A 115343-nucleotide genomic window follows, 5' to 3' on the forward strand; every position below is an offset into this window, starting at 1 on the left:
TTATTTTTTGTCTTTCTACTTAAAATTCGAATCGCATTACGAATTTCTTCGTCACGTCCAATGACTGGATCCATATTACCTTGACGTACTTCCTCTACTAAATCACGACCATATTTCTCTAACGCCTCATAATTAACTTCAGGGTTTTGTGATGTCACATGATTTCCTCCTCTTATTTTTTTAATTATTTCCGTTATTACTTCTTTTTTATTGCCGACAAATTGTGCTGTCGTTGTATCTATGTCTATTGCTGATAATATTAAGTGTTCCATTGATATAAATTCATCTTCATATGATTTCATATAATCTTCAGCTTTAGTAAATAATTCATTTGCTTTTGCACTGATATACTGCCCGTATTGAACGTTGTCACCTTGAACAGTTGGATATTGCTTTAATTTATTATTATAAGTTGTTAATAATTCGTTTGTATCAATATTGGCACGTTCAAGTACACTATTAAATAAACTTTCATCTTCATTTAATGCAGCGGCTAATATTGCTTCGATTTCTATATTTTGATTTTCATATGTTTTAGCTAATTCCATTGCCTTTTGTAAGGCTGATTGAACTTTATAGGTCATTTGATTAATATCCAATATGATTCACCTCACCATTGAGTGTTTGATCAAACCAAAGTTAATTTGACTTTGACTTTCTTTGACCTTAATTTAATTATAGTCCCTCTTTCATGATTTATCAACCATTATGATTTATTTTAATTATAATTTTTTAAGCGCCTATAGAAAATAATACGCTCAAAATAAATTGCTCAATGCAACGTTTATCGCTTGCATCCCAAATATTAATTAGAATTATGTCATTATCCTTTTAACATTACTTTATACATATTTGTTATATTACCAATACTTATTTGTTTAAACTTATCGTAGCAAGTTATAACACTGTCATTAATAAATGATCTATTTAAAAAACTATCTATCGATTCAGCAAATCTACGCTCACATCAGCAACTTATTGTAATTATATTCAACTTATATCGAACTTTGACGCCACAAAAAATAATGGTAATCCTTGTTAGATATTTAACAAAGAATTACCATCATTTAATAGATATTATTGAGTTATTTGTTTCGTAATCTCATCTGATAAGGCTCTGACTCCTGATGGTTGTAAATGAATGCCATCAGACGCAAAGTATTCAGTATGTCCTTTCGAACGTTTATACCAATCAACAACCTTCACATTTTTATGTTCTTTTGCTGCGTCTGCAATCAATTTATTTACATGTGATTCATAACCTCTCGGAACACGTGTATTGACAAGATAAATATCTGCTTTATCAAATTGACTTATTAATTCATTTAATTGTGCTTTAGAAAAGTCACCATTAGTTCCTAATTCTAATACAACTTTATTACCAGCTTTATTGTAACTTTCATATTTTTGTTGTATCAATGGCGTTGCTTCGTATAAATTACGACCAACTTTACCATCAATTTCTGCATTTGGTACACGCTCTGTAAAATACTCTCCGATATCTACCATAACAGAATCACCAATAAGCAATGGCTTGATATCTTTATAGACTTTGTTAGATGTACTATCTTCTTTATGTTTCGCATCATCTTTACTGTTATTTGCTGCTTTACTTTTGCCGTCCTTTTTTTGTGAAGAAAAGCTTGTTGGTTTGTGTTGTTGTTGATCCTTCCCTAATTGATCAAATGCACCTGCAAATATAAACACTGTCGGTACTAAAATAATAGATAATGCGACTGTCCTAACAAAGGACACACGTTTAAATCGATTGAGTGAGAATGCTTTAAAGCTATATTTTCTAAATGGTGTCTCGATGTATCTATATGATAATTCTGCCAAGATTAATGTAGTTATGATATCCAATACATACACATAAATTGGTATTTGCCCTTCCACGTAATAGGAATGGATAAAGCTTATTACCGGAAAATGCCATAAATATAAACTATAAGAACGTTTGCCAATATATACAAATAGCGGATTACCAATTACCTTTGCAAAATATGCTGATGGGTGGACAACACTCAATATCACAAAAAGAGTCAACACTGATATAACATAGAATCCACCGTTGTAAATCCAATCACTATTGTCATCAACAAAAATAAATAACATGATAATAACCACTGTACTGACAATTCCTAATCCATCAATTGTATGTGACAAGATACGAGGTGGATTAGCTTTCAATTTAAATGGTGGCCATAAAAATGCGAGTAGGACACCAAGCAACATCGTTTGTAGTCTAGTATCAGTACCGAAGTATACTCTAGAATGTTCCATATGAGGTTCAGAAATTAATACCATTAACAACAATGAAACTAATGAAACAATCCAAAAAATCAAGGTAATATTTCTATATTTCTTAACTGTTAATAGTAATGTAATCAGGACTATTGGAAAAATTATGTAAAACTGTTCTTCTATCGCTAGTGACCACAAATGTTTTAATGGCATAAATGCAAACTGTTCAAAGTAGTTTACATCAGTCATAATATACCACCAATTGGATACATAAAATATTGCTGCAAATGCATCATGCTTAATATTTACGATTTGATCTGGTTTTAAAATCAGTGTCATCATAGATACTACGCCTACCAACACAAAAACGGCAGGTATGAGTCGTTTCATTCTACGTAACCAGAATTGCTTTAAATTGATACTTCCAGTTTCTTCAAACTCTTTCAGTAATAGACTAGTAATTAAATAACCAGAAATAACAAAGAAAGTATCTACACCTAAAAAACCACCCGTTAGCCACTGTTTATTAAGATGGTAAATAATAATTGCTAAGACCGCAATCGCTCTTAAACCATCAAGGCCAGGCATATAACGTGTATGACGGTGTTTGTTCATTCCCAAATTTGAATCTCTATTCATTTAAAATCAAACCTTCATACTCAAATTTTAAATCTATTTATGCATATTTCATCCATTTTACTAAGTTATTGTAATACTTTTGTAATGTAACTGCAATTAATTTAATAATTTTGCACGATAATAATATTTAATATTTTTGTAGTTATAGATTATAATTCGCATTTTAAATAAACTCAACCATTTTCATTCTTTCACTGAACAGTGGCAAATCGTAACTATATTCACTACGAAATATACTTAACCCAAACTACTCAACCTACTAAATAGAATAAAAAAAGACCAACTAACACACCTTTAAAAATCTAAGATGTGTTAACTAGTCTCAAACAAGATATTTATTCACTTCTTTATTAGCCAATGCCTAACGCAATTTTAGCGTAGCGAGACATCATATCTTTGTCCCATGGTGGACTCCAAACAATATTAACCTCTGTATCTGAAATCTCAGGTATTTCAGCTAATACCATTTTAACTTGGTTCATAATTTGCGGTCCTAGAGGACATCCCATTGAAGTCAATGTCATTTCAACCGTACATAAACCGTCATCATCCACGTCGACATTATATACTAAACCTAAGTTTACAATATCAATTCCTAACTCAGGGTCAATTACCATTTCGAGTGCATTAAGTATGCTATCCTTTAATCCTTCATCCATTCGTCTCACCTCTTCGTTATTAATGATATTAACAATATATCAAATATCTTACAAAACGCCAATAAAATGCTATGATATTCATACACTATTATTATAACTTAAGGAGATTTTAATGAAACCTTTTTTAATATGTTTAGACTTAGATGGCACATTGTTAAATGATGATAAAGAAATTTCACCTTATACAAAGGAAGTACTAAAAACATTACAAGCACAAGGACATAAGCTTATGATAGCTACCGGTCGTCCATATAGAGCTAGTCAAATTTATTATCATGAACTTAATATGGATACACCTGTCGTTAATTTTAATGGTGCTTTCGTCCATCACCCTAAAGATAATAACTTTAAAACAGTACACGAGGTATTAGATTTGGACTTGTCTAAGAGCATTATCCAATCTCTTAATGACTATGGTGTATCTAATATTATTGCAGAAGTTAAAGATCATGTATTTATTAATAACTTTGATCAAAAATTATTCGATGGCTTCTCAATGGGAACACCAAAGGTAGAAACAGGCGATTTACTAACAGCATTAACTGAATCACCTACATCAATACTTGTGGAAGCAGAAGAAGTAATGATCCCACGTGTTAAACAAATGTTAACAAGATTCTATGCAGAGAATATCGAGCACCGTCGTTGGGGATCACCGTTCCCAGTTATTGAAATTGTCAAACAAGGTATCAGCAAGGCAAAAGGTATTGACTATGTAAAACATCATCTAGACATAGATCGTAATCAAATTATTGCCTTTGGCGATGAAGATAATGATTTAGAAATGATTAAATATGCGAAATATGGCATTGCAATGGACAATGGCCTTGATGAATTAAAGCATGTTGCCAATGAAGTTACTTATTCTAACAATGAAGATGGCATCGGTAGATACCTTAATACATTCTTTGAATTAAATATTCCATACGAAGCAACAATTAAATCTAAAATATAATGCATTATTTTTGCTTAAAGGAGGTTGTTGACTGTGTCTAAAATAGTCGTTGTAGGTGCTGTAGCTGGAGGCGCGACGGTCGCAAGTCAAATAAGAAGATTAGATAAAGAAAGTGAAATCATTGTCTTTGAAAAAGATAGAGACATGAGTTTCGCTAATTGCGCATTGCCGTATTATATTGGTAATGTTGTCACTTCAAGAGATCTCGTTTTAGAAGCAACACCTGAACAATTTTATGATAGTAAGCAAATCACGGTAAAACCTTATCACGAAGTCACTGCAGTAGATACAGCTGAAAATAAAGTCATTGTTTACGATAAAAAGGCTGAACAATCCTATACAGTTGAATATGATAAGCTCGTATTAAGTCCTGGTTGCAGTGCTAATCATCTCAAATTAAATAGTCCAATTGCCTTTACTTTACGTAATATGGAGGATACTGATGCTATTTACCAATTTATTGAACATCATCAAGTACAAAATGCATTAGTTATTGGTGCTGGTTACATCAGTCTAGAAGTACTAGATAATTTATACGAACGCAATATTCAACCGATGTTAATTCATCGTTCTGAACATATCAATAAATTAATGGATTCCGACATGAATGAACCGATTATTGAAGAAATGGATAAACGCGGTATTCCATACCGTTTAAATGAAGAAGTCGTAAAAGTCGAAGGTAACGAAGTACATTTTAAATCAGGTGTTGTAAAAACGTTTGATTTAATTATTGAAGGTGTTGGCGTTAAGCCAAATTCAGCATTTTTACAATCATCTTCAATTCACTTAGATGAACATGGTTACATTCCAGTTAATAATAAATTCGAAACTAATATTCCTAACGTTTATGCTTTGGGTGATATTATTACTTCACATTATCGCCATGTGGACTTGCCTGCACATGTGCCTTTAGCATGGGGAGCACATCGAGCTGCAAGTATCATTGCCGAACAACTAGCCGGTAATAAGCAGATACAATTCAAAGGCTATTTAGGTTCAAATATTGTTAAATTTTTTGACTATACCTTTGCAAGTGTTGGTGTTTCACCATCTGAATTAACTCACTTTAATTATAAAATGGTAGAAGTTAATCAAAATGACCATGCCGGTTACTATCCTAATAACCATAAATTACATTTACGTGTTTACTTTGATAGTAATACTCGACAAATATTGAGAGCTGCTGCAGTAGGTAAAAGTGGCGTAGACAAACGAATCGATGTCTTGTCTATGGCAATGATGCATCAGTCTACTATCGATGATTTAACAGATTTTGAAGTGGCATATGCCCCACCATATAGTAGACCGAAAGATATTATCAATATGATTGGTTATAAAGCACGTAATCTATAATTTATTGTTCGTCATTTGTACTTAAATCACTCGTAGTATGGTTCAACTACCACATCATTTTTATACAACCTTGGACCTTAAGAAAAAATGAATAAGTCATACTAAAAAAGTACTCATCCTATTCGATTATTTTAGCAAATCCGTTCAACGACAGTCAGTGTAACTGTGACGTATTGGATTGCTCATAATCAATGGATAAGTACTTTTTTTAGGTTATGTTAAATCAATTGCATTAAGTTACTTTACTAATAATGCGATTAGTTTAAAGTCCAAACATTTTAGTTATAGGACCTTGAGGTAAAATAACTCCAATCACCATAGTAATAATGATTAATACAATCGTTGTCCACATCATACCATGACTTGGTTGTCCTTTTTTCCTTTTGGCAATTGTTACTTCCATTAGTGCCACAACAGCAACACCACATAACATTTTTAAAGTAAGTAACATATGGCCACCTGCGTTGTCTGCACCAAATGCTTGAATCCAAATCCAAAATCCTGAAATTAAAACAAATACCATAATTAATCTCAAGAACATATGAATTGGTTTAAAATAAGGCGTTGGACCTTGCTTCTCTGAAAAATTAAAATATGCTGCAAAAAACAAGATAATAGCAAGTACCCATGATGTAATATGAATATGTAACATAAAATCCCCCCACATGTGATTTAATTTGATTCATATCATGCAACAGTGAATTTTTTTATATTAAAAAATCACTGCATCAATTTGTTCAGTAAACAAAAATATGCTATCTATATCATACGCAATACAGATGTATATTTCAAAAGGTAATTTCGTTGTACAATAATTTTAAAAATAAACATTACAACATTCACTATCAACACAAGAAAAATAACAGCACTTAAGTGCTAATCAATTTAATAATAATAGAAAAATCGATGATTTCTACTATTTCACAGTAAAAATCATCGATTTTATTTTAGTCTGAAAGACTAATCTCCAGACTCTATTTTTCTGGAATTTATATCTAAAGTGCTTACTAAATTATTTAGCGATAAAGTTCGTTAATGTACCAATATTATCGATTGTAACTTTGACTTCATCCCCTGGTTGTAAGAATTGTGGCGGATTCATACCTGCACCAACACCAGCTGGCGTACCAGTTGCAATAATATCCCCTGGGTGTAATGCCACGTATTTTGAAATTTCTTCGATAAGTTCGTCTATTTTAAGAATCATTTGGCCCGTATTACCATCTTGACGAATTTCATTGTTTACTTTAGTCACAATATTCACGTCTTCAGGTGTTGGCAATTCATCTTTCGTAACAATGTATGGTCCAATTGGGCAACCACCTGTTAAACTCTTAGATAGGAATGCTTGGTCTTGCGCGTTTTGCGCTTTACGATCTGTAATATCATTGATAATTGTATAACCATATACATAATCTAATGCTAAACCTTTAGGTATCTTTTCACCTGATTTACCAATAACGATACCAAGTTCACCTTCGTAATCTAGTTGATCTGTAATGTCTTGGTGATTTGGTATTGTGCTGTTATCTCCTGTCAATGACGATGCCGCTTTTGTAAATACATATAAACGCTGTACTTCATGGTTTAATTCATTAGCATGTGCTTGATAATTGCGACCAAATGCAATGACATTGTTCGTTGGTGTAACTGGTGGCAAGAACTCTATATCTGAAAATTTAACTTTATATGCATCACCATTTCCACTGTCTTCCGCAGCCACAACAGCTTTACGTACTTGTTCTTGGAAATCTACGACTTGGTTTTGTTGCAAGCCATTTAATAATGTTTTAGGATGAAACTCTCCTTCAGCAAAATCAGCAAAGACTTTCTTTAAATCCCATGCCGCTTCTTCACGCTTTACTTTCACACCATAAGATGTCTGTTCATTATGTCTGAATGATAGGAATTTCATTCAATATCAGCTCCTCATCTTTATCTTATTACATATTATAACTATATTTACCTCTTAATAACAAATAAATACCCAGTTCTTGTAAAAAAAATCAGTACGCTTACATTTATGCAACTTTACTTTAAATATGTTACCTTTCGCCATAACCATTCGATTGGGCCCTGCTTATACTGCTTAAGGTAGAAATAGCACACAATAAGTTGTATCGCATAAACAACGACAACTATGAGATAGGACTGATAAAGTGCTAATTTATTAAATAATCCCAGACCAAATCCCATATAAATTAAAGTAAAGATAATACTTTGACTTAAATATACCGACAGACTGAGTCTGCCCGGATATTTAAAGACACTTAAAATTTGTGCTGAGCGGCCATATTGACATAGTACAATAAAGAATAAGATATAACCGGCTGCTACGATAGGTCCACCAACCATAGAACTTACATTGATTAGCGCATTATTCCCATAGTCGATTGCATGTGGTAACTTAATTAAATAACCACAAACAACCAAGATACTTGCTCTGTAAATCATTTTTGCTTTATTTTGTCTTACTTTAGCTATTAAATCCAACTTTTGTGCTGCAATACCCAATAAAATATACGGTAAAAACTCAAAGTAAGATGAAGTGGTAACCACATCTAATATACGGAAAATATATTCTTTAATATTAATACCTAAAAATGCAGAATAACCACCACTTTGGCGTATATTTATTAATTGTCCTAATGTCTTACCAGTAAAATTAGTTACACCATAAGGATCTGTAAACCAAGTTATTAATGAAAATGGAATAACCAATAAGATGACCTTTAAGCTAAATAGAATAATAGCTAACTTAACCAATTTTCTTGGACGCCATTTTATGAATAATACAGCTATCATTCCAGTAAATGCATATCCAAATAATATGTCACCTGAAAATATAAACAAACCATGAACTAAACCTAATATAAGTAAAAATGACAAACGCCGATAAATAAATGGGTAATATCTTAAATCTTTTGTTTCACTATTGGCATACATTATTGCTAAACCATAACCAAATAAAAATGTAAAAATAGGATAAAACGAGCTGATTACAACTAAGGTAATCAATCTCAAAATCCATTCATCTAGGCCTTTATTAATGATATCTGGTAAAAAGGCTTGTTCATAAGGTAAGCTAAAACTTAAAATATTCATCAATATAATACCTAATAAACTAAAGCCTCTGAGAGCATCTAATTCAAATAATCTTTTACGTGATGACAATTTCATAAGCTCCTTTAAGTTATTATCATTAGTCGATTGAAAGCTGACCAAATTTGAAGAAATATAGGTAGCCTTTTACATTAGTATTCAATATTGTTTCCAAAGTATTTCGATAATACGTCATTTGTACTTTATAACGAGACTTTAATTGTTCACCAATTTCCTCATCTGACATACTACGTCGTCTATTAAACGCATCAGTCTTGTAATCCACGAAATAATATTGACCATCCTTTTCAAAAATCAAATCAATCATCCCTTGGATAATCGATGCATCCTCATCTCTTATTTGTTCATGGTCAACCTCGCGTTGATTAACTACAAATGGTAATTCTCTATATATGGCATCACTATTTGTTATCATGCGATATAAATCACTGTTGATAAAGTGCAAAATGTCAGCCATTTGAATATCTTTTTTTGCATCTTCAGGAATGATATTTTTAGCAATCAAACTATCGATATAGTCATTTAATGCTGTTTCATCTAGGCCTTCTTGTTGAAATGGAAGATGTTGCATCACTGTATGCATTAAGGTACCAATTTCATTTGCTTTACGCTTTTTATTTTGACTTAAAAATGCTGGACGTTCATATGATAATGAGCCTATCTTATATTGTCTCACTCGATCATAATTGGTATCTGTTTGTTCTGTTTCTAATTGACGTTTCAATTCAGATACAGATTGCTTAGATGGTTTATGCACTGCATGTGGGTGTGCATATTCATATGTCATTTGATGTCTTATTTGATCTTGTAAACCAGTATAATCATTGTTCATTTGATAAATATCAGTAACCGTTCGCTGTTCAGCAACATCTTCAACAATTTCAGATGCAATATCTTCATAGAATTCCGTATTTAATTGGACATACGGTTTCATAGCCTCATCCACATCATCAATATTCGCCTCAAAGCGTAAATCTTTTGGTAATGATGTAGATTGATATTTTGCTAAAATTGGATAAATTAAATCAAGTGGTTTTTGTGCAGTAAGTCTATAACTAACAGGTAGATGACTGCCAGAAACAGAAACTTCTTCGTATTTCGTAATTTCCTTTTCATCCTTTACGCGACCGATTAAATATAGTTGTTCTTTAGCCCGTGTTAAAGCAACGTAAATCAAACGCATTTCTTCTGATATTAATTCCTTTTCAGCAATGGCCTTATATGTCACTGAAGATAAAGATGGGTACGCAATGTGTTGTTGCACATCATAATAACTCATCCCCAAGCCATAGCTTTGATTTAAAATCGTAGCCTTCTGTAAATCCTTTCGCGTGAATTTTCGTGATAATCCGGAATAAATAACAAATGGAAATTCTAAACCTTTACTACTATGAATCGTCATCATTCTAACTACGTCATCATTAGGTCCGATGACGTTTTCCTCACCAAAGTCTTTTCCTCTGTCGATCAATTCATCAATAAAGCGAATGAATTGGTATAAGCCTCGAAAACTTGAATTTTCAAATTCTACTGCTTTATTAAATAAACCATGTAAATTCGCTCTTCTACCTTTACCACCAATCATTCCACTAAAATACTGAATAACATAGTGGTCATTATAAAATTTATCAATTAATTGATATACGGGATGGTGTTGACTATAGTTTTGGTACATTGCTAAATCTGCTAAAAATGCATTTAGCTTGTCTACTAATTTACTATCCGCATGCTCACTATTAAGATATTGTTGTATAGATTGATAAAAATAGTCATCGTTCGGACTTTCAATACGAATATTGGCTAATTCATCTTCAGTAAATTGATATATGACTGACCGCATTAAACCAACCAAATAGATATCCTGTAATGGATTGTCTACAGTTCTTAAAAATGACAAAATGAGTTGGACTTCAGATTGTTCGAAATAACCTTCCTTACTGTTTACATGGAATGGGATATTGTGATCTTTAAATGCTTGTTGAATTTTTCGTGCTTGTCCATAAGATCGTTCTAAAATAACAATATCTTTATAATTTGGCTTGCGATAACGTCCAGTTTTTATATCATATATCTCTTGTTCAGTCATTATATTTTCAACTTGTTGCACAATATATTCCGCTTCTTGTTCAGCTGCACTTAAATCTGAATCTTTATCTTCAATTAACATATTCATTTGTATATGATGTGAAGTCTCATCAAATGGTGCTCCATAATAAAGTTGTGCAGCATCATCATAAACGATTTCCCCTACTGCTTCATCCATCATATGTTTGAATAAATAATTCGTCGTTGTTAGCACTTCTTTACGAGAACGGAAATTTTGAGATAAATCTATGCGCAAACCATATTCTGAACCATCAACCGTAAAGCGATTGTATTTATCGATAAATAGACTTGGATCTGCCTGTCTAAATTTGTAGATCGATTGCTTTACATCACCAACCATAAATAAATTCCCATCTGCTTCATTGCCACGTTTGATACAAGAAATAATTTTTTCTTGTACTCGGTTCGTATCTTGATATTCATCCACCAATATTTCCTCAAATTGTTGGCGATACATTTCCGCTATTTCAGAAGGCGTGCCATCTTCAGTTAACAATATTTTCAATGCAAAATGTTCATAATCAGAGAAATCAAGTAAATTTCTACTACGCTTTTTCGCATTAAATTGCTCGATAACATCTGCGGTCACTTCTGCTAAATAAGCCACTCTTGGCGCTAATTGTTGCATATCATACATTAACTCATCTGCAGTTCTCGTATAGTAGTCTAATTTCACCTTAGAAACTAATTCTTTATAATGATCATAATGCTTCTTACCGTCGTCATAAGCATCTAACATCATTTCATTTGCTTCTTTAATTTTCTTTGTTTTCGAAGGGAAACGTGGCTCAAATTGATGGTTACTGATTACTTCTGTATTTAATAAGCCGCCTTCTATCGCTGCAGACATAAATTTACGTTCTCTCTCAATAATATCAACTTGTTTATCCACTTCCTCTAACATTGAAAATAGATCATAACTTTTATTTAGCGCTTCTAATGCTGATTTCATAAATATCATTGCCACATGGTTTAAAAGTTCTAATAACTTTTCTTGTTCATTCTTATTCTCGTATGGTTCAGATAAATTTTGCAACCACTCAAAAGGATTGGGGTTAGCTACACTAAAAAAGTACATATCTTTAATTGTTTGGCGCAATTGATCATCATTTCTGTCGGAAGATAATTGTTCAGTTAAATCAACAAAACTAGGATTCAACACATCATAATGTTGCTCTAGCACTTCATCAATCGTTTGCTCTAATAATAAAATGTTTTCTGCTTCACTACTTGTTCTGAAGTTTGGATCAATATCAAGTACATCATAATGATTTTGAATTAATTTCAGACAAAAACTATGTAGTGTTGAAATTTGAGCTTGATGAATTTTAATTCGTTGGTTTTTTAAATGACTATTATTCGGATCCTCAAGCGATGCTTCTTGGATACGTTGATCCACACGTTGCTTCATTTCTCTTGCACTGGCATTTGTAAATGTCACAACTAATAATTTATCAACATCTATATTGTCATTTAATATTCGCTGTATGATACGTTCTACTAACACTGCAGTCTTTCCAGATCCTGCAGCCGCAGCAATCAAAATATCTTGACCTTTGGCATAGATACTTTTCCATTGATTATCAGTCCAACGCGTATACGCTGGTTTTACTGGGATTGGATTCATTCAAACTCACCTTCTTCTAGTTCAACATTTTGCACTTCTTCTAATGGATTTATCGTTTCATCAACAGTTCTATACCGTTTACTATCAATCATGCCATCCACATGACACACAGACTTATAATTACAGAAGTCACAAGGTAATGTTTGATTATACTTAAGTGGCGCTACTTCGGTATGACCGTCCATGATGTCAGTTGCTGTTTTAATAAAATTAGCTTTGTTATGCTTGATTAACTTATAAATTGTATCGGAATCCGCTACTTTACTACCGCTTCTAAATCCGCCATCCTTTTTCATTGCAACAGGAATAATATCAGAAGTATAGTTTGGTTCCATTCGATTATCGAATGCTTCTATTACAGAAGTGTCGTTATTAACTAAACCACTTAATTTAAATGAGTTGATAAACTTTTCATTACGTTTATCTTCATCTAATTCATTCCATGCTAATTGGAGACGTGGTTCATGCACGTGGAAATATAATAATCCCCCTGGTTGTGTCAGCGGATTTAAACCTAAGCGTTGCTTATTTTGTAATACAATATCCATATAGGTCATCATTTGCATTTGCATGCCATAGTATACTTTCGTCAAATCCAAAGTACCACTATACTTAGACGACTTATAATCAATAATGTTTACAAAACTTTCATTATCGTGATTATACGTATCAATACGATCAATTTGCCCACGAATATTGATTGGAATGCCTTGCTCCGTAATTAAAGGCGTCGCTTGTAAATCTTCCGGATTTCTAGGATTCTTTCTAAAGCTCGCTTCAAACCTTTGGGGCTTAAATTCACTGTAACTACCTTGATATTTAAGTGCAGTTAATGTTGTTTCAACAATAGCGCCTATTCTTTGTGATAGATAACGATAATATGCGGTTGAATTTAAAAGATTGAACTGTACCTCAGGCAGTATTTCAGTCAAAGCATCATGTGTTAACTTTCTAATTTGAGTTAAATTTAAATTCTTAAAGTCACCATTAATTTTCTCAGATATGAGCTTTAATACTTGATGGAAAATATCACCTAAATCAAAGTTTTCTAATTTGTATTTTGTACGTTCATTTAATCTTAAACCATGTGATGTGAAGTGTTTAAATGGACATGCTTGATAACCTTCAAATCTAGATACACTTGCATTAATTTGCTTTCCATACAAAGCTTTAGCTTGTTGCTGATTGAGTTGCACCGTTTCATTATCAAAGGTGAGCGCCGAAACTAAGTAGGCTAGTCCATCATTGAGTCGTTCATCATCCCTCATAACTTGATATGTATCTAACCAAGTATCAGCGACAATTTCATCATCTAGCCAAGCCTTTAATGATTCAAACAAGGCAATTTTAGTTTGATGTGGATGTTCCATCAATGTTAACGGTTGTGCTTGATGCATGTGATGAATATTTGTCACTTCTAAATTATGATATAACTCCATGATTTGATCGATAAACGGGCTTCGTTCCTTTTGATCTCCATTTGCTCCCATCAAGGCATAAGAAAATGTAATTTTTGCTCTACTTCTCGTCATAGCAATATAACAAACAAATGCTTCATCCATTTGTAAAATGTCAGCTGTAGGACTTAATTCTAGATTAGACTGTGCTTGAAAGTACTTCTTCTCATCATCAGTTATCAGACTTGATGATGCAACAGTTTGTGGCATCGTCCCATCATTTACACCGACCATATAGACATGTGCTTTATTATCTACTTTTGCTAAGTCCATTGTTCCTATACTAACTTGATCAATCGTTTGAGGTATCATCACAAACTCCAATTGATCTAAACCGACATCCAATAATTCTAAAAAGCGTGATTGTGTCAACGTATTATCACCAAATACTGTGACTAAATCGTCTAACGTCTGAATCAATCCATTCCATAGTTGATCAATTTCTTCTGCCTTTCTATGTTCCTCGTTCGCGTCAAACTGATCTCTCTCAGTCATTAAATCACTCGGTAAATCAAATGCTTCCATTGCTTCATAAAATGCAGTTGCAAACTCTAGCGCTGTATTCGCCTGGCTTAAACGTTGCTCAAACAATAGAATTTTATCCATTACATAAGATTTTAATTGAATCACACGTTCAAATGTCTCTCGTTCACTATCAGTCAATGGTTGACGTTTCAATCCCATTTTCCTAAATTGTTCAACTTGGAAATAACTATCATCCATCCAACGTTTTCCATAAATTCCTCGTTCAAGTACGAAATTTTCCAATATATCAATAAGATAACTGCTATCTTTATATTGCTTTGTTAATACATTAGTTTTTAGCAAACGCATAATCGGCTCAAAATTCCAATTCGTTTGAATGACTTCAATGAGTGAACGAATCATTTCCATAATTGGGTGATGCGTCATTGACGGTTTAATATCAATATTAAATGGAATATCAAATTGCGGTAGAATAGATTCCAATAAATAAGCATAACTATCATCTCTATAAAGTATGGCTATATCTTGAAAGCGAAGTCCTTCTTCTCTAGTTTCCTTTAATATGCTTCTTGCAATTTCATTAATTTCTTCTCGCATCATTGACGCTTCTAATATTTCAACATTATCCGCTACATCTTTAGGTTCGAATTGCAAAGCATTAAAATGGTGCTCTAAATGCGCTAAGTCTTCATTTTGAAAACGATGTTGTTGCGTGAAACGTTGAATATTTAAAGGGATATTAAGTTCGTTTGCTATATCTTCAAGATGCGTCAAGGATTCCGATGACTTTCTAAATAAACTAAATGGATCTTTATCACCATCAGTTGTTAATAATACGGTTACCTTTTTAGCATGCTTAACTAACCCTTTAATAATTTGATATTCTAAAGTGGAAAAGTTATGGAACCCATCTATGTATATTTCAGTACGTTTCAACCTTTCAGACTGGTCCATCAATGTTATAAATCGATTTAAACAGTCCTCAGTTGAGACAAATTCACCGCTAATTCTATCTTCTAAATGTTTATAGATTAACGCAATATCTTCTAATTTATGTCGCGTTCGTGTTTGTAATGTATTTTCTGAGATGTATGTTTCAAGTTGTTCAGGTGAGACGCTATATTTTTTAAAGTCTTGAATTTGTTCATATAACTTTTCACTAAAGCCATAGTACTTAACTTGTGAACGATATAATTTCAATTCTGACTGATGCTGTTGAATAATGTCATAAATCATCATTTCAGTACCAGTTTTTGTTAATTGTTGTTCCATTAGTCCCCCAACTTCTTGGAACACACGATAACTTAATCTTTCAAAGTGCAATACTTCAGTTCTCAAACTACCATTAAGTTCAGGGTCATTGACAAAGGCTTGTTCAAGTTGGAAGGTATTTTGTGTTGGTGCAATTAATACAATTGGATCACCTAGTGGACGTTCTTTCATCTCTTGGCGAATTTCTTCTAACATTTTATATGATTTTCCCGTTCCCGCTCTTCCAATAAAGGCATTAAATTCCATGACATATCCCACTCCTTTGACCATATTTTAACATATAATATATTGTGTATCGTTTATCTTTTTAATAATTACTCCAATTGCTATAACGTTTAATTTGAAGCTATAACTTAATGATCATTATCTATAGAACAAAGTTCATTATATGATCAGTCATTCAACAATCATAATTTAACTTACTAATTTAAACTTCAAAGTCACTCTCAATTAAATATTGAATGAAAGGACAAGCATTTGCTAGGTACTTGTATGTAACAGTTTGATTATCAATGTGTAGCATAACAGTGTCTTGAATTATAAAGTTAGCAACATATGACAATCACTTTTACATTTGTAAAGATAGAAAAAGACAATTTCTATCTAAATTCAATAGAAATTGCCTCTTCACATTATTTATCATAATTTGTATCTGGATCAAATCCAAATTTCATTTCATTTAATGGCCAGAAACTAAATGAAACCTTTCCTACCACTTGGTCTTTATCAATTAAACCAAATGAACGACTATCTTTACTTACTTCTCTGTTATCACCTAAGACAAGTAATTTATCTTTTGGAATGGTATTTTTCTGGTTAACTTGATTTAAATCTTTAGTTTTAAATGAACCTGTAATGTAGTTATATTGCTTATGCTTTTCATTGTAGTCTAAATATGGTTCATCCACTTTTTTACCATTTACGTATAATTTATCTTTCTTATACTCAACGTTATCACCAGCTGTACCAATTACACGTTTTACATAATCACTATCTTTTGTTGCATGGAATACAACGACATTACCTTTTTTAATATCGCCAAACTTATATCCGAATAAGTTTACTACGACACGCTCACCATCTTTAAGCGTCGGGTCCATAGAATCACCCTTAACAGTATATGGTTTCGCAACAAAGTTCATGATAAGCAATACTAATGCTACTGCAACGACAATCGATACGAACCATTCCATTATCTCTTTTCTCAATGTTTACACCTCATCCATTTAGTTAAAATCTACTGTGAATTTATTAAAAGGATAAAACCTCAAACTCACATTTCCAATAATATCTTTGCTTGATATCAAGCCATATGTTCGTGAATCTTGTTTATCTGTTCTTTGATCATTTAGGACAAAGTACGCATTCGGCGGTACAATATCACCTTCTGAATGTTTTATATGCCTTAATGATAAGGATTCTATCTGCTGGCCTTTACTATAAGATTCATTTACTTTTCTATCATCTCTATATAACGTTTCATTTTTATAAGCAATGGATTGACCAGGCTTTCCAATAATTCTACTTATTTCTATATGATTTCCGTTACGATACATAATAATATCATTATTTTCTAATAAATTAAAAGTGCTTTTAATCTTATTAACAATAATTCTATCACCTTTGTTTAAATTCGGAGACATCCGATTATCCTTTACAACAAAGCCTGTAACAAGTAACGCTTGGATTAATATTACAATCATAATCGCAATGATAATTAAAATCAAATGTTTTAGTATCCGTTGCATGTTGTCACTCCTCTGACGAATGCATAAAATGTTTCTCAATACGATGACCTATAAACCACATCAGTACAATGATTAAGATTACAATAATTAATCTAAATGGATTCGTAAACAGTGTGGTAATATCGCTACCTAACCACCCAATAAGTCCTATCATGATTAACTTAGATGCAAATAACACGTATAAATACACATGTGCTTTTATATGCGACAAGCTAGCAACAATATTGACAAGCGCACTCGGCGTAAATGGGAAGCATAATAATATAAATATGGGTATCACACCATGTCTATCTATAAAATGAATTAAACGCTGTACCGATTTACGATTTTGTATTTTTTGCATATATTTTGTATGTGTTAACCTTCTGAATATTAAAAAGACAATATAACTCCCAATCACAGTACCTAACCAAGCTAATAATGTACCAATTAATAATCCATAAGCATTTACATTCACAATTACAAACACGATAATCGGTAAAATTGGTATAAATGCTTCTATAAAAGGCAATAAAAATCCGACAATATAACCTAAATCCCCAAATAGATCAAACCAATGTTGGACTTGCTCTTGTGTCATGACCACCATTCCCTAAAGTTTACTGTACTTAATAATTATAAGTTTATATGCTGTTTTTTAAAACAATTATGTCCCCTTTTTACAATAAATCAGTCTCAAGTACTATAAATTTTTTAATATTATAAAAGCTAGAATCATTCATAATGTGTAACACACGATTTATAATCTCTCGAATAATGATTTTGGCAAAAAAAGGCAATTTCTATCTAACGTAAATAGAAATTGCCTGTCTTATAATTTAAAGTTATTTAATTTTCTATAAGATATTGATTCACCAAACAGTATTCTACTATTATAGGCGTTCTTCTAATTCTTTTTTCTTATCTTCAAAACCTGGTTTACCTAATAACGCAAACATGTTTTGTTTATAAGCTTCAACACCAGGTTGGTTAAATGGATTAACGCCTAATTGATATCCACTCATTGCACAAGCTAATTCAAAGAAGTAAACAACATAGCCGAAAGTTTCTTCGTCTAGACGTGGAATATTAACAACTACATTTGGAACACCACCGTCAGTATGAGCTAATAATGTACCTTCGAATGCTTTCGTATTAACTTCGTCGATTGTTTTACCAGCTAAATAGTTTAAACCATCTAAGTCATCTGGATCCGCTTCGATTGTAATGTTGTGTTTTGGATTATTTACTTTAACTACAGTTTCAAATAAGAAACGACGTCCTTCTTGTACATATTGACCTAATGAGTGTAAGTCTGTTGTATAGTTAGCGCTTGAAGGATAAATACCTTTGAAATCTTTACCTTCAGATTCACCAAATAATTGTTTCCACCACTCATTGAAATATTGCATTGATGGTTCATAGTTAATTAACATTTCTGTGTCATAACCTTTGGCATATAGAATATTTCTAATTGTTGCATATTGGTATGCAATGTTATCTTCTAAATTATCTGAAGATAATTCTTCTCTTGCTTTAGCAGCACCATTCATCATTGCTTCAATATCAATTCCTGCAGCTGCAATTGGTAATAAACCTACAGCAGTTAATACAGAATAGCGGCCACCTACATCATCTGGAACGACAAATGTTTCATAACCTTCATTTGTAGCAAGTTGTTTTAGGGCACCCTTTTCTTTATCAGTTGTTGCAAAAATACGTTGCTTCGCTTCTTCTTTACCATATTTGTCTTCTAACAACTGTTTAAATAATCTAAATGCTACTGCTGGTTCAGTAGTAGTACCAGACTTAGAAATTACGTTTACTGAATAGTCCTTTCCATCTAAATAATCAATTAATTCTTGAGTATAAGATGAAGATAAGTGATTACCTACGAATACGATTTCAGGATAATCATTATTATTTCTGAAAGATGATGTTAGCATTTCAATCGCAGCACGTGCACCTAAATAAGATCCACCAATTCCGATTACTACTAATACATCTGAGTTTGCTTTAACACGTTTTGAAGCTTCTAAAATTCGTGAGAATTCCTCTTTATCATAATTAACAGGTAGGTCAATCCAACCTAAGAAATCACTGCCAGCACCTGTACCTTCATGTATTGTTTTATGAATTGTTTTAACAATATCTTTTTGTTGTTCTAATTCATGCTCGCCAAAAAATTCTAAAGTCTTGCCATAATCTAATTGAATATGAGTCATTTATTTTGCCTCCAGTGTTTTTGATTTCAAAATCATTTTACTAAGTTTATTTTTACTATTCAAACAACTAGCCTATTTATTGCGATAATTGTGACAATTAATTCATCTATGCAATAATTCCCATATCATTATATTCATATTTATATACATTTACAATTATATCTATAAAAAGCGATATACTTTATTATTAAAGGACATATGATATAAAAGCTTCTACTCACAATTTTCATAAAAATGTATATTTATGTATAAAAGTGGTTTTATTTTCATTATCTTTCTGTTATACTGATTTTATCAAATAAACAAAGTTAAAAAATAATTAGCAAATTTTAAACCGAGGTGGAAATAATGAAGGAAAAAATAGTATTAGCATATTCAGGTGGATTAGATACAAGTGTTGCAGTGAAATGGTTAATCGACAAAGGTTATGATGTTGTAGCATGTTGTTTAGATGTTGGTGAAGGGAAAGATTTAGAATTAGTACACCAAAAAGCATTAGACATGGGTGCAATCGAATGTCATATCATTGATGCAACTGAAGAGTTTAGTGAAGATTTCGTTTCATATGCAATCAAAGGTAATTTAATGTATGAAGGCACTTACCCTCTTGTGTCAGCATTATCAAGACCTTTAATTTCAAAAAAATTAGTTGAAATCGCAGATAAAACAAATGCTGTAGGTATTGCACATGGTTGTACTGGTAAAGGTAATGACCAAGTACGTTTCGAAGTGGCAATCAAAGCATTAGATCCTGAATTAAAAGTATTTGCTCCAGTTAGAGAATGGGCATGGAGTCGTGAAGAAGAAATTGATTACGCTATTAAACATAACATTCCAGTACCTATTCAACATGACTCTCCATATTCAATTGACCAAAATTTATGGGGTAGAAGTAACGAATGCGGCATTTTAGAAGATCCTTATGCTGCGCCTCCAAAGGATGCATATGATTTAACTCAAGAATTAGAAGATGCACCAGATGAAGCGGATGAAATTGTCTTAACTTTTGAACAAGGTATCCCTACTGCGTTAGACGGCAAATCTTATAAATTAAGTGAATTAATTTTATATTTAAATAAATTAGCTGGTAAGCATGGAATCGGCAGAATCGACCATGTCGAAAATAGATTAGTGGGTATTAAATCAAGAGAAGTATATGAAACACCAGCTGCAGAAGTTATTGTTAATGCACATAAATCATTAGAAACGATTACATTGACGAAAGATGTTGCTCATTTTAAACCAATTATTGAAAAGCAATTTGCAGAACAAATTTATAACGGCTTATGGTTCTCACCTTTAACTGACAGTTTAAAATTATTTGTCGACAGTACACAAAAGTATGTTTCTGGTGAAGTACGTGTCAAATTATATAAAGGTAATGCAATTGTAAATGGTAGAAAATCACCTCATACTTTATACAATGAAAAATTAGCGACGTATACTAAGGAAGATGCATTCAACCAAGAATCAGCAGTCGGCTTTATCGATATCTTTGGCTTACCTACACAAGTAAATTCAATGTTACATGGTGGTTATCATGATGAGCAATAAAGCTTGGGGTGGTAGATTTAGTGAACAACCGGAAGCATGGGTCGATGAATTCAATGCTTCCATCCACTTCGATAAAGCATTAATTGAATACGATGTGCAAGGAAGTATTGCTCATGCCACTATGTTAGCAAATCAAGGTATTATTTCTAATTCGGATTGTGAGCAAATCAAACAAGGATTAAACGATATACTCGCTGATTATAAACAAAATAAATTAGATTTAGATGTTTCATTAGAAGACATTCACCTTAATATTGAACATGAACTCATCAAACGTATTGGTGACGCTGGTGGTAGATTGCATACTGGTCGTAGTAGAAATGATCAAGTTGCGACGGATATGCACTTGTATACGAAATCAGAAGTAACTGAACTAATCGCTTTAATTGAATCATTTCAAGCAACCATCGTTTCTGTAGCAGAGGATAATGTTGATACAATCATGCCAGGTTATACACACTTACAAAGAGCACAACCTATCTCATTTGCGCATCACATCTTAACTTATTATTGGATGTTAGAGCGTGATAAATCACGTTTCCAAGATAGTATTAAACGTATTGATATTTCACCATTAGGCGCAGCAGCTTTAAGTGGTACGACATACCCTATCGATCGCCATGAAACACAATCATTATTAGACTTTGGTTCTTTATATGAAAATAGTATGGATGCTGTTAGTGATAGAGATTACATTGTTGAAACATTGCATAATATTTCGTTAACAATGGTTCACTTATCACGTTTTGCAGAGGAAATCATCTTCTGGTCTTCTGCAGAAGCCAATTTTATTACCTTATCAGATGCATTCTCAACTGGATCATCAATTATGCCACAAAAGAAAAATCCAGATATGGCTGAATTGATTAGAGGTAAAGTAGGTAGAACTACTGGTCATTTAATGAGCATGTTGATGACTTTGAAGGGCTTACCGTTAGCATACAACAAAGATATGCAAGAGGATAAAGAAGGTCTATTTGATGCAGTGCATACGCTTAAAGGTTCATTAAGAATATTTGAAGGTATGGTTGATACGATGACTATTAATGTTGAACAGTTACAATCAACTGTCTACAATGATTTCTCTAATGCAACTGAATTAGCAGATTATTTAGTAAATAAAGGTGTGCCATTTAGAAATGCACATGAAATTGTCGGTAAAATTGTACTGTGGTCTATACAAAATAATGTATATCTCCTAGATGTACCATTAACTGAATATCAACAAGCACATCCAAGTATAGAAGCTGATATTTATGATTATCTTAAACCTGAAAATTGTGTGAGCCGTCGAGTTAGCTATGGCTCGACTGGACAAGCTGCGGTTAAAGAGCAACTTAAAGTTATAAAAAGTAAAAATAAAGAATAACACTATACAATTAAGGATAACTCAAGGACATTAGTCTTCTAGACTTAAAATAAAATGGATGATTTGCTATTTTATTTAAATCTTCATCACTTAACTCGTTATTCATTTCTTGTTGTATCTCAGTGATAATTGCTGTTTCAATACATTCATTATAAAGTGTCTTATTTATTGTAGTAATAGCATTTAAGAACTTTGAATTGTTTGCGAGACAGCTGAGGGAGTAGGATGCCTGTCGAGACTAAGGCTCGATCCAGCCTCTAGTTAAGCGAGCAATAACAATATGTAGTATTGATATAAATAACATGCCCATCAAAGATTTTTGATCTTTGATGGGCTTAATGCTGGGGATTTATGTCCTAGCATTATTCTTTTTATTTTCATTCTATTGATGCTAAATATTACGATTACCTATTTATAAATTGTGCTTCATCACCTTAAATACACCACTTTTATTCTTAAACATTTAATTTATTAAACTATAATTAATTTTTTATACTTAAAATAAAGAAAATGTAAATAGTGTTTAAACAATTAAATTCTAAGGTAAGAACAGTGTACAGTTCATTTTAAGGAGTGAAGCACTTATGAAAAATGCAAAAAGAATTATGGTAACCAGTATGACAGCTTTATCTTTATCTTTACTAGCTTCTACAGCAATGGCTAAAGCAGATGAAAATACGGATTCAACACAAAAGCAAAATACAATACAATCACCTAATGATTCTACACAGCAAACACAAGACAACACTCAAGAACAAACACAAAGTGCTACCAATTCAACTACAGAAACTACTAATCCATCCCCTGAACAATCAGACACAACTGCTAATACCAAGCAACAAACAGACAATCAACCACAACAGAAATCACAACATGCGAATCAAAACCATTCAGAATCTGATAACCAAGAACAAAATACACCCACACCACAAGACAAAGTAAATAAATCACCTCAAAATAACACAACTACTAATAAAAATGAAAATAGTTCAACTTCTGCGAGACCACTTTCAGAAGCAACAGAAAAAAGTGCAAAAAACAAGGAAATACATAATTTAACAGGAGAAAAGTTTACAACAATCGCCCATAGAGGCGCTAGTGGCTATGCACCTGAACACACTTTATATTCTTATGATAAGAGTCATAATGAATTAGGTGCATCTTACATCGAAATTGATTTACAAATGACAAAAGACGGACACCTTGTAGCAATGCATGATGAAACAGTCGATAGAACAACTAATGGTACAGGTCGAGTTGACTCTTATACATTAGAGGAACTGAAAAAATTAGACGCTGGCAGTAAATTCAATGAGCAACATCCCGAATACGCAGATGAGCAATATAAAGGTGCAGAAGTGCCAACACTAGATGAAATTTTAGACAGATATGGTACAGATGCAAACTATTATATCGAAACAAAATCACCTGATGTGTATCCCGGTATGGAAGAAAAATTATTAGATACTTTAGATAAACATCACATGTTAACAAATCAATCTTTAAAAAATGGACATGTTATGATTCAATCATTTTCACAAGCAAGTTTAGAAAAAATGCATAATCTAAATTCTGACGTACCACTAGTAAGATTATTAGACAAAGGTGAATTACCTAATCTTACAGATCAAGATTTAGAAAGCATTAAAAACACAGCAATTGGTGTAGGTCCCGAATATTCTGACTTAACTAAAGATAACGTACAACACTTAAAGGAAATGGGATTCTTAGTTCATCCATTTACAGTAAACAATAAAGCCGATATGGAACGTCTTAATAGCTATGGTGTAGACGGTGTTTTCACTAACTATGCAGATGTATACAAACAAGTTGTAGATGAAAGTAAATAAATAATTCAATAACAAGACGATCACTATTGCCAATCTATGAGATTAATATAATCTTTTAGGTTGGCTTCTTAGATTACATATTAAACAATACAATAAGAAAAATTCAGTGCTGAATTTTGATATAAAAAAGGGACAACTTCTATTAAATTACAATAGAAATTGTCCCTTACTTTAATTACATATATTTATGACTGTACTTTAGTCTAAATTATCTTTACAGCTAATCATACCGAGATAATGATTAAGCCCAACCACGATAACGTGCAGCCTCTGCAGTACGTTTGATACCTACAATATACGCAGCTAAACGCATGTCAATCTTACGGTTTTGTGATAATTCATAAATTGTATCAAAAGCTGTTGTAAGCTTTTCACGAAGTTTCGTATTAACCTCTTCTTCAGTCCAATAATAACCTTGGTTATTTTGTACCCATTCGAAGTAAGAAACTGTTACACCACCAGCACTTGCTAATACATCAGGTACTAATAAGATACCGCGTTCAGTTAAAATACGTGTACCTTCTGGTGTTGTTGGTCCGTTAGCTGCTTCAACAACTACATCTGCTTTAATATCATGTGCATTATCTGCAGTAATTTGGTTAGCAATTGCTGCAGGTACTAATACATCACAATCAATTTCGAATAATTCTTTATTTGAAATCGTATCTTCAAATAGGTTAGTTACTGTACCGAAACTGTCTCTTCTATCTAATAAGTAATCGATATCTAAACCTTCAGGATCGTGTAACGCACCATAAGCATCAGAAATACCGACAATTTTAGCGCCCATATCAAATAAGAATTTCGCTAAGAAACTACCAGCGTTACCGAAACCTTGGATTACAATACGTGAACCTTTGATTTCTAAACCTCTACGTTTAGCAGCTTGCTCAATCGCAATAACTACACCTAATGCAGTAGAACGGTCACGTCCTTGTGAGCCTCCTAATACAATCGGTTTACCAGTGATAAAACCTGGAGAGTTAAATTTATCCAATGAACTATATTCGTCCATCATCCATGCCATAATTTGAGAGTTTGTGAAAACATCTGGTGCGGGAATATCCTTTGTTGGTCCAACAAATTGAGAAATTGCACGAACATAGCCTCTAGAAAGACGCTCTACCTCGTGAATACTCATTTGACGTGGGTCACAAATAATACCACCTTTACCACCACCATATGGTAAGTCCACAATGCCACATTTCAATGTCATCCACATTGACAATGCTTTAACTTCTTCTTCATCAACATCAGGGTGGAATCTGACGCCACCTTTTGTTGGTCCTACAGCATCATTGTGTTGTGCACGATAACCCGTAAAGGTCTTAACTGTACCATCGTCCATACGTACTGGAATTCTTACTTGTAAGAATCTTAATGGTTCCTTTACTAAATCATACATGCCATCGTCAAAACCTAATTTATGCAATGCTTCTTTAATAATTTGTTGCGTAGAAGTAACTAAATTATTATTCTCAGTCATGATCCATTTCGCCTCTTTTTCGTTACTAATGATTTCGCTTTCATGCTAATTGTAACATAAGATTTTTCTTTTTAAAGTGTTTTAAATACTTATATTACATAACGCTAATTATTCGAATACACTTCTCACTTTTTCTAGTGCAAAGTCCAATTCTTCCTTAGATATTATCAATGGTGGCGCAAATCTTATTACCGTATCATGTGTCTCTTTACACAATAAACCTTTTTCCTTTAATGCTTCACAATATGGTCTAGCATTTTCAGTTAATTCAATTCCGATAAATAATCCTTTACCACGTACTTCTTTGATAGATGGATGATTTATCTTTTGTAATTCTGATTTGAAGTATTCACCTAACTCTAATGAACGACCTGGTAAGTCCTCATCTACGATTACATCCAAAGCAGCATTTGAAACGGCACAAGCAAGTGGATTTCCACCAAATGTAGAACCGTGTGAACCAGGTGTAAACACGCCTAATACTTCTTCATCTGCTAATACAACAGAAATTGGCAATACGCCACCACCTAATGCTTTACCTAAAATGTAAACATCTGGTTTTACATTATCCCAATCTGTTGCGAACAATTTACCTGAACGACCTAATCCTGCTTGAATTTCATCGGCTATAAATAAAATATTATGCTCATCACATAATTCTCTAATCGCTTTTAAGTATCCTTCTGGTGGAACGTTAATTCCTGCTTCCCCTTGAATTGGTTCAATTAAAATAGCGGCAGTATTTTCATTTACAGCGGCTTTAATTGCTTCAATATCACCGAAATCAACCTTTCTAAATCCATCCAATAAAGGACCATATCCTCTTTGATACTCTGCTTCCGAAGACAATGATACTGGCGCCATTGTACGACCATGGAAGTTACCATTGAATGCAATGATTTCTGCTTTATTAGGTTCAATGTTTTTCACATCATAAGCCCAACGACGTGCAGCTTTTAACGCTGTTTCAACAGCTTCTGCACCAGTGTTCATTGGTAAAGCCTTTTCTTTACCAGAAAGCTTACAAATTTTTTCGTACCATTCACCTAAATTATCACTATGAAACGCACGAGAAACTAAAGTAACTTTATCTGCTTGATCTTTTAACGCTTGAATAATCTTTGGGTGTCTATGACCTTGGTTTACAGCTGAATATGCTGATAACATATCCATATACTTGTTACCTTCAGGATCTTTAACCCATACGCCTTCAGCTTCCGAAATAACGATTGGAAGTGGCACATAGTTTGATGCTCCATAATGGTTTGTTAACTCAATGATTTCTTCTGATCTTGACATGATATCTCCCCTTAGTTTAAATTTAAGAGCCTTTTTTGACTCTTTAACAATACTTACTCCTAGCATAACGTATTTAAACGTAAACTGAAACTATTTTCAAAAAGAGTTATTGCATCACAGTTCGCTAGATGAATATTTAGGAAAAAGCTTTGACAAGTACTGTTGTAATCAGTTCAATTCAATGAAAGCCCTTACATATATAATGACACAACCTTTACACTTAACACAAGACCATAATATTAAATTCTTAAATAAATTTTCTACTTACTTTTCTTGCAATTTATTGCATTATTAATCATTAAAATAATAGTAAATTCTAATGATTATTAAACTTAAAATTTATTTAAATACTAATTTCCATTGATTAAGTAATTGCTTGTATTCATTTTTATATTTTATACCTTGATATAACTTATGTCGTTTATGAATCAATGTTACAACAGACTTTGTATATAATGCTTGTTTCATATGTTTCCAACACCTCATCATTATAATTTACTGTGCTTGATTATATACTTTTACAGAACTTTGTCATCAAGCTATGGTTGGATGATATGCTACAACTTTAGTTAACAATATAAAAAACAGGTGCAGCTATTCATAATCTACTAACGTTTCTGCTACAGTATTGAAACACTGCTTAAAAATCGTCAAAATTATAAATATTGCACCTGGCTTATTATAAATATTGAATTGCTATGATATTAATTCATATTATTTCCCATCTGTTCTTGGTAAAGGATAAAATGCATTATTAAATTGAGTCCATAATTTAATAGGTAATTCATGTTTATCCGCTCTTGTACCATCAAATTGTGAAATGATTTCGTCTTCCTTACCTTCTTCTATCTTACTTACAAAATTGTGATCAAGTAATATTTCACGGCCTAAAGCAATAAGTTCTGCATCTGTATTTTCAATTGCATCTAATGCTTGTTGTGCTGTAAAGATTGACCCTATGCCAATTAATGGCATACGTCCCTCAATCCATTCATGTAATAACTTAACTCGTTGTTGATCTTTATATTTACCTTCACGTGTCGTTGAGTAAATATCCATCAATGAAACGTGTAGATAATCTAGTGGTTTATCAATTAAATGTTTTACTAATTCTTCCGTGATTTCCATGCTGATACCAGGAGATTCTGCTTCTTCAGGAGAAAAACGATATCCCACAATAAATGATTCATCCGCATGTGTCTTTACAGTAGAAGTAACTTCATCTACTACGGATAAAGCAAATTTAAGTCGATCTTGTCCCCACTCATCTTCACGTCGATTATAGTAAGGTGAAACAAATTGATGAATTAAATAGTGATTGGCGCCATGTATTTCCACACCATCAAAACCTGCTTCAATAACACGTCGAGTTGCTTCGCCAAATGCTTTAATAGATTCATGAATTTCTTCAACTGTAATTTCTCGAGCATCATGTGCCTCTTGTTCACCAAAGCTTTTCATGGAAATTGGACTTGGTGCAGCAACATCACCATTCGGTGTTAAATTAGGTAATGCTTGCGCACCACCATGATGAATTTGCACGACCGCTTTCGCACCATTCTTCTTCATTACTTTAGCTAAACGTTTCAAACCTTCTAAATCTGAATCATGTGCTACTGATGGTTGCCCTGGGAATGCTTTACCCAAGTCTGTAACATTACTAGCCGCTGAAATAGCTAAACCTACATCCTTTGAACGCTGTTCCATATAAACTAATTCTTCTTCAGAAATTGTACCATCATCATTCGAAGAAACATGTGTTAACGGTGCTAATACAAATCTATTTTTTAATTCTACTTTATTTGGTAAAGTTAATGACTCAAATAAAGGTTGAAATTTTGATTCCATTCTTAAAAATCCTCCTAATATGTTATTAAATATAATAACTCTTTTTTAATACTACCTAATTCTAACTATTTTCAACCTCAAATGAAAACAATATGCTTGCGCATGTATATATTTAAATTTAATTATTTATCAATCCCTGTACATTAGGTTTATATACCGTTTGCATCACTAAATTATATATCTTAGCTTTAACATTCAACTTAATTCTTTAATATTCAACACTACAAAAAAACGCTAAACACTCATTCAAGTGTTAGCGTTCTGAAGATGATTACTCATCTTTAATCGCGTTTTTGGACTGTTTAATCCAAACCGGTAAGCGTTCTTTAATTGTTTGAAACCCATATTTTTCGGTTTCTTTAATTTCATCTAATACTGATTGCTTTTCCTTTTTACGTTCATAATTTTTAAAATAATCATTATCCTTTAAAGAGAAGTTAATCTTCCCCTCTTCATCAATTGAAATTACCTTAGCTCTTACAATTTGACCTTCTGATAAAAACTTTTTCAAATTATGGACGTAATCATCCATGATTTCAGAAATATGGATTAAACCTTCAGTATTATCAGGGGTTTCTACAAAAGCGCCATACGGTTGAATACCAGTCACACGAACTTTTACATGTTGACCTACTTTATAGTGATTATTCAACGTGATAACCCCTTATTTCGTATTACTTAACACTATTATAATAGCATAAAATACTTACAGGCACTAACATTAATATAGAAAAATTTCACGATTTGTTGATTTAAGTATCTAAAAGTAAGTTCACAACCCTATATACTTTGCATAAAGTAACCCATGGCATGAATAATGATCAAAAAACAGGTTGGACATCTATCATGTCTCAACCTGTTCTTCACACGTCTATTATGAAGTGTTGAATTGAAAAACATAAAATCTAACTTTATCAACACACTTAATATTGCTTAATTATTATCCTTCAACATCAATTGAATCAATTGTAATGTCATGTAGTGGCTTATCTTGTGCACCCACTTTAGTAGCTGCGATATCTTCTAATGTACTTTCACCTTCGATTAATTGACCAAATACCGTATGTTTTTGATCTAACCATGGTGTTCCACCCTTTTCACCATAAGCTTTTACGATTGGCTCTGGCCAGCCTCCATCAGCCAATTGACTTAACATTGACTCTGGAACCTCTTTCATTTGTACTACAAAGAATTGTGAACCGTTTGTGTTTGGTCCTGAATTCGCCATTGAAAGTGCACCGTAAAGATTAAACGCTTCTAAAGAGAATTCATCTTCAAATGGTCCACCATAAATACTTTCACCGCCCATACCACTTGCAGTAGGGTCTCCACCTTGTACCATAAAGTCGTTGATAACGCGATGGAACGTTACACCATTGTAGTAACCATTTTTTGCATGTGTCACAAAATTTTCTACAGTCTTTGGTGCGATATCAGGGAATAATTTAAAAGTCATGTCACCTTTATTTGTGTGCATAACTAATTTAATTTCATTACCATTAATTTCTGTGTTTAATTGAGGATAGTTCGTCATTTAAATTCTCCATTTCATGTTAAGATGATATATGTATTCTAACATATTTGAAAGGGTGAAATGAATTATGTTATATCGATTTGCACATAAAACTGGAAGTTATGGTGTATCCATAGTTGAAGAGAATGACAATCAAGTCTTAGTACAAGTGGAACAAGTAATTAAACATCCTAAACAAGGTGATTTACATAATCCAACGTCAACAGAAAATGTTTTTTTCATGAGCGTAAAGCATTGAGTCAATTTGAAAAGCGTTATGCATCTCGTTCTCAACTTAGACCATTTAATGTTGAACCCATGACGTATACAGCTTCTCTACAACAAGCAATCACAGAGTTAGAACAAAAATTGGCTAAACAAGATAATTTACATTCACAAATCTCATTAGACAATTTACAACGTTTAAAGAAGGATTACAGCCTTCAATATAAACAAAATTTTGAATAAAAATACCTTGTTTCTTCTTATTTAATAATGACATTCAGCATAGTTATTTCAAGGGCTGGGACGTTTTTCAGAATAGTCTAATTCATGTATAATAATCTTATACTTAAATGTAAAAGGAGGATAAAATAATGAGCTGGTTACATTTAGCGGTACTCCTCCCGTTAATATTTGCACTCATTATTCCATTTGTATATCGCATTTATAAGGGTATACATATCGGATGGTTTGTCATACCCATCCCTGTCGTCTTATTTATATACTTCCTATCATATATTCCGACAACAATGTCGGGCGATACAGTAATGCGAACTTTGAAATGGATGCCTCATTTTGGTATGAATTTCAATTTATATATTGATGGTCTAGGACTGTTATTTAGCTTACTGATCACAGGTATTGGTAGTCTTATTGTTCTGTATTCTATTAGTTATTTAAGTCGACAAGAGCAGTTGGGAAACTTTTATTGTTATTTACTGCTCTTTATGGGTGCAATGTTAGGGGTTGTATTATCAGATAATTTAATTATCTTATACTTATTTTGGGAATTGACTTCATTTTCTAGTTTTTTACTTATTTCATTTTGGAGAGAAAAGCCAGCATCACTATATGGCGCTCAGAAATCTATGCTCGTCACAGTGTTTGGTGGTCTATCGCTGTTAGGAGGACTCATCCTCTTAATCTTAGCTAGTGGCACTACAAGTGTTCAACAAATCATTAAACATGTAGACGAAATTCAAACAAGTCCATTCTTTATTTTAGCCATGGTACTGGTATTAGTTGGCGCAATGACTAAATCTGCCCAGTTTCCATTTTACATTTGGTTACCAGATGCAATGGAAGCCCCTACTCCAGTAAGTGCATATTTGCATTCAGCTACAATGGTTAAAGCCGGACTTTACTTAGTCGCTCGTATGACACCAATTTTCGCAGTGTCTGAGGGGTGGATTTGGACTGTAACGGCTGTTGGTTTAATCACCCTATTTTGGGCATCATTAAATGCGACAAAGCAACAAGATTTAAAGGGAATTCTAGCATTTTCTACTGTTTCACAATTAGGGATGATTATGGCAATGCTTGGTATAGGCGCTGTAAGTTATCATTTTGAAGGATCAGACAGTCAACTGTATGTTGCAGCCTTTACGGCAGCAGTCTTTCATTTGATTAACCATGCAACATTTAAAGCAGCATTATTCATGATTACAGGTGCTGTAGATCATGCTACGGGTACACGTGATGTTCATAAGCTAGGTGGCTTACTAACGATAATGCCCATTTCATTTACAATTACAATTATAAGTTCGTTAAGTATGGCTGGTGTTCCACCTTTCAACGGTTTCTTATCAAAGGAAAAGTTTTTAGAAAGTATGATTGACGTTACACATGCTAATGTCTTTAGTTTAAATTCACTAGGTATACTGATACCAATAGTTGCGATTTTAGGTAGTGTATTTACATTTGTATATGCAGTGCGTTTGATTGGTCAGGTCTTTTTAGGTAGCTATAAACCTGATGCCTTACCTAACAAGCCACATGAAGCATCTCCATTAATGTTAATTGCACCTATTATATTGGCTATCTTAGTAATTACTTTCGGTTTGTTTCCAGCAATGCTTACCGATTCAATTATCGAACCGGCTGTATATGCAATGAGTTCAACGCAAACAACTCATATTGAGTTTCATATGTTCCATGGTTTCACGCCAGCCTTTTTATCAACACTATTTATTTATGGTGTCGGTATTATATTAATTTTAAGCTTTAGTTATTGGATTAAGTTACTAAAATCACACCCAACTAAGTTAACTATTAACTATTGGTATGACAAATTAGGTAACGTTACACCTGATATTTCTAAACATATAACAAATTCATATGTCACTGGATTTACACGTAACAACTTGGTGATTATTTTTATCTCACTGATTGCAATTACGGTTGTGACACTCATCGTGACACCTTTCAGCATTAACTTTAAAGATGTCAGTGAAATCAGACCGTTTGAATTAATTATTGTCGTGCTTATCATAACGGCAGCATCAATGATTATATTTGCACATTCAAGATTATTTAGCATCATTATGGCAAGTGCTGTAGGCTATTGTGTAGCAATTTTCTTCATTTTCTTTGGTGCTCCAGATTTAGCACTTACACAATTTGTTGTTGAGTCAATTTCAACGGCACTATTTTTACTTTGTTTCTATCATTTACCTAATTTAAATAGACACCAAGAAACGCAACCTTTCAAATGGATTAATGTCATCATATCTATTGGGGCTGGTGCAGTTGTTACTATACTTGGCTTAATTGCATATGGAAATAGACACTTTGGATCTATTGGTTCATTTTATAAAACACACGTATACGATTTAGCACACGGTACAAATATGGTTAACGTCATTCTTGTTGATTTCCGTGGTACTGATACATTGTTCGAATCATCTGTATTAGGTATTGCAGGCTTAGGTGTCTATACCATGATTAAATTACGTTACAATAACAAAGCTAAAAATAAGGGAGGTCATGACATTGAACAGACAAAAGAATAATCTGATCTTTCAATATTCCGCAGTCATCATCTTTTTCCTCATTGTGATGTTCGGACTATCATTATTTTTAGCTGGTCACTATACACCTGGTGGTGGTTTCGTTGGTGGTTTATTACTATCTAGTGCACTGGTTATTATTGCAGTTGCCTTTGATATAAAGACAATGCGGAAGATATTTCCATGGGACTTCAAGATATTAATTGGCATTGGCTTAACATTTTGTTTAGCTACACCAATGGCGAGTTGGTTTTATGGTAAAAATTTCTTCACGCACAAACCTTTTGAAATACCTTTAATCATACTAAAGCCGATGGAATTACACACTGCAACATTCTTCGATTTAGGCGTGTTATTTGCAGTTGTAGGCACAGTAATGACTATAATTTTATCGATTGGAGAGAATGAGTAATGGAAATAGTGATGATTTTTGTTTGTGGTATTCTCACAGCAATGAGCGTCTATCTCATTCTTTCTAAAAGTTTGATACGAATCATTATTGGGACTACTTTACAAACACATACGGCAAATTTATTTTTAATCACAATGGGTGGCCTGAAAAAAGGCGATGTACCTATATATGAAAAAGGAATAGCATCCTACGTTGACCCTATTCCTCAAGCATTGATATTAACAGCTATTGTAATATCTTTTTCAGTAACTGCTTTCTTCTTAGTACTCGCATTTAGAAGTTATAAAGAGCTAGGCACTGATAATGTAGAAAGTATGAAGGGAGTGATTGAAGATGATAGAGAGTAACCTTATCGTTTCTTTATTAATCATTCCCATGCTAACAGCAATTATATTAGTATTTATTGGGAAGCGCCCTACTATCAAACGCTATGTTGCGTTAATTGGCACAGCAATTACATTGATATTTGCATTTATTAATTTGCACAATGTACTGAAAGATGGACCAATCAAATTAGAATTAGGTTCTTGGGCTGCACCATACAGTATTGTTTTTGTACTAGATATCTTTAGTGTATTACTCGTAATCACAACATTGATTGTTACTATGTTAGTTATCTTATACTCATATCAATCAGTTGGACTAGAACGTGAAACATATTATTACTATTTTTCAATTATGTTTATGCTGACTGGTGTTATTGGTTCCTTTATAACTGGTGATATCTTTAACTTGTTTGTATTTTTCGAAGTCTTCTTAATGTCTTCATATATATTACTGGTTATTGGTGGTACAAAGGTTCAACTAAGCGAAACGATAAAGTATGTCTTAGTTAATGTGACTTCTTCAGCATTTTTCGTTATTGCAGTAGCCATGCTTTATTCAGTAGTTGGTACGCTTAATTTAGCAGATATCAGTCAGAAATTAAGTGAATTGTCAGCACATGACAAAGGAATGGTAAGTATCATCTTTATCATGTTCATCTTTGTCTTTGCAACGAAGGCTGGCGTATTCCCTATGTATATATGGTTACCAGGTGCATATTACGCACCTCCTGTAGCAATCATCGCTTTCTTTGGTGCTTTATTAACAAAGGTCGGCGTTTATGCTATAGCTAGAACGGCTAGCTTATTCTTCAGAGATACAGGTAATTTTTCTTTTTACACCATTTTATTCTTAGCACTTCTTACCATTATATTTGGTTGTGTCGGAGCTGTTAGTTATTATGATACGAAAAAGATTATTATCTATAATATTATGATTGCAATTGGTGTCATATTAGTTGGTGTAGCAATGATGAACCAAAGTGGTATGATGGGCGCTATTTATTACACTTTACATGATATGTTAATTAAGGCAGCATTATTTTTCTTAATTGGAATCATGTATAAGATTACAAAGACACATGATTTACGCAAATATGGCGGTTTAATCAAGCATTACCCTGTGCTTGGATGGACATTCTTTATAGCAGCACTTAGTTTAGCTGGTATACCGCCATTCAGTGGATTTTATGGAAAGTTTTATATCGTTCAGGCAACATTTGAAAAAGGATTCTATATTAGCGGTATTGTTATACTGTTATCTAGTTTGATTGTCCTTTACTCGGTTATTCGAATATTCCTGTTAGGATTCTTTGGAGAAACTCGAGGATTTACTGTAAATTATAAATTAAGATATAAAGGCTTGTTAGTCGTGGCTATTATCGCTGTAGTACTTTCAGTCATATTTGGATTATCAGCAGATATCTTACATCCAATAATCAAAGATGCTGCAGAACCATTCTATAATCCTAATGTTTATATCGAAAGTGTATTGGGGGGACAATAATATGGCAGTTCAAATACTCGTTAATTTACTACTCGCAGTATTTTGGTTATTTGTTACTGGAAGTTATACATTTAATAACTTTATTTTAGGTTACCTGTTCGCTTTATTATTAGTCTACTTAATGCGTGGTGTGTTACCGGGTCGATTTTATATGATTACTGTCTATAAGATCATCAAACTCTTGGTAGTCTTCATCATTGAGTTAATTAAAGCTAATATAGATGTAATTAGAATCATTATTAAACCAACAATTAAGAATGAACCTGCGTTTTTTATTTATCAGACAGATTTAAAAAAGGACTGGCAAATCGTCTTATTATCTAATCTGATTACCCTAACACCAGGTACAATTGTACTTGGAATTAGCGATGACCGAACTAAAATTTATATTCATGCAATTGATTTTAGTACTAAAGAAGAGGAAACTGAGGGTATAAAGTCATCTCTAGAAAAAGTTGTGAGAGAGGTGGGCGAATAATGATAAATTACAATATTATTCTTATCATTGCGCTAATTATTGTTGCCCTATCAATGTTGGCCATGTTAATCCGTGTGATTATTGGACCTTCACTAGCTGATCGTGTCGTAGCTTTAGATGCAATGGGGATACAGTTAATGGCTATCATCGCCTTATTCAGTATCTTTTTAGGTACCAAATACTTAATTGTTGCAATCTTAATGATAGGTATTTTGGCATTTTTAGGCACTGCAGTATTTGCGAAATATATGGATAAAGGTAAGGTGATTGAGCATGACCGAAACGATAATCATTAGTATTGCCTTAATACTTGTTGTCCTAGGATCAATTATTAGTGCATTAGCTGCAATTGGACTAGTTCGATTAGATGATGTATACGCGCGCTCTCATGCAGCAGGTAAGGCAGCAACCTTAGGGGCAATGCTACTTTTAAGTGGTGTCTTCCTATTCTTTATAGGTCGAGATGGTTACGTAAATATGCAATTAGTAATTGGTATATTATTCATTCTCATTACTGGACCACTTTCCAGTCACTTAATCATAAAAGCAGCCTATAATTTAAATACCCCTGCTTCCAAACGAACTAAATTAGACGATATTAAAGAAGATTTAAAGGATACTAAACTTTAGAGAGCATCACGCGCTAAATTGTTTGTAACATGTGAGACTTACAATCTCTTATAATAAATAAAAAGTTTAGAGTCTCTTCAATAATTTAATAAATAATATAAAGCTATAAACCCTAAATCGAGTTAGGGACATAAATACCCAACATTAAGCCCATCAAAGATTTTTGATCTTTGATGGGCTTGTTATTTGTATCAATACTGCATATTGCTATTGCTCGTTTACCTAATGGGCTAGGTCGAACCTCGGTCTCGACACGCATCCTACTCCTTCAGGTATCTCGCAACCAATACGCAGTTCTTATATGTTATTACTACAAAAAATAAGAGACCTAATAATGAATGAATTGAAACAGCAATGATTCATGAGATAAATCAAGAAATGAATAACGAGTTAAATGATGAATATTTAAATAAAATCACAAATCATTTTTCAACTCAAATCAATGTTCTTTACATTTCATAGTAAAAATCATTGATTTTATTTTAGTCTGCAAGGGTAATGGACTAGACTGTTTATTACTGATTACTCTTTTTAGCTTTATCATAAGTCTTACCGTCCGTCGATTGTTAGTATTTAACTATAGTCGAAAATAAGCATTTATAGACTGAAATGGCATATGATATAAAGTCATATTTTTTCAAAAGACAATACACCTTTAATCATTTGTATTTCTTTAGCAATCATGTTATATTAAATCGTAATTATTACGATTTAAGGAGGCAATATTATGTTTAAATGGACAATTATTGGTGGAGGTATCCAGGCAGTTACAATTGCACTTAAGCTACGCACACAAGGATTAGCTGCAAATGATTTGTGTATAATAGATCCTCATACTAGCTTATGCGAACAATTTGATAGATATACATACACTATCGACATGCCCTACTTACGTTCACCTTGTGTTCATCATGTTCATCCAGATCCATTTCATCTAAAGCAATTTGCAAAACATAGACAATATACTAATGCTTCTTACGGACGATATCAACGACCTAATAGAGAGATGTTTATGGCTCATACGCATATGTTAATACATGAATTAAATTTAAATCATAGTCATGTGCAAGCTAGCGCTACTGCTATCACTAAACAAGATAATCTATGGTTTGTTCAATGTAATAATTCAGAAGCATTTTTGACCGAAAACCTTATCATTGCCTTTGGATGTAACCATCAAATTAACTTTCCAAAAGCATATAAAAATCAACCCGATGTCACACACATCTTTGATAGTTCATACAAATCATATTCTCAATCGTCACATGTGATAGGTAGTGGTATTTCTGCAGCTCACTTAACACTTAAGTTGATTAAACATAATCCACAACAAATTCATTTATGGACAAATAAACCCTTAGCAGTGCATGATTTTGATGCTGATCCAGGTTGGCTCGGTCCTAAATATATGACACGCTTTAAGCAAATTACAACTTCTGAGGAAAAGCAACAAGTTATTCTGAATGAAAAACACAAAGGCTCAATGCCAAAAGAATTAGAATTAAGGCTGAAAAAATATGTAAAGCAAGGTAAATTAGTAATACATACAAACGAATTACAAGCCATTTCAAATCATCAAATCATTACAGAACATAAGGCAATAACCTATGACCATATTATTTTAGCAACAGGATTTGAAGAAACGATAATGAAACAACCAATTATTAAACAATTAATTCACCAACATCATGCCCCACTATGTAGTTGTGGTTTACCAAATATTTCAACAGAATTGGAGTGGTTACCACATTTATATGTTGCTGGAGGCTTAGCAGATTTAGAATTAGGGCCCTTTGCAAGAAATATCATGGGTGGTAGAGAAGCTGCCACAAGAATCTCGAATGCTTTTTCAAAAGAAACTACGGTATCAAGTATATAAGTAAAATACATTATGTTGAACATACAAAAACACGCTCAATACTCTATAGAAACGCGTACATGCGTCTGAGTATCAAGCGTGTTTATTATTTGCGTGGTTTAATCGCAATTGTACCTCTCATGATGCTAATCAATCTATCAACATCATCTTTTATTTCAATGTTCCAAACTTGTGTTGTTTTACCTTCGTGTACGATAGTAGCAGTAGCATAAACTGTCCCTTCAGTCGTTGAACTAATATGGTTTGCATTCATTTCTAAACCTAATGGAATAAATTTTTCAGTATCAATGATGTGTGCCGCACCAATTGAGCAAGCTGTTTCACCCAAAGCAAGATTTGCACCACCATGTAAATAACCAAAAGGTTGTTTCACCTTATCTGTAACAGGCATCGACATTACAATCTTACCGTGTGCTTCACTTTCTACTTTCATTTCTAAAGTCTCTATCATATTTGTCATTTTCAACACCTCATTCACTACTTAGTATTACTATAATACCATAGCGGCAATGGTACCAAAAATGATTAACGGAATATTATAAAATATAAAGTTTGGAATACATGTGTCTCTGATATGATCGTGCTGACCATCCACATCCAAACCAGCTGTCGGTCCTAATGTAGAGTCACTAGCTGGCGAACCAGAATCACCTAAGGCACTCGCAGTACCAATTAAAGCGATTAATGCCATTGTATCTAATCCTAATGATTCTCCTAATGGAATGAATAAAGTTGCGATAATAGGAATTGTTGCAAAAGAAGATCCAATACCCAAAGTAACAATAAGTCCAATAATGTACATAACAATAATACTAATAAGTTTATTATCACCTGTAACACCACTTAAACTATGTACTAATTTTGTAATATCTCCCGTTTCATTCATTACGCCAGCAAAGCCATTTGCAGATAATATCACTACACCAATAAATGACATAATCTTAATACCTTCAACGAAGTTCTTATCCAACTCAGTCCATTTAAATGCTCTTGAAACAAAGAATATCAAGACTCCGGCAAGTGCACCGAAAATCATTGAATCAGTTAATGTCTGTACGACAAATGTTGCGATAATCGATACGATTGTTACAACTAAGACATAAGGTTTGAGTTCAATAGTTTCATTATTTCTCTCTTCATTTCGCTCATTATATTCTCTAGGCTTTCTGTAATAGAATACACCCAAAATCAATCCAACAATATACCCTAAAGAAGGAATAATCATAGCCTTCCAAATCATGCTCATCTCTATTGGGTGATGTGCTTTGGTGAAACCATTATCAATAATTTGGTGGAAAATTTGACCAAAACCAAATGGTAAAAGAACGTATGGCCAACAAAGTCCAAATCCAATAATAATAGCAATTTGTCTACGATCTATTTTCAAGTCATTAAATAAACTAATTAAAGGTGGTATAACAATTGGAATAAATGCAATATGAACCGGAATTAAGTTTTGACTCATTATACTTAATACTAATAAAGCAATGATAATAATTACTTTTACCTTTATTCGAGACATCTTGCTATTTTCAGCGTGGATACTGTTAATAATCTTATTTACTAAATAATCCGTAATTCCACTATATGAAATCAGTGCCGCAAAGCCTCCCAATAAGGCATAACTTAGTGCAACTTCTGCACCATCGACAATATTCTTACCAAACACAGACACGATTTCAGGAATGCTCATACCTGCAACCAGCCCGCCTACTAATGCACTGACAAATAAACTGATTACTACATTAAGTCTACATAAGCAAAGTATAATCATCAGCACAACTGCTATAACAACTGCATTAATCACAAAACATAACTCCTTTATCACATTATCGAACTAAAGTATCACGAGAATAATCGTAACAATTTCAATTATAAATGTCAATGCTATGTTACAGCTTAAATGCATCATCCATGAGATTAAACTATATCATCTAACATTTCCTTTTACTTAAACTATATAATTTATGCGCGAGTTATACAATTCTAACTCACGCATATATTTATTGATTATTGATTTGATAACCATTCAACAATAGTCGTTACTAAAAATGCTGTTGGTCCTTTAGGTCCTTTATAACTAGCATGATTCGTAGTTGCTGGACCAGCTATATCAAAATGCATATGTGGTACATCACCTGCAAAGTGATTTATAAAGGTAGCTGCAAATAATGCTTTACCTTGTCCATTTGTATGATTGACAAGATCTGCCACATCACTTTTTCTAATTAACTTTCTTTCTGTATCTGTCATAGGTAATTCAAATACATATTCTCCTTGTCGTTCGGCAATTGACAGTATATCTGCAAGTTGTGTCGAAGCATGATTATTGAATACTGCAGCTTTATCCTCACCTAATGCAACAATTGCTGCCCCTGTTAAAGTGGCAAAATCTAAAATCAGTTCCGGTTGAAATTGTGTTGCATAGAATACAGCATCACCTAGGACTAAACGACCTTCTGCATCAGTGTTCAAGACTTCTACAGACTCACCGCTGAGTGCCGTATAAACATCATCAGGTTTCATTGCTAATTCATTAACCATATTTTCTGCAGCAGCAATTACACCCACAATATTAATGTTAAGGTTTAGCTGTCTCGCAGCTTCTATCATAGCTATTACATTAGCTGAGCCACACATATCAAACTTCATAGTTTGCATACCTGTTTTTGATTTTATTGAATAGCCACCTGAATCATAGGTAATCCCTTTACCTACAAGTGCTATCGGTGCTTTGTCATTATTAGCACCATGATAAGTTAAAGTAATTAATCGTGGTGCATGCTTAGACCCTTTACCTACAGCATGTATTAATCCAAAACCTTCACGCTGTAATGTCTCTCCGTCTTTCACATCTACAGATACTGAACTTCCTTTAAAGTGATTAGTAATCAACTCTGCATAATAAGCCGGCGTTAATATATTGGGTGGGATATTACTATAATCTCGTGCTAAATTGATGGCACGAGCTAACGCTATCCCCTTATCGATTGCTGCATTTAATTGAGTTTGATCTTGTATCGTATGTAGATTCAATGTTAATTCATATGGCGCACCTTTATTTGTCTTATATCCGTCAAATTGGTAGACAGACGCTTCACTTTGTTGACCTAGTAATGTAGCAATATTTAAGAGATCAAAATCTTTCGCTTTAAAGCTCTCGAAAAATATGTCCCCTTCTACGATTCGCTCTTGCTTCAAATATTGGAATAATGAGCCAAACACAGATAAATACTGTAATTGTGTCGTTGACTTCAAATTACCTAGACCAACAGCAATTAACTTTATGAGTTGATTATCTACTGTAAAATGTGTAGCAGTTACTTTACCAACATTACTACTAATAATATGTGCCTTTTTTAATGATGCTAGATTTTCATTAATAACTTCACCGTTTATCTTTATGTCTTCCAACTGATTTAAATGATCCGGTATCCCTATGATTAATGTTTCAAATAATAATTTATCAGTAGATTGTAACAATGCTTTCATTTAAAATCCCTCACTTTGGTATTGAAATAATTTAATCATTTAGATTTAAGAAAAAGACCTATCTTATTGAAAGACAGGTCTTTTTGCTTAATGATTCACATGCATAACGCCTATGTGATTTATTAATTTAAATCTTAAAATTTACCTTTTTTGAATGCTAATCCGATACCACCAAGTTTGAATACAGCACGTGTATCAATAACTTTCTTCATGAAAGCAGCTTTTTTACCTTGGATATCTTTACCGTAAACAACACCAACACCGTCTCCAGAACCTAATGAACATACTGTTCCACGATCAACGTATGTGAACTCTTGAGTTGGTTGACCTTCTAAAATGTTTTTAATATTTTTAGCTGTATGTTCACCTTCTTGCATAGCGATTTGAGCAGTTGTTGGTAATGGACGCTCTTCACCAGCAGGAATAAATGCTGAAACATCACCGATTACGAAAATATTGTCATAACCTTCGATAGTTAAATCTTGTTTAGTTACGATACGACCACGTTTAACGCCTTCGAATGAAGCTTCCATTAATTGGCTACCGCGTACACCAGCTGCCCAAACAGCAGTGTTTGCTTCTAATTGTTGTTCTTCATCGTTAACTTTAACTACGAAGCCTTTTTCGTTAGCAGCAACGATTGGCGTAGCAATCTTGAATTCTACACCTTTACTTTCTAAGTAGCTAACTGCATGGTTAACTAATTCATCAGAGAATTGTGGTAACATTTTAGGAGCAGCTTCAACACAAGTAACTTTAACTTTACTTTGTTCTACGCCATATTTGTTACATAATTCTGGAATTCGATCAGCTAATTCACCTAAGAATTCAACACCAGTGAAACCTGCGCCACCAACTAAGATAGCTAAGTCATTGTCGTCTTTTTCTTTAGAAGATGCATAGTTTGCAAATTTATCTTCGATGTGACGAGATAATTTACGAGCAGTTAATACATTTTCAATTTGGAAAGCATGTTCTTTCATACCTTTAATACCAAATGTTTCGCTTTCAAAGCCTAATGCTACAACTAAGATATCAAAATCAAAGATTCCAGCGTCAGTTTCAACTTTTTTAGCATTACGGTCAATTTTAGTAACCTCAGCTTTAACAAAGTTTACTTTGTCTTTATTTAAAACACTTTCAACTGGATATAGTAAATCTTCATAGCTAATTGTACCTGCTGATGCTTCATGTAACCATGTAGCTTCATAGTGGTAATCATTTTTATTAATTAACGTAATTTCAGCTTCATCTGCTGAAATTTGCTTTTGTAATTTTGTAATAGTTTGTAAACCTGCGTAACCAGCGCCTAAAACTAATACCTTTTTACGATCTTGAGCCATTTCATTCACCTAAGCTTTCATATATTATTTGTTGCATAAGTCTTTTTCTATACCCTAATTATACATATGTAAGTCACAAAAAAGACATTTTTCATCCAATACTAATTTTATAGTTTTTATGCTTGATTTTCAAGCGCTAACGCACATATTGTTTATTTTTTCACATAAACGATTAAAAGGCTATAGTTTATCATTCAATCGATAAAACAATAACCTTTTATTTATTAACAATCTTCAGGTGTTCCTGCCACCTTTGCAGTTCTAAATGAGCTTCCACAACCACATGATGCAATCGCATTTGGATTGTCTATTTGGAATCCGCCACCCATAAGAGATTGTTTAAAATCTATTGTTGTACCTTGTAGTACTGGTACATCCATTTTATCTACTAATACCTTAAGACCGTGAAATTCATACACTTCATCATTGTCACCAGGCTCAGCTTCAGCAGACATACCATAAGTTAAACCAGTACATCCACCACCGTTAACCTTGACCTTTAAATAGCCATCTGCCATTTCATTTTGCTCTAACATATCTTTAACTTCATATGCTGCCGCTTCTGTAACGTTAATTACTGCCATTATGATTACCTCCCTAAAAAATCCACGTTTCTTCTATATGCGCATAAATATTTTGTAATAAATCATCTGGCGATTCACCCTCAACAATATCACCATTCACTAATGCATACAAGCCACTAGAACATAAGCCACAATTTTGTAAACAACCATATTCTAATACATCTATACCAGGATCATTCTCCAGTTGATTGTATACATAGTCTCCACCTTTCGCTAAGTTCGAAATGCAGAACTCTACTATTGGATTCATAATACACCCTCTCATTAATTATCAGTCATATAATTATAACAAACACAACTATGTTTTAACACATACGTGCTTATATTTAAGAAAGTATCATTTTAAATTTAATCGTCTTTTTACAATAAATTTTTTTGTGTAATTTAACATCATCATATAAAAATCTATGAACTATGCATTACTTAGCCAATAGTTAGATTTACTTACTACTTTAATTGATTGTTAAAACGATTTCATGATAACCCTTTATTACCATAACTTATTTGTAGAACGATACAAAAAAGCATATAATGTATTTAAGTAAGCTGTTTATAGAAAATTGGTATATCAATATAAGCGAAATATGATTTAACCACATTATATTTAATAACTTACATTGATGCATAATTGATAAAAACACAATGCTTTTCACAGCTCAACTCGCAACGTTTTATCAAATGTTCAATACAATTTTTACTAGAGGGGTATCTAATAATGAAAAATTTAGTTCTTTTAGGTGGCGGATACGGAAATATGCGCATTATGTCACACATTTTACCAAATGCGCTTCCGGAAAATTATAACATTACACTAATCGATCGTATGCCTTATCATGGGTTAAAACCAGAGTTCTATGAGTTAGCTGCAGGTACGAAATCTGATAAAGATATTCGTATGAACTTTCCAAACTCTGACCGTTTAAACAATGTTTACGGAGAAATTAATGATATTAATCTCGACGATCAAATTGTTTCAGTTGGGAATACAAAAGTAGACTACGATGAACTAGTTATCGGTCTTGGTTGTGAAGATAAATATCACAATGTGCCTGGTGCTGAAGAGTATACACACAGTATTCAGACATTGTCGAAATCTCGAGAGACATTCCATCACATTAGCGAACTTCCAAATGGAGCGAAGGTCGGTATTGTTGGAGCTGGCTTAAGTGGCATTGAGCTTGCTAGTGAATTACGTGAAAGTCGTGAAGACTTAGAAATCTACTTATATGACAGAGGTGAACGCATCCTAAGTCGTTTCCCTGAAAAATTAAGTACTTATATTGAAAAATGGTTCAAAAAGAATAACGTAAAGGTTATCCCTAATTCAGATGTCAATCGTGTAGAGCCTGGGCGTATTTACAACAACGATGTACCAGAAGAATTAGACTTAATCGTTTGGACTGCTGGTATTCAACCAGTTGAATTAGTGAGAAACTTACCTATTGATATTAGTAAGAGTGGTCGAGTTATCTTGAATCAATATCATCAAGTTCCAACATATCCAAATGTCTATGTTGTTGGTGACTGTGCTGAATTACCACATGCACCTAGTGCACAACTCGCTGAAGCACAGGGTGATCAAATTGCCGATGTCATGAAATTACAATGGCAAAATAAACCTCTACCAGAAAAAATGCCTGAAATTAAAATTCAAGGTTTCTTAGGCTCATTAGGTGATAAGAAAGGTTTCGCCTATATCATGGACAGAACTGTGACAGGCCGCTTAGCATCAATCTTGAAATCCGGAGTACTTTGGTTATACAAATATCACAACGGCTAATCATTTCAAGGAGTCGTATCAATGGTATTAATTGATATGTACTATAATTCCTATTGAAATATACTAAACATAGCTGTGAAGCTATCAATAACGATAGACTTTCCATAGTTATGTTTTTATTGTTATAGCATTTAATAGGACAAAATCCAAGTAAAAACCAGTAAATGACGATAATCGTCATTTACTGGTTTTTCGTATTGGTGGCTCAGTCTTTCTTAAATGTATCTTAGGCTTTTGTTAAAAATAGTAATGATACTTACCTCTTACCCAAATTGATCCATAAACTTTGTTAACGTATTCAATTGAATATAACCATCTGCAACGTATTCATCGTTGATTGTCACTAAAGGATAAAACAATTCATCCTCTTGAATACGTTCTATAAATTGTTGATCATGGTCAGTTAAATTTTCGGTATCTTTTTCTATATCAATATAAGTAAATTCAAACGAAATTTCTGGATACTTTCTTTTTAACAATGGTTGTAACCAGTCAAAGGTATTACGAGAAGTCGGTGCATTAACACAACTTGCACACACGATATCGGCGCCATAAACAACTACACTCGCTTTATTCATATTTTACTATCCCCTTTTGTTTTCATTTATAGATTTTTCAACACATTTCTATTATAATAAAAAGATAAGTATAACATGAAATTATTTACTTGGAAGGGAGGCATTTCCATGCCAACTGAAAACGCAACGATGTTTGATCAAGTAGCAGAGGTTATCGAAAGATTGCGTCCATTCTTACTACGTGATGGTGGTGACTGCTCACTCGTAGATGTAGAAGATGGAATTGTTAAGTTACAATTACATGGTGCTTGTGGTACATGCCCTAGTTCTACAATCACATTAAAAGCGGGTATTGAGCGTGCATTACACGAAGAGGTACCTGGCGTTATCGAAGTAGAACAAGTTTTCTAACAACATATATGTTAATACCATCACATGCACATCAATAATAGACATGAGTTAATTTTCTATCATCTAGAATTATCTCATGATAATTTATGACAAAGACTGTTATCCGACAATGGATAGCAGTTTTTTTATAGAAAAAAAGACAACCATTCAATAAAAATGGATTGTCTTTTACTTTGATTTATTAAATAATATTTAGCTTACACTTGGCGCTTTATTGTTATGCTGAACTGGTGCATTATCGTCTGGTTTATGATGTTTATGATGATGCGTTTCACCTTTCATATGATGTGCAATTTGTTCGCTAATATAGACCCAACCTTTCCAGCCTACATGAACAGCATCGCTTATTACATATGGTTCATAATCTTTATCGGTCATATTATAAACACTACCACCTCGTTGTGTGATTGTGTTATTAATCTTATCGTACACCTTTTGACGGCGTTCTTGCTTAATACCGATACGATCATACCACTTACCATTTGATGGTAAAATAATGTACTGCACATCTGCACCTGCTTCATTCATTGTATCCACAAAGAGTGCTAAATCTTGAAACTCTGGAGAATTTACATTAAATTCGTAATCACGATTAATTTTTCTCTTATGACTATTGATCAACTTCCAATATTCATCTCTAATTCCGTATTTATTAGTTTTAGTACTATCTTTTCCAAGCTTTTCCGCTTCTTTAGATAAATCTTTCCATGATTTATTTTTACTATCTATAGGCTTAACTTGTGACAAAGGAGATGGTTTTGCTGGAAAGATTGACTTAATCGATTCTATCTTCATTAATTGCTGTGCCTTAAATGATGATAAATAATTATCCTTAACCTTGTTAGGATGTTTCTTCATTTCCTTTAAATAGTACTTATTCTTGACATCTTTAAATTTGGATAATCGATCCGCATATCGTTGTTTCAATTTATCGCTCATCCCAGATTGTTGAAATAATTGGTTCACTTGAGCATCTGAAATACGCGCTTTAAAGTTTACATTTGTTAAACCATTATTTGTAAACCATTGAGGTGATATAATAAATGCCATTTTTTTCCCTTTTAAATTCTGAAATTGTGATGCGGCTTCAACTGCATTGACAAGATCAGTAGAACCTCCTGTTCCAATTAGAAACGGTTGCATTGGCGCCTTTTTCTTATCATCTAACAATAAACCTGGATTAAACGGATCATCTTTTCCAAGTTCACTTGAACCGTATATAGGATAGTATTTATCAGATTTATACATTTTATCTTGTATTTGTGTACCCTTTAGCACTTGATCAGTTATATTTAGTCGTTGTTCCTGAAGTGTTTTATTATTGATTAAACCTGTAAACCAACTAGCTGGTAATATAAGAAATACACCAAATAGAATGAGACTTACAATGATAGGAATAAATGCTTTTAACTTCATCTTAATGTTTCTAATACCGTAATAATCTTATTCGGTGTTGCCCATTCATCTCTATCAAAATCCATAATTGAAACTTCAATATCCAATTTATTTTGAATTTCTAATAATAAACCAACAGTTTGGAATGAATCAATAATACCTTCTTCAAACAGTGCGATATCGGGATTTTCCTTTACAATGTTATTTTCAGTAACTTCCTCTAATAAATCTAATACTTGTGTTTTAAATTCCATACTTTTAAATTCCTCCTATGTTTTAATACAGCTTCCCTGAAAAGATTAAAAATCCAAATGCTACGAAATGGAACGTTATGATAATACTCAATACAGTTGTCAATTGATTTTGCCAACGTGGTGGATGTTGTTTACGCCATCTTTCGTAATAACCATAACCTATAAATAATGCAGCATGATACATGCCATACAAAATATAATAGCTTTCGATACCATGCCAAATTCCCATGATAATAAAGTTTAAAGAAAATGCGATATTAGACATTGCAAATTGACTCTTTAATAATCTTTTCTTAGACATAAAGAATAATGCTCTCATATAAATACAATCTCTAAACCAAAATGATAGTGACATATGCCATCTGTTCCAAAAGTCTTTAATATTTTTGGCTTTAAATGGCTGATTAAAGTTTTGCGGAGATTTAATACCATATAAATAGCTAAATGCAATCGCAAACAATGTATAACCTGCAAAGTCAAAGAACAGATATAAACTATAAGCATACATATATAACCATTTTGCAGTAAATCCTGTTAAATCCATTAATAACGGGGTAATTGCGTATACGTGAAGTAAGTGTGCAATAATAAATTTATATAAGAAGCCAAGCATAATATAATGAATCGCTTTTTCCACTAATGCTCTATACGCCTCACCACTTGGTGCTACACGATCATCTTTGACAAAGCGTTTATATCGATCAATTGGCCCAGATGAAATCGTTGGGAAGAATGTAATAAATTGGACAACTTTCCAATGATCAATTTCTTTAATTGAGCCATCTCTGATTTCCATTAATAATTGGACACTTTTAAATGTCACATAAGAAATACCTAAGAACCCTATTAATTCGACTACCTTACTTTCATGAAATTTAATTTGTGCAGTACCTAATAATGAGCTTTGCATTACTTTAACAATAATCAATGGCAAGATTGACAGTGTTATCACCATAAAGAATTTGCTAAAGGTATTTTTAACAAAACGTGATTTCCAATAATACATAATGATTAATACTTGCCAGACGACATATATAATAAAGTTAACAAAAGCTACACTTAACAATGGTTGATCAAAGAAATTATGTTTTGTCGATGAGAAAATAAGTTCAATCATAAATAATGTGCTCAGACCATTATAAATATGACTTCTCTTACCTAAAAACCCTAATATTATAACCGGTAATAATACGATAAATGCAATGAGAAAGAACGTAAATGTGCCATATGGTGTCATTATGTAAAGTCCTCAGCAATCTGTTTACGGTCTAACTTACCATTATGAGTCAATGGTAAACGGTCAGTACACATAATCTTTTTAGGTATCATATATTCAGGCAGGTGTTGCTTTAATTCCGCTTTAATTTCATGAATAAATGCCTGCTCATCAGTCATCTGAGTTATGGTATCCGCTGTTATTATAACGGCATTAATATGCGTGACTTTATTGTCACGATAGTTCGGAACTACCACTGCCTCTTGAATAGAAGGTGATTGTCTTAACTGAAACTCAATTTCTTCTATCTCCATTCGATAGCCATTTAATTTAATTTGAAAATCTAATCGACCATTGATAAACCATTGATTATCTTTGTACTCAGCTTTATCACCTGTGTAATAATTACGAATATCATTGTCATATCTAAATACGGCATCTGTTTTTACTTTGTCTTCTAGGTAACCTTTACTTAGAGCATTCCCTGAAATAATTAACTCTTGTTCAGAAGTTAAATGTAACTGTGTACCTGGTCTAGATTGACCAACTGGTAATGGATTGTACTTGGCTAGTACTTCCTCGTTTATCAAAATGCTTGTGACAGCAACAGTGGCTTCTGTTGGACCATAAGTATTATAAATATATGCATCAGGAAACTTTGTAGATAACATTTTCGCTGTTCTATGTGCCAAAATTTCACCACAGAAGAAGAATTCTTTTAGGCTAGGATATTGTTGTTGGTCTAACGTTGGTAACATTAAACACATTTCCATAAACGAAGGGGTCGACACCCACACATTAATAGTGGCTTGTTGCAACATATCATTTAATAGCTTTGGTTTATTTATCATTGCTTTATCTACTAAATTTAATGTTCCTGTAGTAGCTAAACATGGATAAATAGCCATTACTGATAAATCAAAGGAGAATGGCGCCTGATTGAGCCATTGCTGTTTAACCCCTAACTGATTTAGTTCCACCATCCACTGTGTAAACTCATTTAAGCTATCGTATGAAATTTGCACGCCCTTCGGTTCTCCCGTCGAACCTGATGTAAAAATAGTATAAACGATATCATTGGGCTGCATTTTACTTTCAAATTCACTGACCTCTTCGTGATCAATAATGCATTGAACATCAAATATCGTTATATCGGAAAATGGCAGTATCGCTTCAGATGTATTAAGTATAAATTCTGGCTGAACCTTATTTACAATTGCCTCTACCCTATCTTGAGGTATAGAAATATCTATTGGTACATAACCACATCCTGCCTTAATAGCTCCAATCATACCGACAATCATAAAAGGTGACATATGACCATAAATCACTACAGGTCGACTTGATTTAGCAATCATATCTGCACATTTATTTGAATAATGATTTAATTCACCGTAAGTTAATGATTCATCATTATATTTAATCGCTATTTGATTCGCATCGTTTTTATTATTTTCAATTAATGATTGAATAATGTCTTTCATAGTTGTCTCCTTCATTAAAATTCATTATAAATAAAGTTATTTTGCGTATCTCCAGTTCCATAAATCAAATAAAGCGCAATAAATATTGCTACGTATAAGATAGTAAGCAACCATGGTTTAATTTTTTCAATGGTGTGCTTTTTATCATGATTCATATGTCTGAGCCTCCTTTATAACACGTGCAAAATACTATATTCTATTTATCTGTTTTCTAATATATTTTAACACATATACAATTAAAATATTTTTTATTTACTGTTCATAATTATACAATCAATTTCCCATCTTTACAATTAAATCCATATTTCTTCAGCTAACAAAAATGTTATATTAAATGCTTTGCGTTTAGTTTTATTATCTATAATTCATATATCTATTGTTTTTTTGAAGTTAGAAACAACATAAATATTAGTCTTTTATGGATATATATACATACTTATCCAAGATAACTCCCACTTATATATTTCTTATTTTTATTGTATTTTTAGTTTATCAATTGTTTTTTGAAATATTATTGATAAAAAAACAATTACTTATCTGATTTTTATAGACATTCAATACTTGATTTTATTTATCCACTCGTAATATAGTCTTTTTCACATAAAAAAAACCGACAGAGTTTAAGTAACTCTGCCGGCAATATTTAAATATAGTATAATACAAAAAACAATTTATTATTTAATTGGTGTTTTCGCATCTTTGCCACTTAAGACTAGTCTAATATTATCAATACACAACTGTATCATACGGTTTCTAGTGATGACTGATGCGCTACCAATATGTGGTAAGACGAGTGCATTTTTCATAGATAGTAATGGGTGTGACATATCAATAGGTTCTTTACGTAATACATCTAAGCCACATGCAGCAATCTCACCATCTTGTAATGCTGCAACTAATGCTGTTTCATCAACGACTGCACCTCGTCCAATATTGATAAAAATAGCATCATTTTTCATCTTTTTAAATGCTGCCTCATTAAACTTGTCACGTGTTTCCTCAGTCAACGGTGCTGTACAAACAACGAAGTCACTATGTTCTAATAATGTATCAAACGATACATAAAGTGCACCCAAACTTTCTTCTGCTTCTACCTGTCTACTACGATTATGGTACATAATATTAGCATTAAAGCCCTTTAAACGTCTTGCAAATGCCTTACCAATATCTCCCATGCCAAAAATACCTACTTTAGCATTATATAAATCTTTACCTGCAAGTAAATAAGGTCCCCAGCTTTGCCATTCGCCATTTTGAACATACTGTTCCGCTTCAATGATTCGTCTTGCTACACTCAACATTAAAGTAAAGCCTAATTCTGCGGTAGTTTCAGTTAGAACTTCAGGCGTGTTAGTTGCTACTATCCCCTTACTGCGAACAAGTTGCACGTCTATATTATCGAAACCAACTGCCATATTTGCAATAACCTTTAATTTTGGCGCGTGTGCAATAACTTCTTCATCTATCGTTTCACTTAATGTAATAAAGCAAGCTGTCGCATCATTCAATGCCTCTAAAAACTTTTCTCGTGGCATTGGTGTGTATGATTCATTCCATACCTCTACATCTGCAAATAATTCTAACTGATCTATAAATGGTTGCGGAATCTTTCTTGTTACGATTACTTTTTCCATCTAATCACCCCTATTGTTCTAGCTCATTAATAACCTCATTTAAATCTTTAAAGCTATATGTTGGTGGTACATCTTTTTGTTCAATTTCAGCTTTAGTTGTTACGCCCGTTTGAACATGAATCGTGTCGATATTAACATTAATGCCTGACAGTATATCCGTGTCATATAAGTCACCCACCATGGCAACATCATCAGGTTTAATTCCTAATGATTCCAATTGTTCTAGTGCTTTATGCATAATAATTGGTTCTGGCTTCCCAATAAATGTTGGCTGGACGCCAGTAGATACTGAAACCACACTTGTAATCGCGCCATTGCCTGGTAAGAAACCACGTTCTTTCGGAATAGAAACGTCTTTATTCGTCGAAATAAATGTTGCCCCATTACGCACACCTAATGTTGCTGTAGCTAATTTTTCATAAGTTACCGCTTCATCTAACCCGATAACAACATAATCAACAAATTCATCATTTTTCAATTGTAAACCATGACTCGTTAATGCTTTTTTCAAACCTGTGCCACCTAACATATATACTGATGCTCCTGGTGAAGCTTCTGAAATATATTCGGCAGTCGCAAGTGCAGAAGTAACCACCTCAGTAGCTTTGGCATCTAAGCCCATTGACGATAATTTTGTCGCTACTTCTTCTGGTTCTTTCGTTGAATTATTTGTTACATATAAATGCGGTATTTGATGCTGATTTAAATATGATATAAAGGCCTTAGCGCCATCTATTGTTTCATTACCTTTATATAAAGTTCCATCTAAGTCAATTAGATATGCTTTGTAATTTTTCATTTCTATTTATTCTCCTTTTTGACCAAATGCAGTAATTGGTACATTCTCGTTCTCTAAAAATTGCAATACTTCAGTAATAAATTGCTGATAGTACTGTACTGACTTATCAAAAATTGGAATAAGTTCTGTAGTATTCAGTTCATCATAGTAATGAACAAATTGCTTTCTAACTTCAACAGTTTCATTAATATGTTGTTGCGTGTCCTTTGAAATGACACCTTCTAATTCTAAGATATCAATAACATCTTTATAATTACCTGGATCTCTCAAAATAAATCCATCAATAATCATATTACCTATATCCACTGATGATTCAATCAACATTTGAGCTATGCGTTCAAATGCATAATGATTATGTTTCTGCTGTGGATAATCGCTAAGTAATTGTTGTAAGTAATTTAATTTAGCATTTAATTGTTCTTTGTTTACGAAATACATACTCGTCACCCCTATCTTGTTCATCATACCATAACTTTACAGGTTAATTCATTTCCAGTTATACTAATTATCAACGCTTTATTAAACTTAAAAATATTAACTTTAATAAATACACCTTAAGGAGCGAATATAAATGATAGATATGTATTTATATGATGATGACGAATCAGCACAAGTACAATTTGTTGGGTTTGTGGGCGAACACAGCCGCTATGATTTAATGTTAGTACAAACCAATCGTCATTATGGTAAAACGATTGTCTTGAATATGCAAACGAATAAATTTGGCATTATCGGTACGGATGATTTAGAAGAGGAAGGTTATATCGCACATATCCTCGGTGTATCAGAAGAAGAAGGAAATGAAATTTCTGAATATCTCAACGAAGTCATACAATAAATCAGCGAGTTGATTTTAAACACAAACTTCTTAGGAATAAGATTCATTAATACATTAAATAACATTAATAAAAAAACCAAGCGTCAATTGATATACTTCATACAAAGTAGACATTTAAAAATGAAAACCTTGTATGAAGCAGTTCAAATTATAGACACTTGGTTCTTTTATTTTTCAGGTTGTTGGATGCTAGGTTGAATCTTGACGTCTTGAAGTTTATTACTTTCAATAATTTCATCCTCCTGTTGTTGCTGAGCTAACTTATCTTTGATTTCTTTTTCTGGGATGTGTCTCAAGATGAAATAAGGACAACCAAAATTGCAATATTCCAATAAATAATCTTGAATCGTTGAGAAACGTTTACTAAGTTCTGCCTTTTTATTGTGATCACTATAAAAACCTTTGAGTCTCAATTGTTCATATCCAAAATCACCAACAACATAATCATACTTATCTAATATATCTGAGTAACGGTTGGCAAATATTTCTTCATCAAAACAGTCCCTATAATCTTCAACAATTTCAAAATGTTGTTCATTTACCTTTATCATTGTACTCACCTAATCTATCGCGCTCTCCATTATAATATGATTGGAATAGCTTAAAGTTTTAATAAAGACTTAGCCCATTTAATGTAACATTGTCGGCATACATTAAAATTGAACTAAGTCTTTGCATTAATTATTTAGTTATTTTGTAGTTGCGTCTTGCTTAAGTTGTTCTTCACCTAAACGTTGTCTTTCTTTTGCCGCTTCATTAACTTGTTCATCGGCATGATAAGAACTACGTACTAATGGACCAGCTTGACAATGTTTGAAACCTTTATCCATTGCAATTTTTCTTAATTTACCAAATTCTAATGGTGTGTAATACTTTTCAACTTTCAAATGCTTACGTGATGGTTGTAAATATTGACCAATAGTTAAGATATCTACATCATTAGCACGTAAATCATCCATAGTTTCAAGTATTTCTTCATGCGTTTCACCTAAACCAACCATTAAACTTGATTTAGTAGGGATATCTGGTTGTAATTCTTTAGAGCGACGCAAGAATTCTAATGTACGATCATAAGTTGCACGCGCACGAACTCTTGGTGTTAAACGACGCACTGTTTCAATATTGTGGTTTAAAATATCTGGTTTAGAAGCCATAAGCGTTTCTAATGCTTCATAGTCGCCACCCATATCAGATGGTAAAATTTCAATAGATGTATATGGATTACGTTCTCTTACTTTGCGGACTGTTTCTGCATATACATTTGAACCAGCATCTCTTAAATCATCACGCGCAACAGCTGTAATTACAACGTGCTTTAAGTTCATTAATTCAACTGATTCTGCCACGCGTTCTGGCTCTTCTAAATCTAATTCGTTTGGTAATCCTGTCTTAACCGCACAAAAACGGCAAGCTCTAGTACATACTGCACCTAAAATCATAAAAGTAGCAGTACGTCTTTCTCCCCAACACTCATGTATATTCGGACATTTTGCTTCTTCGCAAACTGTGTGTAAATTCTTTTCACGCATCATTTTCTTAAGACCAGTGTAGTTTTCGTTTGTGTTTAACTTTATCTTCAACCAATCCGGTTTACGTAAAATTTCTTCATTTTTAGTAGCCATAAACGCACAATCCTCCTGAATTGAAATCTGTATATATTATAACGAAATTCGGGGCAAATTTAAATGTATATTGTCCATCTTTTAATATTCCAAAAGTTTCTCTTTAAATATATCACGTAGAAACTCAGGCATTAAATATTCAATTGCATGTTCCTTTAATGTTGGGAAATAACGACCAAATGTATACATATCGACGGTGCCTAGTGTATATGTTGTATCGTCATCAATTTCCTCCCCATTTATAAAGAAACGAGATTCAGATTGAATGATGCCAATATTAAATAAAATATAACCACCAAATATATCTCCTCTAAAACCTAATCCTTGTGCAAATTCATTGATATACTCTTGCTTTTGACTTTTGATGATGACTTGCTTTAATTCCTGTCCAGTTAATCTAATGCGCACCAAATTAATCGGATGTGGAAGCATTTGATGTATATCATACTCTGTAACTTGATCCGCTTCAATGCCCTTTACGATTAAACCTGCATTAATAATCGTACAATCTGCATTGGTAAATTCAAATACACTCTCTGCTAACAAATATGCTGATTGTGTGATTACATCTGTTCTTCTAGGTAAATATACTGGATGATCAACTACTGGGTCACTCAAGAGTAAGCGCCCTTCTTCTTCAAAGTTGGTTTCAACTTTTGGTAATTGTGTCACTGGATATAACGTTGCTTTTTTATTTATAATACGCTTATCTTCTATATCTAAAGTAACTTCACCAAGATAGTAGCCATACTTTCCTGCGGCCGCCATCAACACCCCATTATTCATCTCTCCATTTAAAAAGTGATGATGTGTATGACTGCCTAAAATAAGATCTATTTCTGGGATTTCTTGACATAATTTTTCATCAAAAAACACACCAACATGACTCATAATTATAAGTATATCATAGGCACCTTCATTTGCACTGATTTCATCTTTAATAGCCTCTAATGGGTCTGTAACAACCCAATCTAGAGCACGATAAAATGGCGTGAATTGTGCAGTTGCAGCCACAAATAGAATTCTAACACCTTCAATTTCTTTAATGTAAGAAGACTGAATATGATTTGGTAGATTACCTTGTTCGTCGAATACATTCGCACAGGTAATTGGAAAGCGCGCATCATTATATAGTGCATTTAATGCATCATGTGAAATTGTCATTCCTTCATTATTGCCAATCGTAGCTAAATCACAATGTGCTTGATTCAATAATTCAACATTCTTTGTCCCCATAGTTGCTTCAGTCACAGGTGCTGATAAATCAACATGGTCACCGATATCAAGATAGAGTGAGGGATGATTTAATTTAGGTCTTTCTTCATTCAAATATGCTGATATGTTTGCATATTCTTGAAGGTGACTATGTATATCATTCGTATGATAGATTGTTAACTGCATCGCAATTCCCCTCCTCAAGTATTATAAAAATGACTTAATTATTAGATATATACCCATTATTAACATAACTGTGCGTAATAATGTTACAACTGTATCTGATTTAATTGAATGATTAATCTTAACTCCTAACCTAGCACCAAAGTAACTTGAAATAATCAATACAATAGAGTAAATCCAGGCTACATGGCCTAAAGCAATGTGTCCTGCAGAACTCATCACACTTGAAAAGAAAATCATCATCATACTTGTTCCAACTGCCACATGTGGTGGAAATCTAAATACAATTAACATTAACGGCGTCATTAATGCACCACCACCGATACCAAACAAACCTGTTAGGACACCTATAAATAGTGTTGCAATAAATGCCACGACCGGTGGCACACTATAATGAAACGTCTTACCTGTACCATCCACATATGTTTTTTCATATTTTGGTTTATTAAATATTTTTAGTGGCTTAATATTATTTCTAACCATTAATAATATTGAAACAAAGATTAAAAATATCCCAAAATATAAATTAAATGACTCTAACGTTAAATAACGGCTTAAGATAGAACCAATTAACGAACCAGGTAATAAACCAAATAAAAATATAGAACCATTTTTCACATCCACTTGTTTAGTCTTTAAATACCCTAACGTAGATGATAATCCCGTTACAATCAAGATTACTGACGAAGTACCTATTGCAATTTGTGGTGTAATACCATGTAAAATATCATTATCCACGCCTAAATAAACAAGCGTTGGCACAATAATTATTCCACCACCTATGCCTACCAACGATCCTAAAATAGCTGATAATGCACCAATTAATACCAATAACACTATAGTTAACATCAAATCTCTCCTAAAATAATTTCAATTGCTTTGGTGCGAGTCCTTCATAATCTATTCCTAAAAATTGCTGATATTGCTTTGCATTATTTGCTGCATGACCACCAGAATTATTATTAAACACAACATAAATCCTTTTAGCTTTATGCTCTAAAACTTTAACTTTATTAACTAATTCCATCAATTCTTTATCACTGTAATCATAAAGATATCTAACATCTCTCCACGCTTCATCTGTCATATCCTTTTTCGTCCAACCATTAATATTACGCCCATGATATCGAACAAATGCAGTTTCATGCGTAATACGATTAATTAAAGGTATAGAACCTTGGCCTACTTGCGGTTCATCACAAACTGCATGAATCATTTCATGGTCAGTCAAAAATGCTAATGTTTGCTCTTTAAACTCCTCATTAAACCAAGACTGATGTCTAAATTCTACACATACTGGAAATGACTTTAATTGTTCTTGAACATAACGGATGTATGCAATATTTTTAGCAGTACAATCAAACCAAGGTGGAAATTGAACTAATACCATTGCTAATTTATTAACCTCTTGCAAAGGTTTAATCATAGCAATAAACTGATCAAACAATGCTTGTCTCGTTTCTGCAAAATCATGATAATCAGCATGTAACGTTAATGCCTGATGAATTTTTACAATGAATTCAAATCTTTTAGGCGTTTCTCTTATCCACTTATTAATATTTCTCTCCGGCTGTATTGCATAATAAGAAGCATCTAATTCTACTATTGGAAAATGACTCGCATATGTAAGTAATTTATCTGATTTTCTTTGCAAGTCTACATAGAGTGAATCGTGATCTCCCCAACCAGTTAATCCTATATTTATCATAATATCACCACATTAATGATACCATAACTGAATTAAGGTAATCACTTGATAAATTCTAAATTATCATAACTTTACAATGTAAACAGAATAACATTTAATCTGCAGTTGTTTTTGGATTTAGTTAAAAAGAAAAGAGCAATCGCTCCTCTGTTTAGTAAAGTTAATACTAACCCTAATGCATACAATGCAATTGAATCATTGTAAAAACAATCAATTTCATTGTATTTGAGTGCTTTGCTCTTTTACAAATATATTCAGTTATAGTCTACAAAATTCACTTTAAATCAAAGTTTCTGTGTGTCGGATGATTTGTTGCATCAATGTAGATGCCGAAACTGCACGCGCCAATCTTGGCGACTGACCACTCCATAAATGCGTCCATTTTGTATCACCATTTTGTGCCGATGCCTTTCTTATAGCATTTGTAAGTTGATTCTGAATTGGATAATCCGGGATGTCATCATCATATCTATTCATATTATGAATGAAATCATTATCAATACCTCGCGCTGGCTTGCCACTAAAGACCTTGGTAACTACCGTATCCGTTTCTTTACTTTCTTGTATCGCATTTTTATATAACGTTGAAGCTCCACTTTCTTCAGTAGTTAAAAACGCTGTACCTAATTGGGCACCTTTAGCCCCTAAAACCATGCTCGCAATTAATCCTCGCGCATCCATTATTCCACCAGCAGCAATCACTGGAATGTTAACAGCATCTACAATTTGTGGCACCAATGACATTGTACCAACCAAGGGTACTTGATCACCTGCAACATATGTAAATGATCCCCTATGACCACCAGCTTCACTACCTTGTGCAATCACCATATCCATCCCTGCTTGTTCATTCGCAATAGCTTCTTCAACTGAAGTCGCAGTACCAATTAATTTCATATGATTTTGCTTTAATTTATCAATAATTACACCATCAGGTATACCAAAGGTAAACGAAACAATAGGTACATTTTTTTCTATTAATAATTCTATCGCAGCATTAAATTGTTCTTCTTCACTAATATTAACTGTAGGTTCTTCAAGGTTCAACGCACGTCGATAAGGTCGTAACCAAGCATTCATTTTTTCGACCTTTTCAGGTAAATATAACTTATCACTTGGCACAAATAAATTCACTGCGAATGGTAAATCTGTTAATTCTTGGACGTGTGTAATTTCTTGATCTAATTTATCCGTTGTAAAGTAACCAGCACCTATCGTGCCTAACCCTCCACTATTACTCACCGTTGCTACTAACTCAGGCGTTGTACTCCCTGCCATACCAGCTTGGATAATTGGATAACGAATACCTAATTTCTCTGTGACATCATTTGTTAATTTCATGAAAAACACCCCTTTAAAGATCTCCACAACGATTATTAATCTAGCACTTATTTTTTATAATAGGCAGTGAGTTGCTGTTTCAGTTTTTCTCTTTCTTCTTCATCCATCTCATCTTCGATTTCCATACCTAACATTTCCTCAATCAAATCCTCATGTGAAACGATAGCATCCGTTCCTCCATATTCATCTAATACAATTGCTAAGTGCTTACGAGACACTGTCATTTTTCTCAACACCCATTCCGCTCTATTATGTTCATTGACGAATAATGGCTCTGAAATATAGTTAGAAATATCATCTGAAGTCTTTCTACTCCAAGCTAACAAATATTTTGAGTGAAAGACACCAATAATATGATCAATATCTTCATCGTATACCGGATATCGTGTATACGGATTGGAAACTACAGTTTCATATGCCTCTTCATAAGAAATATCAGAAGGAAACGCAGTAACATTTATCCTAGGTGTTGTATCAATATCTGTAATCTTTAACTTTTCAAAATTCATGACACCTTGTATGCGATTTTTCTCAACTTCATTAAACGCACCTTGACTCTCCGCAATCGTAACGATTTGTCTAATTTCTTCCTTAGAAAAACGCTGCTCTTCCTGTGAATGATTCGGCACCATATTTTTAATTATCTTAGTTAATTGATTTAAAATGATAATGAGAGGCTTTATTACAAAAATATAACCTACAAGTATCGGATAAATCCATCGTGTGGTCTTCTCTGGATAAGCCTCAGCAAAAGCCCTTGGAACAACCTCACAAATAATAATGACGCCTATAATAGCAAGTAATATCGTTAATATCATGTTAAATTCCCGGTTCTCAGACCACAAAGTTACCAAAGAAATTAAAATAATATTAGCAACATTTTTACCGATAACAATAGCTGTTAAATAGACACTTGGTTTATTTAATAGCTGATAAATTTTATTTGCTTTATTTTCCCCTTGTTCAGCTTTTGACTGTAGCTTCATCCTATTTACAGCAGATAAAGCTGTCTCGCTGATTGAAAAGAAGATTGACGCAAACAAAAGTATGATTATGGCTATAATCATCTATGCATTTCTCCTTTTTAATTTAACAAAATGTTATTTTCTTTTAAACATATATTCCCATCATACACTTTTACTAAACGCTTAGCTATAGCCATACAATCAAATTTCGCATGACGGTTATAAATAACTTCATAGTATAAATTGATACAAAAAAAACACGAGACCATACTATGCATTCAATACCATTTCGACAATGGTATCAAATGTGTATGACTCGTGTTTTTCTTTATATTATAAGTGTTAAATGTGGAGATACAATCCTATCCGATTGATCCTTCCATTTCAAATTTGATTAAACGGTTCATTTCAACTGCATACTCCATTGGAAGTTCTTTTGTAAATGGTTCAATGAAGCCCATTACAATCATTTCAGTTGCTTCTTCTTCAGAAATACCTCTACTCATTAAGTAGAACAATTGTTCTTCAGAAACTTTAGAAACCTTCGCTTCGTGTTCTAATGAAATATTATCGTTAAATACTTCATTATATGGAATTGTATCAGAAGTTGACTCATTATCTAAAATTAATGTGTCACATTCGATATTTGAACGCGCACCTTTTGCTTTACGGCCAAAGTGAACGATACCTCTATAAACAACTTTACCGCCATCTTTAGAAATAGATTTAGAGACAATTGTAGAAGAAGTGTTAGGTGCTTTATGAATCATCTTCGCACCAGCATCTTGCACTTGTCCTTTACCGGCAAATGCGATAGATAATGTGCTACCTTTAGCACCTTCACCCATTAATACACAGTTTGGATATTTCATTGTTAACTTAGAACCTAAGTTACCATCTACCCATTCCATATTTCCGTTTTCATAAACTAATGTACGTTTAGTAACTAGGTTATAAACATTATTAGCCCAGTTTTGAATTGTTGTATATCGTACATGTGCATCTTTGTGTACGATGATTTCAACAACTGCTGAGTGTAGTGAACTTGTTGTATAAACAGGAGCAGTACAACCCTCAACATAGTTTACTGATGCACCTTCATCAGCAATGATTAATGTACGTTCGAATTGTCCCATATTTTCAGAATTAATACGGAAATAAGCTTGTAATGGTGTATCTAATTTAATGTTTTTTGGAACATAAATAAATGATCCACCAGACCATACAGCTGAGTTTAATGCCGCAAATTTATTATCTGCTGCCGGAACAACCGTTGAGAAATATTGTTTGAATAGTTCTTCATTTTCTCTTAATGCACTGTCAGTATCTTTAAATATAATACCTTTTTCTTCAAGTTCTTTTTCCATATTATGGTAAACAACTTCTGATTCATATTGAGCTGAAACACCAGCTAAATATTTTTGTTCAGCTTCTGGAATACCTAATTTATCAAACGTACGCTTGATTTCTTCTGGTACTTCATCCCAAGAACGTTCAGTATTTTCTGATGGTTTTACATAATAAGTGATATCATCAAAATCTAATTCTGATAAGTCTCCACCCCACTGTGGCATTGGCATCTTATAGAATTGCTTTAATGATTTCAATCTGTAATTAAGCATCCATTCTGGTTCATCTTTCATATTTGAGATTTCTCGAACGATATTTTCTGTTAATCCTCGTTCTGATCTAAAAATGGAAACATCTTCATCGTGGAAACCATATTGATAATCTCCAACATCAGGTGCTTTTTTAGCCATTTCAATCACTCCTTTTATATATTTAAAACGACTTCTATTGCAAACGCTCGTCTATTCTATGCATGTATTATAACTTGTCTGTTTATTTTCTAATTTTAAGTCTTGCTGTTACCCTTAGTGTGAATGGAATTTTACACAATGTCAACGTGTTGTGCTTAATTATTCCTCATTACCTTCTTTTTCGACTGTGCCTTTTTCTAATGCTTTCCAAGCTAGTGTGGCACACTTGATTCTTGCAGGAAATTGAGAAACACCTTGTAATGCTTCAATATCTCCCATATCTTCAGTAATTTCATAATCTTCGCCCAACATCATTTTTGTAAATTCCTGACTCATCTTCATTGCTTCAGCAAGTGAATGACCTTTTACCGCTTCAGTCATCATTGAAGCACTAGACATTGAAATCGAACATCCTTCACCATCAAATTTCGCATCCTTAATGAAGCCATCCTCTATATCAAATGTCAGATGAATACGGTCACCACATGTTGGATTATTCATATCTACCGTCATCGAACCATTATCTAATTTCCCTTTGTTTCTTGGGCTCTTATAGTGGTCCATAATTACAGAACGATACAATTGATTTAAATTATTAAAATTCATACGAGAAAAACTCCTTCGTCTGTTTCAATGCTTCAACCATTTGATCAACGTCTTCTTTCGTATTATAGATATAAAAGCTAGCACGGGCAGTTGAAGATTGATTCAACCATTTCATTAACGGTTGTGCACAGTGATGGCCCGCTCTTACAGCAACACCTTCTGTATCTACTGCTGTAGCCACATCATGCGCATGTACGTCACCTAAATTAAAGGTAATAACACCTGCACGACGTTCTTTCGGAGGACCATAAATTTCAATATTCTCAACTTCTAACATTCTATCGTAAGCATATTGCGTTAACGTTGCCTCATGCTCATGAATCGCGTCAAAGCCGATACTTTCCAAGTAACGAATCGCCTCAGCTAAACCGATTGCTTGTGCAATTAAAGGCGTTCCCGCTTCGAATTTAGTTGGTAAATCTGCCCATGATGCATCATACTTACCGACGAAATCTATCATGTCACCGCCAAATTCAGTGGGTTCCATTTGATTTAACAACCGTCGTTTACCATAAAGTACGCCGATACCTGTTGGTCCAAGCATTTTATGTCCACTAAAGCTATAGAAATCAACATCTAAGTCTTGCATATCTAAATCCATATGCGGTGCCGCTTGCGCACCATCTACACTGATAACTGCACCATGTGCATGCGCCACTTCAGTGATTGCTTTAATATCATTAATAGTACCAAGAACGTTAGAAATATGAGCAATTGCTACAATTTTAGTATTGTCATTAATTGTAGCCTTAACATCTTCAATGTTTAATTCCCCTGTTTCTGTCATTGGTATAAATTTTAAAGAAGCATTTTTACGTTTAGCCAATTGTTGCCATGGCACAATGTTTGCATGATGTTCCATCTCTGTAACCACGATCTCGTCGCCTTCAGAAATATTAGCATCACCATAACTATGTGCTACTAAATTAATGCTAGCAGTTGTACCTCTCGTAAAAATAATTTCCTCAAAATATTTCGCATTAATGAAATTTCTAACTGTCTCTCGCGCGCTTTCATAACCGTCTGTCGCAAGTGAACCTAAAGTATGAACACCACGATGAACATTAGAATTATAACGTTTATAATAATCGTCAATCGCTTCTATAACTTGAATTGGCGTTTGACTTGTCGCTGTTGAATCTAAGTATGCCAATCGCTTACCATTTACTTGTTGGTCAAGAATTGGAAAGTCTTTTATAATTTCATTCACATTTAATAATTCGGTCAAATTATCCTCAGACCTTTCTTTATTAAGAATCTATAATCAGGCCTTAGTTAAGGCGAAACATCAATATGCTAAAGCAATCCTTTACATCAGCATAATCGTTTCTTTCATGACTATTGTCCTAACATTACTCTGATTGCTTAACTATTTATTATTTGTTTACTTTTAATTCAATAACTTCACGTAATTGACGCTTAACGTCCTCAATAGGTAATTCACGAACAACAGGGTCTAAGAAACCATGAATAACAAGTCTTTCAGCTTCTTCACGTGAGATACCACGACTCATTAAATAATACAATTGTTCAGGGTCAACACGTCCAACTGATGCTGCGTGACCAGCTTCCACATCATCTTCATCGATAAGTAAGATTGGGTTCGCATCGCCACGTGCATTTTCAGAAAGCATCAATACACGAGATTCTTGGTTCGCAATTGATCTTGTACCACCATGTTTGATATAGCCAATACCATTGAATACAGTAGAAGCATTTTCTCTCATTACACCGTGTTTCAAGATATAACCATTAGTATCTTTACCATATTGTACAATCTTAGACGTTAAGTTGATTTTTTGGTCTCCAGTACCAACGACAACTGATTTCAAGGCACTTTCAGAACGGTCACCAATTAAATTAGTTGAATTATCAATAATTTGGCTACCTTCGTTCATTAAACCTAACGCCCAGTTAATCGTTGCATCTTCAGCTGTGATACCACGTCGAATAATGTGTCCAGTGAATCCTTTATCTAAATAATCCACAGAACCATAAGTGATTGTAGAATTCTTTCCAGCATTTACCTCTGAAATGATGTTAATTTGATTATCTTCACCACTTGCAGTAGATAAATAGTTCTCAACGTAAGTTACTTCAGCACTTTCTTCAGTAGCGATAATAACATGATTGTATAGACTAGCATTAGCATCGTCATGTAATACAACATATTGTATAGGGTTTTCTACTACAACATTTTTCGGTACGTATACAAATACACCACCGTTAATCAATGCAGTATGCAAAGCAGTTAATCTATGTTCATCTAGAGCAACTGTTTCTGTCATTAAATATTGTTTAACTAGCTCTGGGTGATTTACCAAGGCTTCTGATAGACCTTCAACGACTACACCATCTTTTGTAGCTGATTCAGATACTTTTGAAAAAGCTAATGTATTATTGTGTTGAATAATTAGATTATCAGAATTTTCTACATCTATAATTTCTTTTACTGCACTTGGTAATTCTTCTAATGACTGGAATACACTTCCAGTTGTTTCATGTTGTTTAAATGAGTCGAAGTCCCATCTATTAATTTTCGTTTTATCTGGTTTTGGCATTTCTAAAGTTTCAGTTAATTTCAACGCTTCTTTACGTAATTCTGTCATCCAAGCTGGCTCATTATGGGCTTGTGAATACTCAACAAGTTGCGCTTCAGAAATGTTTAAAGTTTCAGTCGTCATACTTTTTTCCTCCCATTTGATGATCGTATGATTTAAATCCTTTGGCAATAATGAATGCCTTAAATCTTCATCTTATTTTTTGTATAAAAGTTCAGATTTATTCTGTAGCACCGTACTCTTCTTTAACCCATTCATAGCCTTCTTCTTCAAGACGTTTTGCTAATTCAGGACCGCCTGAAGTTACAACTTTACCACCGAACATTACGTGTACGTGATCTGGTGTAATATAGTTTAATAGACGTTGATAATGAGTGATAATTAATGAACCAAACTCATCTCCACGCATTTGGTTAATACCTTTTGAAACTACTTTAAGTGCGTCGATATCAAGACCTGAGTCGATTTCATCTAAAATAGCAAATTTAGGTTCTAACATCATTAATTGTAAGATTTCGTTACGTTTTTTCTCCCCACCAGAGAAACCTTCGTTAAGATAACGTTGTGCCATATCTTGATCGATATCTAAGAAATCCATTTCTTTGTCTAATTTTTTAATGAATTGCATTAAGTTGATTTCTTCGCCTTCTTCACGTTTCGCATTAATAGCTGAACGCATGAAATCTGCATTTGTTACACCTGTGATTTCAGATGGATATTGCATAGCTAGGAATAATCCTGCTTTTGCACGTTCATCAACTTCTAATTCTAAAATGTTAACACCGTCTAGTAATACTTCACCTTGAGTTACTTCGTAGCTTGGGTGTCCCATGATAGCTGATGATAATGTTGATTTACCAGTACCGTTTGGCCCCATGATTGCATGTATTTCACCAGTGTTGATTGTTAAGTTAACACCCTTTAAAATCTCTTTATCTTCAATAGACACATGTAGGTCTTTAATTTCTAATGTAGATGGCATACATATTCCCTCCGTAATATATGATATGTTTTTCCTTACTAGTTTATAATAATTTTAATCTACAGTCAAAAGACTAAAATCATATTACAACTAATAATTATAACTTAGTTACATCCGAATATAAACCTTTTCAAGCGCTAAATTAAAATAGTTCTTAAAACACAATGATTTTTGATAATGATACTAAGCATTGATTAACTGATAAAATATGAAGTAATGTTCTCAATACTATAATTTAGACATATAAATCAAAATATGCGCTTATCATAGAATCAATACACACTCATTAATAGAATGTAATAATTGAATTTGCTCATTTAATTTTTGTGTATTTTAACTATAAAATTCATTCTTTACATTAGACTTTTATTTTTGATTTATTTATAATAATAGTTCAATCAATATGATTGAACTTAATTATTTAGGAGGAATTAATTCTTTATTGGGAACCTTATTTAGTTTATTGACTTTTATCATTTTATTAGCATTAACAGCATTTTTCGTAGCGACCGAGTTTGCTATCGTAAAGGTGAGATCATCACGCATTAATACACTCGCAAAACAGAATAACAAGCGAGCACGTGCTGCACAACAAGTCGTGTCCAATCTCGACGAATATTTAGCTGCCTGTCAATTGGGTATCACGATAACGGCTCTAGGTATCGGTATGGTTGGTGAATCGACATTCGAATTCATACTACATCCTTTATTCAGTAGTTTAGGACTTTCAGACACTTTGATACATGTTTTCACACTTATCGGTGCATTTGTTATTGCAACTTATTTACACGTTGCAATTGGTGAGATGGCACCAAAGACAATCGCTATCCAAAAAGCGGAACAAATTACTTTATTAATCGCAAAACCTATTATCTTGTTTTCTAAATTATTTTATCCATTTATTTTTATACTTAACGGTTCAGCGACATTAATATTAAAGTTATTTGGTATGACGCCTGCAAAGGAAAGTGAAATATATCATTCTGAGGAAGAAATCAAGTTACTATTGAAAGAAAGTCATGCTGGTGGAGAAATTTCGCAAAATGAATTAACGCATATCAACAGAGCGTTTGCCTTTGACGAAATGAAACTTCAAGATGGGTATGTAGCAATGGCAGATGTAGCTGTGATTAATGTACAAGATAGTTATGATGACACAAAGTCTTATATTAGCAAGGCACATTACACAAGATTCCCTGTGTATAAAGGAGAAAAAAGTAATATTATCGGCTATATTCATGCCAAAGATTTACTCAAAGATAATGTTACTTCACTCGAGACAATTACCAATTCAATTCTTAAATTAAAGCCCGACACAAAAGCACATTACGCTTTAGAACAAATGAAAGCACATCAAATTCATATTGCGTTAATCGAAGATGACAAGCAACAACCACTTGGTATCGTAACTATGGAAAACATCTTAGAAAAAATTGTCGGTGACATCAAAGATGAGCACGATCGTGTATAATTTATAAGTTAAGTAATTGAAGATTCTTTTTAAGGAACAGACATCTCATTTATTGAGTGTTTGTTCTTTTTTTATTTATGTACTAACAATAAATTTATTTACGATACTATTAATAGTCAGATGGCTTTCAACTGACCACTACACACTTCAACACATCCTGTTCAAATCGACCTTATAACTTGACCATTTGCTTTCATACACACCACTACGCTATAGCACAATGTTGATACAACAGTTCTTGCACACAATTAATATGACTCAAACTTCCAAACTTTTATACGGCAGGAACTATTTTTTCTTCTTTTCATTTATTGAAATAATTACAGGCAATAACCCACAACAAATAACTATTACTAATATCAGTCCAACATTCATAAATACGCACCTCATTTGTATCTATTATTATCACTTATTACATAATTTTAAGTAGCAATATAATATAATTAATCGCCCTTTAATATTAATGTATACACTTTAATTTATATTTAAACATTTACTAAGGAGTCGCATTTCTTCCATAACTTCATTATTCTTACAGATTATATTTACTAAATTTGGGTAACATTGTATTATTAACTTACAATATTTAAAGCGAAATGATAAAAAATGAAACCGTTGCAATTAGATGGAGAATTATCTTATGATGAGCTGATTGCAATACTTGAACAGACTATCGAAGATGCAAAAAAAGAGACAACAAATAAATAAATTTTAAGTAGAGTGATGGGGATGAATATATGGAAATTATCCGACTAGATGGCGAAATGACTTACGAGGAATTAATGGAAGAACTGAAACAAGGTCTTGAAGAAGCTAAAAAAGGAACACCTAAAAAAATAAATTTTAAGTAGAGTGATGAAAATGCCATTTATGCAACTTGACGGTGATTATAACTTGGATGAGCTTATTAAAGAAAATGAAAAACTCATTAAAGAGTTAGAAGAAGAAAAAAGAGAAAAAGAAAAAGATGACTCTGCGCATTAATTATTAGATTATGCAAGGAATCATCTTTTTGTTTGCTATCACAGAACATATAAAAGTGTTCACGTATAACAAAACAAGTTTAATAACTCCAAATTGGAGTGTATTTTTTGTGATCAATTTCCGATAATTTGCACATTCTGCACTTTTTTGCCCTTTTTCAGTTTTATTTAGCAATAAAATAACCCTCTAACCATTAAGGTTAAAGGGTTTACTTAAATTCATGATGTTATTTTGCTGGTACTACTGCACCATCATATTTTTTATTAATGTAGTCTTTGATTTCTTTAGAATGTAATACTTCCATTAATGCTTTGATTTTCTTATCGTCTTTATGTCCTTCTTTAACTGCGATTAAGTTAGCATATGGATTATCTTTTGCTTTCTCAACAACAATTGAATCTTTTTGTGGACTTAATTTTTGATCGATAGCAAAGTTTGAGTTAATAATTACAGCATCTGCTTTTTGGTTTTGATAGATCTTAGGTAAGTATTCTGCAGATTGTTTGTTGTTAAATTTAATATCTTTTTTGTTTTCAGTGATATCTTTAAATGTTGCGTCTTCAGGTTTTACACCTTTTTTCAATTTGATTAAACCTTCATCAACGAAGAATTTTAAGAATCTACCTTCTTCAGCTGGGTTGTTTGATACGTAAACTGTTGCACCTTTTGGTAAGTCTTTTAAGCTTTTATATTTTTTAGAATATACAGCCATTGGTTCTAAGTGTACGTTACCAGCAGATTCAATTTTATAACCTTTGTCTTTTTTATCTGTTTTTAAATATGGTGTATGTTGGAAGAAGTTTGCATCCAATTCACCTTTATTTAATAATTTATTTGGCGTAGTGTAGTCGTTAATTGTTTTAATCTTTAAGTTATAACCTTTGTCTTTAAGTAATGGTTTAGCCTTTTCCAAAATTTCTGCATGTGGCGCTGGTGATGCTCCAACTGTAATGGTCTTATCTTTCCCGCCGCCATTACCACAAGCTGCTAAAACAAGTGCAAGAACTAAAACCGAAGCAAAACTAAATAATTTTTTCATATCGTTAAGTCTCCTTTTAATTTTATCTCTTATCTATCTTATTTGTAGCCCAATCACCAATAAATTGAATGATAAAGACAATAATAAGTATTAAAATAGTTGAAACTAAAATGACATCATTTTGGTTTCGGGTAAATCCAGTTAAATATGCCAAGTTACCTAACCCACCTGCACCAATAACTCCGGCAATTGCCGTTGAACCAACTAATGCGATGGCAGTAACCGTAATACCTGAGATTAATGCTGGCATTGCTTCAGGAATTAATACCTTTTTAACTACAGTCCAAGTATTTGCACCCATTGACCATGCTGCCTCGATAACACCTTTGTCGATTTCTTTAAATGCAATTTCGACTAATCGTGCATAGAATGGTGCAGCACCGATAATTAGTGCTGGTAAAGCACCAGTAGGTCCACTAATTGTTCCAAGTACTAAGCTTGTAAAAGGAATTAATAGTAATATCAAGATAATGAATGGTATCGCTCTGAACAAGTTAACAATGAACGATACAATATTATAAAATATTCTAGCTGCCTTCGAATCACTTTTAGCAGATAAGAATAATAACACACCTAAAATCAAACCAAAGATAAATGCAAATATCGTAGAAACAATTGTCATATACAATGTCTCGTATGTTGCAATCCAAACCTCACTCCATTGAACATTTGGCATTGTAATCATTTCTTGGAGTATGTCACTAAATGAATTACCCATGCTTTAACACCTCCAATGAAACATGTTGCGCTTCTAAATCATTTTTGAACTTTTCGAACTTTTCTGAATCTAATGACGGTAAATGTAATACCAAGAATCCGATGGAACCGTCTTTAGAATGTTTGATATTGGCTTCTAATATATTCACATCAATATCATGTGTTTTTGTAATATATGAGATAAGTGGTTCAGTCGTATTATTACCTGTAAAGTTTAAACGTACGATATACGAATTATCATCAATATGTACTAAATCAGTAATAGACTCATCAAAATCATCATTTAGATCATCTTTGACAAAACGTTTTGTCACATCGTGTTGTGGGTTTTCAAAGACAGATGTTACTGCACCTTGTTCAATTACTCGGCCATTTTCCATCACGGCTACTTCATCACATATGCGTCTAATGACTTGCATTTCATGTGTAATGATCACAATTGTTAAATTACGTTGTTCCTTGATTTTCAACAGCAAATCTAAGATTTCATCTGTTGTTTGGGGGTCAAGTGCACTCGTTGCTTCATCACATAGTAATACATTCGGCTCATTAGCCAATGCTCTTGCTATACCAACACGTTGTTTCTGACCACCAGATAGTTCTGACGGATAAGCGTCCTCTCTACCTTTCAATCCTACTAGCTCCACTAGTTCTAGTGCACGTTGTTTCGCTTCTGATCTTGAAACACCTGCAATTTCTAATGGAAACGTAATATTATTTAAAACCGTTCTTGACCATAGTAAGTTAAAATGTTGAAATATCATGCTCACTTTTTGACGTTTTTTACGTAATTCTGATTTTGATAGTTTCCCTATAGTATCGCCATCAATGATAACGTCTCCTGAAGTAGGCTGTTCGAGATTATTTAAGAGTCTGATTAAAGTACTCTTTCCTGCACCAGAAAAACCAACTACCCCAAAGATTGAGCCTGATTGAATGCTTAAATCAACATGATCTACAGCAAGTACGTCTTGTTTCTTAGTTTTGTACCTTTTCACTATTTGATTTAACTCAATCATCATAGTTGCCTCCTTGTATTGCTCTATCAATTAAAAAATGCTTTCCCTTGTTCACCGAAGAATAGAGAAAGCATTTGCCGCTTCTCTCATCTCCAAAAGTCCAATAAGACTTTTTGTGAATTGGCACCATTTCTGTTACAGACGGTTGCCGGGCTTCGTAGGGCACATCCCTCCACCTCTCGTGATAAGAGTTTCATTTATTTAATTATCAATAATCCTACCATCGCACTAGAGATTCGTCAATAACTATTTTAAATTTTCTAATAAATAAGGTACCGACTGAAATGCGTAAATACGCTTTATCTCTTGTCCTTTTGACATGACTAATAGTACGGGTACAGATTGAATTTCGTGCTTTTGGCTATATTCTGGATAAAAATTCAAATCCACTTTCGTAATTGGTAATTGTAAGATTTCATTAGCGATGTCTAACATTCGTTCAGATATTTTACATGTTCCACACGTAGGTGTATAGCCAAACACCAGTGATTTCTCTTTATCATCGTGTTCATGTATATCGACACGCGTTTCTTTTGCTACGTTCATGTTAATAAACTAACCCTTTCAGCTATATAATCTATTTGAGCCTTTGCCATGCTCTCTTCATCCTTTACTTTAAATCCATTTTTTTCTAGGACTCGTGAGAGATATGGCTTTGGACATTTTGCAACTTCACAATATTGTTTATCAATTCTAATATGATGACTTTCACTTAAATAACGTTTAAACCATTTACGGATTTTTTCACCTTCATTATCTGAATCAACAAGTATATGCACTTGTTTTCCATATAATGATTCAATCATTGCATCTAATTTATCAACGCCCATTGTACCATTCGTACAAATAATTTCAATTGGCTGATCTATAACTTGCTTTACCCTCTTCTTGTCGGACTTCCCCTCGACAATGATTACTTGGTTCAGTATCGTCATGATATCCACCCTCTAAATGTTGATAGTTATTCTCTTCTATTAAGTTTTTCACATTAGTTAATAAGCATAAACATTATTTACATTTTTATCATGTAACCTTTGCACACTCTAGATAAATGTGACTATAACTTAATTGTTCACATTTAATTATTGCATCTATTTTATGCATTACCACGGCATATAACATCTTCTTTTTATATTGTTAAAGATTATTCATCCCCTTAATATAATTTGCACTATTTTTACATATAAAAATAAAACTCCCAGATTCAAAGGATCAAGGAGTTTCAGTCATGTTTATTCACCAATCATTTCAGAATATTGTTCTGCTGATAATAAATCTTCTAATTGGCTTTCATCACTTAATTCAATTTTAATCATCCATGCTTTTTCATATGGTGATTCATTTACAAACTCAGGGCTATCCTCTAACTCATCATTTGAGCTAAGTACTTTACCTGAAAGTGGTGCATATAATTCAGAAACAGTTTTTACAGATTCAACACTACCAAAAGTGTCGCCTTCATTAATTTCATCATCAACTTCTGGTAATTCAACGAATACGATATCTCCTAATTCGTTTTGAGCGTATTCAGTAATACCAATTGTTGCTGTATTTCCTTCAACTTTTACCCATTCATGTTCTTTAGAATATTTTAATTCGTTTGGTACTGCCACGAGTATCCCCTCCTAAATGTTATTACATATTCATGATGCCATATGAAAGGTATTAGGGCAACTATAAAGTGGGATAACATTGCACCTTCAACCGTTTTTCGCTCATTTTTATAAAGCGTTTTCATTTTTTGTAAATTTATTATGCTTTACTTGATTGCCATGACTAATATTGTCTTATAACCAAACTTGTTTATATTCGTCTTCTTTAAAGCCAACAGTCACTTTATCACCAGATACAGCAAGTGGTCGTTTAACTAGCATACCGTTTGAAGCTAGTAAATCTAGTTTTTCATCATCTGTTAAATCATTTATCTTATCTTTGAGACCTAACTCTCTGTATTTTGCGCCATGCGTATTGAAAAGTTTATTAATTTCAATATCTGTTCCAGCTAAAATTTCTTTAAATTCACTCTTAGTAGGTGTGTGTTGTACAATATCAATTGGTTCAAAGCTAACGCCATAGTCTTTTAAGAATTTTGCTGCTTTTTTACATGTTGTACAATTAGGATACTGGTAAAATTTTATCATTATTCTGTACCTCCTATGTCTAGTTATCACTAATATATCAAATTTATTCATAAAACGCTCTAATTATTAAGCTAATTTTTTTTATTAGAATTATAATTTCGCTATAATAGTATTACTAATCTATCAAAAAGGAGAATTAATTATGCAACCTATTAATACAACTGATCAATTTAAAGAGACAATTCAAAGTGATCAACCAGTCATTGTTAAATTCGAAGCAGGCTGGTGCCCTGATTGTAAAGCTATGGATATGTGGATTGATCCAATAACTGAAAAATATAATGATTACCAATGGTTTACAGTTAACAGAGATGAATTAGAAGATGTAGCTGCAGACAATGAAGTGATGGGAATTCCAAGTCTACTCGTATTTAAAGATGGAAATAAATTAGCACACTTACATTCTGCAAATGCTAAATCACCAGAACAAGTTGAATCTTTCTTAGCAGAAACATTTAAATAATAAATTAAGGAGTGAGACTAAAATCTATTGATATAGACTTCTTGGTCTCACTCCTTTTTTAATGGGCTAAAACTTTTCAATTATATTTTCGGTATGTCGTGGTCTATAATTCATTTTATCTTCTAAGTCAGTTAAATATAAAAATCCTAGTAAACGTTCGTTTTCCTGAATATTAAATAGAGCTTGGACTTCTTTGTCAAAAATATAAGGCGGCGTCTTCCAACATGTACCTATTCCTGCTTCATGCAACAATAGCATTAAATTTTGTACATAAGCACCAAACGCCAAATGATCTTCTAAACCTTCTAATTGATGAGGGTCTTCCTTTAAAATCAAGACCAACATACCACCTAAATTAGTAACGACTTGATAGTGATCTTCTTGCTTTTTCGGTTTATCATGAAACGCAATTTGAGTTAGTTGTTTACTCATATTTCCCAATCTATCTTTAGCAACGTGAATCACTCTCCACGGTTCCCTGTGTCCATGGTTAGGTGCATCAGCAGCCTTTTTAATCGCATCATATAATGCATCTTCATCTATAGTCATATCTCTCTTAAAGATTTTTACACTTCTACGTTGTGAAATAGCCTCTTGCAGTTCCATAGTTATATCGCCCTTTCTCTATTGATAACTATTATCAATTATAATGTAGAATGACGATATTTTCAAATTACTCATATAGATTCAACTGTGCTCTCAATGTTTCAACATGAATTTGACCAGGTGCTTTCGGTGTATCCAAACAACCATAGGAAACTACTCCACCAAATACACCTTGCGCAGTCCTTGAAACAATACCTAATTTAGACATTGATATGCCAATCACCTTTTCTGATACTGTATCAGCGGTTTCAGAAACCACTTCTAACAAGCGTAGCACATCCATCTTGTCATGTGGCATCACAGCAACCTTGATATAGCTTGGTGACAATTGATGCATTTTAAAATATAAATGCTTTAATTCTTCTATAGGCGGCGTTTGTTTGAAATCATGATATGACAATACAGTTTCCACACCTTGTGATTCCACATCATTTACAAGTGCTATGAATAAATCTCTGTTAACAGACTTGTCAAATTCAATATCTAGTAAATCAACACCATTGACATTGCTAATATTGAATAACAATTGTCTATAATTATCATCTTCAAGTGTTCCTGCACCACCTTGTGATTGCGTTCTATAAGTCACCAATAATCGTTTATTGATATTCAACTCTTTTATTGACTCAATAGTTTGCTCCAATAATTCATTATTGTACGCTTGCCACTGATCTATGCGCAATTCAATAATTTCAAATGAGTCACTATACAGTTTTAATTGTTGTAGTGTTTCTTCAGTTATTTTGTTTTCTGGAGCTATCGTCACAGCAATATCGACTTTTGTCATTATATGTACTCCCTTTGTAAGATAATTAAAATTATTGTATAACAAATTTTGAAAATAACACAATGCCAAGTTATTATTTTCAGCAGAATCAGCAATACATAACACATTTACTGCGCTATTCATTTCACACCACGATAAAGTTATTTATTACAACCAGTCCCGTTACATAACCTGAGTCATTTCTGCCTATAATACACTCCAATTTGATGGTATATGCATATTGCATCAAGCATATTAAAATTTATTTTATAATGAAAACGAATTCCTATGGTTTAAATTTTATACAATGGGTAGACATAAGAATAAAGACCTTAAGGAGGTATTTTAAATGGCAGTAAAATATGAAACGAAAGCAACAAATACAGGTGGACGTAATGGACACGTTCAAACTGATGACAAAGCAATTGACGTAGCGGTAATTCCACCAGCTCAAGCTGATGCTGAAAAGGGTACAAATCCTGAACAATTATTCGCAGCAGGTTATGCGTCATGCTTTAATGGTGCATTTGATTTAATTTTAAAACAAAATAAAGTTCGTGGTGCAGAACCAGAAGTAACTTTAACAGTCCGTTTAGAAGACGATCCTGAAGCAGAAAGTCCAAAATTAAGCGTCTCAATAGATGCAAAAGTGAAAGATGTATTATCACAAGAAGATGCTGAAAAGTATTTACAAGATGCACACGACTTTTGCCCATATTCAAAAGCAACACGTGGCAATATTGATGTAGATTTAAGTGTTGAAGTAGTAAAATAAGCACTTAATATAAAATACAAAGCGTCTAAGAAACAAATTTCTTGGACAACGATAAGAAGGCAATTTCTATTGAAATCATATAGAAATTGCCTTTTTAATATTCATTTAGAATGATAAGACATCGTTCCACGATGATGTTTGAATTCATTTTTTTATTGTCAGAGATTATTTCAACGATTGTATTAACATAGCATGACATATCATTTAAAGAAATATGTATTGAAATTGCCATTGGCAGCATAAGTTGAAACATGTCATGACCTTTATATTTAAGACACCTTGTTCATTTAACTTAGTAGTGATTATCAAATTATATGAAAAGGCCTTATTTTATTAAGTATATTTTAATTTGAATTTTTATTGGAACGACGTATTTTGGCGAGACTCCTGAGGGAACAGGACAAGCTGAAGACTACAGGCTGAAGCTGTCCCCTAGGAAAGCGAGCCAACAATACATAATATAAAATAAATAGCACTCAGATAAATTAAATTCAATTATCTGAGTGCTATTTTTCTAGGATTTTTGTCCCAAAATCTTTTTTGTTTAAATCTTGATTTCTTTTTATAAATCATCAAATAAATATTAGAATCTGTCGTCTTTATCATTTAAGATAAAATAAGTAATTAAAACCAAAAAAGCAATCAGGACAAGAACGATTAGCGAAACAACTATTGTGATAATTGACGTCACAATCTTTGCCCTCTCTTTCAAATATGTATCTCACCACATTATATCATAATTTTTATATATAAATGAGTTCTAAAAAAATTCAACTAATTAAATTTACACATTTTATAATTGATAGATTATTTTATATTCAAATTAAACGTACTACTAACTTTTCATAAAAAATCAAAAATAGTATTGCTCAAATAAATTTTTTCCTTTAATATTATAATAAAATTATCAAAATATTGATTTAAGTTTTTACTTCAAATATTTAGGGGGCCTTTTAATGAGAAACGTTCGTTATTTGACAGTTGAAGATTTATCGATTTATTATTCGCTTTTATTGCAAGGCATCCATAAAAAACTTGAAGTATACGCGTGGAAATACCAGAATGAACACTGCATATCAAAAAATGTACTCACCGATATTCTAGATATAAATAACAATCATCATAACGTAATTGGTGTGTTTGAAGGTAGTGAATTAGTTGGTGCCGCGACTTTAATTCATGATCAATCTTATGGATTAACTCACAAAGCGATCATAGAAAATTTATGCGCTAACGGCTCAGATCATGAAGAAAAAGAGCAAATCGCAGAACTATTGATGGAACATTTATTTCAAATTTGTAGAGAAAAGAAAATTGAAATATTATTAACTTCTTTAATTTCTAACAATATTAGTGGCAAAGTATTTTTTAGCCAGTTGAATTTTGAAACACTTGTACTAGAACATCATGCTAGAAAATATGGTGAGCGTTATGTTGATGAACATTGGCTAATCTATAATTTTTTAGAGAACGAACAAGAATAATTAAATAATTGAACCGTACTACATTGTTGTATCGTATAAAATTTATATAATTTAAGGAAATTGACGTCTCTTTTCTGTATTGAGCAGTTTAAATGATCCTACATACATTTCAAACCTTTTATAAAACTTTTTTATAATTACTTGCAATTACATTTAGAACCAAATATCATTTTTAGTGAGTACGTATAACACTTTTATTTAAGTTAAAATTGAGTAGATATTTTCATTCATCTTTTAAATATTGAGAGGACTGAACAAGTTGAAATATGCAACAACATTATTGTCATTATTTTTATCATTAATTACACTTGCCACACCATTACTCGTTGTAAATAAAATATTAGATGGTAATTTATCAATCATTGCAGGCGGTTTATTTATATTAGGTGTATTGTTAATCAATATTTACGCATGTTTACGCGGTGATCGTATTGCTAACATATTTGCAATGTGTGTGAGTATTTTCTCTTTCATATTATTGTCATTCCCATTATGGAATTCGTTAATTTAATAATTAACACAGTTTCATTTATTTAATACATAATGTATTCATATCAAAATAAAAGCTGACATTTTTAATAGCTTAAAACAAAAATTTAAGAAGAAAGCCAATCCTTTACAATGATTCAATCAATCTATAGGGTTGGCTTTTTCTATATTATTAACGGCTTAATATATTATTCGCTGAAATAAGAAATAGTTCAATTCTCTTTGCCCATAATGCTCATTCTACTCTCTTTGGTATTTTAAATATTGTTAAACATTCATCTGCACTGATTATAAAAATATGCTACCTCCATATAATTCTATTGGTTTCAATCCATTTATCATCAGCTATAATTTGAATGCTGCCTCCCCTATTAGCTGTCTATATAACTAATTTTCATAACTACCTATTTAAAAAATGAGTAATAATGAATTTCCCCAAGAATCCTCCTCTCAATAGTATAAATTTAGCTAATAATTATTTTTGAAATATTGTAGTTATATTAACAATTCTTAATTTAAATAAATTTTTTCAATTTTATAGCAATTTTAATTTTAAAAATATTCTGAAAGCGCTATAATGATAAAAATAAGGGGGATTAAAATATGAATTTAGCTATTTTAGGTTTCGTCATGATTATTATCTTTATGATACTTATTATGACACGTAAAATGTCAGCCTTAATTGCGTTAATTGTTATTCCAACAATTTTTGCACTTATCGGCGGATTCTATGCGGGCATAGGCAAGTTCATGCTTGAAGGAATAGAAACTGTAGCACCAACTGGTATTATGCTTACTTTTGCTATTTTGTATTTCGGGGTTATGATTGATGCTGGTTTATTTGAACCTGTTATTAATCAAATTATAAAAGTTGTTAAGGGGGATCCTGTAAAAATTGCATTTGGAACCGTCATACTTGCTTCAATGGTTGCATTAGATGGCGATGGAACTACAACTTTTATTATAACCGTTACCGCAATGATGCCTTTATATAAGAAAATTGGCATGAGTCTTTACACACTTTCGACTTTAGCACTGTTATCTATCGGTGTTATGAATATGTTACCTTGGGGTGGACCTACTGCGAGAGCAATTTCTTCATTACAAGTAACAACGGAAGAAGTATTTATACCTATTATTCCAGCTATGGTTGCAGGTATAGTCTTTGCCTTTATTGTCGCTTATATTTTAGGTAAACGTTCAAGAAAATTTATCACATCTTATACTGACATCGATTTAGATGATGTCACTAAAACTGATACTAAAGAAGAATCATTATTAAAAAGACCAAAAATGATTATTCCCAACGCTATTCTTACAATTTCATTAATTATCTGTTTAATTATTGGATTATTACCAATTCCAGTATTATTCATGCTTTGGTTTGGCGTAGCTTTATTAGTAAACTATCCAAATTTAAGTATTCAAAATTCAGTAGTCAAAAAACATGCTGGCGATGTACTTGCAGTAATCAGTTTAGTATTCGCTTCAGGTATTTTTACAGGAGTTATGAATGGTACGAAAATGGTAAATGAAATGGCAAATGCCTTAGTACATATCATTCCGGATGCAATGGGTAATCACTTCGCATTAATCACAGCTATTCTGAGTGGGCCATTTACATACTTTATGGCAAATGATCCATTCTACTATGGTGTCCTACCAATTTTAGCAGAATCAGCACAGCAATTTGGTATTTCAAAAGTTGCAATGGCTAGAGCATCAGTGCTTGGTCAACCACTTCATGTACTAAGTCCTTTATATGCTGCTGGTTATTTACTTGTAGGTATGTTAGATATCGAATATGGTCAAAACCAACGTATTGTAATTAAATGGGCCATTGGTTCTAGCTTATTTATGATACTAGTCGCTTGTATACTCGGTATCATTCCTTGGTAATTTAATATGAAATCTAATAAAACCTGAAACAGCCAATTAGCTATTTCAGGTTTTATTTTTATGTGTCATGGAAATATAATAAATAATAGTTTTACGTTTCTTGAAAAATATAAATAATTGATGATATCGTTCAAAAATACATTTTATAATAATTCTATTATAAAAACAGTTTTAATTTGTAAACACTTGGGTAAAACTTAACGTACAATTTACATTATTAAGGAGTGTTTATTTATGGAACCGCTTGGTGAATGTAATTATATTAACCCTTCTACTATTTCGCTTGATTGGGAATGCTTTGTAATAAGTAAAAGTGATATGGAATTAGATGGATTGCCTCAAGAACTTATTAATAGTTGGATGGCTCAAAATATAATTAAACCGTTCTCTATCAGAAATAACGAAATCAATTTCAAAACAACTGATATAAAAAACGCTTTAGAACAACAAAACTGGTATTATGCACCAAATTAAATAATGATTATGCACGATTAAGATTTGAATTATACAAACTTAGTGCTCTGTTAGCAGTTGCTAAAAGTTGTTGATCGATATAGTTACGATAAAAATAAGCATGCAATTCATTGTAACAAGTCGCTTGTTTTGGAAAGTTTTTATCTCCAATTATATTGTGTGCTAAGAATCCTAAAGGTGTATTATCTTCTTCAAAGCTAATTACAAAATCATGGAAAGTCATATGCCATACCTCATCAATCTAATATATTTTATATCGTTTTTATATTTTTTATATAAATCTTTCGTTCATCATATCAAAATATTCAAATTTGTCTATCGTGTATAAATTACCAAATTTTGATTTTAAAGCCATTCAACCTTTATGTTACGCCGTTTTAAATGTAACTGTTAATTTTGTTAAAATTAGTTATAATTTTAGTTAACATAACTAACTATAACGCCAACTGCTTTATCGTTGGCGTTTTTTGGCCTTTAAATTGATATTAATACTATTTAGACACTTGCTTATTAATGTCTCATCATTCTTTAATGACTACGTATTGACAGGAATATAAATATTATGAACTTATTTAGCTAGAATAGTAATCTCTGTCCAATTATAGCTTTTCAAATTAAAAGAAGACTCATCTCCACAATAAATGGATGAGCCCTCTAGTTTAGAATATGAAGTTTATAACCTGTATTTATTTTTTTTAAAATGGTCAATTTACCTTCCATACTCAAGCGAATCATTAATTATATAAGCATTTTTTATTAAACTAAAACATTTCCATTTTGATCAGCAGGTTTAAATACAGTAATTATTGCACCAATAATTGCAAGTACATGTGGCACGCCAGTCCAACAGAATACCAAGAATAATAAGCCCATTCCCGTTTTTCTAGCATAAAATTTATGAACTCCGAAACCACCTAAAAATAACGCTAAGACAATATAAATAACTTTGTTTACTTCATTCATAATAAATGCTCCTAACATAAAATTGATATTTTTATTATATATCATCATGCTTAATTAATTAAATATTTAACATCGCATTACATAAAATAACTATGAATCATTTTAGTACCGAGTATTAATTACGATTGTGGTCTTCAATTATTTAAAGTGCGTTAAAAGGTTAATACGATATATATTATAAAACAGTGAACATTTCAAAATGACACTATTGTAACAAAGTATTTAGTGATAAGATGAATTTGTTAAAAAATATTGAAATAACTATTTTAGGCGTCATACTCAAAATATACGTCTATCAAAACTTGATTTTTATACAAATAGAGGAGGTTTTGAGTTTTGACTCTACATTTTATGATTGTACTTTGGCTTTCAGTTATCTTTCTAGTTAGTGGTATAGCTTCACTTATAGCATACAAAGTACGTGGATCAAAAGAAGCAAAAGAATCACTATTAGGATTAACAGTTATTTTGATTGTCTTTGGTGTTGTAGGCATCCTTTTTGTTTTAATTTTTGGTCATTAATAATAACACTAATATTCTAATAATCATCTTATTATTAATGGTGATTGTTAGAATATTTTTTTATTTTATTAACCAATATATATTTAAATTTAGTTATTAGTACAACCTCGTTATTTCGTTTATAATGTAAGTAAGTAGAAATCAAAACGGACATAAGGAGGTTTACACTTGAAGTTAACCTATTTACCACAGTGGAAAGTTCAAAATAACAGTAAAAAACAATTCGTTATTCAAGAGGATGAAGCTTCTATTTCAATAGTTAGTCCAATTAATGAATACGCCATGGGAATTTTGAGTCAAGTAACATTTTCTACAACAAATGGCGTGGTTACCGAAGCAACTGTTGAGAATAACAGCCCTGGACTATTTGTATCAGTAGACCAAGAAAATAAGATAATCACTATAGACGATCAAAACGAAAATTAACATATCAAATTTATTCAACAGAATGGTTTTATTTATTTTTATTCCAATATATATTTTGTGCCATAACTAAAGATAGGTGCGTGATGACAATGAAATTAATAAAAAATCTCTTATTACTCCTAACAGGTATTTTAATCATAAGAGCACTATTGTTAAGTATCGATAATTCAAATAACGATTCTATAGAAAATAAAGTTATGGTACAAGACAAAAAGAAATAAAAGCTTAGTTAAGCACACAACGTTCAAAATGATAAATTGATAGTTGTGTGTTTTGTTTTTAATTTAAGGAGTTAAAATATGAAAAATTTTATAGAACAACGTCAAATTTATATCTATCTATTATCACTTGTATTCGCTGCTTTACTAGGATTATATATTCCAAATTTTACAAAATTATTTGAACCTGCGATTCCAATATTATTGACGCTACTTATGTTTTTTATGTTTTCTCAAATCCCCTTTTTTAAATTTAAGGGCAGATTAATTTCTTTTAAATTTATAATTGCACTTATTTTCTCAAATTTTATATTAATACCCATATTTGTTTTTTGTTTAATTTCTGTATTCCATATTACGGATCCAGGTATATTAATAGGACTTTATTTAGTATTACTTGCGCCATGTATTGATTATGTGATTGTATTTACTGCATTAGGTAAAGGTAATGCACAATACATGTTAATGTCTACACCTATATTACTTATATTACAAATCATTTTCTTGCCTATTTATTTAACTTTATTTTTAAATCATATAACGATACCATCGATTGCTTTACAACCATTTTTACATACATTCATAACTTATATTTTAATACCGCTAATCTTAGCTTTGATATTACAGAGGATGAGTACTAAAAATACAAAAGCTCAAAAGTGGTTACACATTACTAATTGGTTTCCTGAAATAATCATGGCATTAGTCTTATTCGTAATTGTAAGTTCACAAATCCATAAAATTACATCGCATCTAGCTATCATATATATGATTATTCCTATTTATATTATATATCTGTTACTCGCCCCATTACTTGGATATTTAAGCGGTAAGCTTTTCAACTTAGAAATTAACACAAAACGCACTTTAGCATTTAGTTCTGGAACTAGAAATGCGCTTGTGGTCTTACCAATAACCTTTGCACTACCTAATAATATTTCGAATGTCGCAACAATTGTAGTTGTTACACAAACAATAGTAGAACTATTAGGAGAAATAATCTATATCAAATTCATACCAAAGTTAATCTGGCGATAGAATTAAGTACAATTCAAATTCTATCCATAAAATATATATAATTTTAAACATATATATAAATATACCTAGAACAACCTTTTTTGGTATAATTATCTCAACGCATATCAAGCAAAGGAGATTATATAATGAAAAGGTTCTTGTTAATGTTATTAGGTGTCGGTTCACTTTTCCTATTAGTTAAATTGGCAGCTACTATTAGTTTTATTCCTGAAGATGACTTAGAAGAAGATGAAATAGAGAGTAATGCAAACCTATAAAGTACATTTCCAAAAATTATTATATTCTTTCAAACACTTAGCTAAATAAGGCTATATACAACATCCAGCTATTTTAAGATTCTGTGTATGCTTTGCTAAGTGTTTTTATTTTATTACTTAATTCACCTATTTAATAAATCATTTTTCCATAGCAAATCTAAGTATTTAGCGCTATTTTGAAAACGTATCATTACCAATTTTTACTAAAATACTATAGAATAGAATGAAGATGAAATTTTACACTTACCTCAATACCGTATAGTTGTCGCTTGAATCACTTTGCAGATAAGTTGATAGTAAAATGAGGTGATATTATGCATATCTTAAGAAAAATATATGAAGATGAAACACCGATTTTTTATATAAAAACCGATCTAGGATTAATAATAAAGGTGAAATCACATAACCACCTTTCCGAAGAAGAGACTACTCAATTATTAAAAGATGTTGCACTAAATATGGATGAGAAATTAAAAAATAATATAGAATAATCAATGAGATAACTATCATTTCAACGTTAATCATTAAAACTTACCGAATTACACAGTTTGCATTTATGAAAAGTGTTTAGTCTGTCGTTTAGGTAACTCCAACTGAATATATAATAAATTACAAATTCAAATAACTTGGTAGAAATTAAATTGTTATACTATCGTAGTACTTCCAAAGAAACATTTAATTAATCAAATTGAAGCAACGCATTACAGTTTATAAAAAATTATGAAAACGTCAATTACTATAGGTTATATCCCTGTGTATTAGTAATTGACGTTTAATATTTATGGGATTGTTTCTACTAAATGATTTACAATTTATGCGATATCATTTTCAGGTATAAGTATTTCAGTTTGCATTGGTAGAGTATATTGAGACATGTAATAATTCTTATACTTAAGATACCTCGTTAATATAGTTTAGTGATGTTTATTAAATTATACGAAAGTGTCTTATTTTTTGTAGTAATAACATATATGAACCTCGTATTGTTTTGCAAAACACTTGAGGGTTTAGGATAAGTGTCGATACCAAGGATCGACACATCCCCCTTAGCTAAGCGAGCAATACGAATCAGAAAGATAGATAGATAGATAGAATATCTCCTTTTACCTAGTATGCTAGCGTGTGTGTAAGGAAATTGAATTATATTAAAATCGTTGTCTTGATATTTACTGCTTTTAATTTTACAGTATTGTTTGCGAGACACCTGAGGGAGCAGGATGCGTGTCGAGATCAAGGCTCGACCCAGCCCCCTAGGTAAGCGAGCAATAACAATACAGAGTATCGATAACAATAACAAAGCCCATCAAAGATTTTGGTCTTTGATGAGCCTAAGAAAATATAATTCACACAAAAGTTTGGAGGACTTCTAGTGCTTAATATAAATTTACCCATTTTCATTTTATAAAAACACAAATATATGCATTTAATTAAAAAAACATATCCGTTATATTAATTAACCGTTTGAAACTTTAATTAATATGATATAAAAATATACTTCCACTCAAAAAAACTAATAATTCAATACATACTGTTGGAAAAGAATTAACTAAAAAGTTATCCTATAAGAGAGACATTAATAGTTTGTTTTATTTAATGTATGATTTAAGCAATTCGTATCATTATCTTATGACACATTAATCATGATTGATATGACATAAGATTGAGATAAAAAAGGGATGATGGAATGGAAATACTACGTAAAGTATATAAAGACGACGAGCCGGTTTATCACGTTAAGACAGACAAAGGATCTGTAATTCGAATTAAAGGGTCAGACGATCTAACAGAAGAGGAAACACAAGAGTTACTTACATTAGTTTCCCAAGATATAGATAAAATGACAAAATAATTCTATACAGTTTCTTAATAAATTAACGACTCATATAAACATAAACTACGTCTCACAAAAATAGCTTTTACAATTTAAGGGGGATAAAGTATTTTACTTTATCAAAAATAATTACTATTAATTTAGTCTTAATAACTATTAACTTTTACAAAAACAAGCCACCTATTGTCATTCATTTCAATGAATATCAACTAGGCGGTTTTTATTTTTTATTCAATTAGAATGTGAGTTCTAACGAAACATGAGGAATACCATCTTCTAAATAGCTTTCTGACACACATTCAAACCCAAATGATTCATAAAATTTTTGTAAATGTGCTTGTCCCGAAATTTTAATTATGCCACTTTTATATCGCTTCTTGATTTCATCAATTGTTTGACGAACAATCTGTTTACCATATTGTTGCTTTCTATATTTTTCAGTTACGAGTACGCGACCAAAACTAATATCATTCTCACGTTCAATAATTCTAGTATACGCAACCAGCTTATTTTGATCTTTTAACATAACATGAAGTGCATTTTCATCTTCCTCATCAACTTCTTGATAGGGACAATTTTGTTCAACTACAAACACCTTGATTCGTTCCCTCATAATATCTATGAGTTCAATTGTTGATAAATGTTGTGTATTTACAATTTTATATTCCATAAGGTTACTCCTAACAAAAAGTACTAAGTCATTATTTAAAAGTTAACTTAGTACTTTCTACAAATAATTAATTTCACTACATCTTATTGTTCAATGATTTGAATTAAGTTTCCACAAGTATCATTAAAAATTGCCATTTTTATTTGATCAACTTCCTTTACTTCTGTGTGAAATTGAACATCTTTGTCCTTTAAATCTCGTTGGACTGCTTCAATATCATCTACACCAAACATAGTGACAGGTATCCCCGCATTAAACAATCCTTCTTGATAATTCTTAGCAATTGGACTTGCATTAGGCTCCAAAACAACCTCTACAGGATTAGATGAGTTTGCTTCTTTAACCGTTAACCATCTATAACCCCCACCTACATCCATATCATTAACGAGTTCAAACCCTAATTTTTCTGTATAAAATTGCTTAGCTGCATCTTGGTTTTCTACAAAAATACTAGTCGCTATTATTTTCACATTTATCCATCCTTATATCTATATATTTATATTTAACATATATCCATTATGCATAGCTTAACACTTCATTTAAATCATTTTATAAAAATAGTTATTTAAATTTTAAAGTATATACATCAATTTAAGTTATACTCTAAATTAAGACTTAAATACAATCGTAATAAAGTAGTCTACACCTTCCACACTATTCGTCACTAACGGCGTAACACTTATAATTTCAGCTGTATCTGAAGTTAATATACGTTCTATATATTGGTTCACACGTTCATCAAACGCCTCAAAGCTTTCCTCATATTGATTATATAAAGTCTTTATTTTCAATAAAAACACCTTCCCTTTATGATTTAATTTAACACTTAAATGAAGCTTATTATGATTACAATTTGCTATTTAACCAATCAACAATTTCTGCAAATATACTTAAATTATATGAACTTTCATTAAATATTTCATGCTGTAACCCCTCATATATATGAATGGACTTTTCTTCAGTACCTATTTCTGCAAATAATTCGAGGGAATCTTGATAACTTACTAAACCGTCTTCTTTTCCATGCAGAATTAATATTGGATATTTAAATTCACTTGCATGTTGCTTCAAATAATCCACACCATCTAATAATGTATAGATTAATCCCATAGAAATTTGTTTAGCATTTAAATCATCATCTTTATATTTTTCTATAACTGTAGTATCTGAGCAAACACCTTCACCTAATTCATTGGCAATATATGTTCTTGTATTCAATTGTCGATCAGGGTGACCAAATAGTGGTAAATTATATCGCGTCAAAGCACCTGATGTAATGATACCATCAACTTTATTTGCTTCTTTCGTTCCAAATAAAGTGACACTATAACCACCCATACTATGCCCAATTAAATAGACTTTCTCTTTAAAATGTTGCTTCACATAATCCACTACTGCAGATAAATCTTCAATAATTTCATCAATTCTACTATAAAATGTTGGTTCTCCACCAGATCTACCATGTCCACGTTGATCAAATCGTATAACATTAAAATTTTGTTCATTTAAATAATTCGTCAGTTCATCATATCTGTCCAAATGTTCTGCTAAACCATGAACGAGAATAACATTAGCTTTCGCTCTTGGTACATCATTAACCTTTGTATAGATATTAGTGCCATCTTTTGACTTGAGATATTTTATATAATTCATTTTTTCCTCTCCTTTCTTTATTTTTTGCTATTGTAATAAAAATAAATGATGCTATTTCTGTTTCATCCTTTATTTACCATTACAACAAATTATTAAACAGTTGACTTTATTTATTTTTTATATTTATATAGTTTATAACAATATAAATATTTGTATGTTAAAGGGAGCGATTCAATTGGCTAAAGTTAAACTTTGTCAAAGTTGTGGAATGCCATTAGATGATAAAACACCAGCAGGTACTGAAAAAGACGGTTCATTATCCGAAAAATATTGTCATCACTGTTATCAAAATGGTGAATGGACTTTAAATTTAAGTTTTGACGAAATGTATGAACATAATCTAAAAAAATTTCAAGAATCAGATATGAATAAATTCCAAAAGTTTATTTTAAATAAAATGTATACCAAAAAATTCATGAAAAAATTAGAACGTTGGCAATAATTAACAAATACATTTTTATCTTCACGCTTTTAACCGTATGATGTTTCTCAACACTTCATACGGTATTTTTCATTCCTTATATCCCCCTTATATTCTGCTCATAGCATTAACTTATACACAATTTCAATACTACGTTAAAGATTTTATCCAGTTACTTTGTAATATAAAGAAGATGTATTTTATATTTTAAAACTTTTAATAAGAACTATTTACATCACATATTTGTAATTTACATTGTATATTTAGACAAAATAATATTCTAAATTTTCGGAATTTTACAATTTAATTTATACAATTCCATGCTACAATAAATTTATTTTATATATACAAAGGGGTTGTATAGTTATTGGTTAAACAAAAAAATGATACAAAACGAATAACAAAGAAAGCTAAAAAATTTAATATGCCGCATATTTATGTCATTTTATTTATCTTTGGTGTTATCGCAACAATCTCAACATATTTCATTCCTTCTGGACAGTTTAGAAGAATCAAAGGACCTGAAGGACGAGAGATGGTTGACGCAGATTCATTTCATTTTATTTCCTCTAAACCAGTAGGAATAGTTGATTTCATTTCTATAATTCCAAAAGGTTTAATAGAAGCCGGTGAAATTGTCTTTTTCACTTTAATTATAGGTGGCATGTTTATGGTGTTAAGGAAAACAGGCATTATCGAAATTGCAGTAGATAAATTAGCACGTCGTTTTATCAATCAAAGTGTGTTAATTATACCAGTACTAACTACTGTATTTGCGATTGTTGCTACGCTTATTGGAACTGCCGAACTCTCTCTCGTATACATACCGGTTATTATTCCATTGATTATTGCATTAGGTTACGACTCAATCACAGCAACTGCCATCGCTTTGTGTGGTACAGTGGTTGGATTTACAGTTGGCGTGTTAAATCCGATTAATACTGGCTTAGCACAAAAACTTTCAGGAATTCCTGTATTTTCTGGAATCGGACTAAGAATTATATTATTTATCGTAGTATTAGCAGTCACAATTATGTTTATTATGCGATACGCACAAAAAATTAAAAATAAACCAACTTTAAGTTCTGTTTATCATGCAGATATTGAAAAGCGTGACCTTTACCAAAACATTACTAATCAAGAACCAATAGAAGCTACAAATAGACAAAAATGGGGTATCGCAGTCGTCCTTCTCTTTTTTGTTATTTTAGTGTACGGTGTTATTTCACAAGGTTGGTTTATGATCGAAATGGCTGGCTTATTTATCATTATGGGAATCATTGTAGGATTAGTGACTGGTCTTAGTACACAGGCTATATGTGAGGCATTTAACGAAGGGTTTAAAGATGTACTGATGGGCGCAATCATCGTTGGCCTAGCCCGCTCCATCGCAGTTGTTTTAGAAGATGGCAAAATAATGGACACTATTGTTCATGGACTGGGCTCAGTAATTGATGGTGCTACACCAACAATTGCAGTAGTCGGCATGTATGCTGTACAAGTAGCAATTAACTTTATTATTTCTTCAGGTAGTGGTCAAGCATTGGTAACTATGCCTATTATGGCCCCTTTAGCAGATATGTTAGGTATTACAAGACAAACCGCCGTTCTTGCATTCCAACTTGGCGATGGTTTCACACATATATTTTACCCAACGAGTGGTTACTTCATGGCCGCCTTAGCTATAGGTGGTGTATCATATACTAAATGGATTCGCTTTTTCTTTCCATTATTTATAATTTGGGGTGTCATTTCAATTATCACATTAATAATTGCCCAATTGACAGGGTGGTCGTAATAAAGAGGAAAGTTTACCAAGAGAAATTTTAAATATAAATATAAAAATATGGCCAGTAAATCTGTGCTATGCTTCCTTCAAAGTAAGTACAAAAATATGAAATTTTTAAGGAAACATATGATTTATAAAGCAGTTTACCGGTCATTTTACTTATAAATGTTAACGCAGATTGCTCAATTACTATGCTATAACCAAGTCTATTGCTGCCACCCAAATGCTTTTATATAATATTCACTTGCATACTCCATAGTTATATATCCTTATACATGTTATTTTTGAAACGTGATTTTTAATAAAATCCTTATCTCATACTTTTAAAAGCATTGCTTTATATATTTAAAATAAATAAAAAGCGCTTTCACAAAATAATTTCCTACTATTTCAATATAATTTATCATATAATATTAAATTATAAAAAGGAGGTCAATGTAATATGAGATTTGGAATGTTACTTATAAGATTAATGTTAGGATTAACATTTATCATACATGGTAGCCAAAAGGTATTCAGTGGTTTTGGTGAACCAATGCATATGATGCAAGGATTAGGATTACCAGCATTTCTCGGTATACTCTTAGCTTTATTTGAATTTATTGGTGGTATTCTTATCATTTTAGGAATTCTAACAAACTATATTGCTCTAGGATTCATTGTAATCATGTTAGGCGCATTATTTACAGTTCATTTATCACAAGGATATATGGCATCAGAATTTGTCATTACATTATTAATAATGAGTATTGCAGTAGCTACTTCATATAATTGGAAAAAGTTCTTCCAATTTTATTAATTAACCTGATATAAAATAAAAAGAGCTATGAAGAAATTTAAGTTGATAAAATTCTCCATAGCTCTTTTACATTTAAAAAATGTCTTATCTAGATTCAAGTTCGCTACCGATCATCCATTTATGATTTCTTATCCATTTATCATCAGTTGTTGACTTATAATCTATAACATAAGCAGTTGTTTTTTTAACATTATCAATTTCTGCTATCGCCCCCTTCATTCCAGCCATATGATCCGCTTCTAATTTTACAGAATCACCTTTTTCAAATCCATGTTGTTTTGCATTTTCTATTTCTTCATTAACAACCCATTTATGGTTTTTCACTTCTTTTTTCCCATCTTTTGGTTTATAAGTTACTTCATAGACATGCGTTTTATAAGCAGCTTTAACTACTCCTTTAGCACCTTTCATTCCTTTCATGTGATCACTGTTAACTGTGACTTTATCACCTTTTTTAAATTTAGCTTTATCTGTAGTCTGCATACCATCTGGCAAATCACCTGCACTACTTTTATGTGAAGTATGCTGTGATTCCTTTGTTTCATTTGCTTGATCATTACCTGTAGAACATGATGACAGCAATATAGCTGCAGTAAAAGATACTGTAAGTAATTTTTTTATCAAATCAATACCACCTTTCATAGTTTTCGTTATGTTAACATCATACAACACATACCCCTCTACGGTATACTCAAACATTAAATGTATGACTATATTCAGACTAGAATAAAATAATAAAAAAATAGTCCAACGCATAGACTAGCTATGAAATGGACCATTAAGCAATAATATATTATTAAATAACCTCGTTATTTAATTATCATGTTATTTACATTCTTACTTTTGATAATGTGGACGGATAAACCACATCTCAGATTCATAATCATGGACGACTTTATGTGCAACCTCAGTCTTATCAGCGCCTCCACCTTCCCAATTTTGATCTAATGATTCAAATTTCATATAATTACCATCATAATTGGCATCCGTAACAATTGCTGTATGCCCTGCTCCATTGCCATAATTTTCATTAAATACAACTATATCACCAGGTTTAGCTTTAAAATCATATGTATTTTTGTATACCGTAGCTTCACCTTCAAAATTATTTTCTGTAGGAATATCTTTTGCATAATCCCCTTTCAATCCATGACCAAATAAGTAGTCCCACTGCTCATTCACCAAATCAAAACACTGCCAACCATATTCATTATCATAATCCCAACCCTTACCCTCAAGTGATTGAGTATAATTCATTGATTCATCATGTGACATTGTCGTTCCAGCTGATGCTGTGTGTATATTAAATATAAAAAATATCGACGTTGATAACATAAAATATGTAAAAAACTTTAAAATATATTTTGTCATTATTTGTCCTTTCATATCTTTGCAAATTACTACAGAAATAGAGTGCATCCATCTCACAAAAAATTAAAATGAATATTATTATTTCTATTTCTACAATAATATATCATATGAATTTTTCTACGATATTACACTTACATGAATTTCATTTTAATTATTTTTATATTTTTGTAATATAATTATCAATACTTAATTAATAATTATTAAATTATTTTAACTATTCAATTAACAGTCATTATATCGAATAACAATCAAAAGACGGGACGCAATTCGTTGATTGCACCCCGCCTATTAATTAATTATTTACAAATTGTAATTCATAGATACTTTTATTTGAATATGTGTTAAACGTACTTAGTTTGCCTTGTAATATTAAATATTTTTGCTTTCTACTTACATTATGATAATAGGATAACTTAATATTAATATCAGATTCATAACCATTGTTTTGGATTGTACTTTCTAATTCATCAAATACATCCTTATTGATTGGTAACAGATAACCTTCTTTGCTCGGTAAAATATTAACAAATTTTTCCTGAATAACGTGTTCTTCTCCTAATACAATCTTTATATTAATATGCTTTGCAGCACCACCACCAAGATTGTACAACTTTAAATAATCTTGATGATCTGATTCAGTCGTAGTCGTATTTTGCATAGATAATTCATTATTATGATTTAGCGTTAGGAAAACTTGATTAAATCCTAATACTGGAATAAAGCCAATTCTCATTTGATATAATTGTAGTGAAACAGATACAAAATAAAATAAAGCCATAATAAATGTTCCAATAGAACCTATTGCAGAAATAATATTTATCATTAAATTGCTCCTTCTAAATTAATATTGGGAGACAGAAGTAGGACAATTATATTAACATATCTAAATTTATAATAAAATAATTAATATTGAATCCACTCTTAAAGTTTATTTAGCTTAAATCTCAATTTATCTAGTGTAACTAATTCGTATTCATACCGTTACCCTGTAACGCATATTTAATATGCTGTTTAACCGTACTATTAAATAACAAACTAATATGGTCGATTTTAGTTAATATAATATTTTTCCCACCTACTAAATAGGATAATTGATTGGGCACTACGCCATCTGTTCGACTATAAATAGAGGTATACAAAATCTTATGTTGCGAATCTGTTCCAGGTATTGCAGTATTTGTTGTTAAGCCATTAGCACCACCCAACGTAACAACATTAGCTACATTTTTGCCACCATCCAAATTCTTTATGTAGTACATGATATTCTTTCCACCTAGACTATGACCTACTAAATCAACTTTATTAGCTCCTGTCTCATGTTGTACTTGTTTAACATATTTTGAAATTTGTGGTCCATTCACCTTATTATCACCAGATTTACTATTTAAATTGATTGAGTAAAATTGATTCCTACTCCAGCCTTGAGTGTATAAATAATTTTGTATACTATGAAAGTTATATTGTGTTCCCCCAAATCCATGAACAAACACAATTGGATTATGATGTGTCTTTGCCTCTACCGAAGTCATTTTACTCATAATGCCAAACATAAAAACACTTACTATAAGTAACATAACTAATTTAAATTTTTTCATACTCTTCTCCTATTAGCTTTTAACATGAATATAAATAAAAGGGCAACTACACAATGTGCATGCCCTAAATACTTATTAAAGATAATATACCTTAATAATTTATATACCCATTCATCCTATTTCAATGCAATATATAGTTAATCAAATATAAATTGAATAATTAATTATCACTTAACGAATGTGAACTAATATTAAAACTAATAAAGTTAAAAAATGAAACTATACCTTTTTGTGTTCTTTTACTATTCAATTTTAAATTGGTGTTTACGCCGTCTCCATTTAACCCCTGCTTGATATAACTTTTAACTTTTGAATTATTGAGCAATCCTAAATGACTGATACCAGAAACTTGGATATTTTTTCCTCCTGCCAAATAAGACAATTGTGAATCTACAACACAATCCGTTGAGCTATATATAGAGGTGTATAAGATTTTATGTCGTGCATCAGTGCCTGTATATGCAGTATTAGTCGTTAAACCATTAGCACCACCTAATGTTATGACATTATCTACTTTATTACCGCCACCTAAATGCTTTATATAATTTAACGTAGTTGCACCACCCATACTATGTGCCACTATATCTACTTTTTGCGAACCCGATTTTTGTAATACTTGATCTACAAATCTTTTCAACTGAGGACTATCCTTTGAAATATATCCCTCATTATTTTGAAAATTTATACCATAAAACTGATGCTTGTCCCAACCATTTGCCGCTAAATAACTTTCAATTTTATCAAAATTATTAGACGCACCTCCAATTCCATGAACAAAGACAACAGGATTGTGATGCGTACTTGCTTTAACATTACGATTGCCACCAGGAAATATAGTAAAGATAAGTCCAAAAATCATTGCTAAAATAATAATTTTCTTCTTCATACTTTGTTACTCCTGAAATGATATATACAAATATTACACTAATTTTTTTATACAATCAATAGTGATTTCTTTATTATTATTAACTTTTTTGATTTAAAATACTTTAATTAAATTATTGTTACAATTTTTACAATAAAATTTATTCAACTGTAATACTTCTTAGTAACATTTCAAGTTTATTTCAATTTTCAAAATCTAAATCACAATCTCAAATTAACTATTTAGAGAAATACTTAAAAATAAAAAATCCCAAATTATCAATTGTCATATCAATAATTTGAGATTACATTAATTAATAGAAATAATATATCACTGTTGTAATTTTTTCATAATATCATTTGAAACTTCATTACCCTTTACAGTATGTATATTCAAAATAACACCTTTTTGATCTGTATATTGAACCTTCAATATATCTCCATTTTTAGACGTTTTCCATTTAGATAATTTACTTAGTGATGTTATATGACGATCCTCTTTAGAATATAATAATATTTTTGATTTTGATTTATTCACTTCACCATAATATGTTTCAACTCGATTGAACATTATATAGATAGATGCAAAATATCCTAATACTATTGTCATTAAAACCATCTTTAAAAATCAAAAATTCAAATCAATTTTTGATTGCTTTGTAGGTACAACATTAATTACATTAGCCTGTAGTCTATTTAAACTTCAACGCTAAAGCCTTTAATTTAACCACTTTATTACTCGATAAATGCCTAACAAAAATGACAGTTATTAAAGTTTTTATAGATATAGTCGTATAACACTAAATAATTGCACGAAATTAAGTTGCACACACAATTAAATTAGGATATATTATAGCTAGGCTCGTCAAAAGCCTACAACATAACACCTGCCTCTAGTAATTACTAGAGGCAACCCTTGTAACGAATATTGTCACTAGAGTCCTTACTCTAGTGTTTTTTTTTACAAATAATTTATATTACCGCTTATTGATTTTCTTTTTTATTAAAACGAAATTTCTTCAATGTGTAAATAAAAACAGTTAATATGGATAATATAGTAGATTATAAATTTGAATGAGGTTGTAAAAATGGAAAAATTTGGTTTATGGATTAGAAGAATCGCTATTTTAGCATTAACTTGTTTACTCATACAAGGCGTAATACGCATGATAATGCAATACTTTGGCTGGCCACCCTATGACAAACCTTTACTCATTGTTGGCGCAGCTATGGTTTTATTAAGCGAACTTATAAAAAACAAAAATCTAAACCTACTCGTATTTGCCATTGGCTTTATACTCGTAATCATTGCATAAACATAATTATCCCCAGGCTAATAGTGCAGCCTGGGGAGATTTTTTAAATTACTGATTCTCATTTTTAAGTTTGGCAATTTGCTAAAATCTATACCTAACTCACTTCAATAATAAACCTATTGTTCCGTGATTATTTTATTATTTTTAATATAATTTATAAAAATATAACGAACTAACGGCCCCATAATTAGTATTTGTAAAGGTAACGCAAATATTACATTTTTCGAAAATACACTCAGATAATCTAAAATTACAGCATTAGAGTGAATGCCATTATGGATATAATCTGAAATCAACCCATAAATCGACATACAACCTGCCATACCCAAAACCATACATATGGAAATTGCTAAAATTTTATAAATCTTTTTATCTGATTTTACGGTTAAATACAATGCCACCTTCTTCGCACTAGGCCCAACAATAAATACATCTAAAATAAAAGCTAATACAAACGCAATTATAAAATTATAGACAACGTCTAGAAAACTAACTTTTGTGATAGTTCCATTTAGACATAAATTATATATTGTCATCAAAAATACCATACCAAAACACATTATAAAGCCAAACTGTAAACTCTCTTTTTTTGTCGTTGGCAAATTAATCATCCTTTCTTAGTCACATGTACTCAGTATAGTGACTAAGAAAATGCTTCGTAAGTGAACATTTTGTGAATAAATCAATTAGATGCATTTACCAAATAAATCAATTAGATTCATTTACCAAAAAATCTACTATGACTGCAAAATATACTCCATTTTTCTACTTCAAGGTCAAATCTAATTTCTTATCTTTATAAAGAATTCGAATCAAAAAACTTCAAACATTCAACAGGTAGTCGTTATTCTCAGGGTATAAAAACGTCACTTTCACTATAATTTGGATAATAATAGCCATTAGGAATTGACTGCAATTCAATGAGTAAATTCCAATTTGTTTTTAAATAAACACTACTACTTTCATCACTATCCTCATATCTTGAGTTATCATGTTTTTCAGATAAAGGTATCGCACCAGCATCACATGCATCACTAATTGCTTTATCCATATTTTCTACAAATAGAGAAATATGATTAAAACCTAAATCTTCTAATTTTAAAGGACCGTCCTGCAAATCACTTACTATTTCAAACATTTCAATATTTGCACTATTACCTATTACAATCATTCTTTGTTTTACAATTTTAGTTCCTTCAGATAATCCTAACATTCTTTCAACCTCTTCTCCCTGTCTTGGATCATCATCATAACTCAATCCATCATATGCAATCTTTGCACCAAATGCATTTTTAAAAAACTCAGTAGCTTCTTCTATATTGGGTACAGTCAGTCCCACATGATTAATACCTTTAATATTATTTGCCATAATTAACACCCCATTCATTAATCATTCAATATCTTATAATAAATACGCTTTTAAACAACTACTCTTCATGTCGATCAAGTTATTTTGAAAATATTCATCAATCCTTTTTTAATATCATTTATCAATGATTCGATACCCACTAAATTAGAAAATGTACTCATAACAAATCTAGTTATATTGATTAATATATCCATAAATTCTACTCCTTTATATTTTGATTACTGGAGTTTAAAAGTACAAAAAATTTTCAACTTATTTTAGACTTTTTGAATTGTTGTTTTATCAAAATTAAATGCATATTTTAAACCAAAACCAAAAGCTCTATCCATGCTAATGTGTGCTAACCAAACCAAAGCTATTTGTAATATCATTGCTTCATGAACCAAAAAGAAAATTAAAGTTATAAAAATAGGAACGATATAAGTATGACCAATATTATAAATTCTACTCCCTATTTCTTTATTAATTAAATAACCAAACATAAAAACATCTGGAACGAGCAATAACAAAAGAAAAATTAACAAGGAATAATCAAAAATTAAATAAACACAGAGCGTTACTAAAAATACAGCTGCATTTTCTAACCTAATAAAATTGCTCAACAAATCATCTCCTTTTTATTATATTGCCCTAATTATATTAAATTATTCCTAAAGTTTCCTAGATAAGAAATAAAATATTCGCATTATGGAAATAACGAAAGTTCTATAATATGTACATTAAATATTTTCTAAAACTCTGTAAATATAAATATAGCTTTATCAGAAAATGGAAAAGATATAATTTTTCGATACTCGTATTCTGACATGTATTCTGTGTTACATTGAGAAATAATTTCAAAGTCCTTTATAAGTTTAATGTCTTAAACTACATCAATGGGAGAATTGAAATATTACAGAATATATATTTTTTTATTGATTCTAATTTTTTTGATAATTATTTATTATCACATAAACACTTTGAATATAGTACAATTTAATTGTTAATTTTAGTAATTGATTGCAATTATTTTAATTAGTAATAAAACTATATGTAGAGAATAACTAGTACATTTTTCTCCTCGATGTGTGCTGGAATATAAATATTAATAGAATGGGAGTAATATTGAATGAAAAACATTTTAAGTATTGTTATTATCGCAATTATATTTTTATGTGCTTGTGGTAAATCATTTGATACTACAGATATTATTAAAGGTTTTAAAGATGATGATTTAAATGTTAGTGATGAGAAAAAAATGACACATGAAGATTTTGGCGCTGCACCAATGAAAGCTGATGACGCTAGAATATTCGTTGTAAGTGGTGATAATCATGCTAGAGTTTTTAAATTTAAGAATGAGAGTGCTTTAAAGCAAACTAAAAAGTATTATGATGAATTGGGAGAAGAAAGTGCAATACTTTATTCGCATACTCATGCTAAAGATAAATTTTTGATACAAATGAACGGTGAAGTTGATGATAAAATATTTAATAAATATAAAAGTTCGATGGATAAAACATTAAAATAAAGGAGTATTGTAGAATGAAAAAGTTTTTAGTCTTATTATTAGCAAGTTTTTAGTTTTAACAGCCTGTGGAAATAAGGAAGAAAGTAAAACAGAAGATAAAAAAGAAACTAAGTCAGAGGGTAAAGACAAGAAGAAAGACAACTATAAAAATTCTGATGACGATAAGAAAAACAATGATGGAAAAGATGAAAATCAACTTGCTACATCAGATAATCAGCAACAAGACAATACAACACAAGAACCTATTCAATCGCAAGAGCAACCAGTTGTTCAGAATCAACAAGGGTTAAGTGAAACTGAAATACAAAACGAAATTAATGAGAAAGCTAACACAGAAGAAGGTGCTGAGGTCATTAGAAGATTAGGTGAACAAGGGATTAAAGTTCAAGACCCTAATCAAGCACTTGGAACAGACGCACAAGGAACAGAAGAAATGGATGCATTCGCAAAGAAAATGTACGAAGAGGAACAAAGAAATCCTATCGACGAAAGTCAAATAGAAGAAGCACACTCACCAGAAGATTTAAATTAATGAATAACCACACGAGCATCCCACTATCCAATATATTTTGATCATTTTTAGGTGGATTCCTATAACCACCGTATTTATATTTAGATAGTAAGTTGTGCATAAATATGTTGTGATTCACATTATTTACAGGCCTTAATTGGTGCCTTTATCTGTGCGTTCCAATCCAACCCGACCTTGAATTAACCAGAAATACTTGGTTCAAGGTTTATTTTTTACATAAAAAATAACCACCCAGAGACTAGTATAGGTGGTAAATATATTAAGACTAGAATAAACTCGTTTTCAACTCGTTTTGGAAACCAAAATATCTAAAATCAATTATTAACTGCGACCCAAATTTCACTATAAACATTATCTCTATCTGAATCATTAAATTTAGTAAAAGAAAACATTGGCACATTAGCTAACTTATATTCTGTTTCTGGTAACCATTCAGAATAAATTTTAGCGTATGTGTCTTGTAAAACCTTTGGAAATTCACCTTCATTTTCAAAGACTATCCATTTACTTTTATCAATATTTATAACATCAAGTTGATCACTTATATTATTTTCTGTCGTTACAACACCAATCATATGTGTTAAATAACCTTCTTCTTTTATGAAATTCTCATCCGCATCATATGAAACGTTTACAATTTCTGTAGGTTCAATGTTTTGTAAATTATGCATTTCTTCCTTTTGTGTACTAGTAATACTATTGGCTAATTTTTCAATTTCATTGTTAACGCCCTCGTATTGCATACGAACACGTTTTTTTACTCCTGCTATATTAATTTTAGGCAACTCTACAATTCTAGTTTTCATGTCTATTCCTCCTTTAACATTAATATCAAATGAAAGTTTCGGATATGAAATTAAAACTTGTTTTTCATATATTTGAGATGGCAAATAGCCACTCCAATATTTAAAAGATTTAGTAAATCCATCAATTGAATATCCATATTTTATAGCTACACTCGTTACTGATTCTTTCCTTAATAAATCTTTATTAGCAAAATGCAATTTTCTTTTTTTTATATACTCAGATAAACCAATGCCAGTAAGAAATATAAATAAATGTCTATAATGTTGCTCTGGCAAACCAACAAATTTTGCTATATCATACAAATTTAAATCTTTTGTTAAATTCTGATCTATATAATCTATAGAATCATTTAAATCTTTTAATATCATATCTATCACCTTTCAATACCATAGTAATCAATAATTAAAGAGTTAACTCGATAATTTACATATAACAATTATCGAGTTAACTCTTTGCTAACAACATTACAAATTTAAAAAATAATTACTTTAATCCAATTGCTTTATTGATATTGAGACTCGGAATCGTTAGCGCTCAATAAATTTTCTCGGCATAAATAGGTTATCTAACTTTTGTCATAATGTTTAGCAAACCACAATACAAAAATTAAGGAAAAGACTGTAAAGATAATAAACCAAGTATCTAAATGATTTTGATTCATTTGCTTATAAGCAAAAAATGCTAGAAAAACACCTAAAATTATTTGCACAATAGATAAAAACCACTTCAAAGCAATCATTCCTTTTTTAATAAACTGTATCACAATTGTTATTTCTTTACACGGACTGTTTTTTGTCAAACTGATTCATACCCAGCTTATCTCATTTGCTAATAGTTTGATAATAGCCCTACGTCTTATATTAAGTAGCTGATGCGATTACTTCATCAATTTGCTCATCTTTCCAAGATGATATCTCGATAATATGCTGTTTTAATATAGAACTTTCGTTAAAAACTGTCGTTATACCTTTGATAAGTTTATATAAATTATGATGATACAAATCGTTTGTTCCGATGTTCAATGATTGATAATACCTTAACATTTTATGATAATTTTTGAAGTATACTTTTAATATGTGTGATCCTATTCTTTGATCCTTTTATTAGTTTTCAGACTTAAATATAATTTGTCAAAACACAACCTAAATAAAGATAGTGTTTTTTTATTCGCTAGGGCTAAACTGGGGCAATGTTGGGGCAACAAAATAAAGAAGCCCTCAACCACAAGGATCGAGAGCTGTATAGTGGAGACGACGGGATAATTAAAATCGCTTATTATCAGTCTTTAGAGCTGTTTCGTGACCATAAAAATATCTATTCATTTAGTCGTATTATAATTATTTCTGATTATGTTTTCTATCTAAATAATAAAAGTGTGTCTTTCGTCCAATAAATAATAAAAACGGTAGCGATAACATGAATAAGTTAAAATACATTATAGGTGTCATATTTGTAAACCTCCAATATATGTTATATACTTCAAGTATAAAGAGGAGCTTTTGAGCTCTGATAGTTATTTTTTTCTTTGGTTATCTTTATTCGCGTCTAGATAACCGAGGTGCCAAATTCTAAGTTGTTTTAATGTTCCTAGTAAAACCAATATTAGTTTTACTAGGAACATTTTTATTTTATATCCCTATAAGGTCCCTATACTATTACTTGATGGAGCACTTATACAAATAAAAAATTAGGTTAATTTAACATCTACCTAATCGTTTAGGTGAACTTTTGCATATTCGTATAATGCTATTCCTTTTTTAAAGCTCAAATTTTCAAGCTTTTTTTCGCTTCTGCGTATACGCCTAATAGAAGATGCATCAATGCCAGTTGCTTTTTCTAATTCTGCAGCACTTATATTTGAATTGATTTATTTTCTAACTTTTTCTATTATCATAATTTTAGTGAACCATTTGATCGTTTATTTTATTAAAAAATACGCTGCAATACTCAATACAATAATACCTATTGCATAATTTAAAAATGTTCTAATTCTTATCTTTGTTAGATTTGTCATTTTTATCACCTCGTTTTATAATAAGGTGGTATGGGATTAACTCCCCAACCAATATCTTAGTATTGAAGCAATGATTGAAAATCCTATGCAGTAATTTCGGAAGGTTCTGCTATTGGTTTCTGCAATCTTTGCTTCTTTTTCTTTCCGTTCTAAACGGTTCACTGTTTGTCACCTCCTTACTACACTACTTATTACACAGGACAATCGTCCTGATAGCAAGAGGTTTCTTCATTTTATTTCTACTATTTCACTTAATTTCATCGTAATTAAACCAGTTTCTTCATATAAATAGAGTGTTTGTGTGTAAGGGTCTAGTTTTTGTATATATCCTTCTTCTTTTTAATATATCCATTGTCAAAATAACTCACGATAATTTCAGGGTCATGATACATTTTAAATATTAATGTGTCGTTTAGAACATTTAATTGATGGTCGCTTAATTAAGGCTTATCTATTTTGATTTGGTCTTCAATATATTGTTCTAAACACTCATATTGTTCAGGCAATGTTTTAAACGCTGTCCATTTCACTATACCACGTCCTTGTGGAATGCGTGGGTTAAGGTACTCACGTGGTATTTTACGGTAATCTGTTTCATAGCAGTACGGTTCAAGAATATCTGGACTAATTTTTTCATAAATAATCACCTCGTGAATATTATAGAGCGTATGTTCTTATGTATAAATAAAAAACAGGCAACCACTTAGTTACCTTGAAACTTTAAATCTTTTTTAACTCTTTTGTTAATACGGTACCAACAAATTCAACTTCACTCATTTTAAATAACTCTTTTTCTTCATCTAATCCCATTAAAAGAATATTCTCGCCAAATATTTGCCCTTTTCTTATCACTGCTTTTTCTTTACTAGGAATTTTAAATAAACCAGTTTTACCACTTTCAAATTCGATATTTTTATTCACGAGATATAGCGAGTCTTCTGATTCAAAATAAAAAAGTTCATCTTTTGAATATTTATAACTTTCTGCTATGTATTTATAAAAACTTAAATATTCTTCCTTCGATGAATTACTTTGTTTGTTCACATTTGAGAAAACTGGAATTTCGACAACTGGGTGTCTGTCGTTTTCATCTTCTAAACCAGTTAAATAATCTAATGAAACATTGAAATATTTAGCAACTTTTACTAATGCAGACGTTGCGGGGTCGACATTACCACTTTCCCACTTACTTAGTTTCCCTTTTGCGAAAAAGTTTTTCCCATTTTCATTTATATAATACTTGTTTAAATCGTCTGTTAATTCTTGTAAACTCATTCATTTTCTATTTCTCAAATATTTTAATTTATCGCCTAAATCCATTTAATCACCTCTACTAATAAGTTATACGTTAATTATACATTTGTTCTCTTTTGAGCAAGCTTTATTTAATTCGTAGTTTCTTTTGAAAAACTTAACTACAAAAAAGAGCAAGCTGTCTGAAGGCTTGCTCTACAACATAAGACAACAATAATTGTTACCCAATAATAATACTTTATATTAAAGTTGTCCACTTTGGATTTTATATAATTTAATTTTTATATTTAACTAAACGTACCCCACGCATCACCTGAGCGTTGCCCATTACCTGCCGAATTACCTATAGGCATATAAACACGCGCACCAGTGCTAACTGTCCATGCAATCCAAATGTAACCGTCAAAGTCATAAATTTCGTCATAGCTAACTGATTGACCGTAGTATAAACGACCTGCAATTTCCCAACCTGTCCAAGGTCCATGGTATCTAGTGTATATAAAGCTTTGTTTACCTTCTAAGTCAACCGCCTTACATGTAAATGTGGCTTTCTCTTTTTTCCATAAAATACCATGAGTATCTTTTGCCATCCTCCACCAGCTTTTTTACTTTTCGCTTTAACAGGATTCTTTTTCTGTTTCTCAGTCGGAATAGTAACACCATCTGTGGCGTTGTCAGGTTCCTCGATTTCTATAGTTGGGTTAGTATAATATTTCTTAATCTCTTTAATGAAGTAATCCTACATTTCTAATTGTTTAGCAGTAGACGGCGCCCCGTTGATGATTGGGTCAAAATCAACATGCAATGCCATACTTCTGTGTAGATACCGTAATAACAGCATTCTTTGTAATAAGTGACAAATTAAATTTTAATATTTTTTTGCATAAGATGGAAACGGTGGGAGTTCATTATACCGTTTATTAATACGTTTGTAATTCCCTATAAGTATTGTCATATCAATGTTTACATTGCCTTACATATATAATGTAAAATGTCGAAATTAAAAAACAACATAAATTTGTGAACTATATATATGTAATCATTCCTGTATGCGTAAGATGTTTAATAATATTAATTTATACGTAATTAATACTTGTAAAATTGCTTATTCATTTTTTATAACCAATATATTTCTTCACTTCTGAATACCTATCTATATCATATTTCAATTCACATTTATTACTAACACTTAACGTGGTAACATCGAACATACATATCATTGTATATAATGATTCTTGTATTTCATTACTGGTCAAATTAGGATATGTGGCAACCAGTCTTTTATATTTAGATGTCTCTAAATAATTAGGGAGATATTTATAATTCTTACCAAAATTAATTTTAAAGTTAAATTTCTCGCTTTCTTCCCAAGCGAGCATTAAAAGTAACATATTTCTACATATATTCAAATGATCTATAGAATATATCAATTCATTTCTCCATATACCCTTCATAACATAGGTAGAAATCCAATAAAACTCATTAATACATTCATCAAATAATTTTTGATATGGTTTATTAATCCAATGACTAGAATCGCTAGTACTATCGATATCTAACAACAAGTTGTCTTTATCAAGAAGTACTTTCACCAAACTATCTTCGGATAAATATTCAAATATTTTATGCTTAGATATCAGTGTTAAATCTATCCTGTTGTAATCGTCAAAAAGCATTAATATTGGATAGCGTTCTTCTAATTCAGATGGATATAAATCTTGTTCTTCTGGAAACTGTGTTATTATTCTATTGCCAAAATGATTTATCCAAGTTAAATCAACAATCATACTTTCTAAGTTCTCTACAATATAGACAATATCAAAATCTTGATACTTATCTGATTCCACATTTTCATTAACTCTAGATCCATTCATACACACAGCTAGTATATTATCCTCATGTTTGGCAACGTTAAGAATTAAATTAAACATTTCATACTGAGATCTCATATTACACCTCGCTATATAGTATTAGATTACAAACAATATTTCATTGCATATAAATAGCCAATTTAGTAAATAATTCACATATCAGTTATCAATGCTTTTGTGTCCCTTGATGAAATAATAATTTCCAATCATTTTTATAGTATTTCCAAATAGAACTTCGATTGGTAATAATATTTTTGGTTGTATTAAACAAAGTATATGTACATAATACACAGTCCTCAGACAATGAATATTCTACAAAATTAGTAATTTTGTAAACGTCATTATCCAGTTGAGCTCGCTCTATATCTGATTTGTAGTAAATTTCCCCAGATTTTCCAAATTCTTTAAAAGCTGGATGCAAAATATCTAGCAATTTATTTTCGGATCTATTATCACTTTTTAAATGAAACCATTCATATTCAATCATTTCGCATCACTCTTTTCAAAGATAATTATATACACTAAATATTTTAACCTTAATTTAGCAAATTATCATCTCTGACATTCACTCTGTGTTGCATCGAGATATGATTTAAAAACGCTTTATATGTTTAATGTTATTGAAATACTTCAATAGTACTATAGAAACATTCCAAATAATGTATTTTTTATTATATAGTATTTATTGATAAGTATTTGTTATCACACAAACCTCTTGAGTAGAGTACAATTTAATTATCGTTTTAATTGATTGTTCGATTAAATTAATCAGTATTTTTTACTAAAACATTATTTGGAGAATATTTAATACAGTTTTCTCTCCTACGTGTGTTTGAATATAAAAACTTGGAGAATGGGAGTAATGTGGAATGAAAAAGATTTTAGTCTTATTATTAACAAGCTTTATAGTGTTAACAGCATGCAATAACAAAGAAGAAACTAAATCAGAAGACAAAAAAGAAACTAAAACAGTAGACAAAAAGAAAGAGTCTAAAAAGCAAGATAAGAAAAAATCAGATGAGGATAAGAAAGAGAATAATGACAGTGATAAACAAGTAGCTAACTACACGGACAATCAACAAGATAGTGCCAGCGTAAGCAATGAACAACAAGATAATGCATCACAATTTACTGAAGAGCAACAATCACAAGCACAACAACCTCAACTTACACTTAGTGAACAGCAAAGAGCAGAAGAATTGAGACAAAATGAAAACTCAAATTATAGTGCTGATTGGACAGAAGAAGATCAAGCACAAGCTGAATCAAGGACTAATGGACCTGGTATGGCAGACGATACTGGAGAATCTATTGACGATATGATGAAACGAAGTGAAGAATTCAATAAAGAAATGGGCTTAGAATAACCACACGGGCAGTGCCTACTGCCTATATATTTTTATCTTTTTTTAGGAGGAATTGATAATTATGGCAACATTTACAATTATAAAAACGTAAAAATAAAACATCAACATCATGGCAATATGATGTTAAGCACCCTAGTTTTAAATCTGGTAAAAAACGTAAATCTGGTTTCAAAACAAAAGCTGAGGCAACGAATGCAGCACAGCAATTAATTAGAGATTTAGAAGATGGAAACAACTTAGAAAACAATAAAACTTTTGAGTCATATTATAAAGATTGGATGGAAATTAAAAATAAAACCACGTCGCTTCACAACAATACTATTGGTATGAACGTTCACTAAAACTATTTAATGAATGGTTTGGTGAAAATTACTTAATCAACAATATTAAACGTACAGATTATCAAAAATTCTTAAATGATTTTGGTCAAGGGCGTACAGATGAAACAGTAAGAAAAGTAAATGGTTGTTTATCACCTTGTCTGAGAGACGCAGTATATGATGGCTATATAAAAAAGGACCCTAATTATCAAATTGATATTAAAGGGACCAAAAAAGCAAAAGATGAATCTACAAAATATATAACTATAGACAATTATCTTAAATTGCTAGAATATTTTAAATCTCGAGAAGAACAGAGTTATATTTTTCTCTATATTTTAGGGATAATAGGAGCAAGATATAGTGACGCTATTAATATGACAAGTGTCGATTTAAATAGTAAAGAAGGCATTATACATTTGAGAGGTACAAAAACAAGCAATGCTGATCGTTTTGTAGAAGTAACAACTAAAGATATTTTATTAATTAAATCAAAACTTGCTAAACAACCACAACGTGTTGATGGTAAATTATTCACATTAAGCCACAACGCTGTAATAAAATCTTTTAATTTCGCAAAGAAACAAATAGGATTAAAAGATGAATCTATTACCCCGTATGCTTTAAGGCATACTCATACATCGTATTTACTTTCTAAAGGAATTTCTGTTGAATATATAAGTAAACGTTTAGGACATTCTAGTATATCAATTACACTCGACACGTATTCGCATCTACTAGATGAACATAAAAAAGAGCAAGGTCAACGTGTCAGAGAATTATTCTCTTGACACATATTTGACACTTGCTACCTTGAAACCCTACTGTTTAAGGGCTTATGTATGGAGACGGCGGGATAATTAAAATAGCTTAAAATCAGTATTTAAAGCATTATCGTGACCGTTTTGTGACTATTATATTTTCTTAAATATTTTGTTCTTCTTATTGTAAGCAAAATTTTAAAATAGTATCAATAAACCCACCTATTCATTTAGGTGGGCTTTTATATAAAAAATAACCGCATCAATTAAGATACGGTTTAATGTCCTCCACCAAGATGACACCTTATTATAGAATAAAAACAACCGCTGTTACACGGTTGTAATTATAACTTTTAAATTAAGAAAAAAATTTGAATGAGTGTATAATTAATAGTCACCCTTTTAATTTACAGTTAAACATTAAAAACAGCCAAATTAATGGCTGCTCAGGGAAAAATCTCATGTCATGGGAGTTGAGTTATAAAATAACTCGCATAACATATACCTTTTTAAATAGCATTTAAACATAAAAAAGCAACCAAATTAATGGCTGCTAAAGGCGATCAATCACTATAAAGTATTAATCAGGGAAGAAATGGGTCTAACTTCCCTATTAGTATATAACCATTCTTATCATACTTAAACATAAAAACAGGCACATTGTATGCACCTGTATAGAAGAGTGTATTTTACAATAACAGAATTCAATTAGCTATTTTATTAATACCCACTGACATCTTTATTAAAACATAAAAAAACAGCCGAATTAACGGCTGTACTTAATATATAAATTTTAATGGAAGGCGTGGAACTACCACAATGTTATATTACCCAACGATCCTATAAATAAAACACCCACCAGTTGGGAGGGTGTTAATTAATTTCTACGAAAACTCAGCCCTATATCTTTCGACACAGGGCCTACAAACATATAGTTTATTTCCTTAAGTAAAATATTAACGCACTTTCTAAAAATTTTCAATCACTTTGTTAAAAAAATTATAAACAGCCGAATTAACGGCTGTACTTAATCTTATAACTTTTAATGGAAAACTTGAAGATATCAACTAGTATATTACTCATCATATTATTTTTAATAATTCTTTTATATTTTCTTTAGGATAAATTGTAAAATCTTCTAACTTTCTTTTATATTTTACTCTTTCAAAATTATAATCATCAGCAGTGCCACCATGCAGAATAACGTTGTTTAACGCTAAATTTTCTACTTGTATCAATCTTGCTTTAGTAAATTTAATAAAATCTATTTGAGTTTCGTCTACTCCACTAGGTCTACATTTGATTTCGCATATATATGAATTACCTTTATTCTCATAATAAATATCTGCAGTTTCTCTTTTGTTAACCTTTATCAATTGACCGTTTTCTATAGCATTAAAATCCCATACAAAAATATTTTCTTGAAAGTCATTTGTTGTACCGAAAATAGATATTCCTAAAGCCTCCATTAATATACCTCTCATTTTGTCAGCCGATCCTTTTTGATGATTAAGTATATTTTTATAATTCAATAAGGCGCTTTCAAAATATTTAAAAGCTAATTCTATATACTCTTCTTCTTCATCTGTAATGTCTCTTTCTATTTGAGCATAAAATTCGACAACTTGAACTATAGTCTTTTCCAATAGTTCTACAAGACTGTTTTTTGTCAGGTTATTAAAATTCATAAAATCATGATTTATATTCATGCATAATTCATCGTACAAAATACAATAAAGTTCATCATTGATTCGTAATATTGTATTTAGCTTTAAAATAAAGTCATCTATGTTGTGCATAAATTGCTTATACTTAGCCTTTGCAATAGGAATATATAATTTCTCATCAATATATCTGTCTTTAATTGAAGGTAGAATTCGTATATTATCTGTCATTTATTTTCTATCTTCCTTCTATCATAGATAGGAAATATAACTTTAGTACCTACTACTTCGTTAATGACTTTTTCAGAGATTTCTTTCGCATATTTATATATAGTTACAAATACAGCGGGTTCTAACATTGAATAATATTCTTTTTTAATGCTAGTTTCATTTAAATTTGAATTATATTCAGCAATATATTCAATATTAAGTTTAAAATCTTTATTATTGATAGTGAATTTAGCCAAAACCGTTATAGTATCGTTTTTTTCTTCCATTGGATATACTTTAAAATTAATTTCTTCAGATTTAATAACATAAGGATTACTAAATGATAAAAATTCTTCGTTGTATTTTTTTAATGATAAATTATTTAAACTAAAATTTGAAAGTTGAAATTCGTACTCACAATTATTTAACATAAAGCAAACCCCGTAGTATTTGTTTTATTAATAATATCATTTTCAGCACTAAAATTATGCTTTTTAGCTAAACTATTATCTTCGCTTTTATCTAATTTATTTAAAATGTCAGAGAACAGATTTAATATATCTTTAAAGTTGTAATAAGCTGATTCATGAATATTATCATTAGCTTTTAACCTTTTTATATATAATTGATAAAAAGAATTATTAACGTCAGTACCTTTATCTTGAATTAATTCTTTAATTTCATCATAAAGATACAATATTCTAAATTTATACTCGACATAATTTTTAAACTCTTCATTTTCAAATAACGTTTGAGATCTTTCCCATTCCATTTCCAATTGTTGTTTAAATTCATCAATCAATACATTTTTGTCGAGGTTACTATTTTTTTTCTTTAATTCCTTTATACTTAACATAAACCTCACCTCATTACTTTTACTATATTATAATTTATAATATATCACATTGCCGATATTAATTCACCCTGTAAAAATAGATTGTTCAGCATTTTTTATTAAAGAATTATTATTTTTAAAATAGGGCAAGCACATAAGTGCCTACCCTGTATAATATGATATCTGATTTGATTATAGCATAAAAAATACCACCCATAAGGATGGCAGTGAATAATTAAACATGATAGTAGAAGTGCTCTTACTAGAGCATATTTATATTACCAAATTAAATATCTATATTCAATATAAAAAAGAGCAGACACGGAACATGTGCCTGCTCTCACTATAAAAGTAAAGTCAATAATACGTACAATATGTCCTCATGCGGAAGGACTAAAATATATTTTAGCAAAACTTTTATTTTTTCACAATACAAAAAGGCGCCGTAGCGCCTGTTTAAGTGTCTAACGAGGTGATCGTCATACTTAGATTACAATGTCAGTCAATCTCTACTGGAAAGAGACAAAAATATATTATCAAATTTTTGATTTTTATTCAATACAGAAAGTCGCTACCTATATCATTATAAGTAGCAACTTCCTAACAAGAATTTAATATATTAGATGAAGTGGAGTGGAGATCTTTAATCATATACTCACTTCTAGTTTTTATTTATCCATAAAATTCTAAAATAAACATGAAAAAGCACCTCAAAGGAGATGCTTTCCAGGGTTTGCTCACCCTAATTGTAATGATAAATATTAACAGGACTGCTCTTTCAAAATAACGGGTATGAAAGAGACAAAAACATACTATCAAATTTTAATAAAATTTACAATAATAAAAACCACTCAGAAGAGTGGTAAGTAATTTTTACAAGTATATTTAAATGAGAAGGTATAAAACTTCTTAGTTATAAAATAAAGAGTAAGCTGTCTGAAGACTCACTCTAAAAAGATAGTTATATCTGTAAATCAATAATAATACTTTATATTAAAGTTGTCTACTTTAATTTTTATATAATTTACTTTTTATATTTCAACTAATCACTCCCCACAAATCACCTAAACCATAGCTCGAACTATTTGGACTTGCTCCGTTCCATGTTCTTATTGGTAAATAGTAACGATATCCATTCCAATTATAACCAACCCACACATGACCATCTTGTAAACATACTTCATCGTAATTCACATAACCACCTGGTTGGAAATTATAGCCAAATTGTGCACTTGTAAATGGAGAATCAACTCTTGTGATAATTGGTTGATTGCCATTTGTAAATGTCGCACTCTCTGCTTTATACCATGTACCATATTTATTTTGTTTCCAATCAGTGTTAGTGGCATTTGTAGAACCATTTGATCTTGGTTTTGAACTTCCTTTATCAGTTGAACCTTTTGGAATTTCACCGTTGTAATACGCTTTAATTTGGCTTATAAAATAATCCTTCGTTTTCTTCTTAACACTATCTGGTGCCATTTGACTAGAAGAATAACCAGCGTGCAATTTCATACTTCTATGAGGACACTGTGTACTAGATAATTGATTGTGTAAGATAACTGTATCGCTATTAACTGGAAGGTTCCATTTCTTCAACAGTCTAGCTGCTTCTTGGAATGCTGCCTGTTCATTCGCCAAAAAGTCTTTATCGCTAGCACTCATTGACTGACAAATTTCAATACCGTAGTAATTTCTATTTCCATAAGCATTTGCCGTATGCCATGCGATATAACTTTCAGGTAATGCTTGCCATACACGATTGCCACTGATATATGAATGTGCGATACCAGCTTCAAGACGTTGCTCACTCGCATTAACTAATTGATCGTGATAGTTCATAGCTGTCCCACTACCTGCATCATTGTGTAGTACTACGTTTTGTTTCACTAGGTCGTTAATCTAGCTCTAGGCCGTCCTAGCACTTCCATTACAGAACGTGACCAGACTATATGTTTCTATCTACGTGAGATAGTTCTTCTTTCGAGTTCACTTGAACCCTACGAGGACGCAATCCTCTAGTCGTTGAACATTTCCCTTATCACTATGACTTAGGGATAGTGCTGCTAAACAAACCAATCCTTAATGTTGTTAAACCTTCATAAAGTCTTTTCAGCTTTATTGTGGTATTAAGGCTCTTAGGTTCTTCAAAGCAATTTATGTTTTTAGTACATATATATCGCTATACATGCAGTGCTTATATAAACTCCCATTTGAATTTTTTTGTATGATTTCGTTTGCCATGTATTACATCACTAATATGATTTACATATCCTTGACGTTGAGCTTCTGATATAGATGGAAATTCTACTATTTCTCCAGTGACAATGTGAGTACCTCTGATTTTTTTGCTTCTTTTTCCATTAGTAGCACTATTTACATACTTTTCAATTCTTTTCCCGTAGTTATTATTTTCTTTTGAAGTTAAGTACTCTAAGTTGTCCAAATTATTATTTTCTTTGTTCTCGTCTATATGATTCACTTCATAACCTATTTTTTTAGGGCCTATAAAAGACTCCATAACTAGGTTATGTACATATCTACTTTTCCTTTTGCCGTTTTTATTCAAAGTTACTTGAAGATAACCAAAATTTACTTTGTTTGGCTTTAAAATTAATTCAGGAAAAGTTCTAGTAACGGAACCACCATGTTTAACTGTTCTTTTTAAAGACTTTACATTGCCTTTATTAGAAACCTTATAGTAGCCTTCATATCCTTCTATATCATTCCATATTTCTTCCATGACAACACTCCTACATCATTATATAGGTTTATCATACTATAATTTATGAGAATTTACACATTCATTACACCTTTAGGCTTATATCCACGTTTACCAAGTATGCTTGCTCTTGCTACTGTATCACGGTTGTATATCAGCTTCTTAGGTTTTTGTTTAGATGGTTTATTAGGTTTTGTTCCTTTGTATAATGGACGGATAAACCACATAGGGAAATCGTAATTATGGACAACTCTTGTTGCAGTTTCCCAACCTTTTCCACCTTGTTCAGGTCCAGAAGTCCATCCTCCACCTTGCCAGTTG

The 115343-nt window shown here is 31.7% G+C and carries 118 protein-coding genes, 4 pseudogenes and 1 riboswitch (1 of these 123 running past the window's edge); of the genes and pseudogenes, 38 read left to right on the plus strand and 84 right to left on the minus strand.

Annotated elements, in window-relative coordinates:
- From ACF91D_RS05915 to ACF91D_RS05925, 3 genes are all read right to left on the minus strand, one after another.
- Positions 1-599 (minus strand): Clp protease N-terminal domain-containing protein (locus ACF91D_RS05915; protein ID WP_392436673.1); only part of this gene is annotated, 599 nt, incomplete at its 3' end.
- A 478-nt stretch (positions 600-1077) separates the two neighbouring features.
- Positions 1078-2883: an acyltransferase family protein gene (locus tag ACF91D_RS05920; protein ID WP_107512528.1), complete on the minus strand. Its 1806-nt coding sequence runs from the start codon at positions 2881-2883 to the stop codon at positions 1078-1080.
- Positions 2884-3233: 350 nt separating this feature from the next.
- Positions 3234-3542: a metal-sulfur cluster assembly factor gene (locus ACF91D_RS05925; protein WP_042739799.1), complete on the minus strand. Its 309-nt coding sequence runs from the start codon at positions 3540-3542 to the stop codon at positions 3234-3236.
- A gap of 112 nt (positions 3543-3654) precedes the next feature.
- Here ACF91D_RS05925 and ACF91D_RS05930 point away from each other — a divergent pair, with 112 nt between their 5' ends.
- Together ACF91D_RS05930 and ACF91D_RS05935 are read left to right on the plus strand one after the other, a co-directional pair.
- Positions 3655-4497, plus strand: coding sequence for a Cof-type HAD-IIB family hydrolase (locus ACF91D_RS05930; RefSeq protein WP_042739798.1), 843 nt, complete (start codon positions 3655-3657; stop codon positions 4495-4497).
- 33 nt (positions 4498-4530) lie between these two features.
- Positions 4531-5853 (plus strand): CoA-disulfide reductase, encoded by a 1323-nt coding sequence (locus ACF91D_RS05935; protein WP_107526994.1) that lies wholly within the window; start codon positions 4531-4533, stop codon positions 5851-5853.
- A 262-nt stretch (positions 5854-6115) separates the two neighbouring features.
- Here the strand turns inward: ACF91D_RS05935 and ACF91D_RS05940 are convergent, their stop codons facing one another.
- The 9 genes from ACF91D_RS05940 to ACF91D_RS05980 form a co-directional block, all read right to left on the minus strand.
- Complete coding sequence (locus tag ACF91D_RS05940; RefSeq protein WP_042739796.1) at positions 6116-6505, minus strand: YisL family protein; 390 nt, start codon at positions 6503-6505, stop codon at positions 6116-6118.
- 360 nt (positions 6506-6865) lie between these two features.
- Positions 6866-7768, minus strand: a complete 903-nt coding sequence (locus ACF91D_RS05945) for a fumarylacetoacetate hydrolase family protein (RefSeq protein WP_042739795.1) — start codon at positions 7766-7768, stop codon at positions 6866-6868.
- 116 nt (positions 7769-7884) lie between these two features.
- Positions 7885-9027: a DUF418 domain-containing protein gene (locus ACF91D_RS05950; protein ID WP_119625284.1), complete on the minus strand. Its 1143-nt coding sequence runs from the start codon at positions 9025-9027 to the stop codon at positions 7885-7887.
- Between the two features lie 28 nt (positions 9028-9055).
- Entirely contained in the window at positions 9056-12709 is a 3654-nt protein-coding gene (gene addA, locus ACF91D_RS05955) for a helicase-exonuclease AddAB subunit AddA (protein WP_392436678.1), read from the minus strand.
- Entirely contained in the window at positions 12706-16170 is a 3465-nt protein-coding gene (addB, locus tag ACF91D_RS05960; protein WP_232161303.1) for a helicase-exonuclease AddAB subunit AddB, read from the minus strand. The genes addA and addB overlap by 4 nt, the downstream gene beginning before the upstream one ends.
- Positions 16171-16556: 386 nt before the next feature.
- Positions 16557-17132: a signal peptidase I gene (gene lepB / locus ACF91D_RS05965; RefSeq protein WP_042739791.1), complete on the minus strand. Its 576-nt coding sequence runs from the start codon at positions 17130-17132 to the stop codon at positions 16557-16559.
- A gap of 18 nt (positions 17133-17150) precedes the next feature.
- Positions 17151-17672, minus strand: coding sequence for a signal peptidase I (lepB, locus tag ACF91D_RS05970; RefSeq protein ID WP_042739790.1), 522 nt, complete (start codon positions 17670-17672; stop codon positions 17151-17153).
- Positions 17673-17676: 4 nt separating this feature from the next.
- Positions 17677-18252: a TVP38/TMEM64 family protein gene (locus ACF91D_RS05975; RefSeq protein WP_042739789.1), complete on the minus strand. Its 576-nt coding sequence runs from the start codon at positions 18250-18252 to the stop codon at positions 17677-17679.
- Positions 18253-18544: 292 nt separating this feature from the next.
- A complete protein-coding gene (locus tag ACF91D_RS05980) occupies positions 18545-19876 on the minus strand; it encodes a glucose-6-phosphate isomerase (RefSeq protein ID WP_042739788.1) in 1332 nt (443 codons plus the stop codon).
- Positions 19877-20224: 348 nt separating this feature from the next.
- On the opposite strand from ACF91D_RS05980, the gene ACF91D_RS05985 reads away from it, so the two are divergent.
- From ACF91D_RS05985 to ACF91D_RS05995, 3 genes and pseudogenes are all read left to right on the plus strand, one after another.
- A complete protein-coding gene (locus ACF91D_RS05985) occupies positions 20225-21430 on the plus strand; it encodes an argininosuccinate synthase (protein ID WP_042739787.1) in 1206 nt (401 codons plus the stop codon).
- On the plus strand, positions 21420-22799 hold the full coding sequence (argH, locus tag ACF91D_RS05990; protein WP_107527592.1) for an argininosuccinate lyase: 1380 nt from the start codon (positions 21420-21422) through the stop codon (positions 22797-22799). The genes ACF91D_RS05985 and argH overlap by 11 nt, the downstream gene beginning before the upstream one ends.
- Before the next feature lie 884 nt (positions 22800-23683).
- Positions 23684-24649: pseudogene (locus ACF91D_RS05995) on the plus strand (glycerophosphodiester phosphodiesterase); the annotation flags it as partial.
- 241 nt (positions 24650-24890) lie between these two features.
- Here the strand turns inward: ACF91D_RS05995 and ACF91D_RS06000 are convergent.
- From ACF91D_RS06000 to ACF91D_RS06025, 6 genes are all read right to left on the minus strand, one after another.
- A complete protein-coding gene (locus ACF91D_RS06000; protein ID WP_042739785.1) occupies positions 24891-26135 on the minus strand; it encodes a Glu/Leu/Phe/Val family dehydrogenase in 1245 nt (414 codons plus the stop codon).
- A 108-nt stretch (positions 26136-26243) separates the two neighbouring features.
- Positions 26244-27434 (minus strand): ornithine--oxo-acid transaminase, encoded by a 1191-nt coding sequence (locus tag ACF91D_RS06005; protein ID WP_107512283.1) that lies wholly within the window; start codon positions 27432-27434, stop codon positions 26244-26246.
- A 339-nt stretch (positions 27435-27773) separates the two neighbouring features.
- A complete protein-coding gene (locus tag ACF91D_RS06010; protein WP_257044421.1) occupies positions 27774-27902 on the minus strand; it encodes a hypothetical protein in 129 nt (42 codons plus the stop codon).
- Positions 27903-28148: 246 nt separating this feature from the next.
- Entirely contained in the window at positions 28149-29282 is a 1134-nt protein-coding gene (locus ACF91D_RS06015; protein ID WP_107527591.1) for an NADH-dependent flavin oxidoreductase, read from the minus strand.
- A 271-nt stretch (positions 29283-29553) separates the two neighbouring features.
- The gene (gene ygs / locus ACF91D_RS06020) at positions 29554-29934 is read right to left on the minus strand and encodes a S1 domain-containing post-transcriptional regulator Ygs (RefSeq protein ID WP_042739782.1); all 381 of its coding nucleotides are present in this window, start codon (positions 29932-29934) and stop codon (positions 29554-29556) included.
- Between the two features lie 288 nt (positions 29935-30222).
- Positions 30223-30816 carry a peptidylprolyl isomerase gene (locus tag ACF91D_RS06025; protein ID WP_107527660.1) on the minus strand — a complete coding sequence of 198 codons (594 nt, stop codon included), beginning with the start codon at positions 30814-30816 and terminating at the stop codon, positions 30223-30225.
- A gap of 67 nt (positions 30817-30883) precedes the next feature.
- Here ACF91D_RS06025 and kapB point away from each other — a divergent pair.
- The 9 genes and pseudogenes from kapB (at position 30884) to ACF91D_RS06070 (ending at position 39035) form a co-directional block, all read left to right on the plus strand.
- Positions 30884-31263, plus strand: a pseudogene (kapB, locus tag ACF91D_RS06030) (sporulation phosphorelay system protein KapB).
- A 128-nt stretch (positions 31264-31391) separates the two neighbouring features.
- Positions 31392-33809: a Na+/H+ antiporter subunit A gene (locus tag ACF91D_RS06035; protein WP_107527659.1), complete on the plus strand. Its 2418-nt coding sequence runs from the start codon at positions 31392-31394 to the stop codon at positions 33807-33809.
- On the plus strand, positions 33790-34218 hold the full coding sequence (gene mnhB1 / locus ACF91D_RS06040) for a Na+/H+ antiporter Mnh1 subunit B (protein ID WP_042739778.1): 429 nt from the start codon (positions 33790-33792) through the stop codon (positions 34216-34218). The genes ACF91D_RS06035 and mnhB1 overlap by 20 nt, the downstream gene beginning before the upstream one ends.
- Positions 34218-34565 (plus strand): Na+/H+ antiporter Mnh1 subunit C, encoded by a 348-nt coding sequence (mnhC1, locus tag ACF91D_RS06045; RefSeq protein WP_042739777.1) that lies wholly within the window; start codon positions 34218-34220, stop codon positions 34563-34565. Before mnhB1 ends, mnhC1 begins: the two co-directional genes overlap by 1 nt.
- A complete protein-coding gene (locus ACF91D_RS06050) occupies positions 34552-36048 on the plus strand; it encodes a Na+/H+ antiporter subunit D (protein WP_107527658.1) in 1497 nt (498 codons plus the stop codon). Before mnhC1 ends, ACF91D_RS06050 begins: the two co-directional genes overlap by 14 nt.
- 1 nt (position 36049) lies before the next feature.
- Positions 36050-36526: a Na+/H+ antiporter Mnh1 subunit E gene (gene mnhE1 / locus ACF91D_RS06055; protein WP_107512278.1), complete on the plus strand. Its 477-nt coding sequence runs from the start codon at positions 36050-36052 to the stop codon at positions 36524-36526.
- A 2-nt stretch (positions 36527-36528) separates the two neighbouring features.
- Positions 36529-36822, plus strand: coding sequence for a Na+/H+ antiporter Mnh1 subunit F (gene mnhF1 / locus ACF91D_RS06060; RefSeq protein ID WP_107527661.1), 294 nt, complete (start codon positions 36529-36531; stop codon positions 36820-36822).
- Entirely contained in the window at positions 36800-37156 is a 357-nt protein-coding gene (locus ACF91D_RS06065; protein ID WP_107527657.1) for a Na+/H+ antiporter subunit G1, read from the plus strand. The genes mnhF1 and ACF91D_RS06065 overlap by 23 nt, the downstream gene beginning before the upstream one ends.
- A 727-nt stretch (positions 37157-37883) precedes the next feature.
- Positions 37884-39035 carry an NAD(P)-binding domain-containing protein gene (locus ACF91D_RS06070; protein WP_107527604.1) on the plus strand — a complete coding sequence of 384 codons (1152 nt, stop codon included), beginning with the start codon at positions 37884-37886 and terminating at the stop codon, positions 39033-39035.
- 85 nt (positions 39036-39120) lie between these two features.
- Here ACF91D_RS06070 and ACF91D_RS06075 read toward each other — a convergent pair whose 3' ends face one another.
- From ACF91D_RS06075 to ACF91D_RS06100, 6 genes are all read right to left on the minus strand, one after another.
- On the minus strand, positions 39121-39495 hold the full coding sequence (locus ACF91D_RS06075) for a PaaI family thioesterase (RefSeq protein WP_042739771.1): 375 nt from the start codon (positions 39493-39495) through the stop codon (positions 39121-39123).
- Between the two features lie 30 nt (positions 39496-39525).
- Positions 39526-40842: a Na+/H+ antiporter family protein gene (locus ACF91D_RS06080; RefSeq protein WP_107527602.1), complete on the minus strand. Its 1317-nt coding sequence runs from the start codon at positions 40840-40842 to the stop codon at positions 39526-39528.
- Positions 40843-41045: 203 nt separating this feature from the next.
- Positions 41046-42527, minus strand: coding sequence for a leucyl aminopeptidase family protein (locus tag ACF91D_RS06085; RefSeq protein WP_107527601.1), 1482 nt, complete (start codon positions 42525-42527; stop codon positions 41046-41048).
- Positions 42528-42661: 134 nt separating this feature from the next.
- Positions 42662-43870, minus strand: coding sequence for an NAD(P)/FAD-dependent oxidoreductase (locus tag ACF91D_RS06090; protein ID WP_042739768.1), 1209 nt, complete (start codon positions 43868-43870; stop codon positions 42662-42664).
- Between the two features lie 224 nt (positions 43871-44094).
- Complete coding sequence (locus tag ACF91D_RS06095; RefSeq protein WP_042739767.1) at positions 44095-44454, minus strand: HesB/IscA family protein; 360 nt, start codon at positions 44452-44454, stop codon at positions 44095-44097.
- Positions 44455-44467: 13 nt separating this feature from the next.
- Positions 44468-44704, minus strand: a complete 237-nt coding sequence (locus ACF91D_RS06100) for a YuzB family protein (protein ID WP_042739766.1) — start codon at positions 44702-44704, stop codon at positions 44468-44470.
- Positions 44705-45169: 465 nt separating this feature from the next.
- On the opposite strand from ACF91D_RS06100, the gene ACF91D_RS06105 reads away from it, so the two are divergent.
- The gene (locus tag ACF91D_RS06105; RefSeq protein ID WP_107513205.1) at positions 45170-46234 is read left to right on the plus strand and encodes an NAD(P)/FAD-dependent oxidoreductase; all 1065 of its coding nucleotides are present in this window, start codon (positions 45170-45172) and stop codon (positions 46232-46234) included.
- Positions 46235-46497: 263 nt separating this feature from the next.
- Here ACF91D_RS06105 and ACF91D_RS06110 read toward each other — a convergent pair whose 3' ends face one another.
- The gene (locus tag ACF91D_RS06110) at positions 46498-46812 is read right to left on the minus strand and encodes a YuzD family protein (RefSeq protein WP_042739764.1); all 315 of its coding nucleotides are present in this window, start codon (positions 46810-46812) and stop codon (positions 46498-46500) included.
- A 108-nt stretch (positions 46813-46920) separates the two neighbouring features.
- Here ACF91D_RS06110 and ACF91D_RS06115 point away from each other — a divergent pair, with 108 nt between their 5' ends.
- Entirely contained in the window at positions 46921-47163 is a 243-nt protein-coding gene (locus tag ACF91D_RS06115; protein ID WP_042739763.1) for a NifU family protein, read from the plus strand.
- Positions 47164-47355: 192 nt separating this feature from the next.
- Here the strand turns inward: ACF91D_RS06115 and dltD are convergent, their stop codons facing one another.
- The 8 genes from dltD to ACF91D_RS06155 form a co-directional block, all read right to left on the minus strand.
- Positions 47356-48579 carry a D-alanyl-lipoteichoic acid biosynthesis protein DltD gene (dltD, locus tag ACF91D_RS06120; protein ID WP_107526919.1) on the minus strand — a complete coding sequence of 408 codons (1224 nt, stop codon included), beginning with the start codon at positions 48577-48579 and terminating at the stop codon, positions 47356-47358.
- Complete coding sequence (dltC, locus tag ACF91D_RS06125; protein WP_042739761.1) at positions 48576-48812, minus strand: D-alanine--poly(phosphoribitol) ligase subunit 2; 237 nt, start codon at positions 48810-48812, stop codon at positions 48576-48578. Before dltC ends, dltD begins: the two co-directional genes overlap by 4 nt.
- A 22-nt stretch (positions 48813-48834) precedes the next feature.
- Entirely contained in the window at positions 48835-50049 is a 1215-nt protein-coding gene (gene dltB / locus ACF91D_RS06130) for a D-alanyl-lipoteichoic acid biosynthesis protein DltB (RefSeq protein WP_107513208.1), read from the minus strand.
- Positions 50049-51512 (minus strand): D-alanine--poly(phosphoribitol) ligase subunit DltA, encoded by a 1464-nt coding sequence (gene dltA / locus ACF91D_RS06135; RefSeq protein WP_107526920.1) that lies wholly within the window; start codon positions 51510-51512, stop codon positions 50049-50051. Before dltA ends, dltB begins: the two co-directional genes overlap by 1 nt.
- 14 nt (positions 51513-51526) lie before the next feature.
- Positions 51527-51667 carry a teichoic acid D-Ala incorporation-associated protein DltX gene (locus tag ACF91D_RS06140; protein ID WP_107526921.1) on the minus strand — a complete coding sequence of 47 codons (141 nt, stop codon included), beginning with the start codon at positions 51665-51667 and terminating at the stop codon, positions 51527-51529.
- A gap of 519 nt (positions 51668-52186) precedes the next feature.
- Positions 52187-53146 (minus strand): 2-hydroxyacid dehydrogenase, encoded by a 960-nt coding sequence (locus ACF91D_RS06145; protein ID WP_107526922.1) that lies wholly within the window; start codon positions 53144-53146, stop codon positions 52187-52189.
- 10 nt (positions 53147-53156) lie between these two features.
- Complete coding sequence (locus tag ACF91D_RS06150; RefSeq protein ID WP_107512414.1) at positions 53157-53945, minus strand: TIGR01457 family HAD-type hydrolase; 789 nt, start codon at positions 53943-53945, stop codon at positions 53157-53159.
- Between the two features lie 6 nt (positions 53946-53951).
- A complete protein-coding gene (locus tag ACF91D_RS06155) occupies positions 53952-54383 on the minus strand; it encodes a DUF86 domain-containing protein (RefSeq protein WP_042739755.1) in 432 nt (143 codons plus the stop codon).
- A 133-nt stretch (positions 54384-54516) separates the two neighbouring features.
- Here ACF91D_RS06155 and ACF91D_RS06160 point away from each other — a divergent pair, with 133 nt between their 5' ends.
- Entirely contained in the window at positions 54517-54783 is a 267-nt protein-coding gene (locus ACF91D_RS06160; protein ID WP_042739754.1) for a DUF3055 domain-containing protein, read from the plus strand.
- A 167-nt stretch (positions 54784-54950) separates the two neighbouring features.
- Here the strand turns inward: ACF91D_RS06160 and ACF91D_RS06165 are convergent, their stop codons facing one another.
- The 12 genes from ACF91D_RS06165 to sufC form a co-directional block, all read right to left on the minus strand.
- Positions 54951-55334 carry a YutD family protein gene (locus tag ACF91D_RS06165; protein ID WP_042739753.1) on the minus strand — a complete coding sequence of 128 codons (384 nt, stop codon included), beginning with the start codon at positions 55332-55334 and terminating at the stop codon, positions 54951-54953.
- A gap of 138 nt (positions 55335-55472) precedes the next feature.
- A complete protein-coding gene (gene lipA / locus ACF91D_RS06170) occupies positions 55473-56405 on the minus strand; it encodes a lipoyl synthase (RefSeq protein ID WP_042739752.1) in 933 nt (310 codons plus the stop codon).
- An 81-nt stretch (positions 56406-56486) separates the two neighbouring features.
- Positions 56487-57806, minus strand: coding sequence for a bifunctional metallophosphatase/5'-nucleotidase (locus ACF91D_RS06175; protein ID WP_107526923.1), 1320 nt, complete (start codon positions 57804-57806; stop codon positions 56487-56489).
- 21 nt (positions 57807-57827) lie between these two features.
- On the minus strand, positions 57828-58655 hold the full coding sequence (locus ACF91D_RS06180) for a sulfite exporter TauE/SafE family protein (RefSeq protein WP_107526924.1): 828 nt from the start codon (positions 58653-58655) through the stop codon (positions 57828-57830).
- A gap of 7 nt (positions 58656-58662) precedes the next feature.
- A complete protein-coding gene (locus ACF91D_RS06185; protein WP_107526925.1) occupies positions 58663-59511 on the minus strand; it encodes a DUF72 domain-containing protein in 849 nt (282 codons plus the stop codon).
- Between the two features lie 279 nt (positions 59512-59790).
- Positions 59791-60852 (minus strand): NAD(P)H-dependent flavin oxidoreductase, encoded by a 1062-nt coding sequence (locus tag ACF91D_RS06190; protein ID WP_107526926.1) that lies wholly within the window; start codon positions 60850-60852, stop codon positions 59791-59793.
- Between the two features lie 47 nt (positions 60853-60899).
- Complete coding sequence (locus tag ACF91D_RS06195; protein WP_107590038.1) at positions 60900-61919, minus strand: hemolysin family protein; 1020 nt, start codon at positions 61917-61919, stop codon at positions 60900-60902.
- Between the two features lie 260 nt (positions 61920-62179).
- Positions 62180-63577 carry a Fe-S cluster assembly protein SufB gene (gene sufB, locus ACF91D_RS06200; protein WP_042739746.1) on the minus strand — a complete coding sequence of 466 codons (1398 nt, stop codon included), beginning with the start codon at positions 63575-63577 and terminating at the stop codon, positions 62180-62182.
- Positions 63578-63736: 159 nt separating this feature from the next.
- Positions 63737-64183, minus strand: a complete 447-nt coding sequence (gene sufU / locus ACF91D_RS06205; protein ID WP_042739745.1) for a Fe-S cluster assembly sulfur transfer protein SufU — start codon at positions 64181-64183, stop codon at positions 63737-63739.
- Positions 64173-65411, minus strand: a complete 1239-nt coding sequence (locus ACF91D_RS06210) for a cysteine desulfurase (RefSeq protein ID WP_107526928.1) — start codon at positions 65409-65411, stop codon at positions 64173-64175. Before ACF91D_RS06210 ends, sufU begins: the two co-directional genes overlap by 11 nt.
- A 148-nt stretch (positions 65412-65559) precedes the next feature.
- Positions 65560-66867: a Fe-S cluster assembly protein SufD gene (sufD, locus tag ACF91D_RS06215; RefSeq protein WP_107526929.1), complete on the minus strand. Its 1308-nt coding sequence runs from the start codon at positions 66865-66867 to the stop codon at positions 65560-65562.
- 97 nt (positions 66868-66964) lie between these two features.
- Complete coding sequence (gene sufC / locus ACF91D_RS06220; RefSeq protein WP_042739742.1) at positions 66965-67726, minus strand: Fe-S cluster assembly ATPase SufC; 762 nt, start codon at positions 67724-67726, stop codon at positions 66965-66967.
- A 442-nt stretch (positions 67727-68168) separates the two neighbouring features.
- Here sufC and ACF91D_RS06225 point away from each other — a divergent pair, with 442 nt between their 5' ends.
- Positions 68169-69197: a hemolysin family protein gene (locus ACF91D_RS06225; RefSeq protein ID WP_107512407.1), complete on the plus strand. Its 1029-nt coding sequence runs from the start codon at positions 68169-68171 to the stop codon at positions 69195-69197.
- Between the two features lie 861 nt (positions 69198-70058).
- A complete protein-coding gene (locus tag ACF91D_RS06230; RefSeq protein WP_269667680.1) occupies positions 70059-70181 on the plus strand; it encodes a hypothetical protein in 123 nt (40 codons plus the stop codon).
- Between the two features lie 226 nt (positions 70182-70407).
- Here ACF91D_RS06230 and ACF91D_RS06235 read toward each other — a convergent pair whose 3' ends face one another.
- From ACF91D_RS06235 to ACF91D_RS06265, 7 genes are all read right to left on the minus strand, one after another.
- Complete coding sequence (locus ACF91D_RS06235; RefSeq protein WP_042739740.1) at positions 70408-71220, minus strand: MetQ/NlpA family ABC transporter substrate-binding protein; 813 nt, start codon at positions 71218-71220, stop codon at positions 70408-70410.
- Positions 71221-71242: 22 nt separating this feature from the next.
- Positions 71243-71938 carry a methionine ABC transporter permease gene (locus ACF91D_RS06240; protein WP_042739739.1) on the minus strand — a complete coding sequence of 232 codons (696 nt, stop codon included), beginning with the start codon at positions 71936-71938 and terminating at the stop codon, positions 71243-71245.
- Positions 71931-72956, minus strand: a complete 1026-nt coding sequence (locus ACF91D_RS06245) for a methionine ABC transporter ATP-binding protein (RefSeq protein ID WP_042739738.1) — start codon at positions 72954-72956, stop codon at positions 71931-71933. Before ACF91D_RS06245 ends, ACF91D_RS06240 begins: the two co-directional genes overlap by 8 nt.
- Before the next feature lie 83 nt (positions 72957-73039).
- Positions 73040-73147, minus strand: a riboswitch (SAM riboswitch).
- Between the two features lie 55 nt (positions 73148-73202).
- On the minus strand, positions 73203-73502 hold the full coding sequence (locus ACF91D_RS06250; RefSeq protein WP_107512406.1) for a thioredoxin family protein: 300 nt from the start codon (positions 73500-73502) through the stop codon (positions 73203-73205).
- Positions 73499-73891 carry a toprim domain-containing protein gene (locus ACF91D_RS06255; protein ID WP_042739736.1) on the minus strand — a complete coding sequence of 131 codons (393 nt, stop codon included), beginning with the start codon at positions 73889-73891 and terminating at the stop codon, positions 73499-73501. The genes ACF91D_RS06250 and ACF91D_RS06255 overlap by 4 nt, the downstream gene beginning before the upstream one ends.
- Positions 73892-74188: 297 nt before the next feature.
- On the minus strand, positions 74189-74569 hold the full coding sequence (gene gcvH / locus ACF91D_RS06260) for a glycine cleavage system protein GcvH (protein ID WP_042739735.1): 381 nt from the start codon (positions 74567-74569) through the stop codon (positions 74189-74191).
- A 174-nt stretch (positions 74570-74743) separates the two neighbouring features.
- Entirely contained in the window at positions 74744-75097 is a 354-nt protein-coding gene (locus ACF91D_RS06265; protein WP_042739734.1) for an arsenate reductase family protein, read from the minus strand.
- 142 nt (positions 75098-75239) lie between these two features.
- On the opposite strand from ACF91D_RS06265, the gene ACF91D_RS06270 reads away from it, so the two are divergent.
- A complete protein-coding gene (locus ACF91D_RS06270) occupies positions 75240-75560 on the plus strand; it encodes a thioredoxin family protein (protein WP_042739733.1) in 321 nt (106 codons plus the stop codon).
- Between the two features lie 66 nt (positions 75561-75626).
- Here ACF91D_RS06270 and ACF91D_RS06275 read toward each other — a convergent pair whose 3' ends face one another.
- Together ACF91D_RS06275 and aroD are read right to left on the minus strand one after the other, a co-directional pair.
- Positions 75627-76166 carry a nitroreductase family protein gene (locus ACF91D_RS06275; RefSeq protein WP_042739732.1) on the minus strand — a complete coding sequence of 180 codons (540 nt, stop codon included), beginning with the start codon at positions 76164-76166 and terminating at the stop codon, positions 75627-75629.
- A 67-nt stretch (positions 76167-76233) separates the two neighbouring features.
- Positions 76234-76953, minus strand: coding sequence for a type I 3-dehydroquinate dehydratase (gene aroD / locus ACF91D_RS06280; protein WP_107512404.1), 720 nt, complete (start codon positions 76951-76953; stop codon positions 76234-76236).
- A 328-nt stretch (positions 76954-77281) separates the two neighbouring features.
- On the opposite strand from aroD, the gene ACF91D_RS06285 reads away from it, so the two are divergent.
- The 5 genes from ACF91D_RS06285 (at position 77282) to ACF91D_RS06305 (ending at position 82053) form a co-directional block, all read left to right on the plus strand.
- Positions 77282-77707 (plus strand): organic hydroperoxide resistance protein, encoded by a 426-nt coding sequence (locus tag ACF91D_RS06285; protein ID WP_042739730.1) that lies wholly within the window; start codon positions 77282-77284, stop codon positions 77705-77707.
- A gap of 956 nt (positions 77708-78663) precedes the next feature.
- The gene (locus tag ACF91D_RS06290) at positions 78664-79191 is read left to right on the plus strand and encodes a GNAT family N-acetyltransferase (RefSeq protein WP_042739729.1); all 528 of its coding nucleotides are present in this window, start codon (positions 78664-78666) and stop codon (positions 79189-79191) included.
- A 259-nt stretch (positions 79192-79450) separates the two neighbouring features.
- Positions 79451-79702 (plus strand): hypothetical protein, encoded by a 252-nt coding sequence (locus tag ACF91D_RS06295; RefSeq protein ID WP_042739728.1) that lies wholly within the window; start codon positions 79451-79453, stop codon positions 79700-79702.
- A gap of 581 nt (positions 79703-80283) precedes the next feature.
- Positions 80284-81579, plus strand: a complete 1296-nt coding sequence (locus tag ACF91D_RS06300; RefSeq protein ID WP_042739727.1) for a CitMHS family transporter — start codon at positions 80284-80286, stop codon at positions 81577-81579.
- A 234-nt stretch (positions 81580-81813) separates the two neighbouring features.
- Positions 81814-82053 carry a hypothetical protein gene (locus ACF91D_RS06305; RefSeq protein ID WP_042739726.1) on the plus strand — a complete coding sequence of 80 codons (240 nt, stop codon included), beginning with the start codon at positions 81814-81816 and terminating at the stop codon, positions 82051-82053.
- A 7-nt stretch (positions 82054-82060) separates the two neighbouring features.
- Here the strand turns inward: ACF91D_RS06305 and ACF91D_RS06310 are convergent, their stop codons facing one another.
- Positions 82061-82276 carry a YozE family protein gene (locus tag ACF91D_RS06310; protein WP_392436698.1) on the minus strand — a complete coding sequence of 72 codons (216 nt, stop codon included), beginning with the start codon at positions 82274-82276 and terminating at the stop codon, positions 82061-82063.
- A gap of 533 nt (positions 82277-82809) precedes the next feature.
- Positions 82810-83016, minus strand: a complete 207-nt coding sequence (locus tag ACF91D_RS06315) for a TM2 domain-containing protein (RefSeq protein ID WP_042739724.1) — start codon at positions 83014-83016, stop codon at positions 82810-82812.
- A gap of 336 nt (positions 83017-83352) precedes the next feature.
- On the opposite strand from ACF91D_RS06315, the gene tsaT reads away from it, so the two are divergent.
- From tsaT to vraX, 6 genes are all read left to right on the plus strand, one after another.
- Positions 83353-83538, plus strand: coding sequence for a type II toxin-antitoxin system toxin TsaT (gene tsaT, locus ACF91D_RS06320; protein ID WP_119625553.1), 186 nt, complete (start codon positions 83353-83355; stop codon positions 83536-83538).
- 168 nt (positions 83539-83706) lie between these two features.
- Positions 83707-83964 (plus strand): hypothetical protein, encoded by a 258-nt coding sequence (locus tag ACF91D_RS06325; RefSeq protein ID WP_107513435.1) that lies wholly within the window; start codon positions 83707-83709, stop codon positions 83962-83964.
- A gap of 299 nt (positions 83965-84263) precedes the next feature.
- On the plus strand, positions 84264-85220 hold the full coding sequence (locus tag ACF91D_RS06330) for an arsenic resistance protein (protein WP_107528007.1): 957 nt from the start codon (positions 84264-84266) through the stop codon (positions 85218-85220).
- Between the two features lie 125 nt (positions 85221-85345).
- The gene (locus ACF91D_RS06335) at positions 85346-85477 is read left to right on the plus strand and encodes a hypothetical protein (RefSeq protein ID WP_257044437.1); all 132 of its coding nucleotides are present in this window, start codon (positions 85346-85348) and stop codon (positions 85475-85477) included.
- Between the two features lie 314 nt (positions 85478-85791).
- On the plus strand, positions 85792-85968 hold the full coding sequence (locus ACF91D_RS06340; protein ID WP_162846374.1) for a hypothetical protein: 177 nt from the start codon (positions 85792-85794) through the stop codon (positions 85966-85968).
- Between the two features lie 1193 nt (positions 85969-87161).
- On the plus strand, positions 87162-87326 hold the full coding sequence (vraX, locus tag ACF91D_RS06345) for a C1q-binding complement inhibitor VraX (protein WP_157946389.1): 165 nt from the start codon (positions 87162-87164) through the stop codon (positions 87324-87326).
- Positions 87327-87543: 217 nt separating this feature from the next.
- Here vraX and ACF91D_RS06350 read toward each other — a convergent pair whose 3' ends face one another.
- The 4 genes from ACF91D_RS06350 to ACF91D_RS06365 all read right to left on the minus strand — a co-directional run bounded on the left by ACF91D_RS06350 (position 87544) and on the right by ACF91D_RS06365 (position 89631).
- On the minus strand, positions 87544-87978 hold the full coding sequence (locus ACF91D_RS06350) for a GNAT family N-acetyltransferase (protein WP_119625495.1): 435 nt from the start codon (positions 87976-87978) through the stop codon (positions 87544-87546).
- Between the two features lie 83 nt (positions 87979-88061).
- Positions 88062-88448: a VOC family protein gene (locus ACF91D_RS06355; RefSeq protein ID WP_042739719.1), complete on the minus strand. Its 387-nt coding sequence runs from the start codon at positions 88446-88448 to the stop codon at positions 88062-88064.
- 138 nt (positions 88449-88586) lie between these two features.
- Entirely contained in the window at positions 88587-88769 is a 183-nt protein-coding gene (locus ACF91D_RS06360; RefSeq protein ID WP_042739718.1) for a hypothetical protein, read from the minus strand.
- Positions 88770-88824: 55 nt separating this feature from the next.
- Entirely contained in the window at positions 88825-89631 is an 807-nt protein-coding gene (locus ACF91D_RS06365) for an alpha/beta hydrolase (protein ID WP_107513474.1), read from the minus strand.
- A gap of 175 nt (positions 89632-89806) precedes the next feature.
- On the opposite strand from ACF91D_RS06365, the gene ACF91D_RS06370 reads away from it, so the two are divergent.
- The 3 genes from ACF91D_RS06370 (at position 89807) to ACF91D_RS06380 (ending at position 92640) form a co-directional block, all read left to right on the plus strand.
- Positions 89807-90073 carry a zinc ribbon domain-containing protein gene (locus ACF91D_RS06370; protein ID WP_232161301.1) on the plus strand — a complete coding sequence of 89 codons (267 nt, stop codon included), beginning with the start codon at positions 89807-89809 and terminating at the stop codon, positions 90071-90073.
- Positions 90074-90419: 346 nt separating this feature from the next.
- Positions 90420-91850: a YfcC family protein gene (locus tag ACF91D_RS06375; protein WP_342899656.1), complete on the plus strand. Its 1431-nt coding sequence runs from the start codon at positions 90420-90422 to the stop codon at positions 91848-91850.
- Positions 91851-92283: 433 nt separating this feature from the next.
- Positions 92284-92640, plus strand: a complete 357-nt coding sequence (locus ACF91D_RS06380) for a DoxX family protein (RefSeq protein WP_042739715.1) — start codon at positions 92284-92286, stop codon at positions 92638-92640.
- A gap of 84 nt (positions 92641-92724) precedes the next feature.
- Here the strand turns inward: ACF91D_RS06380 and ACF91D_RS06385 are convergent, their stop codons facing one another.
- The 6 genes from ACF91D_RS06385 to ACF91D_RS06410 form a co-directional block, all read right to left on the minus strand.
- The gene (locus ACF91D_RS06385) at positions 92725-93264 is read right to left on the minus strand and encodes a YdhK family protein (protein WP_107513341.1); all 540 of its coding nucleotides are present in this window, start codon (positions 93262-93264) and stop codon (positions 92725-92727) included.
- 213 nt (positions 93265-93477) lie between these two features.
- Positions 93478-94011, minus strand: a complete 534-nt coding sequence (locus ACF91D_RS06390) for a CHAP domain-containing protein (RefSeq protein ID WP_107513340.1) — start codon at positions 94009-94011, stop codon at positions 93478-93480.
- A 292-nt stretch (positions 94012-94303) separates the two neighbouring features.
- The gene (locus ACF91D_RS06395) at positions 94304-94834 is read right to left on the minus strand and encodes a hypothetical protein (RefSeq protein WP_107513481.1); all 531 of its coding nucleotides are present in this window, start codon (positions 94832-94834) and stop codon (positions 94304-94306) included.
- A 139-nt stretch (positions 94835-94973) separates the two neighbouring features.
- Positions 94974-95606: an esterase/lipase family protein gene (locus ACF91D_RS06400; protein ID WP_107513444.1), complete on the minus strand. Its 633-nt coding sequence runs from the start codon at positions 95604-95606 to the stop codon at positions 94974-94976.
- Positions 95607-95766: 160 nt separating this feature from the next.
- Complete coding sequence (locus tag ACF91D_RS06405; protein WP_071225806.1) at positions 95767-96492, minus strand: esterase/lipase family protein; 726 nt, start codon at positions 96490-96492, stop codon at positions 95767-95769.
- A gap of 309 nt (positions 96493-96801) precedes the next feature.
- Positions 96802-97080, minus strand: coding sequence for a hypothetical protein (locus ACF91D_RS06410; RefSeq protein ID WP_107590041.1), 279 nt, complete (start codon positions 97078-97080; stop codon positions 96802-96804).
- Positions 97081-97558: 478 nt separating this feature from the next.
- Between ACF91D_RS06410 and ACF91D_RS06415 the strand changes: the two genes are divergently transcribed.
- Positions 97559-97786: a hypothetical protein gene (locus ACF91D_RS06415; protein ID WP_107513475.1), complete on the plus strand. Its 228-nt coding sequence runs from the start codon at positions 97559-97561 to the stop codon at positions 97784-97786.
- A gap of 116 nt (positions 97787-97902) precedes the next feature.
- Here ACF91D_RS06415 and ACF91D_RS06420 read toward each other — a convergent pair whose 3' ends face one another.
- The 3 genes from ACF91D_RS06420 to ACF91D_RS06430 form a co-directional block, all read right to left on the minus strand.
- Positions 97903-98388 (minus strand): DUF2798 domain-containing protein, encoded by a 486-nt coding sequence (locus tag ACF91D_RS06420; RefSeq protein ID WP_107513441.1) that lies wholly within the window; start codon positions 98386-98388, stop codon positions 97903-97905.
- 248 nt (positions 98389-98636) lie between these two features.
- Complete coding sequence (locus ACF91D_RS06425) at positions 98637-99155, minus strand: VOC family protein (RefSeq protein WP_107513440.1); 519 nt, start codon at positions 99153-99155, stop codon at positions 98637-98639.
- Positions 99156-99412: 257 nt separating this feature from the next.
- Positions 99413-99757, minus strand: a complete 345-nt coding sequence (locus ACF91D_RS06430; RefSeq protein ID WP_232161298.1) for a DUF4260 domain-containing protein — start codon at positions 99755-99757, stop codon at positions 99413-99415.
- 506 nt (positions 99758-100263) lie between these two features.
- Here ACF91D_RS06430 and ACF91D_RS06435 point away from each other — a divergent pair.
- Positions 100264-100665, plus strand: coding sequence for a hypothetical protein (locus tag ACF91D_RS06435; protein ID WP_232161297.1), 402 nt, complete (start codon positions 100264-100266; stop codon positions 100663-100665).
- Positions 100666-101511: 846 nt separating this feature from the next.
- On the opposite strand, the gene ACF91D_RS06440 is transcribed toward ACF91D_RS06435, so the two are convergent.
- The 9 genes and pseudogenes from ACF91D_RS06440 to ACF91D_RS06480 form a co-directional block, all read right to left on the minus strand.
- A complete protein-coding gene (locus ACF91D_RS06440) occupies positions 101512-102372 on the minus strand; it encodes an AraC family transcriptional regulator (protein ID WP_232161296.1) in 861 nt (286 codons plus the stop codon).
- Between the two features lie 492 nt (positions 102373-102864).
- Positions 102865-103026, minus strand: a complete 162-nt coding sequence (locus ACF91D_RS06445) for a hypothetical protein (protein ID WP_198643879.1) — start codon at positions 103024-103026, stop codon at positions 102865-102867.
- 315 nt (positions 103027-103341) lie between these two features.
- Positions 103342-103452 carry a hypothetical protein gene (locus tag ACF91D_RS06450; RefSeq protein ID WP_306431484.1) on the minus strand — a complete coding sequence of 37 codons (111 nt, stop codon included), beginning with the start codon at positions 103450-103452 and terminating at the stop codon, positions 103342-103344.
- 602 nt (positions 103453-104054) lie between these two features.
- The gene (locus ACF91D_RS06455) at positions 104055-104180 is read right to left on the minus strand and encodes a hypothetical protein (protein ID WP_257044446.1); all 126 of its coding nucleotides are present in this window, start codon (positions 104178-104180) and stop codon (positions 104055-104057) included.
- A 281-nt stretch (positions 104181-104461) separates the two neighbouring features.
- Positions 104462-104647 (minus strand): annotated as a pseudogene (locus ACF91D_RS06460) (YolD-like family protein); the annotation flags it as partial.
- Positions 104648-104738: 91 nt separating this feature from the next.
- On the minus strand, positions 104739-105293 hold the full coding sequence (locus tag ACF91D_RS06465; protein ID WP_232161293.1) for a helix-turn-helix domain-containing protein: 555 nt from the start codon (positions 105291-105293) through the stop codon (positions 104739-104741).
- Positions 105294-105559: 266 nt separating this feature from the next.
- On the minus strand, positions 105560-105862 hold the full coding sequence (locus tag ACF91D_RS06470) for an SH3 domain-containing protein (protein WP_107528016.1): 303 nt from the start codon (positions 105860-105862) through the stop codon (positions 105560-105562).
- Between the two features lie 519 nt (positions 105863-106381).
- A complete protein-coding gene (locus tag ACF91D_RS06475; RefSeq protein WP_107528017.1) occupies positions 106382-107221 on the minus strand; it encodes an aminoglycoside 6-adenylyltransferase in 840 nt (279 codons plus the stop codon).
- Between the two features lie 88 nt (positions 107222-107309).
- Positions 107310-107630 (minus strand): nuclear transport factor 2 family protein, encoded by a 321-nt coding sequence (locus ACF91D_RS06480; RefSeq protein WP_107528018.1) that lies wholly within the window; start codon positions 107628-107630, stop codon positions 107310-107312.
- Between the two features lie 382 nt (positions 107631-108012).
- Here ACF91D_RS06480 and ACF91D_RS06485 point away from each other — a divergent pair, with 382 nt between their 5' ends.
- Both ACF91D_RS06485 and ACF91D_RS06490 read left to right on the plus strand, forming a co-directional pair.
- Positions 108013-108510, plus strand: a complete 498-nt coding sequence (locus ACF91D_RS06485; RefSeq protein ID WP_232161292.1) for a hypothetical protein — start codon at positions 108013-108015, stop codon at positions 108508-108510.
- A 61-nt stretch (positions 108511-108571) separates the two neighbouring features.
- Positions 108572-109621: pseudogene (locus tag ACF91D_RS06490) on the plus strand (tyrosine-type recombinase/integrase).
- Positions 109622-110673: 1052 nt separating this feature from the next.
- Here the strand turns inward: ACF91D_RS06490 and ACF91D_RS06495 are convergent.
- The 6 genes from ACF91D_RS06495 to ACF91D_RS06520 all read right to left on the minus strand — a co-directional run.
- On the minus strand, positions 110674-111486 hold the full coding sequence (locus ACF91D_RS06495; protein ID WP_232161361.1) for a hypothetical protein: 813 nt from the start codon (positions 111484-111486) through the stop codon (positions 110674-110676).
- Positions 111483-111896, minus strand: a complete 414-nt coding sequence (locus ACF91D_RS06500) for a hypothetical protein (RefSeq protein ID WP_232161360.1) — start codon at positions 111894-111896, stop codon at positions 111483-111485. The genes ACF91D_RS06495 and ACF91D_RS06500 overlap by 4 nt, the downstream gene beginning before the upstream one ends.
- Positions 111890-112321, minus strand: a complete 432-nt coding sequence (locus ACF91D_RS06505) for a hypothetical protein (RefSeq protein WP_232161359.1) — start codon at positions 112319-112321, stop codon at positions 111890-111892. The genes ACF91D_RS06500 and ACF91D_RS06505 overlap by 7 nt, the downstream gene beginning before the upstream one ends.
- A gap of 1017 nt (positions 112322-113338) precedes the next feature.
- Positions 113339-114190 (minus strand): SH3 domain-containing protein, encoded by an 852-nt coding sequence (locus tag ACF91D_RS06510; RefSeq protein WP_392436708.1) that lies wholly within the window; start codon positions 114188-114190, stop codon positions 113339-113341.
- Between the two features lie 307 nt (positions 114191-114497).
- Complete coding sequence (locus tag ACF91D_RS06515) at positions 114498-115043, minus strand: NUMOD4 motif-containing HNH endonuclease (RefSeq protein ID WP_392436710.1); 546 nt, start codon at positions 115041-115043, stop codon at positions 114498-114500.
- Between the two features lie 53 nt (positions 115044-115096).
- Positions 115097-115343, minus strand: partial view of a CHAP domain-containing protein gene (locus tag ACF91D_RS06520; RefSeq protein WP_392436711.1) — the final stretch only. It continues 347 nt past the right edge of the window; only the last 247 of its 594 coding nucleotides appear in the window; its start codon lies off the right edge, out of view; its stop codon occupies positions 115097-115099.

Source organism: Staphylococcus sp. 231237_7MaSpsaltlick (genome assembly GCF_043107035.1).

Excerpts from the sequence above, each read along its gene's own strand:
- ACF91D_RS05920 (WP_107512528.1), bottom strand. The coding sequence starts at position 2,883 with ATGAATAGAGATTCAAATTTGGGAATGAACAAACACCGTCATACACGT.
- ACF91D_RS05925 (WP_042739799.1), bottom strand. The coding sequence starts at position 3,542 with ATGGATGAAGGATTAAAGGATAGCATACTTAATGCACTCGAAATGGTA.
- ACF91D_RS05930 (WP_042739798.1), top strand. The coding sequence starts at position 3,655 with ATGAAACCTTTTTTAATATGTTTAGACTTAGATGGCACATTGTTAAAT.
- ACF91D_RS05940 (WP_042739796.1), bottom strand. The coding sequence starts at position 6,505 with ATGTTACATATTCATATTACATCATGGGTACTTGCTATTATCTTGTTT.
- ACF91D_RS05945 (WP_042739795.1), bottom strand. The coding sequence starts at position 7,768 with ATGAAATTCCTATCATTCAGACATAATGAACAGACATCTTATGGTGTG.
- addA (WP_392436678.1), bottom strand. The coding sequence starts at position 12,709 with ATGAATCCAATCCCAGTAAAACCAGCGTATACGCGTTGGACTGATAAT.
- addB (WP_232161303.1), bottom strand. The coding sequence starts at position 16,170 with ATGGAATTTAATGCCTTTATTGGAAGAGCGGGAACGGGAAAATCATAT.
- lepB (WP_042739790.1), bottom strand. The coding sequence starts at position 17,672 with ATGCAACGGATACTAAAACATTTGATTTTAATTATCATTGCGATTATG.
- ACF91D_RS05975 (WP_042739789.1), bottom strand. The coding sequence starts at position 18,252 with ATGACACAAGAGCAAGTCCAACATTGGTTTGATCTATTTGGGGATTTA.
- ACF91D_RS05980 (WP_042739788.1), bottom strand. The coding sequence starts at position 19,876 with ATGACTCATATTCAATTAGATTATGGCAAGACTTTAGAATTTTTTGGC.
- ACF91D_RS05985 (WP_042739787.1), top strand. The coding sequence starts at position 20,225 with ATGAAGGAAAAAATAGTATTAGCATATTCAGGTGGATTAGATACAAGT.
- argH (WP_107527592.1), top strand. The coding sequence starts at position 21,420 with ATGAGCAATAAAGCTTGGGGTGGTAGATTTAGTGAACAACCGGAAGCA.
- ACF91D_RS06000 (WP_042739785.1), bottom strand. The coding sequence starts at position 26,135 with ATGACTGAGAATAATAATTTAGTTACTTCTACGCAACAAATTATTAAA.
- ACF91D_RS06005 (WP_107512283.1), bottom strand. The coding sequence starts at position 27,434 with ATGTCAAGATCAGAAGAAATCATTGAGTTAACAAACCATTATGGAGCA.
- ACF91D_RS06010 (WP_257044421.1), bottom strand. The coding sequence starts at position 27,902 with ATGAAACAAGCATTATATACAAAGTCTGTTGTAACATTGATTCATAAA.
- ACF91D_RS06015 (WP_107527591.1), bottom strand. The coding sequence starts at position 29,282 with ATGGAATCAAAATTTCAACCTTTATTTGAGTCATTAACTTTACCAAAT.
- ACF91D_RS06025 (WP_107527660.1), bottom strand. The coding sequence starts at position 30,816 with ATGACGAACTATCCTCAATTAAACACAGAAATTAATGGTAATGAAATT.
- ACF91D_RS06035 (WP_107527659.1), top strand. The coding sequence starts at position 31,392 with ATGAGCTGGTTACATTTAGCGGTACTCCTCCCGTTAATATTTGCACTC.
- mnhC1 (WP_042739777.1), top strand. The coding sequence starts at position 34,218 with ATGGAAATAGTGATGATTTTTGTTTGTGGTATTCTCACAGCAATGAGC.
- ACF91D_RS06050 (WP_107527658.1), top strand. The coding sequence starts at position 34,552 with ATGATAGAGAGTAACCTTATCGTTTCTTTATTAATCATTCCCATGCTA.
- mnhE1 (WP_107512278.1), top strand. The coding sequence starts at position 36,050 with ATGGCAGTTCAAATACTCGTTAATTTACTACTCGCAGTATTTTGGTTA.
- ACF91D_RS06065 (WP_107527657.1), top strand. The coding sequence starts at position 36,800 with ATGACCGAAACGATAATCATTAGTATTGCCTTAATACTTGTTGTCCTA.
- ACF91D_RS06070 (WP_107527604.1), top strand. The coding sequence starts at position 37,884 with ATGTTTAAATGGACAATTATTGGTGGAGGTATCCAGGCAGTTACAATT.
- ACF91D_RS06075 (WP_042739771.1), bottom strand. The coding sequence starts at position 39,495 with ATGACAAATATGATAGAGACTTTAGAAATGAAAGTAGAAAGTGAAGCA.
- ACF91D_RS06085 (WP_107527601.1), bottom strand. The coding sequence starts at position 42,527 with ATGAAAGCATTGTTACAATCTACTGATAAATTATTATTTGAAACATTA.
- ACF91D_RS06090 (WP_042739768.1), bottom strand. The coding sequence starts at position 43,870 with ATGGCTCAAGATCGTAAAAAGGTATTAGTTTTAGGCGCTGGTTACGCA.
- ACF91D_RS06095 (WP_042739767.1), bottom strand. The coding sequence starts at position 44,454 with ATGGCAGTAATTAACGTTACAGAAGCGGCAGCATATGAAGTTAAAGAT.
- ACF91D_RS06100 (WP_042739766.1), bottom strand. The coding sequence starts at position 44,704 with ATGAATCCAATAGTAGAGTTCTGCATTTCGAACTTAGCGAAAGGTGGA.
- ACF91D_RS06105 (WP_107513205.1), top strand. The coding sequence starts at position 45,170 with ATGAAAAATTTAGTTCTTTTAGGTGGCGGATACGGAAATATGCGCATT.
- ACF91D_RS06110 (WP_042739764.1), bottom strand. The coding sequence starts at position 46,812 with ATGAATAAAGCGAGTGTAGTTGTTTATGGCGCCGATATCGTGTGTGCA.
- ACF91D_RS06115 (WP_042739763.1), top strand. The coding sequence starts at position 46,921 with ATGCCAACTGAAAACGCAACGATGTTTGATCAAGTAGCAGAGGTTATC.
- dltD (WP_107526919.1), bottom strand. The coding sequence starts at position 48,579 with ATGAAGTTAAAAGCATTTATTCCTATCATTGTAAGTCTCATTCTATTT.
- dltC (WP_042739761.1), bottom strand. The coding sequence starts at position 48,812 with ATGGAATTTAAAACACAAGTATTAGATTTATTAGAGGAAGTTACTGAA.
- dltB (WP_107513208.1), bottom strand. The coding sequence starts at position 50,049 with ATGACACCATATGGCACATTTACGTTCTTTCTCATTGCATTTATCGTA.
- dltA (WP_107526920.1), bottom strand. The coding sequence starts at position 51,512 with ATGAAAGACATTATTCAATCATTAATTGAAAATAATAAAAACGATGCG.
- ACF91D_RS06140 (WP_107526921.1), bottom strand. The coding sequence starts at position 51,667 with ATGAATCATGATAAAAAGCACACCATTGAAAAAATTAAACCATGGTTG.
- ACF91D_RS06145 (WP_107526922.1), bottom strand. The coding sequence starts at position 53,146 with ATGGAAAAAGTAATCGTAACAAGAAAGATTCCGCAACCATTTATAGAT.
- ACF91D_RS06150 (WP_107512414.1), bottom strand. The coding sequence starts at position 53,945 with ATGAAAAATTACAAAGCATATCTAATTGACTTAGATGGAACTTTATAT.
- ACF91D_RS06155 (WP_042739755.1), bottom strand. The coding sequence starts at position 54,383 with ATGTATTTCGTAAACAAAGAACAATTAAATGCTAAATTAAATTACTTA.
- ACF91D_RS06160 (WP_042739754.1), top strand. The coding sequence starts at position 54,517 with ATGATAGATATGTATTTATATGATGATGACGAATCAGCACAAGTACAA.
- ACF91D_RS06165 (WP_042739753.1), bottom strand. The coding sequence starts at position 55,334 with ATGATAAAGGTAAATGAACAACATTTTGAAATTGTTGAAGATTATAGG.
- lipA (WP_042739752.1), bottom strand. The coding sequence starts at position 56,405 with ATGGCTACTAAAAATGAAGAAATTTTACGTAAACCGGATTGGTTGAAG.
- ACF91D_RS06175 (WP_107526923.1), bottom strand. The coding sequence starts at position 57,806 with ATGCAGTTAACAATCTATCATACGAATGATATACATAGTCACCTTCAA.
- ACF91D_RS06185 (WP_107526925.1), bottom strand. The coding sequence starts at position 59,511 with ATGATAAATATAGGATTAACTGGTTGGGGAGATCACGATTCACTCTAT.
- ACF91D_RS06190 (WP_107526926.1), bottom strand. The coding sequence starts at position 60,852 with ATGAAATTAACAAATGATGTCACAGAGAAATTAGGTATTCGTTATCCA.
- ACF91D_RS06195 (WP_107590038.1), bottom strand. The coding sequence starts at position 61,919 with ATGATTATAGCCATAATCATACTTTTGTTTGCGTCAATCTTCTTTTCA.
- sufB (WP_042739746.1), bottom strand. The coding sequence starts at position 63,577 with ATGGCTAAAAAAGCACCTGATGTTGGAGATTATCAATATGGTTTCCAC.
- sufU (WP_042739745.1), bottom strand. The coding sequence starts at position 64,183 with ATGAATTTTAATAATTTAAATCAATTGTATCGTTCTGTAATTATGGAC.
- sufD (WP_107526929.1), bottom strand. The coding sequence starts at position 66,867 with ATGACGACTGAAACTTTAAACATTTCTGAAGCGCAACTTGTTGAGTAT.
- sufC (WP_042739742.1), bottom strand. The coding sequence starts at position 67,726 with ATGCCATCTACATTAGAAATTAAAGACCTACATGTGTCTATTGAAGAT.
- ACF91D_RS06230 (WP_269667680.1), top strand. The coding sequence starts at position 70,059 with ATGCCATTTATGCAACTTGACGGTGATTATAACTTGGATGAGCTTATT.
- ACF91D_RS06235 (WP_042739740.1), bottom strand. The coding sequence starts at position 71,220 with ATGAAAAAATTATTTAGTTTTGCTTCGGTTTTAGTTCTTGCACTTGTT.
- ACF91D_RS06240 (WP_042739739.1), bottom strand. The coding sequence starts at position 71,938 with ATGGGTAATTCATTTAGTGACATACTCCAAGAAATGATTACAATGCCA.
- ACF91D_RS06245 (WP_042739738.1), bottom strand. The coding sequence starts at position 72,956 with ATGATTGAGTTAAATCAAATAGTGAAAAGGTACAAAACTAAGAAACAA.
- ACF91D_RS06250 (WP_107512406.1), bottom strand. The coding sequence starts at position 73,502 with ATGAACGTAGCAAAAGAAACGCGTGTCGATATACATGAACACGATGAT.
- ACF91D_RS06255 (WP_042739736.1), bottom strand. The coding sequence starts at position 73,891 with ATGACGATACTGAACCAAGTAATCATTGTCGAGGGGAAGTCCGACAAG.
- ACF91D_RS06265 (WP_042739734.1), bottom strand. The coding sequence starts at position 75,097 with ATGATAAAATTTTACCAGTATCCTAATTGTACAACATGTAAAAAAGCA.
- ACF91D_RS06270 (WP_042739733.1), top strand. The coding sequence starts at position 75,240 with ATGCAACCTATTAATACAACTGATCAATTTAAAGAGACAATTCAAAGT.
- ACF91D_RS06275 (WP_042739732.1), bottom strand. The coding sequence starts at position 76,166 with ATGGAACTGCAAGAGGCTATTTCACAACGTAGAAGTGTAAAAATCTTT.
- aroD (WP_107512404.1), bottom strand. The coding sequence starts at position 76,953 with ATGACAAAAGTCGATATTGCTGTGACGATAGCTCCAGAAAACAAAATA.
- ACF91D_RS06285 (WP_042739730.1), top strand. The coding sequence starts at position 77,282 with ATGGCAGTAAAATATGAAACGAAAGCAACAAATACAGGTGGACGTAAT.
- ACF91D_RS06290 (WP_042739729.1), top strand. The coding sequence starts at position 78,664 with ATGAGAAACGTTCGTTATTTGACAGTTGAAGATTTATCGATTTATTAT.
- ACF91D_RS06300 (WP_042739727.1), top strand. The coding sequence starts at position 80,284 with ATGAATTTAGCTATTTTAGGTTTCGTCATGATTATTATCTTTATGATA.
- ACF91D_RS06305 (WP_042739726.1), top strand. The coding sequence starts at position 81,814 with ATGGAACCGCTTGGTGAATGTAATTATATTAACCCTTCTACTATTTCG.
- ACF91D_RS06310 (WP_392436698.1), bottom strand. The coding sequence starts at position 82,276 with ATGACTTTCCATGATTTTGTAATTAGCTTTGAAGAAGATAATACACCT.
- ACF91D_RS06315 (WP_042739724.1), bottom strand. The coding sequence starts at position 83,016 with ATGAATGAAGTAAACAAAGTTATTTATATTGTCTTAGCGTTATTTTTA.
- ACF91D_RS06330 (WP_107528007.1), top strand. The coding sequence starts at position 84,264 with ATGAAAAATTTTATAGAACAACGTCAAATTTATATCTATCTATTATCA.
- ACF91D_RS06335 (WP_257044437.1), top strand. The coding sequence starts at position 85,346 with ATGAAAAGGTTCTTGTTAATGTTATTAGGTGTCGGTTCACTTTTCCTA.
- ACF91D_RS06340 (WP_162846374.1), top strand. The coding sequence starts at position 85,792 with ATGCATATCTTAAGAAAAATATATGAAGATGAAACACCGATTTTTTAT.
- vraX (WP_157946389.1), top strand. The coding sequence starts at position 87,162 with ATGGAAATACTACGTAAAGTATATAAAGACGACGAGCCGGTTTATCAC.
- ACF91D_RS06350 (WP_119625495.1), bottom strand. The coding sequence starts at position 87,978 with ATGGAATATAAAATTGTAAATACACAACATTTATCAACAATTGAACTC.
- ACF91D_RS06365 (WP_107513474.1), bottom strand. The coding sequence starts at position 89,631 with ATGAATTATATAAAATATCTCAAGTCAAAAGATGGCACTAATATCTAT.
- ACF91D_RS06380 (WP_042739715.1), top strand. The coding sequence starts at position 92,284 with ATGAGATTTGGAATGTTACTTATAAGATTAATGTTAGGATTAACATTT.
- ACF91D_RS06390 (WP_107513340.1), bottom strand. The coding sequence starts at position 94,011 with ATGACAAAATATATTTTAAAGTTTTTTACATATTTTATGTTATCAACG.
- ACF91D_RS06395 (WP_107513481.1), bottom strand. The coding sequence starts at position 94,834 with ATGATAAATATTATTTCTGCAATAGGTTCTATTGGAACATTTATTATG.
- ACF91D_RS06400 (WP_107513444.1), bottom strand. The coding sequence starts at position 95,606 with ATGAAAAAATTTAAATTAGTTATGTTACTTATAGTAAGTGTTTTTATG.
- ACF91D_RS06405 (WP_071225806.1), bottom strand. The coding sequence starts at position 96,492 with ATGAAGAAGAAAATTATTATTTTAGCAATGATTTTTGGACTTATCTTT.
- ACF91D_RS06410 (WP_107590041.1), bottom strand. The coding sequence starts at position 97,080 with ATGACAATAGTATTAGGATATTTTGCATCTATCTATATAATGTTCAAT.
- ACF91D_RS06415 (WP_107513475.1), top strand. The coding sequence starts at position 97,559 with ATGGAAAAATTTGGTTTATGGATTAGAAGAATCGCTATTTTAGCATTA.
- ACF91D_RS06425 (WP_107513440.1), bottom strand. The coding sequence starts at position 99,155 with ATGGCAAATAATATTAAAGGTATTAATCATGTGGGACTGACTGTACCC.
- ACF91D_RS06435 (WP_232161297.1), top strand. The coding sequence starts at position 100,264 with ATGAAAAACATTTTAAGTATTGTTATTATCGCAATTATATTTTTATGT.
- ACF91D_RS06440 (WP_232161296.1), bottom strand. The coding sequence starts at position 102,372 with ATGATATTAAAAGATTTAAATGATTCTATAGATTATATAGATCAGAAT.
- ACF91D_RS06450 (WP_306431484.1), bottom strand. The coding sequence starts at position 103,452 with ATGACACCTATAATGTATTTTAACTTATTCATGTTATCGCTACCGTTT.
- ACF91D_RS06465 (WP_232161293.1), bottom strand. The coding sequence starts at position 105,293 with ATGAGTTTACAAGAATTAACAGACGATTTAAACAAGTATTATATAAAT.
- ACF91D_RS06470 (WP_107528016.1), bottom strand. The coding sequence starts at position 105,862 with ATGGCAAAAGATACTCATGGTATTTTATGGAAAAAAGAGAAAGCCACA.
- ACF91D_RS06475 (WP_107528017.1), bottom strand. The coding sequence starts at position 107,221 with ATGAGATCTCAGTATGAAATGTTTAATTTAATTCTTAACGTTGCCAAA.
- ACF91D_RS06480 (WP_107528018.1), bottom strand. The coding sequence starts at position 107,630 with ATGATTGAATATGAATGGTTTCATTTAAAAAGTGATAATAGATCCGAA.
- ACF91D_RS06485 (WP_232161292.1), top strand. The coding sequence starts at position 108,013 with ATGAAAAAGATTTTAGTCTTATTATTAACAAGCTTTATAGTGTTAACA.
- ACF91D_RS06495 (WP_232161361.1), bottom strand. The coding sequence starts at position 111,486 with ATGACAGATAATATACGAATTCTACCTTCAATTAAAGACAGATATATT.
- ACF91D_RS06500 (WP_232161360.1), bottom strand. The coding sequence starts at position 111,896 with ATGTTAAATAATTGTGAGTACGAATTTCAACTTTCAAATTTTAGTTTA.
- ACF91D_RS06505 (WP_232161359.1), bottom strand. The coding sequence starts at position 112,321 with ATGTTAAGTATAAAGGAATTAAAGAAAAAAAATAGTAACCTCGACAAA.
- ACF91D_RS06515 (WP_392436710.1), bottom strand. The coding sequence starts at position 115,043 with ATGGAAGAAATATGGAATGATATAGAAGGATATGAAGGCTACTATAAG.